Below are 113720 nucleotides of genomic sequence, written 5' to 3' on the forward strand. Positions count from 1 at the left end.
GCGCGGGCGAGGGGCGGACGGTGATCACCATCGCCCATCGTCTCAGCACGATTGCCGAGGCGGATCGGATCGTCGTGCTGGAGCGCGGTGAGATTATCGAGCAAGGCACCCATGACGAGCTGATTGCGCGCGAGGGGCGATATGCCCAGCTTTGGAACCGCCAGCAATCGGATGCGCAGGCGGCCTGAGTGGTCGGAATCGTCTGCGGACCGTGCTATTCTGTGCCGACTGGCAGGCGGAGGATTTTGAATGCGGAATTTGGTAAAAACCGGATTTGCGGTTCTGGCCATTGCTTTGGCCAGTCCGGTTCTGGCGGCTGATCCCATCGAAGGGGTTTGGAAAACCGAGCCGGACCGGAAAGACCTGACCTCGCATATCAAAATCTCGGCGTGCGGCACTTCATTCTGCGGTCAGATTCTGTCGGCCTATGACAGCAGCGGGAAAGAGGTGCAGACACCCAATATCGGGAAAAAACTGTTCTGGGATGTCGCCAGCGAAGGGGGCGGCAAGTATGGCGGCGGAGAGTTCTGGGTGCCTCTGATCAACGTAGAGGCCGTGCCGCAAATGACGTTGAGCGGCGATACTCTGGCGGTCAAAGGCTGTGAGCACGTGGTATGCGCCCACCAGACCTGGACACGCCTGAAATAGAAAGGGCCGGAAAGTCCGGCCCCTTGTGTTATTCTGCGGCGCGGAGTGGTGCGCCGGGCGGATGTCCTTCGGTCTCGGGTGCACCCGCGTCATCCTCCCACACAATCTCGGTCGATTGCATGGACCTTGCGGTTTTGCCCACTGCCATGTCCTGCGCGATCTGGCTGGACCGTCCGGCCGTCAGCCGGGCCAATGCCCGACCCAGCCAGACGGCATAGGTGGTTACCCAGACACGTAATGCGAGGAACGAGGGCGTCACAATCAACGTCAGCACGGTTGCGATACCCAGACCGAAGACCACGGCGGTCGCCAGTTGCTTCCACCACAATGCCGTGGGGCTGTCGATGGAATAACCGCCGTTGATAAAGTCCAGCGACAGGCCGAACATCATCGGCGTCAAACCCGCCATCGTGGTCAGAGTGGTCAGCAGAACCGGACGGATACGCGCCTCGGCGGTGCGCACAATGGCGTCGATCCGGGGCATATAGCGGCTGTATTCCTGATAGGTGTCGATCAGAACGATATTGTTGTTCACCACGATCCCCGCCAAAGCCACAATGCCCGTCCCGGTCATGATGATCGAAAACGGCTGTTGCATCACCATCATCCCGATCAGCACGCCCGTAGTGGAAAGAACCACGGCCAGCAGCACCAATACAGAGTTGTAGAACGAGTTGAATTGCGCCAGCAGGATCACGAACATCAGACCCAGAGCGGCCAGAAATGCGCTGGACAGGAACGCCTGGCTTTCGGCCTGATCTTCCTGATCCCCGGTCCATTCCCAGCTAATCGTACTTCCAAACGGGCCGGTGTTCAGCCATTCGGTCAGCACCGCAATCCGCTCGTTGGGGTTGATGAGCGCAAACCGGGCCTCGCCCTCGTCGATCAGTGTTCGAAGCTCATCAATGGATGCGGCACCCGTCAGCTGGAGCAGTTCAAAGCCGGTCCCATCCGCATTGGTGATGGTTGCGCCATTTGCCTGCTGCCCGTCTTCCAACGGGCGCACGACGGCCAGCCGCTGTTCTGCCCCATCGGTATCGACGGACACGATCTTGCTCAGCCCCGCTTCGACATCGGCCTTGACGTCGTAATAGCGTTGTTGATCGACGCGGTTGATCTCGGCCAGTTTTGCCACCGGCTGACGGGTGACAAAGTTCGACAAGGGCACCAGCCCGTCCGGCGTACGGACCTTGAGGGTATCCAGCGTGGACAGAACCCTGTCCTCATCGGGCAGGCGGACGCGGATCTCGATCTCTTCATCGGTTGAATCGGGGCGCATCTCGCCCAGCAGGATGCCACGGGTGACAAGCTGCACCATGGCACCCACCGTGGCCACATCGGCGCCGAAACGTCCGGCTTTCGCGACATCGACGTCGATCTGCCAGTCGATTCCGGGCAAGGGCAGGGTGTCTTCGATCTTGATCAGCCCCGGCGTCTGTTCGAACACCTCACGCGCGGTTTGTGTTGCCGATGTCAAATCACCCCAGGCGTCGCCCTTGATGCGCAGGTGAACAGGTTTGGCAGAGGCCGGGCCTTGTTCCAGCGGCAGGATTTCGACTACGAAACCGGGGATCTTGGCCAGTTCGGTGTTAAGTTGGTCCAGCACGAAGTCGCCGTCATATTCCGGCGCAACCACATGACGGTCGAACAATCCGCCCGCAATGGGTTCTGTGATGTTCGGGCGATCTTCCCACGGGATGATTTCAAACTGAACACGGCCAACCGTATCTGCCGGGGCAGAGGCGCCGCCGTTGTTCTGGTTCAGCCCGCCTTCGCCCGCAAAGGCAAAGACGTTGATCACTGCGGGATGTGCGCTGATCACCCGTTCGGCCTCCAGAACCATGGCGTCCTTTTCCGCCAGGGACAGATTGCCCCGCGCGCGGACGTAGGCCGTGGCCTGTTCAGGCTCACTTTCGACAAAGAACTCGACGCCGCGGTTGTTTGCGCCATAAGCGGTCATGACGCTGTAGACGGCAAAGCCCACCAGAAGGATCGACACGACCGGCATGATCGGATTGCCGACAAGGAACTTCACGACATATCCGAAGGCGGTGTGTTCCTTGACCGTATGCACATGTTCGTCAGGCTTACGCTCAATTCGCGCCGCGCTGAGCGTGACCGAGCCAGCAAATGCGCCGATCAGGAACATCAGCGCCCCGAGGATCGTGCCCCCCGACGCCCCGGCGGGCAGCAGATAGGCGGGGTTCAGCATCTGCATCGCGCCAAGGAAGATCATGTAAAGCGAGGGCGGCACCAATAGCGCCCGAACCACCCAGGGCGTGCGCGCGCGCAGCCAAGTCGATGTGTGATCAAACGTACGGCTCATGCGGCCTGACACGCCCCCGACGACCGGCAGATAGATCAGCGCGACGATCAATGACGCCGAAAGAACAAAAATCAGGGTGACGGGCAGCATACCCATGAACTCACCCGGAATGCCGGGCCAGAACAGCATGGGCAGGAAGGCACACAAGGTCGTGGCGGTTGAGGACACGATGGGCCAGAACATCCGCTGCGCCGCCTCGACATAGGCGTGCATCGGGCCAACGCCTTCCTTGATGCGTTTATCCGCGTATTCGACGACAACGATGGCCCCATCGACCAGCATCCCAACCGCAAGAATCAGACCGAACATCACGATGTTCGAGATGCTGACCCCCATCACCGCCAGAAAGGCGAAACACAGCAGGAACGAAGTGGGGATCGCAAAGCCCACCAACAGGGCCGCCCGTGTGCCCAGCGAGGCCAGAACGACGATCATCACCAGCGCGATGGCGGTCAGAACCGAGCCCTCAAGCTGGCTGACCATGGACCCCACGATACGGCTTTGATCGTTCGAGGTGCCCAGATCGACGGCGGCCTGCATCTCGGGCGGCCAGTTGGTGCGGGCCTCGGCAATGGTTGCTTTGACTTGCGCAACCGTGTCGATCAGGTTGAAACCCTTGCGTTTGACCACCTGAAGCGCCACGGTAGGCTCCCCGTCAAAACGCGCCGTGCCTTCGCGATCTTCGAACGTGTAATTGATCTCTGCCAGTTCTCCCAACGTGACAACCCGATCACCGTTGACCTTGACCGGCAGGCCATAGACGTCCTGAGCGGTTTTGAAAGACGAGGGGATTTTGACCGAAAACGTGCCTTGCTGAGTTTCCACCTCACCTGCGGCAATCAGTTGATTGTTGTTCTGAACGACATTGATCAGTTCGGCAGCGGTGATGTTGTAGGCCTCAAGGCGCAGAGGGTCGATGACGACCTCCAGCAACTCATCCCGATTGCCGGCGATCCCGGCCTCAAGCACGGAATCCATCGCCTCAAGCTCGTCCTGCAAGTCCTTGGCAATGCGCGCCATTGTCCGTTCCGGTACCGCGCCGGTCAGGTTGACGATAACGATCGGGAACTCCGAGAAATTGATCTCGGTCAGTGTATATTGCTCGGCACCTTCGGGGAAATCCGCCTGCGCGCTGTTCATCGCATCGCGCACATCGGCGGTAATGGCTGTCTTGTCCCAGCCGAAATCAAACTCCAGCGCGATGCCAGCATAGCCCTCGGCGGCTGTGGCCGTCATCTCTTTCAGGCCGTCCAGATCCGCCAGTTCGGTTTCCATCGGCTTGATCAGAAGGCTCTCGGAATCCTCGGCGGAAATGCCGGGAAACTGAACCGAAACAAACAGGGCCGGAATCTCGATATCCGGCTCGCCTTCTTTGGGCAGGCCGACATAGGCAAACCCGCCGATCACAAGCGAGATGGCGATGAAAGCCAGAACCATGCGGGCCCGGTTTGCGGCCCAGTCGACGATTCCCGTCATTGTGCCGCTTCCCTGTATGTCGGCGCAACGGTCACGCCTCGCGTGACGTATTCCTGACCAACAATGATCACATCCGTCGTATCCGGCAAACCGCCGACCAAAACGCCTTCGGCGGTGTCACGCAGCAATGAGATTGGCATGAAATCAACGATGTTCCCACTGCCAACGGTGCGGACGCCGACTTGACCTTCGTTGTTCAGCGTCAGTGCGGATTGCGGCAGCATATGCGCTTTGACCCCCTCGGACGCGATCTGGATATTCGCGGTTTGTCCATCGCGGATCAGCAACTCGGGGTTTGGCACGGTGATTTCGACCTCGAAGGTCCGGGTCTCTTCGTCCGCCGAACGGCTGAGGAATGTCACGCGCCCTTCGACGTGCAACCCGGTAACCAATTGGGCCGTTGCCGTCGATCCCACGAGAATGCGGTTCACTTCGGTTTCGGGCACAAAACCCACCAGTTTGATCGGATCAAGCTGAATGACCGTAGCGCACAAAGAGCCGGGCTGCATCAGGCTGCCTAACTCGGCTGTGTCGCTTTCCAGAAGACCTTTGAACGGGGCTTCGATGGTCAGGCGATCCATTTCGCGATGTGCAGCATCAACTTCGGCCTGCGCCGCTTCGATCCCTGCGCGGGTTGCCTCCAGTCCGGCCTCGGCCGATTTTATCCCTGCTTCGGCGGTGCTCATCTGGGCTTCGCTGGAAATGCGCCGGGTTTCCGAGCCAAACCCGGTTTCGGACAGCTTGCGCGCCGCCTTCAGGTTGATCTCGGCTTCTGCGACACGGGCATGGGCTTCCTGCAGGCGGGCTTCGGCCTCGGGCACACGGCTTTGGGCTTCGTGCTGGGCCGCGACCGCCTCGGCCAGGCTTGCGGGGCGGGTTCCGGCATCCAGTTCGCACAGCAGATCGCCTGCCTCGACGAAGGTTCCTTTGCGCTTGGGCTCGGACACAACAGTCGACGTGGTCTCGGACAGAACTTCGACCTGACGGTTCGCCTTGGTCTGGCCGCGCAGCAACACAGCGCTTCCGATTTCCTGAGCTTTCGAACGCATTACTACCACGCCAATTGCATCGGAGGGCTCGACCGCAGCAGCTTCTGTGGCATCTTCCGAAGTCTCGGCCTGCGCAGCGCCGCGCCCGGCGAAGGCAAACAAAGAGTCGCGTTCGAACACCAAATAATACAGCGCGACGATCACCAACGCGGCATTAACGAATGAAATCAAGCGCATGCAGTGCCTCTTTTTGCGTTTTTTGCCAAACTTTAACCGGCATGTTCGCTTAGAAATGGGGGTCTTTCGCCGGTATTTCCACACTAAACTGAATAGTTCGGTTCACTTTTTTTCGCAAGACCCGCCTGTAACCCGGCAAATGTGTAGATTCCGGCACTTGGCTTGGCCGTGGCGGCGAGGTATGACATGGCGCTAGAAAGCAGGACAGACAGCCTGGGGGCAGGGATGAGCGACACCGACAGTTTCATTGATGAGGTCACCGAAGAGGTGCGCCGGGACCGCATGTACCTGTTGCTGCGCCGTTGGGGCTGGGTCGGTGTTGTCGCTGTAATCGCCATTGTTGGCGGGGCCGCATTCAACGAATACCGTAAGGCCCGCGATGCAAGCCAGGCCGAGGCGTTGGGGGATGCGATTCTGGCCGCGTTGGCCGAAAACGGATCAACCGAAAGGGCTGAAGGCCTGCAGTCGATCCAGCATGAGGCAGCCGGCGGCGATGCGGTGGTGAACATGCTGCTGTCGGCGTCGCAGTTCGAGGCCGGTTCGACCGAAGACGCAGTGAACAGCCTGAATTCCATCGCCACGCAAGGCGAACTGCCCGAAATCTATCGGGCCATCGCAAGCTTTAAGGCGCTTTTGCTTCAGACCGACAGCCTGTCGGCCGCTGATCGTCGTCAACAGTTTGAGGCGCTGGCAAGTCCGGGCGCACCGCTGCGCCTGCTGGCCGAAGAGCAACTGGCCCTGATAGATGTGGCCGAAGGGGAAACCCAGGCGGCGCTGGATCGTCTGCAGGCCTTGCGACAGGATGCTGAGGCCGGGATTGATCTGCAACAGCGTGCGGCGCAGCTGATCGTGGCGCTGGGGGGCGAGCCCGAACCGGTCGTGGCGCAACAAGGCTGACATCCAATCGTATGACGGCACATACAGGCGAGTTCTGAAGATTATGGTAACACGTTATTTCTCACGCTTTGGAGTGCCGCTTGCGGTGACCGCGCTTGTTGTCCTCAGCGGATGCGAAGAGCCCGAGGAAATTCTGCCTGGCGTGCGTGAGGATGTGCGCCCGGTTATCGACAATGAGGCTGTCGAAACGCGTGGGGCGAAACCCATCAGCCTTCCGGCCCCGACCCGAAATGCCGAGTGGGCGCAAAGCGCCGGGACGCCCGCGTTCCGTACAACCAACGCAGCGCTCAGCAAGGCACCGCAACGTATTTGGTCCAGATCGATCGGAGCAGGCGATAGCCGCAAGCAGCGGATTACCGCTGACCCGGTCGTGGCGGGCGGATTGATCTACACGTTGGATTCAGGGGCAAATGTCACGGCCGTCACGCCGCAGGGACAAGTCGCCTGGAGCACGAATCTAATCCCTCAGAATGAGAAAGAAGGCGATGCCACTGGCGGGGGGTTGGCCTATTCCGGAGGCGTTCTCTATGTCTCGTCCGGGTTTGGTCGCCTGTCTGCGCTGGATGCCAAAAGTGGGGCGTTGAAATGGCAAAAGCGCCTGAACGCCACTGGCAGTGGTGCGCCTATGGTCAGCGACGGTTTGTTGTATCTGGTGGCCGGGGATCAGACCGGATGGGCCGTAAACACAGATGATGGGCGCATAGCGTGGCAGATCAGCGGCACGCCCAGTGTTGGTAACGTTCTGGGGGCGCCCGCTCCGGTTCTGGCGTCAGACCTTGCGGTTTTTGCCTTCGGGTCCGGGGACATCGCCGCGACATTCCGCCGAGGCGGCATTCGACGCTGGAACGCTTCGGTTGCGGGCGGACGACGAGGGCGTGCAGCCGCGCAGATTGTGGATGTCACCGCCGGGCCGATGGTGGTGGGCAACACGATCTACATTGGCAACCATTCCGGACGCACCGTAGCCTTTGACGCCGGATCGGGGGATCGGAACTGGACCGCTCTGGAAGGCGCGGTGGATACGGTCTGGCCTGCGGGAAACAGCATTTTCCTGATCAGCGACCGCAGCCAACTGGTACGCCTGGATGCGGCGGATGGATCGATTGTCTGGGCGGTGGATTTGCCCGGCTTCGTCAAGGACAAGCCAAATCGACGTGGCCCAATCTTTGCCCATTACGGGCCGATTTTGGCCGGAGGTCAGATCGTTGTCGCCTCAAACGACGGTTTCGTGCGGTTTTTCAACCCGGTGGATGGGACGCTGGTGGGGCGCGCTGACGTGCCCGGCGGTGCCACAACGGCACCGGTTGTGGCGGGACAGACGCTGTATGTCGTATCGACCAAAGGCGAACTGCACGCTTTCCGTTGACGACAAGATGCGCTAAAGGGCGCATCTTGAGTCTTGAAAGATTGGTATCATGTCGCTGACCCTCGCCATTGTGGGGCGCCCGAATGTGGGCAAATCCACCCTGTTCAACCGCCTTGTGGGCAAACGTCTGGCGCTGGTCGATGATCAGCCGGGCGTGACGCGCGATCTGCGCGAAGGTGAGGGGCGACTGGGCGACCTGCGTTTTACCGTCATCGACACGGCGGGTCTTGAAGAGGCCACCGATGACAGCCTGCAAGGCCGGATGCGTCGCTTGACCGAACGTGCTGTGGACATGGCAGACGTGTGCCTGTTCATGATTGATGCGCGCGTTGGGCTGACGCCCACGGACGAGATGTTCGCCGAAATCCTGCGCAAACGTTCGAAACATGTGATTTTGGCCGCCAACAAGGCCGAAGGGAATGCGGCGGATGCGGGTGTTCTCGAAGCCTACAATCTGGGACTGGGTGAGCCGGTACGACTGTCGGGTGAGCATGGCGAGGGGATGACGGACCTCTATGCGCAACTGATGCCGCTGGCGGACGCTGCCGAGGAGGCACGTGCCGAAGAAACGCCGCAAACCGATATCGAACTGGACGAAGAGGGCGAGGGTGAAACGCCGCTGATCACGGCGGATAAACCCCTGCAAGTTGCGGTGGTCGGACGTCCGAATGCGGGCAAATCGACGTTGATCAACAAAATCATCGGCGAAGACCGTCTTTTGACCGGTCCCGAGGCCGGAATCACGCGTGATGCCATCAGCCTGCGGATTGACTGGGCCGATCCCGATGGTGGCAGTACTCCGATGCGGATCTTTGATACTGCCGGGATGCGTAAGAAAGCCAAGGTGCAGGAGAAGCTGGAAAAGCTCTCGGTCTCGGATGGTCTGCGCGCGGTTAAATTTGCCGAGGTTGTGGTGGTCCTTCTGGATGCCGCGATTCCGTTTGAACAACAGGACCTGCGCATCGCCGATCTGGCCGAGCGTGAGGGCCGCGCCGTGGTCGTCGCCGTCAACAAATGGGACGTTGAGGACAACAAACAGGAAAAGCTGCGCGATCTGAAAGAGTCCTTTGAACGGCTGCTGCCCCAATTACGCGGCGCTCCGCTGATCACCGTTTCGGCGAAGACGGGGAGGGGTTTGGAACGCCTGCGCGCCGCGATCCTGCGCGCCCATGACGTCTGGAACCGCCGTGTGCCAACGGCGGCGCTGAACCGCTGGCTGACGGCCATGCTGGAACAGCACCCGCCGCCCGCACCACAGGGGCGTCGGATCAAGCTGCGTTACATGACCCAAGCCAAGACCCGCCCGCCGGGCTTCGTGGTGATGTGCTCGCATCCCGACAAGATGCCCGAGAGCTATAACCGCTATCTGGTCAACGGTCTGCGCGAGGATTTTGACATGCCGGGCACTCCGATCCGGCTGACATTGCGCGGGCAGGGGGACAAGAACCCCTACAAGGGGCGGCGCAAGAAAAACGCGGGTGCCCTGGCCAAGCATCTCAAAGGACGCGCGTAACTGCGCTAATTTTCAGCATTTTCAGACAGGGGGCGTGACAGCCCCCGTTCCCCGCGCTAGCATTCAGCCGTGTGCATTTGTTTTCGCACACACCTTGTTTGCGGGTTGTCCGCATATCATTTTGAGATACGACATAACCTGACCACCCTGGGGAGCGGGCGTGATGGATCTGAGGGAATATACACGACAATACGCGGTACAGGACAACCGGCTGGCCGCGCTCAGCTATTTCGCAACTTTTGCGGTGTATTTCGCATCGCTGACTCTGGCGATCGTCTATGTGGATCGCTGGTATGTCATGATCCCGGCTGGGGTCGTTTTTGCCTTCTCTGCCGTGCGTCTCTACGTGCTGCAGCACGATTGCGGGCACCACTCTCTGTTCGAGACGCGCGCGCAGAATGAATGGGCGGGCCACGGCCTGTCGCCGTTCACCTTTGCGCCGTTTGAGGTGATGAAGCAGAACCACAACCTGCATCATTCCGGGATCGGTAATCTTGAGCACCGCGAAACCGGCGAAATCCATACAATGACGCTGCGCGAATGGGACGAGGCCGACTGGAAAACCCGTTTTTTCTACAGGCTTTATAGGAACCCGTTCATTCTGGTGCCCGTGGGGGCGTTGTTTACGTATTTCATCCGCTATCGCTGGCCCAAAAATACGGTACGGTTTGGCGCAACCGGCGTGATCCTGCATAACCTTTCGATCATCGTGTTCCTTGGTCTGCTCTACCTGATTGCGGGTACCACTGGCGTCCTGGTGTGGCTGGCGTTTTCCTTTCTGGGCGGCATGCTCGGGGTATTCCTTGTCTATCTGCAGCACAATTTCGAGGACACGTATTGGGACCGGCGACCGGACCTCGATCCACAACTGGCAGCTTTGCAGGGTTCCTCAGCGCTGGATTTTGGATGGTGGTTCGACAATGCGGTGGCCTGCATCACCTTGCATGACATCCATCACTTTAACGCCCGCATTCCGTCATACCGTTTGCGCGCATGCCACTATAATTTGCCACTCGAATACACACCGCGCCGGATCAAGTTTCCCGAGGCGGTGACGGCGCTGAGCCTGAAACTTTGGGACGAGGACGCCAAGCGGTTGGTTCCTTTCCCGAAAAAGAATCATTCCGTTGATCTGGCTCATAGCAATTAAGCGACCTGATCGATAAGATTTGCAGCACTGTATATGCCGTGCGCAGACAGGTTGCCATTGGGACAAGGAAAGGACAGAAAATGACCGCTGTGACCGACGTAAAAGGTGTAGGAGAGGCGCTTGGAAAAGCGCTGAGTGCCAATGGCTTCAAAACGGCAGAATCCATCGCCAAAGCAAGTCCGAACGATCTGGTCAAGGTGCCCCGAATTGGAATGGCGCGTGCGGCTGTACTGATCGCGGCGGCGAAAGAAACCTGCGCGGCGAAACCTGCGACACCCCCGCGAACAGCCCGCAAACCGGCGCCCCGCAAGCCGGCGCGCAAGACCATAGCGGCCGCAGCGGCCGAGAAACGCGCAGAAGAAGCGGCGCGCAAAGCGGCTGAAGAAAAGGCGGCCGCCGAAGCAGCCGCGGCAAAAGCCAAGAAAAAGGCCAAGGCCAAAGCAAAAGCGGAAAAAGCCGCCAAGAAACGTGCTGAGATGGAGGCCGTGTTCTCAAGTGCTAAGGAAAAGGTAAAAGCCAAGGCCAAGAAGGGTAAAAAGCCCAAGAAAGACAACAAGAAGAAAGCCGAAAAGAAAAAGGACGACAAAAAGAAAGACAAGTCCAAGGATAAGAAGAAAGACAAGAAAAAGGCGAAGAAGTAACCCTTCCTCGCCCTTGGTCATTCGGGTCCGGCGCGGTCCAGCCCGCGCCGGATTTCTTATGCCAGCGTGCCATCCAATTGCAGGGTCTGCTTGCCGCCCAGATAAGGGCCCAGAACGTCCGGCAGGGTCACGGTGCCATCAGCATTCTGGCCGTTTTCCAGAACGGCGATCAGACAGCGGCCCACCGCCAGGCCCGAACCGTTCAGCGTATGCACGTATTCGGGCTTGCCGCCCGCTTCTGGACGGAACCGCGCGTTCATGCGGCGAGCCTGAAACGCACCGGTGGTCGAGACCGAACTGATCTCGCGATAGGCGTCCTGACCGGGCAACCACGCCTCGATGTCAAAGGTGCGGCGCGCGCCAAAACCCATATCGCCGGTGCACAAGATCACTGTGCGGTAGGGAATACCCAATTGCTCCAGCAGGTCTTCGGCACAGCGCAGCATGCGCTTTTGTTCATCGTCCGACTTGTCTGGATGCGTGACCGAGACCATCTCGACCTTTTCGAACTGGTGCTGGCGCAACATTCCGGCGGTGTCCTTGCCGGCGCTGCCCGCCTCGGACCGGAAACAGACCGTGTGGGCGGTCATGCGGATGGGCAGCGCGGCCTCCTCCAGAATGTCGCCTGCGACCGAATAGGTCAGCGTGACCTCGGAGGTGGGGATCAGCCACCATCCATTGGTCGTCTGATAGCTGTCATCACCGAATTTGGGCAGTTTGTCTGTGCCGTACATGGCCTCATCGCGCACCAGAACAGGGGTCTGCGTTTCGGTCAGGCCGTTCTTGTCGATATGCGTGTCCAGCATGAACTGCGCCAGCGCCCGGTGAATGCGGGCAACGCCCTTGGATAGGTTCACGAACCGGCTGCCGCTGGATTTGGCGGCCGTTTCGAAATCCATCGCGGCGGCAACAGCGGGGATTTCGTAGTGTTCCTTCGGAGCAAAATCGAACGCGCGTGGCGTGCCCCAGCGGTTGACTTCGACATTGTCATCCTCGTCGGCGCCTTCAGGCACATCATCGGAGGGCAGGTTGGCAATGCGCGCCAACTGGTCGGTCAGCAGGGCGTCCAGATCCTTGGCCTCGTTCTGCATCCGCGCGATCTCGGCCTTTTTCTCGGCGACCAAGGCGCGTAGGCGTTCGAACTCGGCCTCATCACCGCGGCCCTTGGCGGCACCGACCTCTTTGCTGGCCTTGTTCTGTTCGGCCTGCGCGGTTTCGGCGGCCAGAATCTTGGCCCTGCGGCTTTCGTCCAGCCTCAGCAGGTCTGACGACACCGGCGCGTCCCCACGGCGCGCAAGAGCGGCGTCGAAGGCGGCAGGGTTTTCGCGAATGGCGCGGATGTCGTGCATGTCTCAGATCCTTGAATGCGTGAATCACTGAAACCGCTTATGCACCATCTGACAGGCAGGGTGTAGCGCCGGTTACGACTTATCGGCATCCTCGTGGGATTCATGCGCCAGATGTCCATCCCAGTCTTCAGCCGGGATCTTCGGCTCGGGCGGGTCAGCCATGTAGGATGGCGTCATGATCTGCACATTGTTCTCATTGAACACGGCCACGATATTGCGATGCAGGTCCGAGCGGATTTTCGGAATGATGCTGCCACGCGTGGTGTAACCGTTGATTTGATAATTGATCGCGTAGTCGGCCAAAGCGGTCCACAGAACAAAGGGTTCGGGCTTGGCTTTGATCCCTTTGGTGCGGCGTGCGGCTTCGATCAGCATGGCCTCGACCTTCTCGGGGGGTTCTTCATAGCCAATCCCGACCGTCGTGTGCAGCAGCAACCCGCTGCCATCGGTTTTCTTCGAGAAGTTCACCACATCCGAATTCATCAACTGTGCGTTCGGGATCGAGATCAGCTCATTCTTGATCGATTTCAGATGCGTCTCCATCAGCTTGATCTGCACCACATCGCCGATATGATCGCCGATCTGGATGCGATCCCCGATCGAGGTAGACCGGCGATAGATCACAAAAAGCCCTGCCAGCATGTTCGACACGACCGAGTTCGCGCCCAGCGACAGCATCGCGCCCACCAGAATGGTCAGCCCCTGAAACGCAGCCGAATCCGAGCCTGGGATGTATGGGACCGCAAACACCAACGCGATCAGAATGACAACGACGCGCGCGATATTGAATGTCGGGTTCACCCAATGGCTTTCAAAATCTCGCATCTCGAAAGTGCCGGCCTCGACCGCATCAAAGAACACGCGCATCCCTTTGATGACATACAGGGTCACCCATGTGATGAGGGCCAGCATGATCAGGTTGGGGATGTAGCTTATGACGCCCTTGAAAATCACCAGTACCGGTTCGGTCAGGTAGGTCAGCAGCAATTGCGCGAAATACCGGGTTTCGGCAAAGGACAGAAGAACGAAGGACAGGTAGTAGTAAAAGCCCAGAAAGAAGATCACCAAAAGAATAAAGTTAAGGCCATAACGGACCAGGGCGGCAATCGCCTCGGCCTGAACGCTTTTGGCTGTGGCTGTTTCGACATCTTTCAGGTGGCGGCTCACAAATCGCAGCGTGCGTCGCCGAATACGACGGTGCAGCCAAAAGATGACAACAACAAACAGAGCAAACCCGACCGTCCAGGCGATCGCCTCAATGGTCCCTGAAACCAGAGCCTCCTCTGTTCGGTTGGCGCGATAGGCCACAATGGCTTCTTCAATGGCGGTTCCGTGCAGAACGCTGAGGACGTCCAGTTGCATCTGGTCCAGTTCCGCATCGGCGTCGGTGACCAGCGAAACCTGCGTGCCGTTGACCAGGATCATCGTTCCCAGTTCGGTCTCTTGATAGGTGATGGTCACGCCCGGCGCATCGGATGCTTCGGCCGCGGCAATGATGTTGTTCTGAACGTTTTCGGCGCGCTCTGGTGCGGGCAGGGCGCTGGAGCCACGCAAAAAGAAAAGAGTTTCGCCATCGACGATGACCGGAGCCTTGAAACTGTCCGATTCCTCTTCCAGCTCTGCCGCAGGATTGGTTGCGTCCTGAGCGAAGGCGGAGACAGCGAACATCCCAAGCCACAAAGCGATGGCCAACAGGCGTATTGTCAGACCGGGATACTGGCGAATGTGCGTCATTGGATCTCCTGCCGCCCAACTATATCGACGCAAACACGTGTTCATAGGACTTAACTGCAACGCCTGGCCAATTCTTTGATCATTATATGGCATTCGGCGAAAAAACCTGCCCTGCCATTCCTTGCAAACAGGCAGTTCAAAGAATAGGTTCTCGCAAAATTGGCGGAGCCCTTCCGCAACAGCAAACCAAAAGGAATATCCCATGGAAGGTGGCGCTATCGCCCAGTTTCTCCCGCTGATCCTGATTTTCGCGATCATGTATTTTCTGCTGATCCGTCCGCAGCAGAAAAAGATGAAGGAACATCAGGCCATGGTCGAGGCCGTGCGCCGCGGCGATCAGATCGTCACGCAGGGCGGGCTGATCGGCAAAGTCTCGAAGGTCAAGGAAGGCGAAACCGAGGTCGAGGTGGAAATCGCCGACGGCGTCAAGGTTCGTGTGGTCAAAGCCACCATTGCGCAGGTTCTGAACAAAACTGAACCCGCGAAGTAACTTCGCGCCACAATTCCTTGAAAAGGCAGGGTAATGCTGCAAATTGACACCTGGAAGCGGGTTCTGATCTGGTCGGTCTGTGTGATCGGCCTGCTCTTGGCCCTGCCGAATGCGTTTTATACGCGAGTCGAGCAATCGAACGATGCCAAAGCGGCGATCGAGCTTGGCGTTGATACCCCCGAGATGCAGGCCGAGGCTGCGCAATGGCCAAACTGGCTGCCATCTTCGCTTGTTAATCTGGGCCTCGATTTGCGTGGTGGTGCGCATCTGCTGGCCGAGGTTCGGGTCGCCGATGTATACGAATCCCGCATGGATGCGATGTGGCCGGAAATCCGCGACGCGTTGCGAGATGAACGGGCGACTGTGGGCACTATCCGCCGTCAGGACTCGGCCCCGGATGAGATTCGCGTCCGCATCAGCCAGCCCGAGGGCATGTCACGTGCGCTGGAAGTGGTGCGCGGACTGGCTCGGCAGGTACAAACCCTGACCGGCGTCGGCGCAACCGACATCGAAGCCCGCGCCGATGGCGATACAATTGTCGTGCAACTCTCCGAAGCCGAGAAACTGGCCTCGGATGATCGTACTGTGCGCCAGTCACTGGAAATCATTCGCCGCCGTATCGACGAGGTCGGCACGCGTGAACCGACCATTCAGCGGCAGGGAACGGATCGTATCCTGATTCAGGTGCCCGGCATTGGCAGCGCGGGTGAGTTGAAAGAGATCATTGGAACCACGGCGCAGCTGACCTTCAATCCGGTCGTCTCGCGCGGAACCGACCCCGACGCGGTACCCGGCATCGGGCAAGAGGTCGTCCCCTCGATTGACGAAAACGGCGTGTTTTACATCATCGAGTCTGCCCCCGTCGTCACCGGCGAAGAACTGGTCGACGCGCAGCCCTCTTTCGATCAGAACGGTCGCCCGGCCGTCAGCTTCCGGTTCAACACGTCCGGCGCACGCAAGTTTGGCGACTACACGCTTGAAAATATCGGCGCGCCTTTTGCCATCGTTCTGGATGACGAAGTGATCTCGGCCCCCGTGATCCAAAGCCATATTCCCGGCGGGTCGGGAATCATCACCGGTAATTTCACAGTCGAGGAAAGCACCAATCTGGCCGTCCTGCTGCGCGCCGGTGCGCTGCCTGCGGGTCTGGAATTCCTCGAAGAACGTACCATCGGCCCGGAACTTGGGCAGGACAGCATTGATGCGGGTAAGGTTGCAACCCTAGTGGCCTTTGCCGCGGTGCTGGTCTTCATGGCACTCAGCTATGGCCTGTTTGGTTTGTTTGCCAATATTGCTCTGATCCTGAACGTCGGTCTGCTGTTCGGCCTGCTGTCACTGATCGGGGCCACGCTGACCCTGCCGGGCATCGCCGGGATCGTTCTGACGGTCGGCATGGCGGTGGACGCAAACGTGCTGATCTTCGAGCGTATCCGCGAGGAGCTGAAATCTGCCAGAGGGCCAGCCCGTGCGATTGAACTGGGCTATGAAAAGGCGTTGTCGGCCATTCTGGACGCCAACGTCACCACTTTCATCACCGCGACGATCCTGTTTGCCATGGGCAGTGGCCCGGTGCGGGGCTTTGCCATCACTCTGGGCCTGGGCATCCTGACCTCGGTCTTCACCGCGATCTTCGTGACGCGTCTGATGATCGTGATCTGGTTCGAACGCCGCCGTCCGAAAACGATCGAGGTTTGACATGAGACTGAAACTCGTACCGCAAAACACCTCGTTCGATTTCTTCAGCCGCTGGAAAGTCTGGCTGGGCATCTCGGGCCTGATGATGGTGATCGCCTTCACTTCGTTCCTGCTGCAGGGATTGAACTTCGGCATCGACTTCCGGGGCGGCACCACGATCCGGACCCAATCCGCGCAGGAAATCGACATCGGCGCTTATCGCGATGCGATTACTCCGCTGGAACTGGGCGATGTGACCATCACCGAAATCTTTGACCCGACCTTCGGCGAAGACGAAAATGTCGCGATGATCCGCATTCAGGCGCAAGCCGACGCCGAGGCCGTCTCGGCGGCGACCGTCACTGCGGTCGAGCAAGCCCTGCAGGGGGCGGTGCCTGACATCCAGTTCGTGTCCGTCGAATCCGTCGGCCCTAAAGTCTCGGGTGAACTGATCCAGACCGCCGTCATCGCAGTGGCGTTGGCCATCGGAGCGGTCCTGGTGTACATCTGGCTACGGTTTGAATGGCAGTTCGCGCTTGGCGCAGTGGCTGCTCTGGTCCATGACGTAATCCTGACCATTGGCATCTTCTCGGAGCTGCAAATCCGGTTTGACCTGGCCATTATCGCGGCCCTTCTGACTATTGTCGGCTATTCGCTGAACGACACCGTGGTTGTCTTTGACCGCGTGCGCGAGAACCTGCGGAAGTACAAGAAGAAAGACCTCAAAGAGGTTCTCAACATCTCGATCAACGAAACGCTCAGCCGGACGGTGATGACCTCGGTCACCACGCTGCTGGCGCTGATTTCGCTCTATGTGTTGGGCGGAGACGTCATCCGTGGCTTTGTGTTCGCGATGATCTGGGGTGTGATCGTGGGGACGTATTCCTCGGTCTTTGTGGCCTCGACCATCCTGCTGTGGCTGGGGGTCAAACGCGACTGGTCTAAACCGTCGAATACGGCGGGCAACCAGTTTGCAAACATCGACGCCTGAATTTTTTGGCCAGTCCCCCACGGGACTGGCCGTGATCTTATTGGCGGCCTTTCTCGGCGGTATTGTGCGGGGTTTTTCAGGCTTTGGAACAGCACTGATCTTTCTGCCCATCGCAACGCCGTTCCTGGGCCCGTTCGGCGCCTTGATCGGCTTGACGATCATGGACATCTTCGGCCCCTTGCCAAATCTGCGCCGCGCATGGCGTGAGGTGAACCGGGGTGATCTGTTCCGCCTGCTTGCGGGATGCGCGCTGGTTCTGCCGGTTGGTCTCTGGGTCCTGACGCGGGTGGATGCGGATGTATTTCGATATGCCGTCAGCCTGCTTGCAATGATCATGCTGGCCATTCTCATCCTTGGCCTGCGCTATCATGGCCATGTCGGCCGGGCGATGGTGGCAGGCATCGGAGGTGCTGCGGGGTTTCTGGGCGGTGCGGCAGGTCTGCCGGGTCCGGCGGTGATTCTGTTCTACATGTCCCGTCCGCTGCCAGTGGCGGTGATCCGTGCGACAATCCTGCTGTTTCTGTTCGCCTTCGATTTCCTGCTGCTTGGCTATCTCAGCGGCATGGGCCGCATAACATTGCCGGCTGTTCTTCTGGGTTTGGTTCTGGCGGTGCCCAATCTGGCTGGGAACTGGCTTGGCGGCTGGATGTTTCGACCTGAACAGGAGAAACTCTACCGCGCTGCCGCTTATCTGGCGATTGCGCTTGCCGCCTTGTCGGGCCTGCCCCTTTGGGGCTAAGAACGCCCTATGCGGCTGAATGAGATCACATACACCAACGCAACCCCGGTTGACGGCTATGGCCCCGGCTTCTTCCGCATCGGCGGCAAACTGTATAACGGGCAGGTTCTAACCGGTCCGTCGGGGACTGCCCCGTGGGGCGGATACACAGATATCGAACCGCTGCTGCAATTGGCCGCGCATGTAGACGTTCTGCTCATTGGAACCGGTGCGGAACTCCACCACATCCCGCCCACGCTGCGCAACAAGCTGGAACAGGCAGGCATTGGCGTCGAGATCATGAATTCCCCCGCCGCATGCCGCACTTACAATGTGCTGCTCTCCGAAGGCCGCCGCATCGCGCTCGCCCTGATCCCGGTCTGAATATCCGCTCTTCATCTGGCCACAAATATCCCGGGGAGCGTGAGGGGCTGGCCCCTCACTCCCGCGCCGCCACACAGCCCCACACCACCGCTCTGCGGCAATTCCGACCTTTTGCCCGCATCCACAATCCGCTAAGCGGGCATCATGACTCTGACTGTTACCGATCTGGCCATTGCCCGTGGCGGCATCCCCGTCCTCGAAGGGCTCAGCTTTTCGCTCAGCGCCGGGCGGGCGTTGATACTGCGTGGCCCGAACGGGATCGGCAAAACCACTCTGCTGCGCACGCTGGCTGGTCTGCAACCGCCACTGGCGGGGCACATCGAAGGGGCCGAAGATCAGATTGCCTATGCCTCGCATTCCGACGGCCTGAAACCTACATTGACCGTTGTTGAAAATCTCAGCTTCTGGGCCTCGGTGTTCGGTACCAACGATATCCAGCCCGCGCTGGATGTCTTTGCCCTGAACGATCTGGCGGATCGCCATGCCGGTAACCTTTCTGCCGGGCAGAAACGCCGCCTCGGTCTGGCGCGGATGCTGGTCACAGGTCGTCCGATCTGGATGCTTGACGAGCCCACAGTCTCGCTGGACAAAAACGCGGTGCAAATGTTCGCTGACGCTGTCCGCGCGCATCTGGGGCAAGATGGCGCGGCCCTGATTGCAACTCATATCGACCTTGGTCTGGACGGAGAGGTTCTGGATGTCGGCCCCAACAAGGCCAAACCCAAACCCATCGAAGATTTTGACGGAGGCTTCCTGTGATCGCCCTGCTGCTGCGCGACCTGAAACTGGCCTTCCGCGCGGGCGGGGGGTTCGGTCTGGGGCTGGCCTTCTTCCTGATCGTCACCGTTCTGGTGCCGTTCTCTGTCGGTCCGCAATCCTCGCTGCTGTCGACCATCGCGCCGGGTGTTTTGTGGCTGGGTGCTTTGCTGGCCTGCCTGTTGTCGCTTGACCGTCTGTTGGCGCTCGACTGGGAGGACGGATCGCTCGACCTGCTCGCCACCGCACCGCTGCCGCTTGAGGCGGTCGTGACCATCAAGGCGCTGGCCCACTGGCTCACCACGGGCTTGCCACTGGTGCTGGCGGCCCCTTTTCTGGGAGTGCTGCTGAACCTGCCCGTGCCCGGGTTCTCGTGGCTCGTAATGTCGCTATTGATCGGCACCCCAGCCATGAGCGTCATCGGCACGTTCGGTGCTGCCCTCACCGTCGGTCTGAAGCGCGGAGGCCTACTGCTTTCGCTGCTGGTGCTCCCACTCTACGTTCCAACCCTGATCTACGGGGCCGAGGTTGCCCGGCGCGGCGCCACAGGAATGGAGACGCTGACACCTTTGCTGATGCTGGCCGGTATCACAGCGGCCACAATCGCTCTGCTTCCTTTCGCCAGCGCTGCGGTTCTTCGCATCAACCTTCGGTGACGTCTCCAAACTTTGACCGATGTCAATTGAGAACGCACCCGACTCGGACTAGATAAGGCCCATGTCTATCGCAGCCAAAGCCAACGCCCTCTGGGAATACGCCAACCCGCGCAAGTTTCTGGCGACCAGCGAACGGGTCATGCCGTTCTTCTGGGTCACGTCGCTTGTCTGCATCATCGTAGGGCTGATCTGGGGGTTCTTCTTTACCCCGGATGACTACAAACAGGGCTCGACCGTCAAGATCATCTATCTGCATGTTCCGTCGGCGCTGATGGCAATCAATTGCTGGCTGATGATGCTGGCAACATCGCTGGTCTGGCTGATCCGCCGCCACCACGTCAGTGCTCTGGCGGCGCGCGCGGCGGCCCCCATCGGCATCGTCATGACGCTGATCGCGCTGGCGACGGGCGCCATCTGGGGGCAACCCATGTGGGGCACCTGGTGGGCCTGGGATCCGCGCCTGACGTCTTTCCTGATTCTGTTCCTGTTCTATCTAGGTTACGTCGCCCTGTGGGAGGCGATCGAGGACCCCGATACCGCGGCAGACCTCACTTCGATCCTGTGTTTGGTGGGATCGGTTTTCGCCCTCCTCAGCCGCTATGCAGTTAATTTCTGGAATCAGGGCCTGCATCAGGGCGCATCGGTGATGCGGGCCGCCGCCGTCACCGGAGCGGATACTGAAGAGAAAGTCAGCAACATCTATTTCTATCCGCTGCTGCTGTGCATCATCGGATTCGTCTTGCTGTTTGTCGCGCTGGTCCTGTATCGCACCGGGACGGAGATCCGCGCCCGCCGCGTCAAGGCGCTGCTTGCACGTGAAAGGGTAAACGGATGATCCCCGATCTTGGAAAATACGCAGACACAGTTCTTTGGTCCTATGTTGTCTCCATCGGGTTGCTGTTGGCCTTGATTCTGTTCAGCGTCGCAAAAGGCCGAAAGGTGCGGGCCGAGATGGAGCAGATTGAAAGCCGGATGACGACCAATGGCTAAAATCTCGCCCCTGATGATTGCTCCACCGCTGATTTTCGGCGCATTCGCGGTCCTGGCCGGGATCGGCATGTTCCGTGAGGACCCAAACGCGCTGCCGTCGGCGCGCGAAGGTCAGCCCGCGCCGCCGGTTATGCTGACGGAATTTCAGGGCAAACCGAATTTCGACGATGCCACCCTGAGGGACGGCGAGGTCAAGCTGGTCAACTACTGGGCCAGCTGGTGCGCGCCCTGCCGCGTCGAGCACCCCAACCTGCAGGCATTGTCGGACGAGGGCATCCCTGTTTACGGCATCAACTACAAAGACAAGCTCGACAATGCCGAAGGCTTCCTGACCGAGCTCGGCGATCCCTATAAAGGCATCGGACGGGATGAACAGGGCCGCATGGGGCTTGACTGGGGCGTTTATGGCGTGCCCGAAACCTACGTGATCGACGGTGAGGGTACGATCCTTTTGCGCTTTGCCGGGCCGATCACGCAGCGCGTCATCGAAAGCACGATTCGCCCGGCGCTTGAGAAAGCCGCAGGCGGCTCATAAACGATAGCCACCGGTGACGGCCAGTACCTCACCGGTGATGAACGACGCTGCATCCGATGCCAGAAACCTGACCACCTTCGCAATATCGTCGGGTTCGCCTGCACGGCCCAGGGCCGTATCCTTGACGAAAAGCTCAGTCAGTTCCTCGGAACGAGGTGCTTCGGGAATGTTGATCGCACCCGGCGCGACCGCGTTCACACGTATCCCGGCGGACCCTAACTCTTTGGCCATGGCGCGGGTCCATAAGTTCAGCGCGGCTTTGCTGGCCCCATAAGTGGCCGCTCCCAGAGGTGGCAACACCGCATTCATCGAGGAAATGCTGACAATCGCAGCCCCGCGTTGCAGATGTGGCAATGCTGCCGCTAATAGGGCCGCTGGTGCAAGCAAGTTCAGATCCAGAATCGCCCGATGCGCCTTAGCCTGAAAATCCTCTTTCGGGGTCGACTGGACCAATCCCGCATTGTTCACGATCACATCCAGCCGCCCGAACCGCTCCATCACCTGCTCAACCACGGCCACAGGCTGATCCGCGTCGGTCAGGTCCGAGCGTATTGCCAGCACGTCAGGCTGTAACATCTCCGTGTCCGGCCGCGTAGAAAGCCACGAGAAAGCAACATGATGATCACGGCGCAAATCTTCGACGATCGCGCGGCCAATACCGCGCGCGCCACCCGTTACCAATGCCACCTTATCCATGACCACCTCCCGCTTGCAGCAAATCCGGATTGCGACGAAACTTCAACTTCTTCTGTTCAAAAATACCTCGGAGCGCGAGGCAGAGCCTCGCAAAAAGAAAGGACGCCCAAAGGCGTCCCCTCAGACTTCTCATGTTGCGCTGTCTCAGCCTGCCTTGGCGAGGTTACGCAGCACGTAATGCAGCACACCACCGTTTTCGATATATTCGATCTCGGGCGCGGTATCGATGCGGCATTTCAAGGTGATGGTTTTCTCGGTCCCGTCGCCATAGACGATGGTGCAGGGTACCTCCTGCAGCGGCTGGATCGTGTCGAGCCCGTGGATCGAGACGGTCTCGTCTCCGGTCAGACCCAGCGACTTGCGCGTGTCATCGCCGGTGAATTCGAACGGGATCACACCCATACCCACCAGATTCGAGCGGTGGATACGCTCAAAGCTTTCGGCGATCACCGCCTTGACGCCCAGCAGAGCGGTCCCTTTGGCGGCCCAGTCACGCGACGAGCCCGCGCCGTACTGTTCCCCACCAAAGACGACCAGCGGAGTGCCCTGTTCCTGATAGGCCATCGACGCCTCGTAGACCGAGGTCTGCGTGCCATCGGGGCCCTTGGTGTAACCACCCTCGACTCCGTCCAGCATCTCGTTCTTGACGCGGATATTGGCGAAGGTGCCGCGCATCATGATCTCGTGGTTGCCACGGCGCGAACCATACGAGTTGAATTCGCGCGGCTGAACCTGACGATCGGTCAGATATTTGCCCGCAGGCGTGGTGGTCGCGAAAGACCCGGCAGGCGAGATGTGGTCTGTGGTGATCATATCACCGAGTATCAGCAGAACCTTGGCCCCGTCGATATTCGAGATAGTGCCCGGCTCGGGGCTCATGCCCTGGAAGTAGGGCGGGTTCTGGATGTAGGTCGAGGTCGGTGGCCAGTCATAGGTTTCCTGCTGCGGAACCTCAACGCTCTGCCATTTCTCGTCGCCCTTGAAGACATCGGCATATTTCGACTGGAACGCTTCGCGGGTCACGGTTGCCTCGACCAGTTCGGCGACTTCCTGAGCGGTGGGCCAGATGTCTTTCATGAAGACATCGTTGCCGTCCTTGTCCTGACCAATCGGTTCCGAGGTCAGATCGATATCCATCGTACCGGCCAGCGCATAAACCACAACCAGCGGCGGTGAGGCCAGATAGTTGGCGCGCACGTCCGGCGAAATCCGACCTTCAAAGTTACGGTTGCCCGACAGAACCGAGGTGGCAACCAGATCGCCTTCGGCAATCGCATCGGACAGTTCAGCCTGAATGGGTCCCGAGTTACCGATACAGGTGGTGCAGCCGTAGCCCACAAGGTTAAAGCCTACCTTGTCCAGATCTTCCTGCAGGCCAGCGGCTTCAAGATAGGCGGACACAACCTGCGAGCCCGGTGCCAAAGAGGTCTTGACCCAGGGCTGACGGTTCAGGCCCAAAGCAGCCGCTTTGCGCGCCACCAGACCGGCCCCGATCATCACATAGGGGTTCGACGTGTTGGTGCAGGATGTGATCGAGGCAATCACGACCTTGCCCGATTCCATGGTATAGTCCTCGCCCTTGACGGCGACTTCCTTGCCCATGGGGCGTTTGAAGGTCTCTTCCATCTCTTTGGTGAACGCGGCCTTAGCGTTGGTCAGCGCAACATAGTCCTGCGGGCGTTTCGGGCCCGAGATCGCGGGAACGATGGTGCCCATATCCAGCGACAGCGTATCGGTATAGATCGGCGCATAGTCCGCGCCACGCCAGAAGCCGTTCTCTTTGGCATAGGCTTCGACCAGCGCGATACGATCCTCGTCGCGGCCGGTGTTGCGCATGTAGCGCAGAGTCTCGCCGTCGATGGGGAAGAAGCCACAGGTCGCGCCGTATTCGGGGGCCATGTTGGCGATGGTGGCACGGTCGGCCAGCGGCAGACGGTCCAGACCTTCGCCGTAGAATTCGACGAACTTGCCCACAACGCCTTTTTCGCGCAGCATCTCGACGACCTTCAGAACAAGGTCAGTACCGGTGGTGCCTTCGACCAGATCGCCAGTCAGTTCAAAGCCCACAACCTCGGGGATCAGCATCGAGATCGGCTGACCCAGCATCGCGGCTTCAGCCTCGATCCCGCCGACGCCCCAGCCCAGAACAGCCATGCCGTTGACCATGGTGGTGTGGCTGTCGGTGCCGACCAGCGTGTCGGGATAGGCGACTTCTTCGCCGCTCTGATCGGTGTCGGTCCAGACGGTCTGGGCCAGATATTCAAGGTTCACCTGATGGCAGATGCCGGTGCCGGGGGGCACAACGCGGAAGTTGTTGAACGCGTTCTGGCCCCATTTCAGGAACTGGTAACGCTCCATGTTGCGCTCATACTCGCGGTCCACGTTCATCTGGAAGGCGCGCGGGTTGCCAAACTCGTCGATCATGACCGAATGGTCGATGACCAGATCGACCGGGTTCAGCGGGTTGATCTTCTGCGCGTCGCCGCCCAGACCCTTGATCCCGTCGCGCATCGCAGCAAGGTCAACAACCGCCGGAACGCCGGTGAAATCCTGCATCAACACGCGGGCAGGGCGGTACGCGATTTCACGCGGGTTCTTGCCGCCATTCGCGCCCCATTCGGCAAAGGCCTTGATGTCGTCGACCGAGACCGAGAATCCGTCATCCTCGAACCGCAGCATATTTTCCAGCACCACTTTCAGCGCGGCGGGCAGTTTCGAGAAATCACCCAGACCGGCCTCTTGCGCGGCGGGGATCGAGTAATAGGAAATGGACTTGCCATTCACGCTCAGGCTGCGGCGTGTCTTGGCGGTATCCTGTCCGACTTTGATGGGCATCTTATGGCCTCCCTCTCAAATGACGTGGAATATGGGATTCGCTGAGGGGTATCTGCATGACGTTGGCCTTCGGTTCAAGGTCCAACAGGCTACCTGCGGCAATTTTTGTATACCATTGCACACATTTTTGTAAAAATCCGCGATTTGCGTCTCAAGAAACCTTGATTGGTGGGTGAAGCGCCAACCGTTTAAATTGTCTTCATCACCCATCACACCGAGTCCGTACATGTTTAAAACTGCCACAATTGCTGTTCTTTCTCTTTTCCTTGCCACCTCGGCGCAGGCCGAATCCGATCCCGTTGTGATCGAGCTGTTTACCTCGCAGGGATGTTCGTCCTGCCCGCCAGCTGACCGTATGATGCATGATCTTGCCCAGCGCGAGGATGTGATCGGGCTGGCGTTGCATGTCGATTATTGGGATTACATCGGATGGAAGGACGAATACGCCAAGCCATCCCACACGAACCGTCAGCGCGCCTATGCGCGAGAAGGCGGTCGGTCGATGATCTACACCCCTCAAATGGTCATCAACGGACAGCAGGACGTTGTCGGGGCCAAAGCGCTTGAGCTAGAGCAACTGATCAACGCACATCTGACCGCCGCGCCCGAAGCCGAAGTCAGCGCCTCGTTAACCGGGGATGAGGTCACGGTGGACGTGTCACCGGTCGAACTGCCCGAGGGGGCAGTGTATGACGTGCGTGTCGTTCAGTATTCACCGATGCGCCACGCCTCGATCCGGCGCGGAGAGCTGGCGGGTTATGATCTGGACTATGCCAATGTCGTCGAAAACTGGCAGGTCGCGGGTCAATGGGACGGAGTTGCCCCTCAGACCTTCACCGCATCGCTGCCGTCGGATTTGCCTGCTGTTGTGTTGGTACAGCGGGTTGGCCACGGGCCAATCGTGGCCGCAACACGGGTGAAATGATCAGGGCATGTCCTCGGGCTGCACGCCCAGTTTTTTCCAAGCTTTCCACCGGCGGTGGATCCAGAACCATTGACCCATATTCTGACGTACCATCGATTCCAGGTCGTCATTTGTAAACTGGGTCATGGTTTTGGCGTCGGTATGGGGCACGGGATCATGTAGCACGATCTCAAAATCGATCCCGTTGGATTGTCGCACAGCGTAGCACGGAATCAGAACGGCCTTGTATTTCATTGCCAATTCAGCGTTCAGCACGGATGTCACAGCTGGTTTTCCGAAAAAGGTCAGCTCTTCCCCACCATGGGCGTGCAGATCCGAGACGATGGCGATGATTCCACCGCTTTTCAGTGCGCGCACCATTTCCACCATGCCGCGACGGCCCTGTTCGAACATCGGTTTGCCCGTGCGATGGAAGGCGTCCACATACATGTCGTTGAAGTAAGGGTTGGCCATCCGGCGGTAAAGACACCCGATGGGTTTGCCGCTGCGGGATTGCAGGGCGATGCGAGCGGCCAGATAATGCCCAAAATGCGCGGTGATCATCATAAGTGGACGGCCTTCGGCAACCGCTTGATCGAAGGCTGCGACCCCGGGCCCTGACACTTTCGCAGTGCTTTGCCGTTTGGTGAAATCTTCGGGCGAGAAGTGCTCCATAATCGCGCGGCCGGCGTTGTCTGGCACAGCCTTGCAAATCCTGTCCACCTCGTCCTCGGGCAGGTCAGGGCAGGTGAGCTTCAGATTGCGCCGTACCCGTTCGCGAAACCCGACAAGCGGGGCCAGCCAACGCACGACGGCACCCATCGCAGCGATGCGGCGCTCGTAAGGCAGCAGGTGCATGCCACCGATTACACCCTTCAGAAACAAATTGGCGACGTAGTATTTTCCAAGCTCAAATCGGCTCAGCTCCGACTTTTCTGCGGGCATGGGAGGGCTCACCTGGCGTTGTGATTTGCCGGATCAGACATACAGTTCCCGAATTGCGATCTCAAGGGCGAGAAGAAGATGGCAGAAGATCGCAGTACTATTCCGAGGCCGTCTCCTTTTCGATCAGCGTCAGGGCGCCCTCATCCATCAAAGTTCGAATGGTGGCCACGATTTGTGCCATAGCGGCCTCAGCGTCGGATTGTTTGACCTTGCCCCGTTCCGCTATTTCTTCACGCAAATTATCAGCCATTCGCGAAGATATGTTGCCAAGGATATACGCCGCAGCCTCGGCATCTTCGGCAGAGGTGGCACCCGCCAGCGCCGCGACCAGCTGAGGCTGCTCGACACCGCGCAGGATCGCGGGGACATCGCGTGGCTGAATGCGTGAGGGGATGTGGGAAAAGATGAAAATGGACTGCCGGACCGCGTTGGCAAATTCGGCATCTTCCTCATCCAATGCGGTCAGCAGGCCATCACGTGTAGATGCGGTCGACTGGTTGAGGATCGCACCCACCCGGGCACCTGGTTCTTCCTGAAAGGCCGGAATCGGACGTTGATCCAGTTGCGCGGCCAGAGACCACCCAATTCTCTCAACCGCTTCGGGGGTGACATTTGCAGTCTGGGAAATGGCATAAGTGATACGCCGCGCCGTGGGGCCGGGCAAATGGGACAGCAATTGCGCCGCTTTGGCGGTATCCAGTTTAGACAGCATCACCGCCGCAACTTCGGTGCTTTCTGCCAGGGCTATTTCAGCGAGATTTTCGGGCGGAACGTCCTGCAACCTTTGCCAGGGATCGCCGATCTGTCGCACGCCGGCCTGTTTGCGAAGTCGCGCCGCCGTCGTCGGGGCAAGTTTGCTGTCCACCGCATCCAATGCACCGGCAAGACCATGCGGAAAGGCAAGCCCGACGCTGTCCAACGCGTCGGCGAATTCGTGAGCGACTGCGGCCAGTGTGACCCGGTCAACCAAGCCCATATGTCCGAGTTGATGGGTCAACTGTTCCTGCAGCGCGTCGGGCAGTACTTCCAGCGGGATATCTGCCCCTTCACTTAACAGAAGCCGTACGACCACAGCGGCCTTTTCTTTGCTGTTGAGAAGGCGCGGAACCACATGTGGGTTCGGGTCGGGGGGATCAGTGTTCAAAGCCTGTGCCGGGGATGACATCTGAACAAGTGAGTTTGCGTTTTGCATCTGCCTGTGGTGCCAAGTTTCGCGTCACAGGCAGATTAGCGAGAGTCGGGTAAAGAAACCCTGAACCTCAATAGTTGAACGTCAATCCGGTCCGGATAGCCTCGCGCAGGGAGGCTTCGGCCCATGAGCCTTCGCCGCCTCGGGCCTTGATCTCGCGCCATTGTTCAATGGCCTGATCGGTTTTACCTTCGGTGACAAAGCCCTGACCCATATACGAACGGGCCAGAATGTTGTCGGGATTGGTTTCGATGGCGTTGGTATAGAAAACATTGGCCAGCTCAAGCTCACCCATTTTGCGGTAGGTAAAGCCCCAATAGGTCAGCACGCGGTCATCGCTTTGGTCCATAATGCGCAGGATGTCCTGCGCGTTTTCGAACTGGCCGTCATAGGCCAATTCGCGGACCGCATCATACAGCTCGTCCTGCGTGAAATTGGTTTTGTCCGGTTTGACGCACCGTCCCCTGTCAGCATCAAATACACGCCCGAACAGGCATTTTTTAGTTGTGTTGGTGGGCTTGGGAGGGCTGGCCCCTCCACCACCCGCCGCATAGAGGGCAGGGACGAAGGCAAATGCCTGAATGGCAATTGCGGAAACAAGAACGAGACGCATTTTCCTACTCCGTGAACTGGGCTGCTTGATTCAAGCATAGTGTGAACTGATACAAAGCTAACAACCGCGGCCTCGCTTTTATTCACAAGTAGGAAAGTACTATTCAGCTGTTTACGATTTTCGCGCAGCTATGACTGTCTGCGTCCCAATAGGTGCCCGGAGCACAGGATTGAGTTTGCTTACTGTCGTTCCCGCAGGCCATCGCGACCGTGGCCGAGCCTGTCAGCGCCAATGCGCAAAGTAGTGTGCGGATCATCATGGGTCTCCTGTTCGGATGGATGTTTAAATCATATCCGAATATGACCGATGACGCAAAACCCGCCGGGTCCGGAGCTTAGATTTTTCGTCGAAAAATCTCGGGCGGACCCGGCTGGGTGCGGTAGCTCAATCAGTAGAGTTACGCTCCGAACACGCGTTCGAAAATCGTATCGACATGCTTGGTGTGATAGCCGAGGTCGAATTTCTCTTCGATCTCTTCCGGGCTAAGTGCTGCTGTGACGTCAGGGTCTGCCAGCAGCTCTTCTTTGAAATCGGTGCGATGCTCCCAAACCTTCAGCGCATTGCGCTGAACCATGGCATAGGCGTCTTCCCGGCTTACACCAGCCTGGGTCAGGGCCAGCAGGACACGCTGGCTCATGACCAGACCGGGGAACTTGTTCATGTTCTCCATCATGTTCTCGGGGAAGATCAGCATCTTGTCGATCACGCCGGTCAGGCGGGACAGCGCAAAGTCCAACGTGATCGTGGCATCCGGCCCGATCATGCGTTCGACCGAGGAATGCGAGATATCGCGTTCATGCCAAAGCGCCACGTTCTCCATCGCGGGGATCACAGCTGCGCGGACCATGCGGGCCAGACCGGTCAGGTTCTCGGTCAGGACCGGGTTTTTCTTGTGCGGCATGGCAGATGAGCCTTTCTGGCCCATCGAGAAGAACTCGGCCCCCTCCAGCACCTCGGTCCGCTGCATGTGGCGGATTTCGATGGCGATGTTTTCGATGCTGCTGGCGATGACGCCGAGCGTCGCAAAGAAGGCCGCGTGGCGGTCGCGGGGGATGACCTGCGTGCTGATCGGCTCGGGCACAAGGCCCAGTTGATCGCAGACATGTTCCTCGACGGCCGGGTCGATATTGGCGAATGTACCAACCGCGCCGCTGATCGCTCCGGTGGCAATCTCAGCCCGCGCATCCCGCATGCGGGACAGGTTGCGGTCCATCTCGGCATAGAACCGCGCGAAGGTCAGGCCCATCGTGGTTGGCTCGGCATGGATGCCGTGGCTGCGGCCGATGCGGACAGTATCCTTATGTTCAATCGCGCGGCGTTTAAGGGCGGCCAGCAGACCTTCGAGGTCCTCGATCAGGATATCCGCAGCGCGAGTCAGCTGGACGTTGAAGCAAGTGTCCAGCACGTCCGACGAGGTCATACCCTGATGCACAAAACGCGCTTCTTCGCTGCCGACATGTTCGGCCAGATGGGTCAGGAAGGCGATGACGTCGTGCTTGGTGACGGCCTCGATCTCGTCAATGCGGGCCACGTCGAATTCCACGTCCTTGGCTTTCCACACCGCCTGCGCGTTTTCACGCGGGATCACGCCCAGATCGGCCATGGCGTCGCAGGCATGCGCCTCAATCTCATACCAGATGCGGAATTTGGTCTGGGGCGACCAGATGGCGACCATATCGGGGCGGGAATAGCGGGGAATCATTGGCGGCAGCACCTTTTTATGGTTGGGATGAGGCGTTGGCGCGGGGTTTAGCCGCGCATGACCAAAGGAACAAGGCGCGAGTTCAGGTATGAGACGGTTTGCCCTGATTTTGGTCCTCTGGCCCGGTGTTTTGGAGGCCGAGGTGTTTCTCCCATGGTCGGGGGACGAGATTCTGTCGGCCTTGTCAGGTCAGAAATTGGGTTATGGTGAAGGCGTCTGGCAAACCTTCGACGCCTCGGGTGTCACGCACTACTTTTCGGGTCGACCAGGTGCCGGTCGCTGGGCGGTTCGAGAGGACCAGTTTTGTTCGCTTTGGCCGCCATCCAACCTATGGGCCTGTTATGACGTACAACAACACGGGTCCGTCGTGCGGTTTGTCGACCGAAATGGTGGCGCAACGAATGGAACCTACGCGGCATGAACCTGCCAACCCGCCTGATCGATTTTGAAGGAGCCTGGCACCTGACGCGTGTCATTCGCGACGCGCGAGCCGGGCAGGTGGTCGAGGCGACGGGTTTGGCGCGGCTTAGGCGGGCAGGGGATGGTTTGATCTATGATGAAGAGGTAACTCTGCGCATTCCGGGGCAGGCCGAGATGAAAGGCACGCGCCGGTATCTTTGGCGCGATGCCCAAGACCGGGTTGCCATTCATTTTGAAGACGAACGTTATTTTCACGCGCTGAAGCTGGGTCTGGCCGGGGCTTCGGATCACCATGATTGCCCGCCGGACAGTTATGATGCGGTCTATGATTTCTCGGGTTGGCCGCGCTGGACGGTCAGGTGGATTGTGTCCGGGCCCAGAAAATCTTATGAAATGGAGACCGAATACACGCTGCGATAGCGCAATCAGCTTGCAGCAACGGTTCAGAACGGGCATTGCTGCGGCAGCAAACATGTCCGAAACGGGAGAAGTTGAAAATGAATGCGAATGTTCTGGCCCAGGCCTTTGGACCCACCGAGGGAACGGCGCTGCGTGTCAAGCAGGTTGCCTTGGTGGTTCTGGGCATCGTGGCCCTGGCTGTGGCGGCCAAGATTAAGGTGCCGATGTTTCCTTCGCCGGTGCCGATCACATTGGGCACCTTTGCAGTGCTGACCATCGGGGTGGCTTATGGTCCGCGATTGGGTTTGGTGACTATCTTGGGGTATCTAATCGTCGGCGCGCTTGGTTTTGATGTCTTTGCCAGTTCGTCTGCCGAGAAGAACGGGCTGACCTATATGATGGGCGGCACAGGTGGTTATCTGGTGGGCTATGTGCTGGCAATTCTCTATCTGGGCTATGCTGCGCGGCGCGGACTGGACCGGTCGGTTGAGAGCATGGCGGGTGCCTTGCTGCTGGCAAATGTGCTGATCTATGTGCCGGGGGTGCTGTGGTTGCACCAGTTCACCTCGGGCTGGGAGCAGACGATGGTATGGGGTCTGAGGCCCTATCTGATCGGCGACCTGATCAAGCTGGCACTGGCTGCGCTGTTGATCCCGGGGCTGTGGAAACTGGTGGGTGATGCCCGCACCTGATCTTCGGATCTGCGAGATTGAAAGCCCGCGCCGCTGCAGATCGGTGCGGGCTTTTTCGTTTCAGCTCAAAGTCATGCTGGACAAAACCCACATACAGAGGCCAAGCTTCAAGGATCGAAGCAATCAGGTAATTTGGATATGTCAATTTCAATCCGACCCTTGATGGCCGCATGCGCTGTGGCTTGGGCTGGGCTAGGGTCACCCGCCGATGCTGACACTCCGGTCATGTATACCGAAGACGGGAGCGCAATTTTCGGATTTTCCGTGCCCGATTTCTGGGCATTGCGTACCGGCGGCCCGCGAGAGCTTGAGGATACGCAACTGGGCGACAGCCGTGCCGTATCGCGTGTGATGGGGCTTCGGCCCGTAACTGACGATAACGTCTGGATGGGGTTTGTTTCGCCTCTTTCGGTTGCGACTATTCAGGACGGGCTGCGGTATCTGGAAGATATCGACAAGTTTCTGGTCAACGATCCGGTTGTCTCAAGCCGGAGCGACACGCAAATCGGCGGCTTGCCCGCCCATATCGTGCGTGGGACAGGCACCCGCGAAGGGCGCGGGGTCAGCTTTACCGCAACAGTTATCGACTTGCCCCGGGATCGTGTGGCCATCGCTGTCGCTGTCTTGCGCGACGGTGCAAACCCTGCATTTGTCGATGATCTGAACGCCGTGTTTGCGTCGTTCCGGTCCTTGCGCTGAGGGGGACAACGATGACCAATAAACTGATCAAACGCTCTGTCCTGTGGCTGGGACTTGGCGCGGCTTCGCTGACCTTGTCAGCATGTGATGGCGTCACCGTGGGGGTCGGTTACGGGTATGACCCGTTTTACGACTCGTTGTTGTGGAACGACTATTATCACGACGTTGACGTGGATATTGATATCGACCGGCCGGATCGTCCGGACCGACCAAGACCGCCGGATGGCAAACCGCCTGAACGACCGAAACCGCCTGTCGGAAAGCCGCCAGCGCGTCCGCGTCCGCCAGTGGCAAAACCGCCCGCTCGTCCTCGCCCGCCGGTCGCCCGCCCACCGGCGGCTCGGCCCCCGATCCATCGACCGGCACCGCGTCGTCGCTAGACTCGGAGCGTCCCCGGAAGGTCAGGTCACAGGCAAAAGCTCGGTGGTGATCTCGGCCTTCCCCTCGAGGGTGCGGTGCACCGGGCACTTGTCCGCGATGTCCAGCAGCTTGGCTCTCTGTTCTGGCGTCAGAGGGCCCTCCAACCGGATTTTGCGCCGGAAATGGTCGACCTTGCCTTCGCTGGCCAGGCCCGCGTCCTGCGCGTGAACCTTATCGTGGCAGACATCGACAACGATGCCGGTCAAAGGCCATCGCTTGCGTCGCGCATACATCCGAATGGTCATCGATGTGCAGGCCCCCAGACCCGATGAGACAAACCCATAGGGGGACATGCCCTTGTCGGTGCCGCCATAAGAGACAGGTTCATCCGCAATCACATGGTGCCTTGGCCCTGACTGAATGTCCTGAAGAAAACCGCCTGGGTCAGCTTCGGTCACCCGGATGACACCTTCAGGCGTCCCCGGGGGCGGGGCAGGAGGGCACAATGTGACATAACGGGTGACCCAGGCTGCGATGACATCGGCGGCATAATCCGCATCCGACGCGCGCGTGATCAGGTGATCAGCATCGTCCAGGGTCACAAAGCTTTTGGGGTGTTTTGCCGCCAGGAAGATTGTGCTGGCGTTGTCGATGCTGACGGTTTCGTCGCGGGGCGCGTGCAGGATGAGCAGCGCGGCTTTTAGATTGGCAATCGCCGGGGTAAGCGCGGTTTCCGATATGTCATCCACAAAGGCCTTGCCTATGCGAAAGGGCCGCCCACCCAGCGATACTTCGGCTGTACCATGCTCTTGAATGTCCGGCAGCGCGTCCTCGAAATGATGCGCGACATGCCCAGGATCGGCCGGGGCCCCAAGGGTCACCACCGCCTTGACCGAAGCGATGCCCGCACGCGCACGCAGAACCGCCGCGCCGCCCAGAGAATGACCGATCAAAAGAGACGGGGCCATATCACGCCCGTCCAGATACTTGGCCGCGGCGATCAGATCATCCACATTGGATGTGAAAGTGGTGTTTGCAAACTCACCCTCGGAATGGCCAAGGCCGGTGAAATCAAACCGCAATACCGCAATGCCCATGGCTGCCAGACGTGCGGAAACACGCCGTGCCGCAGGGATATCCTTGGAACAGGTAAAACAATGCGCAAACAGCGCCGTCGACAGAACCGGCCCATCCGGAAGATCAAGGCGCGCGGCCAGTTGGCTGCCGTCGTGACCGGCAAATCGAATGCGTTCAGTGGGCATGGGAAGTCTCCTGCGGTGTTGCCACAGAGTGGGCGGGACAGCGGCGCGCTACAACCCGCATTTGGCCCACCTCACGCGGAGGTGACAAATCGCGCCCAGTTGTTACGCCAGGCCCATCAACTCGGGGTCAAACGGGTACTTCGACAGGTTCTCAAAACCGTCTTCCGTGATCAAAACCTGATCCTCGAGCTTGATCGAAAAATCGCCGCCGACCTCGCCCACGGCGGCCTCGACGCACAGGACCATGCCGGGCTCTAGCGGATAGTCATACGCGCCTTCGACGGCCTTATCGGGATACGCGACCAGAGGCCATTCGTCACACAGACCGACACCATGCATGAGGCAGCCATATTTTTGCGCCTGAAACTTGTCGTCCAGAACATGGGTGTTGGCCGTCAGGTCCGGGATCATCACGCCGGGTTTGAGCATTTGCATATTGGTCATGATGTGCTCATGCGCATGCTGCATCGCGTAAACCATGTCGGGGCGCGGCTTTTGATCTCCGATCCACCAGGTACGCGAGATATCGACGCAAATGCCGTAGCATCCGATCAGGTCGGTGTCGAAGGCGATGATTTCGTTCTGCTGCGTGATCCGGGGGCCGCATTCCTGAAACCACGGATTGGTGCGCGGTCCCGAGGCCAGAAGACGGGTTTCGATCCATTCGCCCCCGCGTTTGATGTTCTGGGCATGCAGCACGGCCCAGATGTCGTCTTCCGAGGTTTTCCCATCGCCGACATGGGCGCGGGCAAACTCCTCCATTGTGGCCACCGAAGTTTCGCAGGCGTGGCTTGCGCAGCGCATCGCCAGAATTTCATCCGGTCCTTTGATGGCGCGTGTCTTCTCGGTAAGTTCCTCGCCCTCCATCACCTCGAACCCCTGCGCTTCAAGCGCGCGCAGACCGTGCAGCATGATCTTGTCGACGCCCAGCCGTCTGTTGCCACCGCCATGTTCCGCAATCAGCGTCCGAACCTCGTTCGAGAACACATCGGCGGCAACATCCACCTTGTCGCCCCGATCGAAATAAAACAAATCCGCGCCCGCGCGCTGCTCGCGCACCAGAGGGTTGAATTTGGACAGGAAAGGCGAGTTCTTGTAATCCCAGATGACCATATAACCGTCGGCGCAGACGAGTACCGCCCGAAACGGGTTATGCGTATTCCACAGCTGCATGTTGGTGCTGTCTGTCGCATACCGGATGTTGAGCGGGTCGAACAGAAGAACGCCACCCCAGTCGCGCGCGACAATGCCTTGGGTCAGTCGGTTCCATCGATAGCGCCGCATCTGTTCCAGGTTAGGCAGCGCAAGCCCGGCCTCGGCCCATTCCTGAAACGCAAGCTGTGTCGGGCCAATTTCGATCCGGTCATTGTTGTTCGGCGTTCCATCCCCCAGCAGGGCCCCCTGGGTTGGATCGATTTTTCGTGTGTCTCGGTATGGAGAGTTCACGACTAACCTCCCTGTTTGCAATCCTGCCTACAAAACGGTGAAGGGTTACGTCTGGAAAAAATGCGACCGGCCCCGGGTCGCTTTTCGACCGACACCGCGGTTCGTGAATGCTAGAGCAAGGGTATGAGTCTCATTCTTCAGCACAGCATTCCGTATGACCCGCTTGCCCCCAATCCCTTGCCGGGCGTGCGACCTGCAGAACCCGAAGACTGGTTGGATCAGGATGACGCTTTCGCCGGCCAGATGCGTCGGCGGGCCGAGGTTTTGCTTCACCATCGGCAGGATGTACTGGCCATGGACCCTTCTGCCCACGCCCCGGCGCTGGAATTATTGGAGCTTGTGCTGGCGCAGAAATATCCAGGCGCGTCAGATCAGGTTGTGCGTCCCGACGGAGATGCCGTGAACATCAACAGGGACCAACCTTTGCAAACCCTTTGCCATCTGGTTCAAGAAGATTTCTGTATTCTCCAAAAACACGGGGCAGAACATATTCTGACCGGCGCCATTTTGTGCTTTCCGGCAAGTTGGCGCTTGTCCGAGAAATTCATGCGCCCATTGACGGCCATTCACACACCCGTGGCACCCTACAACGAAAACGTGGCCCGCCGTGTCCAGCGCCTGTTTGATGGTATCCAACCCGATCGTCCGCTTTGGCGGTTCAACGCGCTTTGGTATCATGACGCCGAATTGTACCAACCGCGCAGTGCAAACCGACCCCGCGAGAGTCGCAGCCGGGAACATGCGCGATTTCTGCGCAGTGAACGTCAGACTTTGTTACGTCTTCCGGTTACGCGCGCAGTCGTGTTTGCGATTCATACTTATGTGATTGACGCAAGCCGCATTCCAGAAATGGAAAACCCCGCCTGATGGCGGGGCCTCCACGGAGGGCTGAGAGAAATCGGTTACAAGGCAAAGACCCGGGCAACGTCCGCGATTGCCTGGCTGCTGTTCAGTCCGAAGATTGCAGCAGAAAAGGCCAGGACCTGCGTGTTCAGGCGGAAGTCTTCACCACGAATGAGGTTTACGGCCGCCAGTGACATGGCGACGGGTGCTGATACTGTGGCCACACACCCCGTCATGCCCCAACTGGTCAGCCGCAGGATATCATTGGGGCGGTCTTCGTCGGCGTCAGGCGTGGAGGGGGGAGCCGCCATGAAGGGGGTTTCAGGTTCGGTTCTGAACGCGATGCTGAGCAGTTGTTCATCCGTGAGCTGTATCGGGCGTGGTGCCTGAGCCGCTGCCTCTGGCAGTTTCGGCTCCGTTTCGGAGAGGTCAAGCCCCGCAAATGGTCCACTGACTGTGTCGAAAATCTGACGGAAATCCCGAGTCTTGCGCGGTGCAATTGAATCGAACGCACCCATGAATTGTTCCAGCGTCAGAACCGTATTCGGGGACAGCCATTCGACCCATCGGGTCGAACAGATATCGACCATCCGATAGAGAATGACAACAAGCATGAGCTCGGAAATCTCGGTATCATCCAGCAGACTCGAGACCGGGCAAATCGAAATGGACAACCTGTGACGGGGCCGGGATGCGGTGGGTCGGGCCTTGGTTTTCAGGCCTGCAACGCGATCCATCTGTTCGTGGCGATCTTCAGTCCGTTTCGGGCTGTTGTCTTCCAGTGTTAGCCGGACAAGATACTGGCTGGTTACAATGCTTGCTTCGAACTCGCTCAATAGCGTCTTGCGCTCGACAAGGTGGCCGTAGTCTTCCAGTGTCGCGGTCACAACAGTACAGAACCGATCAAGCGCGCCTTTGGCACGACCATCGAATTGAAGACCACCATGATACAGTCGCTTTGCAGTCACAGCCCGTTCCTTTGCCGCCTGTTTACAAGTGCCACACTAGCGGCGGATATGGGGCAAAATTGGGCAGAAATGCAAAAAAGTGAAAAATTCTAATTATTGGTTACGCTTTGGAAACCAAGAAACTAAGGGTCCGACTTAATGTCTGTGGCAAGAATGTGGCAAAAAAGGGCTGATCTGTGCAGGGTTTTTTGGTCGCCTAATTGTCGATTCGTTGGGCCATGATTGCGATGGATTGCTGATACACAGACGCAGCGTTCCACTGCTGTATGACCGCAAAGTTCGGCTCGCCTTTTTGATAGCCGCGACCGGGCTTCCAGCCTTTCTTGCGAAGAAAATTCGCGGTGGATGCCAGGGCATCAGTCATGTTGTAAAAATCCACTTGCCGGTCTCCCGTTGCGTCCACGCCGTATTCCAATGCGTTGCCTGGCAGGAATTGCGTGTGACCCAGCTCGCCATGTTTTGCCCCCTTTGTCGCCATCGTGATACTGCCATTGTCGACCAGCTTCAGCGCTCCGATCGCGTGGGGAATAAAGAACTCGGATCGGCGACAATCATATGCCAATGTTGTGATTGCGGAAACAACCTGACTATCTCCCATGAAGGAACCAAAGCCCGTTTCCATGCCGTGAATGGCAATCAGAACGCCCGCTGGCACACCATATTGTCGTTCGAGGGCGGCATAAAACTTCGGGTTTGCCGCTTTTCGCTTTCGTCCTTGTGCGATGATTGTATTTGCTCCGCGCACCTGCATGAATTTGTCCAGCGAATATCTGAAGCTTTTCTGGTTGCGATCGGCGGCAATGGTCCGAGTGGCATATTGCGATTGAGCCAAGGCCTGCAGGCCCTTTTTTCTAACGCCAGCCCGCCTGGCTTGTTTTGCAAAATCCTGTTTCCACACTTCAAATCCGCTGCCGTCATTTCCACAAGGTGCAGCAGAGGCTGCCGATGAGATTGCAAAAGCAAAAATCAGCGCAATTCTGATCATTCAATATGTCCTTCTGTTTGAGCAGGGCGGCTTTGCGGTCGGAAAGGCGAGGCTAATATAGATCCAGCTCTCCTGAATCCCTGAGGCTTTGGAACCATTCGTCCGGTGTCTGGTTGATTTTGGCATGTTTGACCATCATCGCATTCATATTCGGCAAATCCGAAGAGTCGGGCCACCTGTCGGGCTGCCACAGGCCCGCGCGGATGACGCATTTCGGGCAGTGGGCAAAAACGGTCTCGACATGGACCAAAAGCGCGAGTTTTGGCGCATGGTCATTTACGGCCATTTGATCAAGAAGGGTTTGATCCGCACAAATCCGCGCGGTTCCGCGAAGGCGCAGAGTTTCCATTTTGCCGGGAACAAAAAAGATCAGGCTGACGCGTGGATCTCTGAGGACGTTGTGAAAGGTATCGACACGTTTATTGCCCGGACGATCTGGTATTGCGATCAGCGTGTCCGAGATCACCTGAACAAATCCGGCCGGGTCGCCGCGCGGCGAGATGTCCAGATGTCCGTCCGGATTTGCGGACGCGATCAGGCAGAAGGTCGAGGTCGCGATAAAGTCACGGCACATCTGATCCAGTTCGGGTATTTCCTTGGCGATGATCTGCGGCAGGGGCGCGCCAGTGATGCGCTCCAGTGCGTCGGTCGAGGTGATAAAATCTGAATAGCGCGAAAACACAGCGTCCGAGGTCATGGCATTTCTCCTGTTCGGATGATCCGAGTGTGAAAGATCACGCCAAATGAAACAAGGGCGCCCGGATGGACGCCCTCGCGAGAATTTTCGTCGAAAATTCTTGATCAGCAGCTGTAGTACATGCCGTATTCTACAGGGTGCGGAGTATGCTCGTAGGTTTCGACCTCTTCCATCTTCAGCGCGATGTAGCCGTCGATCTGGTCTTTGGTGAACACGTCGCCCTGCAGCAGGAAGTCGTGATCGGATGCCAGAGCTTCCAGCGCTTCACGCAACGAACCACATACGGTCGGGATGTCAGCCAGTTCTTCGGCAGGCAGATCGTACAGGTTCTTGTCCATGGCTTCGCCCGGATCGATCTTGTTCTTGATGCCGTCCAGGCCAGCCATCAGCAGAGCGGCAAACGCCAGGTAGGGGTTCGCGGCCGGATCGGGAAAGCGGGCCTCGACGCGCTTGGCTTTCGGGCTTTCGGTCCACGGAATACGCACGCAACCCGAGCGGTTACGGGCCGAGTAGGCGCGCAGAACGGGCGCTTCGAAACCCGGGATCAGGCGCTTGTAGCTGTTGGTCGACGGGTTGGTGAAGGCGTTCAGGGTCTTGGCGTGCTTGAGAACACCGCCGATGAAGTACAGCGCCTCATCCGACAGGTCGGCGTATTTGTCGCCAGCAAACAGCGGCTTGCCGTCTTTCCAGATCGACATGTTGACGTGCATGCCGGTGCCGTTGTCACCTGCGATGGGCTTCGGCATGAAGGTGGCCGATTTGCCGTAGGCGTGGGCAACATTGTGGATGACGTATTTGTACTTCTGCAGCTCGTCGGCCTGCTTGGTCAGGCTATCGAAGATCAGACCCAGCTCGTGCTGGCACGAGGCAACCTCGTGGTGGTGCTTGTCCACTTTCATGCCGAGACGCTTCATGGTCGACAGCATTTCCGACCGCAGGTCTTGCGCTTCGTCAACAGGGTTTACAGGGAAGTAACCACCTTTGACGCCCGGACGATGGCCCATGTTGCCCATCTCGTACTCGGTGTCGGTGTTCCACGACGCGTCGGTTGCATCAACTTCGTAGGATACCTTGTTGATGCTGTTCGAGAAACGGACGTCGTCGAACAGGAAGAATTCGGCTTCGGGGCCCATATAGGCAACGTCACCGATGCCGGATGCTTTCAGGTAAGCTTCGGCTTTCTGGGCGGTGCCGCGCGGGTCGCGCTCATAGGCTTCACCGGTGTCGGGTTCTACGACCGAGCAGTGCAGGCAGATGGTCTTTTCCGCATAGAACGGATCGACATAGGCGCTGTCAGTGTCGGGCATCAGTTTCATGTCGGATGCTTCGATGGACTTCCAACCGGCGATGGACGAACCGTCGAACATGAAGCCTTCTTCCAGGAAGTCTTCGTCAACCTGGTCGGACATGATGGTCACGTGCTGAAGCTTGCCGCGCGGGTCGGTAAAGCGGATATCGACGTAATCGGCATCCTCATCCCGGATCAGCTGAAGAACTGCGTCCTTGCTCATACTCTCTATTCCTCTGATTTGAAGATTACTGTGTTACAGGGCTTCCGAACCGGTCTCACCGGTGCGGATGCGAATGGCTTGTTCAACGGGTGAGACAAAAATCTTGCCATCGCCGATTTTGTCGGTTTTCGCCGCTGAAACGATGGCCTCGATCGCGGCGTCGACCTGATCATCGTCCAGCACGACCTCGACCTTCACCTTGGGCAGAAAGTCGACCACGTATTCTGCGCCGCGATACAGTTCGGTATGACCTTTCTGGCGACCGAATCCTTTAACCTCGATCACGCTGAGCCCCTGGACACCGACGTCCTGCAATGCCTCTTTCACTTCGTCGAGTTTGAACGGTTTGATGATCGCTTCGATCTTCTTCATCCCGGGCTCCCTTTATCTCTTGTCACGGTGGCACTGACCACGTCTAAGATCAGTCGGCAAACCGAATGCGAAACTGGCTGTGTTGCGATGCCGAGAAAATAGGCGGTGGATGAAATTTTGATCGCTTTGCATAAAAAGTAATCAAAATTGAATCGCCGGGTGAGGGAAGATGACAGAGTTGCTGACCGCCGCGCAGATGCGCGCGATTGAGCTGGCGGCGATTGAGTCCGGTCAGGTGACAGGGCTGGAATTGATGGAACGGGCGGGGCAAGGGGTCGTCGAGGCGATTTTTGAGGAATGGCCCGCTTTGCGGCGGCAAGCTGTGTGTGATTCACCGGCGGTTGGTGCGGTCGGGAGCGATGAGCCTGTTGAGTATTTAGAAAAAGATGAAGAGGTGAGGCTGCGTGCTGTGGTTCTGTGCGGGCCCGGTAACAATGGCGGTGACGGGTTTGTTGTCGCCAGGCTTCTGCATGCGCTCGGATGGGAGGTGCAGGTTTATTTGTATGGGGACCCCGCGCGTCTTCCCGTTGATGCGCGCGCCAACTATCTGATGTGGTTGGAGATTGGGGACGTGTCCCCATTGACGGCGGATATGTTCCGAAGGCAGCATTTGATGGGCGAGGCCTCTTGCGTGGATCTTTACGTTGACGCGCTGTTTGGAACTGGCCTGACCAGGCCGTTGCGGGGCGATCTTCGAAAGGTCTTGGGTGAGATGTCGGTGCGTGCGCGCGAGGGAGGGGCCTTTCGAACGGTGGCCATCGATTCTCCGTCTGGGTTGTGTATGGATAGTGGTCGCGTTTTGGGGGTTGGTGTCCCACCGGATGGGGATTACCGCGGGCTGGCCGCGTCGGCGGCGCTGACGGTTGCGTTTGACAGCCCCAAGATTGGTCATTTCATCGGTGCGGGGCCTGTCTTATGCGGGAAACTTGTGGTCAAGGATATCGGCTTGAAAGAATGGCGCGTCTTCGATGCGCCGAGCGGCCGTGCAGGTGATGGCGAGGCGCGTGTTCTGCGACCTGCGAGGACGCGGTTGGTGGGAAAGAAGGCGATGGTGGATGATCCGCGTCCTGTCATGTCTGGTCGATTCGCTGAGGTTTTGGACAAATCCGGGCTGGACTCACACAAATTTTCGCATGGTCACGCGCTGGTGCTTTCCGGATCCGAGGGAAAAACCGGTGCGGCCCGGTTGGCGGCGCGTGGGGCGCTGCGGATTGGTGCGGGGCTCGTGACGCTCGGTGTGCCAACGGCTGCGGTGTCAGAGGTTGCCTCTCAGATTTCGGCGCTGATGCTGGACCGGGTAGAGGATGCAAATGGGCTGACCGATATTCTGCAGGACCAGCGGTTGAATGCCTTGTGCCTGGGGCCTGGTTTGGGCATGGCACGCGCGCGCGAGTTGGTGCCGGTTGCGATGTCAGTGCAAAGAGAGACAGTGCTGGACGCGGATGCGCTGTCGGCCTTTCAGAATGATCCGGGCGTGTTGTTCGGGATGGTGCACGAACGCTGTGTCCTGACCCCGCATTTTGGCGAGTTTGCGCGACTTTTTCCGGATTTGGCCGATCGGTTGAGAGGTCAGAGCGTTCAGGGCGATCATCATGGTGTCCAATCCGGCCCAGCGTATTCAAAGGTGGATGCAGCCCGCGAGGCAGCGCAGCGCGCGGGGTGTGTGGTGCTGTTCAAAGGGTCAGATACGGTGATTGCGGCGCCAGATGGAACATGTGCGGTTCATGCGGCTGTTTATGACCGGTCAGCACCATGGCTGGCGACGGCCGGATCGGGCGATGTACTGGCGGGATTCATCACCGGCCTGCTGGCGCGTGGACTAGATCCAATGCCCGCAGCTGAAACTGCGGCCTGGTTGCATGTGGAATGTGCCCGGGCGTTTGGCCCGGGTCTGATTGCGGAAGACCTGCCCGAACAACTGCCCGCTGTTTTCCGGCAGTTGGCTCAGGCAAAAACCAGCCCATAAGCTCCTGTTTCGGCGAATTGCTGCTTTGTGGATTTGCGCCCGTGTGTTGCGAGAAATTGCTATTCGCATAATAGAATGTAAGAATTTAAAACAGGGCGTACGACTCTCTTCCTGATGCTGGCTGCAAATCGTTGAAAGCAATTATTTTTATGTTCGAAGACGCATTGGCAGGTTCCTGATTGTTTAAGCCAAACGGCCGGAAGCAACCGAAACCAAAACCATGGCACTGTACGGGATTTTGCGGTGCCCCAAAGCTGAACCCTTTGATGGTGAATGATATGACAGTGAAATTGACCCCTACACCCCTTGCTGCGTTGCTGGTTGCAACGACGGCGATCCCGGCTGCGGCGGAGTTGAAATATGAAAACCAAAGTGGCGGGTATGTGCTGCTATATGGGCAGTTGCACCCGGCGCTGATTTCTGTGGATGACGGAGACGATACCGAAACGCGGGTTCTGGACAATGACCTGTCGAACAGCCGCGTGGGACTGCGCCTGATGCAGCCCTATGGCAGCAGTGAATTCATGTTTCGTTTTGAAACCGGGTTGGGATTGCCTGGGTCCGCCTCGGCCGATCAGTTCGGTACCAACGCCGATGGGTGGAACCGCGAGGACATCCGCCATGTCGATTTCTCGCTCAAGGGCGGATATGGCCGGTTTTCTGCGGGGCAGGGCAGCATGGTTGCCGATGGTGCTGCCGAGGTTGATTTGTCCTATGTCGGGACAGCGCTGTATTCCTTCACCAATGACGAGAACGCTGGCTTCTTTTATCGCGCGCCAAACGGCATCCTGAGCGGGACCACCGTCGGAGATTCAAGCAGCAACTTCGACGGAGCGCGCCGAGGGCGGATCCGCTATGATACACCGGACTTCAATGGGTTCTCGGCAGGGATCGCCTATGGCCAGAACATTCTGAACAGCGATGACGACGATGATTACTATGATCTCGGCCTGTTTTATGAAACCACCTTTGGTGGCGGGGTGAAGTTTGCTGCGGCGCTGGCCTATGCTGTGCGCGATTTCGATGCAGGCGGAGATCAGCAGGATACAATTGGCTCGGCCTCGGTTTTGCTGCAAAACGGGTTTGGGTTTACAGCGGCGTTTGGCACCCGTGATGATGATCGGGCAGGGGTGTCGGACCCGAACTACTGGTACGCAAAACTGTCCTATCAGGATGACTGGGTCTCGTGGGGTCAGACCGGTGTCGGCATCGACTATTTCGACGGATCGGACTTTGAGAATGACGGTTCTGACACCAGTGCCTGGGGCATTGCCGTTGTGCAGCGCGTAGATAGCATCAACACGGATGTGTATTTGAAATATCGCAATCACGATTTCGAAGACGGGATAGACTTTGATGACAATGAAGCCTGGGTTCTGGGTGCACGCTGGCAGTTCTGAGCCCGCACCCGCAATGCGGCGAAACGCTCTGGTCTGTACCAGGGCGTTTTTTGTTCAAAAGACCGGCAAAACAGGGCAGATCCGGCAGTTGCCCCTTGCGCGTGATCGGCTGGACAAATAGAAGGCGTCAAATTTGCCTGGCGCGCCCGTTTTGCGCGCCCCGAATCCTATGGGGACTACCATAATGCAGGTTACCGAGACGCTGAACGAAGGTCTGAAACGCGGCTACAACATCGTTGTGACTGCAGCCGAGCTGGACGACAAGGTCAACGAAAAACTGACCGAGGCACAGCCCGAAGTTGAAATGAAGGGGTTCCGCAAAGGCAAGGTGCCCATGGCGTTGCTGAAAAAGCAGTTTGGCCAGCGCCTGTTGGGCGAAGCGATGCAGGAAACCATCGACGGTGCGATGAACAAGCACTTTGAGGACAGTGGTGACCGTCCGGCCCTGCAGCCCGAGGTCAAGATGACCAACGAGGACTGGAAAGAAGGCGACGATGTCGAGGTCGCGATGTCCTATGAGGCGCTGCCCGAGATTCCCGAAGTTGACCTGAAATCGGTCGAGCTGGAAAAGCTGGTCGTCAAGGCCGATGACGCGGCTGTCGAAGAAGCGCTGAACAACCTGGCCGAAACCGCGCAGGATTTCAAAGCGCGTCGCAAAGGCTCGAAAGCCAAGGATGGCGACCAGATCGTGTTCGATTTTGTCGGCAAGGTTGACGGAGAAGAGTTCGAAGGTGGCTCGGCTGAGGACTATCCGCTGGTTCTGGGCTCGAACAGCTTCATCCCCGGCTTTGAAGAGCAGCTGGTTGGCGTGAAGGCCGAAGAAGAAAAAGACGTCAACGTTACGTTCCCCGAAGAATACGGCGCCGAGCATCTGGCTGGGAAAGACGCTGTGTTCGCCTGCACCATCAAAGAGGTGAAAGAGCCTGTTGCAGCCGAGGTTAACGACGAGCTGGCCAAGAAGTTTGGTGCCGAAGATCTGGCCGGTCTGAAAACGCAGATCGCTGAGCGTCTGGAAGCCGAGTACGCCGGTGCGTCGCGCGCTGTCATGAAGCGTGGCCTGCTGGATGTGCTGGACGAGAAGGTTTCATTTGACCTGCCGCCGTCACTGGTTGAAGCCGAAGCCAAGCAAATTGCACATCAGCTGTGGCACGAGGAAAACCCGGACGTCGAAGGCCACGACCACGATCCGATTGAGCCCACCGATGAGCACAACAAGCTGGCCGAACGCCGCGTGCGTCTGGGCCTGCTGCTGGCCGAACTGGGGCAGAAAGCCGAGGTTGAGGTTACGGATGCCGAGATGACCCAGGCGATCATGAACCAGGCGCGTCAGTACCCGGGTCAGGAACGTCAGTTCTTTGAGTTTGTGCAGCAGAACGCTCAGATGCAACAGCAACTGCGCGCGCCGATCTTTGAAGACAAGGTTGTCGATTACGTGTTCGAACTGGCTCAGGTCGCCGACAAAGAAGTCAGCAAGGACGATCTGCAGAAAGCCGTTGAGGCGTTGGAAGAGGAATAACCTCTTCCTTCCCCGTCTCCGGGGTCCACAAAAGAGCGGAGCCGCCTTGAAAAAAGACGGCTCCGCGTGGGTGGCTTTGTGCTATGAGGTGAGGGGGTCAGGCCTCATGAGCAAAAGCACGGGGGGTTCGTAGCAGAGCGGTCTTCTGCTCTGGCGTAAATCGGTCCGAGAGTGCCTCGATCAGTTTCAGAACGTCGTTCACTTCGGCTTGTGTCTTTGCAGCGCTCATCTGCTCGACAAAGTACTTTTCCAACTGGCTGAGCGGCTGGTGGTCGAAGTTTGCAACGTTGGTTTGCTGTTCTACGGCCTTGGTGCCTGCAAACAAATCCAGCGCTTCTTCGTCTGTCAAAAAGACATCATGTTCGATGCCTGCATAGTCGCGGATGCCGGAAATCCGTTCCTCCGAGCAATCCATCAGCGCGGCCATGGCGACAACTTTGCCCATGGGTTTTGCCGTGCCCAGATAGTCATAAGGCGCATTGCCCGACCGTTGCAGAACGCGGTTCATCACCGGGTCGATCACGGCGATAGAGTCCAGCACGCCGGCTTTCTTGGCGTATTCGAAAGATCCGATCATCACTTCGCTAGTGACGTAGGATACCGAGTTCTCGCCGCGTCCGCGCCCAAGCTTTTTCGTATCGACGCAAAAGCGGGTTGCTTCCCAGACCTGAGCACTGCGAATCGGCGGCTCTCCGTCCAGGATTGAATGAAACACGTCGGACAACATGTGCGGTCCGGTCGTTTGCAACAGTCGCATGCACCCAACGACGTCCCCCGAGTCGTTGATGCTGACAACATGTGCCGGATACAAATCATCAAAGTGGTCACGCTCGCGCCCATCTTTGATATTTACGTCCCAACCCAGGCGATCGCCGAAGACGCGCGCGCGCAGTTTGAACATTTCATCCAGTACATCGGTGAACATATGTTGGTTGATACCATCAATTACGATGATCATTTCCATCCCCCTACAGTCTACAGTCTGGTTACCGTAGGTTGACTGTTAACCAAGTCTGCACGCGAGACTATTGGGGATTTCCCGTATTTTTGGATTTTTTTTATTAACCCGGGGCAATTAGGCCCAAACCGATGGCGCGGCCGATGGCCTGCGGTGTGGTCAGCGCGCCCAACTTTTCGCGACCGGACCGCATGTGTACTTCCACGGTGCGATGCGAGATCGAAAGGATATCACCGATATCCTGTTGGGATTTCCCTTCGGCGACCCACTGCAGAATCTCTTTTTCGCGCGTCGACAGGGAAGGTAGATAAAGCGCTTTGGCAAGCAACCCCGATTGCATCACAGTATCGTGTGCTTGCACCGCGGCCAGTTGCAGGTCGCCCATGACGTGGCCTTTGAGCTTTTCCCACTCTCCGTCGGAACAGTCGCGCGTGACGCTAAGAATTCCGCATTCCCCATAGGGGCCACGGATCGGCACCGTCAGGCCGCGCGGTGTGATTCCAAAGTCATGCGCGTCCTTGAAGACCGCATTGAATTTCTCGTCATGATTGAAACGGCCCCAATCGACCGGGGCGATGCTGAGCACAGATTGATAGATGGTCGGGTCAAAATGGTGAAAACCATGCCGACCATAGTGAATCTTCCACTCGTCCGGGTAGTTGGCATACCCCTGAACGTCCCCTTTGACAGGATTCATGGTGGCATAAGACGCATAGTCAAAGCCAAGTTCCTCGCAGACCGAGTTTATTATATCTTCGGCCGACCTCTCCTCATGGTCGATTGCGGCCAAGTCTATGAGTTTCACCTGTCCAACCTTTACGGTGGCTATTCTCTCCCCACAAGAATGCCATATCTGTCCACACTAAGCGATACGTTGCGTCAACCTGGGTCCTTTACGCAAGCAATTTGTTAACAGCGCATAGGCTTAATGCGCGCTTATGGCAACAGAAGCTTAGTCTTTTGCACATATTATTACCACTGCATCTACAGCTAATGGCTGAGTCGCCTGTTTATTCGGAACGAAGCCCGGTTTCGACCAGCATTCCCCGTGCCTTCGCTTCGGGGTAATAGCCTTTGGCGTACAGGAAGATCGCGCGCTGTTGATCGCCATCTGACAACAGCCATGCCCCGCGCAAGTATTTCCCCGCGAATTCCAGATTGGTATCGGCATCCAGCAATCCCTGCGGGTCACCTTTGTAACCCATCGACCTTGCGGTGGCGGGCAGGATCTGAAGCAGGCCGTAATAAGGGCGATTCACCGCCCAGGGGCGATGGGTGCTTTCGCGAATAGCCAGCTTGTGAACCAGTTCACGCGGAATCTCATAGTGGTCTGCCCACTTGTTGATCGATGCCCGCAGCTCAGGCGTTTCATTGGGATAGAGCGGCGGCTCGGTCGCAGCGCGGGTAGGGGTATCGGGTGTGGCACAGGCGGCAAGGGGGGCAACAAGCAACAAGGCCAGCAGATGACGACGCGAGATGGGGGGCATTGAAATCTCCGAATTCCGTGAGTGATGATATGGTGCAGGATTTCTCGTGCAACCGTAGTTGTGAATTCCGGCTAAATTTTGCTCGTTTGCGCAAAAAACAAAAAAAAGGCCGCGTAAGTGACGCGGCCTTTTCAGATCGGGTTTTGGACGATCAGGCTTTCGCCTCGTCTTCGTCAGCCGGGGCTTCTTCAGCAACCAGTTCCTCATCATCCGATGCGGCCGAGCCGATGTCGTCGAACAGCTCGGCGATCTCGAATTCTGCGGCCGCTTCTTCCTCGGCGGCCAGTTCCTGGATCGATTTGCCCGATGCCTGCAGTTCGGCTTCTTCTTCCGAACGGGCAACGTTCATCTTGATCTCAACTTCGACCTCGGGGTGCAGCTTGACGGCAACCGCGTGCAGGCCCAGTTCCTTGATCGGCGCGACCAGAACGATCTGTTTCTTGTCGACGGTGAAACCCGCCTCGGTTGCGGCGTCTGCGGCGTCACGCGGGGTGACTGAGCCGTACAGAGCGCCAGCATCCGATGCCGAACGAATTACGATGAACTGCTGACCGTCCAGCTTTTCAGCCAGGGCTTCAGCTTCTTTCTTGGTTTCCAGGTTGCGCGCCTCAAGCTGCGCTTTCTGGGCTTCGAACGAGGCGATGTTGGCCTCGGACGCGCTCAGCGCTTTGCCCTGAGGCAGCAGGAAGTTGCGGGCAAAGCCGGGCTTGACGTCAACGACGTCGCCCATCTGACCCAGTTTCGCAACGCGTTCCAGCAGGATAACTTGCATGTCAGTCTCTCCTTACTTCACGGCGTAGGGCAGCAGGGCGAGGAAGCGGGCGCGCTTGATAGCACGGGCCAGTTCACGCTGCTTTTTCGCCGAAACGGCGGTGATGCGCGAAGGTACGATCTTGCCACGCTCAGAGATGTAGCGCTGCAGCAGACGGGTGTCTTTGTAGTCGATTTTCGGCGCGTTCTCACCCGAGAACGGGCAGACCTTGCGGCGGCGGAAAAATGGTTTTGCGGCCATGGTTTGGTGTCCTTTCGTCAGGCGTTGATCAGCGGCGCTCGCGGCGGCCTTCGCGCTCATCGCGCTTCTGCATCTGGACCGAGGGGCCCTCGGCATGCTCGTCGACCTTGATGGTCAGAACGCGCATGACGTCTTCATGCAGGCGCATCAGGCGTTCCATTTCCTGAACCGCGCCAGCAGGCGAGTCGGTCTTCAGGAAGGCATAGTGGCCTTTGCGGTTCTTGTTGATCTTGTAAGCCATCGTCTTGACGCCCCAGTACTCGCTGTCGACGACGTTGCCGCCGTTGTCAGCCAGAACGGTGCCGAAATGTTCGACAAGGCTTTCTGCCTGCGCGTTGGACAGATCCTGACGCGCGATCATTACATGCTCATACAGTGGCATGTGCACTCCTGTTTATATCAAGGCGCATTTCATAGGCGGGGCCATATTTCCTTCGCGACCCTGCCACGAGAGGCTGCGCGATTCATGTGTCTTGCGAAGGATGGCCCCGTATACACGTTTATGGCGGCGGGGCAAGCCCTGCCACACATGCCCTTGTGAAGCCGTCCAATTTCCTTTGAGGTGCCCAATTCCTGACTCTTTTCCCCCCGAGGTTGTTTACCAAGCCGGGAGCACCCGGGCGCTTGGAACACTAAAGACAGGACAAGTCAGATGGCGGTTACCAACACAAACACTTTTGAAACTCCGGCACAGCGTGCTGTATTTGATAAATCCGTACCGGTGCTGATTACTTTTGCGCCGAACTGGAAGGCACGTCTGGTCCTTCTGCGGGTCATTGGCGCGTTCTTTATCGTCTCGGCCTTTTCGATGTGGTTGATGCCTGGCGGTGTCGTCGGCGCCGAGGTCTGGCCGATCAAACTGGTGGCTTCACTGGCCTTTCTGATGATTGGCGTCAGTCTTCTGACCATTCAGTTCTCGGATTCCCGCCCGGATGCTTATTTCGACCCCATTCGCCGCGAGGTGCGCATCCTGCAAAAGAACGAAAACGGCCGTCCGCAAACGGTTCTGCGTCGTAGCTACGACACATTGGGCGGCGCGCGCTTTGCCGATGATCAGGTCGAGCTGTTCGATGTTGATGGCAGCCTGCTGATGAAGCTGCCGCTGCAATCGGCGGAAATTGGCCGGGCGTTGAAAGGTCAACTCAGCCAAAACGTAACAATTTTCGGCTGAATTCTATTCTGTTCAAAAAAGAACAGAATTTGTGAACTTAAAAAGCTTGTGTGCTGCCCTTGGGCAGCACATTTTTATTTCCGAGCAACCGGTACGGTTTGCCATACCCAACACTGCGGAGATTGACATGAAACCCACTCTTTTAGCTGCTGCACTGGCGCTGACGGCGACCACGGCATTTGCCAGCGCCGAGAAATACGTTCTGGACCCCAGCCACAGCCAAGTGATTTTCAACTATAACCACCTTGGATTCTCGACGACCTATGGAATGTTCTCGGGCTTTGAGGGCGAGATTCTGTTCGATCAGGAAAACCCCGCCGCGTCCAGCGTGACAGTATCGATGCCCGTGGTTGAGATGTTCACCGGTTGGAAGCCGCGCGAAGATCATTTCATGACCGAAGACTTCTTTGGCGCGTCCGAGGGCGACCTTGTGACATTCACCTCGACCGGGATCGAAGTAACCGGTGAGAATACGGCAAACATTACCGGTGACCTGACCATGAATGGCGTCACCAAGTCGGTGGTGCTGGATGCTAAGCTGAACCAGGCGGGTGACCACCCCATGGCGGGCAAGCCCTGGGCCGGTTTCGATGCGACCACAACACTGGTACGCAGCGAATTCGATCTTGGTCAATTCGCTCCGTTCGTCAGCGACGAAGTCGAAATCTTCATTTCTGTCGAAGCACAGAAAGCCGAATAGAGCCAAGCCAGCTCAGTGACAGAACCGCCAGAGGGAGACCTCTGGCGGTTTTTTTGATGCGCTATTCTCCGCGTTTTGCCGTCAGCTGCAAGCCGATGGTGACCGCAAAGCCCAGCGAATCCTCTTGTGGTTGCGAGGTGCCGACATCGAAATCCAGTCTGTTGATGTCGACCGACCCCGCGACATCGGCTATCCCGTCCTGCATGTCCAACGTGAAGGGCAAGGTGATGTCCACCGTTTTGTCCCGGATCGTCAGGGGGCCCCGCGCCTCATATCCGCTGTCGGTTTTGAACAATTCTGCCTTGAACTGCGCCGTCGGGAACTGTGCCGAGTCGAAGAAATCCGGACCCATTGCCTGATCGGATACTGTGCCAAGGCTCAGCGAGCCGATGGCGATGGTCACATCTGCTGATCCCGCGAGGCCAGGTGCTGTGGGCTCATCAAAGGTGATGGCTGCGGTCCAGTCGGAAAATGTGCCCGTAACCTGACTGCCCAATTGCGTGATCGTCACGCTTAGTTCTCCGTCCTGAACCTGCCAATCCGATTGCACCTGCGCCAATTCCGCCGTGTCGGTGGCGGCACTTGAATGATGCGAGAAGACACCGCCAAACCATCCTCCGGCCAGAACCAGGACCCAAACGCCGAGCGCTGCGAATAGCGGTGTTGTCAAATGTTCCTGATGCGGCGGCTCGGGCGCATTGGCCTGCCCGGGTAACATACGGCGCAGCGTGCTGTCCTTGTCGATAATGTGATGCTTGAGCGCGCCCGCGATGTGCAACAGCAGTGACCCCGCCAGAACCAGGATGAACAGCCAATGCAAGCTGGCTGTGAATTCGGCCAATGCGGCTGACTTTGGAACGAGGGGCAGGTTCTGCCCGAAAGGCCAAAGGATTGGCGCAAACCCCTCGGCGGCTGCATGGTGAATCCAACCTGACAGCGGCACCAGAACCAGCGACCCGTATAGCAGCCAGTGCACAGTTTCGGCCGCGAACGCTTCGGGCTTGTTTTCAGCGTTCAGGAGCCCCGGTTTGACCTGTGTTATCGCCCAAAGGATTCGCGCCAGTGCGACGAAAAAGACTGTCACCCCAACAGTTTTATGCAGGGAAAACAGCTGTGCAGCGCGGGCTATGTCGGCTTCGGTCGTGGGAATGTTCGGATCATATATTGCTTGAGCGAGTTGGTTGGCGAACCATCCCAGCGGAAGGGCCGTTAGAATCAGCAGCGCCGTCAACCAGTGAAACGCCTTTGTCACGCTGCCATAGCTGGCAAATGTGTTTGTCGCGGACATTTGTCATTCTCTTTGTGATGGTTCGTGCCGGGCAGCGTAAAGGGATCGCATCAGGACACAAGGCAAAGAAATGCACAGAAACAGTGTCGGGATGCAGACCTTACACGATGCTTGTGCCAGCGCGTCAGTCGGTTTACACCCCGCCGCAACCTTACGTCATCCAAGAGGTATCAATGACACGCGCCTTCGTATTTCCCGGGCAAGGGGCCCAGACCGTCGGTATGGGTAAAGCATTGGCCGAGGCATATCCTGCCGCCCGCGCCGTATTTGACGAAGTTGACGAGGCTTTGGGAGAAAAGCTGAGCGCGTTGATCTGGGAAGGCGATATTGCGGAACTGACGCTGACGCAGAATGCCCAGCCTGCCTTGATGGCAACGTCCATCGCGGCACTGCGCGCGCTTGAGGCCGAGGGGGCCTCGATCTCAATGGCGTCATTTGTTGCGGGTCATTCATTGGGCGAATACTCAGCGCTGGCCGCCGCCGGGGCGCTGTCGGTTGCAGATACTGCCCGGCTTCTTCGGACGCGGGGACAGGCGATGCAAAGCGCGGTGCCGGTGGGTGAGGGCGCGATGGCCGCCATTCTGGGCCTGGACCTTGAGGCCGTGCGCGCCGTTGCTGACGAAGCCGCGCAAGGTGAGGTCTGTCAGGCTGCGAACGACAACGACCCGACTCAGGTAGTTGTGTCGGGGTCAAAAGCTGCCGTTGAGCGCGCGGCCGGGATCGCAAAGGAAAAGGGCGCCAAACGCGCCGTGATGCTGCCGGTCAGCGCTCCGTTTCATTGTGCGCTGATGCAGCCTGCGGCCGACGTGATGGCCGAGGCTTTGGCCGCCGTCGAAATCAAGGCACCCGCGGTGCCGCTGGTGGCCAATGTGCGAGCCGAGGCGGTGAGCGATCCTGACGTGATCCGTCAACTGCTGGTCGAGCAGGTCACAGGCTCGGTGCGGTGGCGCGAAAGCGTGCAGTATATGGTTGCGCAAGGTGTGACCGAAGCGTGGGAAATTGGCGCGGGCAAGGCTTTGTCCGGCATGATCCGCAAGATTGATCGTGCCCTTGCGTGTCAGGCCGTTGGTTCGCCGGATGACGTGAAAAAAGTGACCGGTGACGGCGCATAACGGATAAACCGCCCGGTGTGGCGGTGAGGGAAGGACTGGAAATGTTTGATTTGACAGGAAAGAATGCGCTGATCACCGGTGCTTCGGGCGGTATTGGCGGCGACATCGCACGTGCTCTGCACGCTGCGGGCGCGACGGTTGGTTTGTCAGGCACACGGGTTGAGCCCCTGCAGGCACTGGCTGCGGAATTGGGCGAACGCGCGCATGTTTTGCCGTGCAACCTGAGTGACATGGAGGCTGTCGCAGAGCTGCCGAAACAGGCGGCTGAGGCGATGGGCTCGGTCGATATTCTGATCAACAATGCCGGGATCACACGCGACAACCTATTCATGCGGATGTCTGATGAAGAATGGCAAAGCGTGATCGACGTCAATCTGACGGCCACGGCCAAACTGTGCAAAGGCGTGCTGCGGGGCATGATGAAAGCGCGTTGGGGTCGGATCATCAACATCTCGTCCGTTGTCGGCGCGACGGGCAATCCGGGACAGGTGAACTATGCGGCGTCCAAAGCGGGCATGGTCGGCATGACCAAGTCGTTGGCCTATGAGGTGGCAAGCCGTGGAATCACTGCCAATGCGGTGGCGCCCGGGTTCATCACTACAGCGATGACCGACAAGCTGACCGATGATCAGAAGTCAGGTATCCTGACGCAGGTTCCGGCAGGGCGCATGGGGGATCCATCAGAGATTGCGGCGGCGGTTCTGTATCTTGCCAGCCCAGAGGCCGGATATGTTACCGGAACAACCTTGCATGTGAATGGCGGCATGGCCATGTTGTGAGCGCGAGTCAGGGCAGGTGCGAAAGCGTTTGCCTTGCGCGTTGTCTGTGCTATAGGCGGCGCATAAATTCAGGGCCGGTCGTCAAGGTCGGCCTTCTAATTTCCCGGGTTCCGGGACTCAAACCGCCCGGAACGGGCACATCAAGGCCAACCCCATCGGGCAAGGGCAGAACCGGGCAAACCGCCCTGAAATGGAATGAGGAATAGACATGAGCGACGTCGCAGATCGCGTGAAGAAGATCGTTGTTGAGCACCTGGGTGTCGAAGAAGACAAAGTCGCGGAAAACGCGTCCTTCATCGACGATCTGGGCGCAGACAGCCTGGACACCGTTGAACTGGTTATGGCCTTCGAAGAAGAGTTCGGCATCGAGATCCCTGATGACGCAGCCGAAACCATCCAGACATTTGGCGACGCGGTCAAATTCATCAGCGAAGCTTCCTAAGCCACTCGCATACGGTTTCAAAGCGGCGCTTCCGGGCAACGGAGGCGCCGTTTTTTGTTTCAGCCGGGAATTCGGGCTTGCAAGATGGCATAAGTGTTCGCCACGCTGCATCCGAGGCAAGATATTCGAGAGTGGGCGCATGATAAGATCCACCCCAATGATCAATACGGCCCGTCTGACGCTGTGCGGCATGCGGCCCGAGGATTTCAACCGGTTCGCCGAGATCTGGCGCAACCCCTGCATCGTGCGGCATGTCGGCGGCAAGCCTCGATCGCGGGGCGAGGCGTGGGATTCGTTTCTGCGCAATGCCGGGCATTGGCAGATGGCCGGTTTCGGGCAATGGGCTGTTGTGCGGCAATCCAACCGGCAGATGATCGGTCAGGCCGGATTTTTCTATGGAAACCGAGAACTTGGCGACGATTTTGACAGCTTTCCCGAAGCCGGTTGGATTCTGGTGCCCGAGGCGCAGGGCGAGGGGTTGGGATACGAGGCCGCGCAGGCCGCGCATGACTGGTTCGACCGGATCATGCCTGGGCCGTTGGTGGCCATGGTAGATACCGAAAATACCGTGTCGCAAAAGTTGGCCAAAAAACTGGGCTATGTGGTGATGCGCGAATGCAGTTACCGGGACAGTCCTGTTACTTTGCTGCGCCGCAATGGTCCTCCGCCGCGCGTCTGAGTCCATCTTTCTCGCAGATGCCGCAAAACGCCCGTAGTTTGCCGAAACTGGTAAAAGTGCGTGTGCGTTCCATGTGTATGATGCCTCCGAATGTATAGTGATTGAGCGGAGGAACGGGCTCATGAGGATTTACCCCACTATGGAACTGCAGAACGGCCGGTGTGTCACGCTGGACAAAGGCCGTTTGGACGAAGCAATGATCTGGCATGTGGATCCCGTCGAGACAGCGCGCAGCTGGGCTGCCGCGGGCGCAGAATGGATGCACCTGACGGATTTCGACGCGATTGAAGGCCGTGACACCAACTCTGAACTGGTCGAAGAGATCATTCGTTCGGCGGAGATACCAGTGCAGCTGGCTGGTGGTATGCGGACACGCGAGCAGGTTGAGTATTGGATCAACAAGGGCGCGGGCCGGATTGTGATCGGCACGCTGGCTGCTTGGGATCCGCAGTTGGTCAAGGAACTGGCCAAGCTGTACCCGGACCAGATCGTTCTGGCTGTTGATGTCTGGCAGGGACAGGTGATGACCGAAGGCTGGCGCAGCCAAAGCGCCTTTACGCCCGATGCCTTTATCGACGCCTTCGCGGATACACCCTTTGCGGCGATTCTGGTCACCGATATCGACAGCGATATGGAAGACGTGGATGCGCAGCTGGGCCTGATATCCGGTCTGGCCAAACAATCGCGGACGCCAGTCATTGCCAGTGGCGTTGTTCGCACATCGGATGACATTTCGCGTCTGGCCTATGTCGCGAACATCTCAGGTGCCATCGTCGGGCGCGCCCTGTTCCGCAAAAGCGTCGATCTGGCTGAGGCGCTGAGCGTCGCACGGGCCGCGCACGAGCCGGTCGCTGAATTCCAGTAAGCTGCCATATTCAGTAAAACCGCCCTTCTTCACGTTACGAGGGGCGGTTTCTTTTCTGGATCGGTTTGCCGAGGGGGATTGGACGCCAACGGGTTGTCGGCGACAAGATGCCGGTGCTGAATACGCTGTTGCTCTTGCCCCCGGACCCCGGGCCGGGGTATGAGCGGTTCTCATAACAGGAAGCAGGCAAGAGGCACTTCATGCGCAGAGTCGTTGTAACCGGTCTGGGATTGGTCACTCCATTGGCCAGCGGGGTCGAGGAAACCTGGTCGCGTCTGCTGGACGGAGAATCCGGTGCGGGCCCCATCACGTTGTTCGATGCCGAGGCCAGCGGTGTAACCACCACCTACGCCTGCGAAGTGCCCCGTGGGGACGGCACAAACGGGACGTTCAACCCGGACGACTGGATGCCGCCGAAAGAGCAGCGCAAGATCGAAGATTTTATTCTGTATTCCATCGCAGCGGCCGAGATGGCCTGCAAGGATGCCAACTGGCTGCCCGAAGACGAAGAGGATCGCCTGCGCACAGGTGTTCTGATCGGCTCCGGTATAGGTGGGTTGGGCTCGATCGCCGAAACTGCGAACCTGATCCGCGACAAAGGCCCCCGCCGCGTTTCGCCGTTCTTTATTCCCGGTGCACTGATCAACCTGGCATCCGGTCAGGTTTCGATCCGGTTTGGCTTCAAGGGTCCAAATCACTCGGTCGTCACGGCCTGTTCCACAGGCGCGCATGCAATCGGCGACGCCAGCCGCATCATTCGCGCAGGCGATGCGGATGTGATGGTCGCAGGTGGTGGCGAGGGCTGCATCTGCGAGATCGGCATCGCAGGTTTCAACTCGTGCAAGGCGCTGTCCACGAAATTCGCGGATAACCCAAAGGCGGCCAGCCGGCCATATGACGTGGATCGGGACGGTTTTGTCATGGGCGAAGGGTCCGGAATCGTGGTTCTGGAAGATTACGAACACGCCAAGGCGCGTGGCGCAAAGATTTATGCCGAGGTTCTGGGCTATGGCATGTCGGGCGACGCTTATCACATCACCGCACCCAGCGAAGATGGCGACGGCGCAGAACGGTCGATGAAAGCGGCGCTGCGCAGCGCCGGGCTTGAGCCGAGCGATCTGGATTACATCAACGCGCATGGCACATCGACCATGGCTGATACAATTGAACTGGGCGCAGTCGAGCGTTTGCTGGGCGACCACGCCGCCAACGCCACAATGAGCTCGACCAAATCCGCCACAGGGCATCTGCTGGGTGCTGCGGGCGCGATTGAGGCGATCTTCTCGATCCTGGCGATCCGCGATCAGGTCGCGCCGCCGACAATCAACCTTGACAACCCGGCTGTTGAAACGCCGATTGATCTGGCCGCCAACGAAAAACGTGCGCGCGAAATCAACGTGGCGCTGTCAAACTCGTTTGGCTTTGGTGGCACCAATGCAAGTGTGATCTTCGGAAAGGTCAGTTAAATGTGGCGGGCGTTGGCGTCGAATGCGCTGACCGTCCTTGTGGTGGGGCTGTTCCTGATGGGCGGCGTCATTCTGTGGGGGCAATCGCAATATAAATCTGAAGGTCCGCTGGAAACCGCAATTTGCCTGCAGGTGAAAAGCGGGTCTAACATGACCCGCGTCAGCCGTGACCTTGAAGACAAGGGCGCGATCAGCAGCGCGATGATTTTCCGTATGGCGGCGGAATACACCGAAAAATCACAGCAGTTGAAGGCGGGGAGCTTTCTGGTGCGCGAAGGCGCGTCGATGGAGCAGATCGTCGATGATATCACCAAGAGCGGGGCCAGCACTTGCGGGACCGAGATCGAATACCGCATCGGTGTGACCCGGCTGCAGGCGCGGGTGCGCGAGCTGGACCCGGCGACACTGGATTTCGTGGAAATCGCGTCATTCCAGATCGGAGAGGATGAAGCGCCGGATGTCTATGGCGACAAGCGCGGTGAAGCGGATACCAGATACCGTATCTCACTGGCGGAGGGTGTCACCAGCTGGCAGATCGTCGAAGCGCTGAAATCCGTAGATGTGCTGGAGGGCGACGTTGCCGATCTGCCTGCGGAAGGCATGCTGGCACCGGACAGCTACGAGGTATCCCCCGGTACGGACCGGAACGCTTTGCTGGATGATATGAAGGCAAAACAACAGCTCCGGATCAACGCGGTCTGGGACGCGCGGCAGGAAGGTTTGCCTCTGGAAAGCCCCGAGGACATGCTGATCCTCGCCTCGATCATCGAAAAGGAAACCGGTGTCCCCGAAGAACGTGGTCAAGTAGCCAGCGTCTTCGTGAACCGGCTGAATCAGGGGATGCGACTGCAGACGGACCCAACCGTGATATATGGTGTCACGAAAGGGCAAGGTACGCTTGGACGCGGCTTGCGGCGTAGTGAATTACGTCGTGCAACTCCTTGGAATACATACCTGATCGACGGATTGCCGCCCACGCCCATTGCCAATCCCGGGCTTGCCAGTCTGGAAGCCGCAGTTGCGCCGGATCAGACCGATTATGTTTTCTTTGTTGCCGACGGAACCGGCGGTCACGCTTTTGCCGAAACGTTGCAGGAGCACAATCGCAACGTCGCCAAATGGCGCGAGATCGAGGCAGAGCGAAACTCGGGCAACTAAACGCGCGAGGCGCATTCATCCGAGGTCAGCCGCCGCCCTTCTGGGAGATGGACAGCGGATCGGGTAATTCAACCCGATCCGATTTTTTTTAGGGCGTCAGGCCGCGCGGCGACGGCGAGAGCGTCGATTTTTGGGTTTTCCATTGTCCGGAGTAGGTTGGGCTTTCGGAGCCATGCCCCGGCGGTTGCCACCGCGCCGCCGTGTGGGGCGCTTGCCTTCGGCCTCTTCCGGCATGGTGCCACTGGCAACCGGAATTTCAATCTTCATGATCTTCTGAATTTGGCGTAGCTGATCCAGCTCGTCCGGGGCACAAAAAGCTATGGCTTCGCCTTCGCGCCCGGCCCGCGCTGTGCGACCGATGCGGTGGACGTAATTGTCGGGAACGTCAGGCAAATCGTAATTGATCACATACGCGACGCCGGGGATATCAATGCCGCGCGCGGCCACATCCGTTGCAACCAGCGTGGTGATCTCACCGACGCGAAACGCCTTGATCGCCCGGTCACGCTGTCCCTGACTTTTGTTCCCGTGGATAGAAGCCGCGTTGAACCCATCAGCAACCAGCCCTTTCATCAGCTTTTCGGCCCCATGCTTGGTGCGCGAAAAGACCAGCGTCAGAGCATCGGGATCGCTCGCCAGAATTTCCCGCAGCTTTGCGGGTTTCTCGGGTTTGCTGACGAAGTGCAGCGACTGCGTGATCTTGTCCGCAGCCTTACCCGGAGGCGAGACCTGAACCCGTTGCGGGTTGGAAAGGTAAGCCTGACTCAGCTCCTCCATTTGTTTTGGCATCGTGGCGGAAAACAGCATGGTCTGACGCGGTGTACCCAATTCCGGCGCAATGCGGCGCAGGGCATGGATGAACCCCATATCCAACATCTGGTCGGCCTCATCCAACACCAGATGGCGCACCGATCCCAGATCGACGGCACGGCGGTCCATCAGGTCGATCAGCCGGCCTGGTGTGGCAACAAGGATATCTGTTCCGCGTGCAAGGAACATGATTTGCTTGTTGATGGACTGCCCACCGACCACGGTTGCGACGCGCAGCTTGGTATTCCTGGTCAGGTTACGCAGGCTGTCGGCGATCTGGTTGACCAATTCGCGCGTTGGCGCAAGGATCAGGGACTTGGCGGTCTTGGGCGCGGGTTTGCCGGGCTGCGCCAACAAGTGGTCAATCAACGGCAGGCCAAAGGCCAGTGTTTTGCCGGTGCCGGTTTGAGCGAGGCCAAGGATGTCATGGCCGTTCAGAGCCAGCGGGATCGCCTGATTCTGGATCGGGGTGGGTTGCGAAAAATTGGCGCGTTTCAGCGCGTCATTCAGAGCCGGCGCAAGGCCAAGCATGTCGAAGTCGAACAATTCAATTTCCTTCTTGGCCGCAGGGAAAACCTACGGACATATGGCGATTGATCACGCGGCAGGCGCGTGACCGACAGGGTTGTGCAACAACCTCGGGACGGGCAGGCGGACCCTGCGGCATCCGGTTGTTGCGTCAAGAACCCTGCGTGAAGGGGAACTATGGGATAAGTTGAGCGCTGTGAGGCCACTTTAGCCGCGAATGCTCACGCGTCAGCGCTGTGTTGCGTTGGCACATGAGGCTTGGCCGCGGAAATGTCAAGTTTACACTTTCGCTGCAGTGTGCCTTGGATTGGATTGGCGAAGCTTAGGTGTATAACCAGCACATTCAATTAAAATTGGTACCGGACAGAAAAATGCACGTTAGAGCTTTGGCCGTCGTTGCCACGCTTTTTTTATCAGGTTTTTCGAGTGTGGCCGACGCGGACGATTGTCTGGCCCAGCCAACGCAGGCTTGCCTGTTCGATCTGGCGATAGAAACGGCGGGGGCAGATCACGACAAAGGCTATTGGATGCGCAGTATCTTAAAGATTCTGGTCGATCAGGAAAGCCTGGGATTTCCACAGCACCAAACTTTGCGGGCAGCGTTTCTCACCTATTGTGCTGAAACTTGGGCAGACCCTTCGCAACAGGTTGTTGTTTTAAGGATGCATTCGGGTCTTTCAATTGGCCCACTGATGAGTAACGCTCCAGAAACGGCAGCAGAATTCGCGGCGTATCTGATGAATCTTTTGCCGCATATTGATCCCAAGAAACAAACATATGCGAAGGGAGCAGCCGCTTATTTCTTCATGTTTGCAGGAGACCGTCAGAGCGTTGACGACCTGTTGGAAACTGCCACTGATCAAGAGCGGGCTAGGATAGAACGGGAAATCATCGAAGCCTTTCTCCTTAAGGGGCGCTATCAAGAGGCCGTTGAGTTCATTGATAACGTCAACAACCCCAAAAGACGGGACATTTTAAAGGCCGAAGGGGTTCGCATTCTCTTGAAAATGAAGGACTACGGCAATGTACGAGACCTTGCTGGCAAAATCTTGAACCCAAAGGTCCGGTCCGTGTCTTTGTCAGAATTAGCTGTGGCATTCGCGTTTGACGGACGTTTGACGGAAGCCATGAAAACGCTGAAAGTCATGAAGCAAGAAAACTTGGATGTCTACGATGTAAGCCTTTCCAATTTTGCACTTGTTCACGCCATCGCTGGCAACAGGAGGCAAGTAGAGCTTCTCAATTGGTCCATAAGCAACTCTCGAGTGTTTGAGGATGATGTTTTTGAGTGGAACAGGGCTCTTCTTGCTGCGTCTGCAGGTCGTTTAGGTGAGCTTCTGTTGTACTTACAGAAAAGAGACAACCGCTTTGACTATGAACGTGCTTTGCTGAATTCGGGACTTGTTTATTTGCAATCCGGCCAAAATGATCTGTCGCTATTGTTTCTAAGCGTTCCTTGGGAGTTTCAACGCGAAGGATTGAAAGCTCTTGGCTATCTGCAAACGAAACAAGGAGACCTGACAGGAGCTTTGGATACGTTTGAGCGTGTTTGGCAATTGGATGTGAGCATCGACGAGTATCATGTATTTGATGACAGGAAGTTTGCGCTTGAGCGTTTGATGCTTGAGAGACAAAAAATCAAACTTGCGATTGAATTGGCCTATAAACGCCAGGATTCGCAGGCATTGTCATTTCTTGCCACGCAAATTCCGTAAATGCTCGACAGTTTCCGTATAACGCAGGTTATGCCAAGCAAATACAAATTGCGCGTGACTCGAAGTCGGACCTTAAGAAAATACTGCCATAGCGTTCGGTCTATGTTGCGGAGGTGTTGCGTAAGGCATTGACTTTGCGACCTTTTTATCATATCAACTGTGTCATGCTAGAAGAAGTGGGCGACGGCCCCGGGGTAACCCGGTGGCCGTTTTTCGTTTCTCTCGTGCGGAAAAACTCACGCATGAGGTCACAGGCAAACATGACTTTGATTACCCCGGAAGAGCGGATGTCACGGACGGCAGACCTGTTGTTGTCGCTTGAGACATCCATTCGCGATCTGCGCAAGGCAGCGGAAGAACTGCGTCAGCAAATCGGAGCCGGGGAGGATGCAGATCTTGCTGGTTCAACCAGGCAGCTCGGGCAGCTAGAGGGGCTGATCCGAAGTTGTCAGAAAGTGGAGACAAGCTTTGTCGAACAACATCACAGACAAGCCGGAATCGCCCAAGGGGGGTATGCGCTCGACCTTGACCGCGCTCGATTTGAGGTCGGGTGCCGGTTGGCTCGCCTCCGCCGATGCTGCGGTTCAGGACAGATTTCTGAGTGAGATCGGGGAGGGGGGGCTGTGTGCCCTCCCTTTCCTGTTTGAATTCTGGGCGATGCCGCATCAATTGCCGCCCGAGGGCGACTGGCGATCGTGGGTGATCATGGGTGGACGCGGTGCTGGCAAGACCCGGGCGGGCGCCGAGTGGGTGCGGTCGATGGTCGAGGGCGCAAAACCGCTGGACAAGGGCGAGGCGCATCGCCTGGCTTTGGTTGGGGAAACCTTTGATCAGGTGCGCGATGTGATGATCTTTGGCGACAGCGGGCTATTGCAATGTTCGCCTCCGGATCGGCGACCCACTTGGAAAGCGTCCGAGCGTAAGTTGATCTGGCCGAACGGGGCTGAGGCACAGGTCTTCTCGGCGCATGATCCAGAAGGGTTGCGCGGCCCGCAATTTGATGCTGCTTGGGTTGATGAACTCGCAAAGTGGAAAAAGGCAGCAGACACATGGGACATGCTGCAATTTGCCCTGCGGCTGGGACAGCGTCCAAGGGTCTGTGTGACAACCACGCCGCGCAACGTGAAGGTTTTGAAAGAGTTGCTGGCGTCGCCCTCTACCGGGCAAACGCATGCGCCGACCGAGGCAAATCGGGCAAACCTGGCAGATTCGTTCCTGGATGAAGTGCGCGCGCGCTATGCCGGAACGCGGCTGGGTCGGCAAGAATTGGACGGCGTCTTGCTGTCCGATGCGGAAGGCGCGTTGTGGACGGCGTCCATGCTTGACGCGGCGCGCGTCGCTCAGGTGCCCGAACTTGATCGGGTCGTGGTCGCACTGGACCCGGCCGTAACGGCAGGGTCCGAAGCGGATGCCTGTGGGATCATTGTGGCCGGGGCGTGTACAAAAGGCCCGCCAGAGGCGTGGCGCGCTTACATTCTGGCGGATTGCACAGTACAGGGGGTCGGGCCTGCGGGCTGGGCACAAGCCGCGATTGACGCGATGGACGTGTATGCGGCGGAACGTCTGGTTGCCGAAGTCAATCAGGGTGGACAGTTGGTCGAGGAAGTCGTCCGGCAGGTTGACCCGCTTGTGTCCTTTCGTGCCGTCCACGCCTCGCGCGGAAAGGCCGCCCGCGCCGAACCTGTTGCGGCACTGTATGAACAAGGCAGGGTATCCCACATCGCCGGTCTGGATGCGCTTGAGGCGCAGATGTGCCAGATGACCGCCGGCGGGTTTGAAGGGCAGGGCTCACCTGACAGGGTTGACGCTTTGGTGTGGGCCGTACACGACCTGATGGTCGCCCCCGCCGCCCGGCACCGCCGTCCGAGAGTTAGGGTGGTATGACGGGTGAGGTCACTTGTCATACGTACGCGTGAAAAGGGCGCAGGCAGTTTTACCCCGCCTTATCCTGGCTACGACGGTCGTTCTCGGGGATTGAGTACGACCCAGTGCCCGCCGGGAGCAAAATCAGGGATCTAGCGGGCGTTTTTTGAAGAAATGGTGCCCCCACACGGACTCGAACCGCGGACCTACTGATTACAAATCAGTTGCTCTACCAGCTGAGCTATAGGGGCACTAGGTGTCGATTAATCGGTCAATCCTCGGACTGCAAGCCCGAATTTGTGTTCATTGTGAGCTCAGAGAAATTTCATGTGTGCTGGCAATCAGTCATCCTGAACCGAATGGAATTTGACTGATGCCGGCGCTGCCTGTAACCGGAAATGTAAGAGGTGACGGAACAAGGACTTTCGCCGGATGCAGGTGGCCATTCACGCAGGCGCGATGTTTACCGATGGGGGCCGAATTCTCAAGCTGATGCAGTCCAACGCCAAGGTGATGGCCGAGGCCAACCGGGCTGTTTTTGGCGTGAAGGCTTTCAAACGCGTGTTTCGCGCGCCACTCAGGCAGTGCGATTCTCTGACCACAGCAGAGGACACGTTTCGTGGATTCCAAAACCTGCTGCCCGCAGACCGCCGAATCGAGCGGACCGTTTTGGCCAGCGCAGAGTTCATTGGTGAAAACGACTCGGTCATTCAGGATGGTCAGTTCTACGCGCAGGCCGGTCGGCGTCTGGGGTATCTGAGTCACGTTTTCAGCGACAACCCGGTCGAGTTATTTGTTGGATTGCGCAATCCGGGCAGTTTCATTCCCAAAGCTCTGATGCTTCTGCCGTTGGATGAGCGGCAAAACACCCTGAATACGACGGATCTGAGTTGCCTCAGTTGGTTGACGATGATCGAGGATATCCGCGATCTGGCACCAGACGTGAAAATCACGCTGTGGCGCAACGAGGATTCGCCACTGATCTGGGGTGAAATCATGTGCGCGATTGCCGGGTTGCCGTCGAATACGCCGCTTAACAGGGATCTGATCTTTTTATCCTCGCTGGTTTCGGACGCAGGCAAGCAGAGAATACAAGCGTTGCAGGGGCAGGGACTTGACCGGGAAGACCCCACACGAAAAACCGAATTGGCAGACATATTTCGGCAACACGCCCTGCCAGAAGCCATTGAAGAGGATGTGGAGTTAGAGGGGTGGAATGAGGACATCCTCGCCTCGTTCACTGAGCTATATGAACAGGACCTCGCACGTCTGCAATCGATGCCCGAGATTAATTTCATCAGCCCATAAATTCGGGTTGCATGAATGAGTGTCTTTTCAATCGGATGAGCAGGTTGTAAGTGTTCCCCATGTCTCGAGGAAGGTGGTATTTCCCAACTTTCTCGACGCGCGGGCGTGATGGAATGGTAGACATATCGGACTTAAAATCCGAAGGCCCTAGTGCCGTGTGGGTTCGAGTCCCACCGCCCGCACCACTTTATCTCAGGCAGACGAAAAGATCAGACGGGATACCCCAAGTCTTTGACCAACCGCCAGATATCTCGGTTGAGGGTTGAGAGCTGGGCCACGACATCCTCGATATCCTGCATCGCTTGGTCGTCGACTGTGTCCTCGCGCCCCAGTTTGATATCTGTCTTCCGGTCCGCGATACGCATCAGGATCGTCTTGGGATTCCCGCTTTCCTGATCAAAGGAATAGATGCAGTGGTTGAACTTGTTGCGCACTGACGAGAGCCGCGCGAGACGCTGCGTATGCTCCAGAATCGGATCTCGCACCTCGGCGGGGCGCCCTTCCATTTTTGCCAGACGTTCAACCAGATCAATCCGGGCGCGGGTCGTGTTCAGTGTCAGAAAGATGATCACGGCCACATCTTTCTTTGCGCCGGTCAGACCCGCAATCAGGTGTATCAACAAACTTTCGGTGTTGGTCCAGATGTAGTTCAGCCGACCGACCAAAAGGATCAGCCGGTCAAACCGGGCTTCGAAAGGCTCACTCAATGTGGACACCGCGCGCCTCTCCGGGTGCAACCTCGAAATAGAAATGGGCGGCGGCCGTGCGGTTGCTGACGCCCAGCTTGCCTGACACATTGTGCATGTGCAGCTTGACCGTATGTTCTGTAATGCCCAGTTTCGAGGCGATGACCTTGTTGCTTTTCCCTTGTGAAACCAGCCGCAGAACCTGCTTTTCGCGGCGCGTCAAAGTGGAATAGAGCGGCAGCTTTTCAGCCGACCTCCGCGTTTTGTCAGGTGGGACAGTGCGCTGGACCTCGGGCGTTTCGATCCTGGCAGAAAAAGATGGAGCAAGAAAGCAAGGCAAAAACAGCTCTTCATGCATCAGCAGGCGCAAGATCGAGCGCCATACATCCGGGGTGACGTTCATCGGCAGATAGCCAATGTCGCCAAACTGCGCCCGGTTCCAACTGTCGAACATGTGCCGGGCCGCGCTTTCTTTCCGAAACGCGAAGGCGAGGCACCCGGCGCTGGCAGCCTGACTGTATTCTTCCGGACGCGCCAGCAGATCGTCAGTCAGCAACTGATCCACCACCACAACGCGCGCACCCTGACCGGACTGTGCGACAAGCGCCTCCAGACTGTCATGGCGAAATGCAGTGACGCCAAACTCTGTCTGCACGCTTCTCAGGGTCTGGTTGGAATAAAACAGCTCTTTCCCGATGAAATTGATAGATAGCTCTTCAGTGGTAGTATAGTCGTCACGGGTATTACCATTCAATGAAATACTCATTGACGTCGCCCCCTCCCAAAAATGTAAAACCGTCAAATTAAGGTGTTAAATGGTTCGATTTTGACGGCGTGAACTCGTGAATTGAATAATTTAATTACGTTCGGATTATAGCGGAAAGTGCAAATTCCAGCAATAGAATGACCGCGAAATCCCCACTGATTTAGAACTTTTGGTTAGGTCAATAATCGACAACCTCACCATAACATAATGAAATAAATGCATTTATTTCCTGGTTATTGTTTCCAACTGGTTCAGGGTGGATTTTGACTGCAGGAATTCAGGATTATCTGAAAATATTATTTAAAAACAGCAATATAGATCACACTATCCTTTCTTCCAGCTAGGCACATCGTACCGCTGCTGCAACGATGGTCGGGCTTCAATTTGCGAAGCTCCGAAATCCTGACGTGCCCATGTCCTGCATATTTTTGCGGAAATCGAGTGGCCACGGAATCGGCTTGGCCGGGAAAGGAGGTGGCGACTGATCACAATCTAATACCCTTCCGCATAGCTGTCTTTTCTGACGCTATCTGCGGTCTCTTCTGTTTCAACCGCGCTGAATACCGCTTTGTAGATGAATGGCGGTGGGGCGCCTGAATAATGGAAATTAATTATGAGACGCAATACCAATAATACCAATGTCACAACCGTTGATGAAGTGAACATCGAACAGCTGGATTCAAACATCGAAGCTGACATTGATGTGGCAGAAGCTGAAATTGATGCAGACCTGACTGAACAGGACCAGCAGCAACAGCAGCAACAGGACGTCGAAAATTCAGCAAATAACTCAGATTCGCAAGCTCAGGATCAGGGCCAGGAGCAAGGTCAGGACCAGGATCAGGGCCAGGATCAGGACCAGTCCCAAAGCCAGTCGAACAATAACGGCGGTGACGACAGCAACACCAATGACAACTCGAACAGCAACGCGGTCAATATTGACTTCGGTGGTGGCGAGTGGATTCCGCGTGATGATGACAAGGTCGACGTGGACATTACCGACGCGGATGTGGGTGATGTGATCACCGCGGGCGATGACCTGAACTATGATCCGGGTGATGATCTGAATCTGGACATCTCATTGGATGGTCCGGGCAACGACATGTCATCGATCAACAATCAGGTGGCGAGCCTGGAAGACAATGACCACCTTGGTTCAGCGTCAGTCGCCAATAACGGCGATTTCCAGCAGAACGGCGATGCAAATGGCGGTAACGCACATGCGGCCGAAGGCATTTCTGCTGGCGCGGCAGGCGGTGCTTCTGGAATGGGTGGCAGCAGCTATGGCGGCGACGCGGATGGCGGCAAGACCTATGGCGCGGATGCCAATGGTTCAAGCGGTGATACCGGTGATGCAAATGCGGACGCACAGGGCGGCAAAGGCGGAAAATCCGGCAATGCTGACAACTCGAGCGACGTAGATTCGAACTCGGATTCGGCTGCGGATGGATCCAGCACCGGCGGTGATGGTGGCGACAGCGACAGCGACTCGTCCTCGGATAACGCGACCGACAGCAGCAACTCGACCGACAGCGCGACCGGCGACGGTGGCAGCAGTGAATCCTACGGTTTGGGTAAAGGTGTTGCCGACTCGCAAAGTGACTCGGGTGCTTATGCAGACGGTGGCGACAACGACACGTCCGCCAAGGCCAAGGGTAATGGCTCGACCGACAATGATGCAGACGCATCGGGTGCAGATGGTGGAGACGCTGATTCAACCACGGATGGTTCGGCGGACAACACCACCGACAATAACACCGAAGCCAATGACAATGACGCCGGTGACAACACTGCGGACGGTACCGGAACCGGTACATCCGACAGCAACGCGTCTGGCGACGGCGGCGACGGAAGCGGTGGATTCTCGCGTCTGGTCGAAGAAGCGATCGCTGAATTGCAGCGTGAACTGGCCGGTGAAGGTGGCGAGGAAGAAGCGCCTGGTGAAAGCGATGGCGGTGCCAATGCGGAAACCGATGGCGACAACACCTCGACAGGTGGTGCAGGCACCGGTGGTGCTGGCAACTCCGGCAGCTCGGCTGCGGATGCAGACGGTCAGGGTACAGGTGACCAAAGCGCGTCGGGACCGGATGTTGATCAGATGTCTGGCGACTCGAACGGTTCTGCAGCAAACGCAAGCGACTCTGACGCCGATGGCGGTGACGGTGGTTCGAACGCTGCGAATGGCTCTGGTGACGGTACGGGCACGGGCACTTCGGCGGCGGACGGCGCAGGTGGTGCAGGTGGTACCGGCACGGCTGATTCCGACTCGACCGCGAGCGGCGCGGGTTCGGGGGCGTCTGACTCGGCCGGTGGCGACAGCGGTGCGTCGGACGTGTTCTCGGAAACCGACACAGATGGGTCTGCAGACAGCCTGGCCGAAGCGATTGCCGGTTACGGCGGCGCATCTGCCTCGGACAACGACTCGAATTCGTCTTCGTCCGGTGCAGCAGACGGCACAGCGTCCAGCGGCAACACTGGCGATGGTGGTGCAAGCGCTTCCAACGGCGGCACCAGCGGCGGCTCGATGAGCGACGTAATGGCTGGCGACACGATGGGTGGCGACACGATGGGCGGAAGCTCGGCGGGTGCCTACTCGGGTGACGGCGGCGCAGGCGGCAACGCCGGTACATGGGGTTCGAACAACGGTGGCGACGGTATCGTCAACGGTGAATCCTACGCGTCGGCAGCGGCTGTTGTGGATACGGCGGCCTTTAACCAGTCGATCGTCATGGGTGCCAACGTGCTTGGTAACTCGGTCGATACGACCATGGTTGGTGGTTCGATGACGTCTTCCTACGCCAGCGACGACACCGAGGTCTAAGACCTGTGAAGGGGCGGGGCGCATTTTCGCCCCCTCCGTACTGATTGAAAACGCCGGGGCCGCATTCCGTGGCCTCGGCCCAGCACATCCTGAACCGGAAATTTCAGGCCGGCCAAGGGAGTAAAGGATCAAAGACATGTCGCTCGACAGTGTTACCGAAAAGATTGCACACTTTATTGGGAATTTTGATCTCACGATTGAGCAAGCCCGGCTGAGGGACCAGTACGAAGAGTTCACGGCCTTGCGGCGGAAGCTGGAGCTGGAAGAGCTTGAAGATCCGTACAGCATCAATGTCAAAGCGGATCTTGAGCTGGACCCGGGTCGTTACGATCCACTGCCTTACAAATTCCAAGCGCCGAGCGACAACAGATTTGAAGCCCAGACCCCGGGTGGGCCGGGCCCCGCACCTGAAATCGTGGTTCTGGCACCGCCGCCACTGAATGAACCGCTGCCGGATACCGATATTCCGACTGCAGCGATACCCAACGTCATTTTCCTGCCGCCGCAGATCATCACGGACCTGATTGGATCAGCGATCACCTATACGTTCCAGTCCATTTTCCTGCGCGACAATGACACGATCGGAGAGGGGGATTTCCGGGACGCGGATCAGTTGATGGCGATGGCCGAGGCAGCGGCGCAAATCGCATTGTCGCTGCACGCGTTGCCGGTGCCGTCATTTTCACTCACGGACTACCTTTCGGCCGAATATGTTCAGTCGCTGGCCGATGCGATGCTGTCGCCCAATACGGTTGAAATGGACGGTGTTACCGTTCATCAGTTCCACGGCGAAGACGCAATGGGCATTATCGTCAACGGCCAGCGTGTGGATGAAGCGCCCGAGTGGCAGGACCTGCTGCCTGCCTACCACCAGCCCGAAGAGATTGACGAAGACGAAACGCCCGACCCGTACCCCGCCGAATGGGATGAACGGACCGACAACGAGTTCGGTGAAGGGCATACGGTGGTCGCGGGTGGAAACCTTGCGATCAACGAAATGGCGGCGACCATCGCATGGGTCGACGCGCCCTATATCGCTGTTGGAGGCCAGGCCATCAATCTGACGCTGATCAGCCAGGTGGCGTTGGTGTCTGATTGGGATCAGGGTGTTTCGGGCTCGGGCACGGATGTTGTTCAGTCGGCCGAGATCACGGTTGAGCAAAAAGGCGCGCCGTGGCTGGATGGTGGGTCAGGTCAACCCACGACTATGACCGTAGACTGGATTACCGGTGATCTGGTGGTGGCGAATTTCGTCAAGCAAGAGATCGACGCCACGGATATCGACCACATCCAGGCCGAGATTTCGGCTGAAACCACATTGTATGCCCTAGGCGATAACCAACTGACCGATGTGACAAATATCGTTCAGTTGGGCACTTACTACGACCTGATCATGATCGGCGGCGACATGATCTCGGTGGATATGCTGCATCAGACACTGGTGTTGCAAGACGATGACATCGTCACTGGTGGAATGTCCACGCCGGTCGGGGGTGGGGACGAAAACCTGCTGATGAATCAGGCTGTGGTCAAAACCGAAGGCGAAGACACTCACGGGACGCTCGACAACTCGATGGCTGACGCGATTGCGCTGGATGGCATGGATGTCGGAGGGCTGGAAGATGCGCTGCTCAACGATCCGATGTTTGCCGGAATGGAGCAGATGCGGGTGCTGAAGATCGACGGCGATCTGTTGCAGGCCAATATCGTCGATCAGGTCACGAAACTGGCCGATCAGGACGATGTACATCTTTCCGGTCCGAACGCCGCGCTGACTGAAGTGTTTGCCGGTAGCAACGCGTTGCTGAATGCGGCCAGTATCACCAAGGCGGGCATAGACTCGAATGTCATGGCAGCAGACGGATCGTTTTCTGATCTATTGCTGCATCAGGCCAGCCTGGTTGATGCGCCAGATATGCCGGACAATCCTGAAATGCCCAACGAAGCGATTGCCCTTTTGATGCAAGAAGCTGACATGCCGGGCAATGAACAGGCAATTGGACCGAAAGGTCAGGACCTGACTCCAAGTGAAATGGCAAATACCGACGGCCTGCAAACCATGCTGGCCTGATTTCCCTTTAAGTTACGAGTGACCCGATAGGTTTGTTTCATGTCGATTGTTTTTTCGTCTCGTCGCACCCGTTTTGCCAGTCCGTTGGACCGTCAGGGGGGCGGGGCAACACTGAACCACAAGGCCAAAGACCGGTTGGATGTTCAAGTAAAGACTGACAAACCCGGGGCGGCGCCCCGATTGCGGCTGACCAAGGAGATGTGCGTGTCGAAACCCGAGCGTTGCCCGACAGCCGCTGCTGAAGTTGTGCCCGACGAACCGACGCATCATAAAAAAACCGGTGCGTCGGCAAAGACGACGAAACCACAGCGTGCTAGCTCTCCCCGCAAGCGCGCGACATCGCAGCCCGTGCAAGACAAGGAATTAGCGGGCCGTGATGCTGGGGTGGCCGATACCTCACCTCCGGATCGTGAGACCACTGACCAATCGACTGCGCGCATGACCCCCTCAGCGGAGCCGGTTGGTAAAGACCGCATGGGCACCACGATCGAGGCGAAGGCAAATCAGCCGTTGATGCGCCCGGGTTCGGGTGGCGGCGATGGCAAAGGGCCACCCCAGACGTTTCACAAGCGGACCCCGCCCGAGGATTTCCAGAAAACCCTGCGCGTGTCACTACGTGCGATCTGGCGCAATCTGGCCTTTGTGCTGGTGCTGACCTGCGCCACCAATATCCTCATTCTTGCGATCCCGATCTATCTGTTCCAGATCAGCGACCGCGTGCTGACCAGCCGGTCACTGGACACGCTGATCATGCTGACGGCGATTGTCGCGGGGGCTGTGATCTTTCAATCCGCCTTTGATGCGGTGCGCCGGTTCATGCTGATGCGCACAGCAGTCGAAGTTGCCGCCCGCCTTGGCGCTCCGGTGCTGAGCGCGGCAGCCCATGCGTCGCTGCACGGGAACGGGCGCGAGTATCAGACGCTGGGCGATTTGCAGCAGGTGCGCGGCTTTTTGGTTTCGGGGACGTTGATATCCTTCCTGGATGTGCCCTTTGCACCTTTGTTCATCCTGATGATCTTTCTGGTACATCCGCAGCTTGGCATGATCGTTGTTGTCACTGCGCTGCTGTTGATGATCATCGCGCTGGTCAACCAGAAAATGACGGCCAAGCCCTTTGCCAAGGCCAATCATGCGCAGGCGATGGCCAACCAGCATCTGGATTCGATGTCGCGCAATAGCCAGATCATCAACGCATTGGCCATGATCCCCGAGGCGGTGCGCATCTGGGGCCGCGACACGGCGCAATCGCTGACCTGGCAGGTGCGCGCGCAGGATCGTAACGTGATCTTCGCTGCGATCTCGCGGGCCATACGCCTGCTGACCCAGATCGGCATTCTGGGATGGGGCGCTTATCTCGCGCTCCAGGGCGAGATCACAGGCGGCATGGTTATCGCGGCATCGATCATCGCGGGGCGTGCGTTCGCCCCGATCGAAGGATCAATCGAGGGCTGGAACACTTTCCTGCTGACACGCGGCGCATTTGGCCGGATCAAGGCGCTGTTATCCAACTCGGCGCTGCAATTCGAGAAGCTGCGCCTGCCGCGACCCGAAGGGCGTCTGGATGTGGAGCGTCTGCTTTATGTTCCCGGCGGGACCAAACGCGTGGTGCTGAACGGGATTTCCTTTGCCCTGAACCCGGGTGAGACGCTGGCCGTTATCGGCAATTCCGGTGCGGGCAAAACAACGCTGGGTAAAACGCTTGTGGGGTCGATCCTGCCGACGTCAGGCTCGGTACGGTTGGACCTGATGGACATCCGCAACTGGGATCCGCGCCAGTTTGGTGAAAGCATTGGCTACCTGCCGCAGGATGTGCAGCTGTTTCCCGGCACGATCAAGGACAATATCGGACGTATGCGCGACGATGCCACCGACGAGCAAATCCACGATGCCGCCGTTCTGGCCGATGTGCACAATATGATCGCAACCCTGCCGCAAGGGTACGAGACCGTCGTCGCCGCGGATGGGACGCCTCTGTCCGGTGGACAAAAACAACGTATCGCACTGGCGCGGGCGTTCTTTGGCAACCCCAAGATGGTGGTTCTGGACGAACCGAACTCGAACCTTGACGTGGCAGGAGACAAGGCGCTGGCCCGCGCGATTGAACAGGCGAGAGAAAGCAAGATCACCGTGGTTGTCATCACCCAGAAACCGACCCTTCTGAACGTGGTGGACAAGATCATGCTGCTGACCGATGGGCGGGTTGCGCTGTTTGGTCAGCGCGAACAGGTGCTGCAACAACTCAACGGTCCGCGCCCAAAGCCCGAGCTGCAGGGCAAGGAGGGGTAAGCGATGAATGAACTGGTCCAATCCCGGGAACCGACCCTGTGGTATTCCGAGGTTCCGCGCTCGATCAATCGGCTGATCGTTATTGGCCTGGTCATGCTGTTAGTCTGCTTCGGCGGTTTCGGCATCTGGTCTTTCCGCGCTCCGCTGGCGGCTGCCGTAATCGCGCAGGGCAGCTTTGTCGCGACCGGTCGCAACAAGATAGTGCAGCATCTGGAAGGCGGCATCATCGAGGACATTCTGGTCAACGAAGGCCAATCAGTTCAGGCCGGCGAAATCCTGATGACGCTTGACCAGACCTCGGCCGAGGCCAATGAACGCGAGCTGTTTATCCGCAAAATCCGCCTTCAGGCCATGACGGAACGTCTGTTGGCCGAGCATAGTGAACAGGAACGTCTGTCCTTTTCATCCGCTTTGATCGAGGCCTCGAACGATGTCGAGGTGATGACCATTCTCGACAGTCAGAAGCTGAGTTTTGACGTGTCGCGCAAGACGCTGATGAACGATATCGCCTTGCTGGAGCGGAATATGGAAGCGCTGCGCATCCGCGCCTCGGGGTTCGAGGCGCAACTGGCCAGCATGGAGCGCCGCGCCGATATCCTGCAGGAAGAATTCGATACCAAAGAGGCGCTTTTTGACAAGGGTCTGGTGCGTAAAGGTGACCTGAATACGATCCGTCGGGTTCAGGCCGAGGCGGAAGGGCAACTGGCCCGGCTTCAGGCTGAAACGGCCGAGGTTAACCAGATGTTGCTGAAATACGATGAACAAATCCTGCGCACCCGGTCCGCCTATCGCGAGGCCGCGCTGGATGAGCTGGGTGTGATCGAGGCCGATCTGGAAAGCGTCCGCGAAAAGGCACGTCAGGCCCGCAGCGTTCTGGATCGCGCCGTTGTTCGTGCGCCGGTAACCGGCACGGTGGTGCGGCTTCATCACCACACTCCCGGCGGCGTGATCGAAACCGGAGAGCCGATTGCCGAGATTCTTCCTGCGGACGCGCCTCTGATCATCGAAGCGCAGATTCCGCGAACCGATATCGACAGCGTGGTCACCGGGCAGATGGCGACCGTCAGGCTGGTGGCGCTGAACCAACGCACGACCCCTGTATTGGAGGGCCAGGTGTTCTATGTCTCGGCTGACGCATTGCTTGAGGATTCGGCGGGTATTCCGCAAGAGGTTTATCTGGCCCGGATTTCCTTGACCCAAGACGAGATGGAGCGTGTTCGGGGCTTTGTGCCGACGCCCGGTATGCCCGCGGAGATCATGATTCAAACCGAAGAGCGCACCTTTGCCGCTTATATCGCCAAGCCGGTGGTGGACAGCATGTCCCGGGCCTTCCGCGAACATTAGGTCGCGGGCGACGGGGCTACACCTTCCAAATTTCGCATGTTAGATTTCTGTCAGATCATGACAGGAGATGAATACATGCCGTTGACCGTCAAGGCCATGATGGAAGCCGCCAATGCCGTGGTCCCGCGTCTCGATGCGGCGCGCGCCCGCGAATTGATTGGGCAGGGCGCATTGCTGCTTGATGTGCGCGATGCACCCGAGTTGGACCGGGCCGGGCGCGCGGCTGGATCACATCACATTCCACGTGGCATGCTGGAATTTCGCGCCGACCCGGACCTGCAATCCTATGATCCCGAACTGCGCAAGGACCGCGTCATCATCCTGCACTGCGCTTCGGGTGGTCGCGCGGCACTGGCCGGTAAGTTGTTGGTGGATATGGGATATCCGCAGGTCTACAATCTGGGTGGTTTCGCGGATTGGGTAAATGGCGGCGGCGAAATCGTTGAACCGGTTGATCCGGGAATGTGAACCCTGATCTGACACAGGTCAAAGCACATCACATTCTGTTACTGTAATGTGAAGGCCAAACATTAACAGACAGGATACCGGCCATGCTACGCCTTGCCGCAACGCTTTATTCTCTGATCGCGACCGCCTTTGCCGGAAGCGCCGTCATCGCCGTGCTGGCGGCGGGGCTGGTTACGGCGATGGCCATTGTCTGGGCGGCAGTCGTGGGGGCTGTGGTTGCTGCCCCGGTCTCGTGGTTGGTGGCCAAACGGCTTTACAACGGGACCTGATCAGGCATTCAGAAACGCTCTGACAGCGGCTTCGAACTCGCGGGGTTTCTCGGCATGTAGCCAGTGCCCTGCGCCCGGGATTTTCGCAAAACGTGCTGACGGAAACAGCGCGCGGATCGCTTGGCGGTGTTCAGGTTGAACATAGTCTGAGGTTCCTCCCGACAGAAACAACGTCGGTCCGTCCCACTGGGTTTCGACCTTTGGGAAGCTCATGATTTTGGGCATCTCGTCGGCCAGAACGTCCAAATTCAATCGCCAGCGCTTGCCTTCGACATCCAAGGATTGGGTGAAAAAGCTCTGCAGGGCTTTTTCGACCCCGAGATCGGCCAGCTGCGTCTCGGCGTCCGAGCGGCGCTCGACACTGGACATATCGACGTTGCGCATAGCTTCGATAAACTGAATCTGACTATGGCCATAGGTCACAGGCGCAATGTCGGCCACGACCAGTTTGTTGACGCGGTCCCCATGCGCCAGCGCCAGCATCATCGAGGCCTTGCCGCCCATGGAATGTCCGACCACATCTGCCTTGCCGCCCAGACTATCGATGACCTCGACCAGATCCTGCGCCAGATGCGGGTAGTCATGCTGCGCGTCCCAGAAGCTGTAGGCATGGTTGCGCATATCCACCGCAATGACCTGACGTTCATCCGACAGGCGTCGCGCGATCACGCCCCAGTTTCGGGCCGAGCCGTAAAGCCCATGCGCAATCAAAAGCGGGGGAAGATCGGTCGGGTCGCCATGGATGATCGTATTCAGCATAAGCCTGTGATACTCGCCGTCGCACGGAACAACCAGCCCCATTGTCGCACGCGTTGTGCAAGGGTACATTGCCGCGTCAGGAGGGGCCAATGGCGCAGGAAATCGATATCCAGACGCAGATCGCGCAGACCATTGGTTTGCTGCGCAAAAAGCTGGGGGTGAAAGACAAAACTCTCACTGCCTCGGTCCGGCGCGCCAAACGGCGGTTGCCGCGCAAGATCTATAAACAAGCCATGGTTCTGGCCCGGGCTGAACAGATGGCCGAACACCCCAAATTGCAGTTGCTGCTGGATATGCCGCGGCTCGAAAAAGCCTCGAAAGACGTGCAGGGGCACCTGAACGCGATCAATCTGGCCGACCGGCGCTGGGGGTGGTTTCTGAGTTTTCTTGGCTCGCTGGCGCTGGGGCTCCTTGCGCTGGCGGCGTTGGCGGTCATTGTCCTGCGCTGGCGCGGGTATATCTGACACGGCCCCAGCAAAAGAAAAACGGCGCCCCTTGAGGCGCCGCTTTCTAATTCAAAATCCGAGACGGATCAGAGATTCGGATAGATCGGGAAGCGCGCGCACAGCTCGGCGACTTCCGCCTTCACCTTCGCCTCAACCTCGCCGTTGCCCTCTTCGCCATTGGCGGCCAGACCGTCCACAACCTCGATGATCCAGTCGGCGATCTGACGGAACTCGGTCTCGCCAAAGCCGCGGGTGGTCCCTGCGGGCGAGCCCAGCCGGATACCGCTCGTGATGGTCGGCTTTTCCGGGTCGAACGGCACGCCGTTCTTGTTGCAGGTGATATGGGCGCGGCCCAAGGCTTTCTCGGTTGCGTTGCCTTTGACGCCTTTGGGGCGCAAATCAACCAGAACCACATGGGTGTCGGTGCCGTGGGTCACGGTGTCCAGGCCGCCTTTGATCAGCTGATCCGACAGCGCCTGCGCGTTGGTCACGACCTGCTTGATATAGTCCTTGAACGCGGGCTGCAGCGCCTCGCCAAAGGCCACGGCCTTACCGGCGATCACATGCATCAGCGGGCCGCCCTGAATGCCGGGGAAGATGGCCGAGTTCACTTTCTTGGCGATATCCTCATCATTGGTCAGGATCATGCCGCCACGCGGACCACGCAGAGTCTTGTGGGTTGTGGTCGTTGCCACATGTGCGTGGGGGAACGGCGAGGGGTGTTCGCCTGCTGCAACCAGACCTGCAAAGTGCGCCATGTCCACATGCAGATATGCGCCGACCATATCGGCGATTTCGCGCATCCGGGCGAAATCGATCTGGCGCGGAATGGCCGAGCCACCCGCGATGATCAGCTTGGGGTTATGCTCTTTCGCCAGTGCCTCGACCTGATCATAATCCAGCATGTTGTCCTGCTGACGTACGCCATATTGCACCGCGTTGAACCACTTGCCCGACTGGTTCGGACGCGCGCCGTGGGTCAGGTGACCACCAGCGTCGAGGCTCATGCCCAAGATGGTGTCGCCGGGCTGGATCAGCGCCTGGAACACGCCCTGGTTCGCCTGAGAGCCCGAGTTCGGCTGCACGTTGGCAAAGCCACAGCCAAACAGCTCTTTCGCGCGGTCGATGGCCAGATTCTCGGCGATGTCGACGAACTGGCAGCCGCCATAGTAGCGACGGCCGGGATAGCCTTCGGCGTATTTGTTGGTCATGACCGAGCCCTGCGCTTCCATAACGGCGGCAGAGACGATGTTCTCGGACGCGATCAGCTCGATCTCGTCGCGCTGACGGCCCAGTTCAGATGTGATCGACCCGAATAGCTCGGGGTCACGATCCGCGAGGGACTGGGTGAAGAAACCGGTATCACGAAGGTTGGCGTTCATAATGGCTCCACAGGGCTGGGGTATATATGGCGGATTTCCTATCGGAAACCGAACGACCGAGAAAGGCTGTAAAGCGACGAATTGGTTCGCTGCGGCGTCAACTCTGGTGAAATGCGGAAAGGTGTGTTTGTTTCGGAACCAAATGTATTGCACCGGAAACCGGAAATGATGACCCAGAGAATCGCTTTTCTTGCCAGCGAGGCCAGCGTCGCCCAAAGCGCGCGCGACGCTTTGGTTTCGCGTTACGGAAATGCAGCCCCGCGGGATGCAGATGTGGTGGTCGCGTTGGGAGGGGACGGGTTCATGCTGCGCACTTTGCACAACACTCAGCATCTGAACACGCCGGTCTACGGTATGAACCGTGGAACGATCGGTTTTCTGATGAACAAGTATGAAGAATTGGACCTTCCAGCCCGGCTTGCCGCCGCCGAGGAAGAGGTCATCAACCCGCTGATCATGACCGCTATGGATCAGGCGGGAAAAACCCACGAGGCGCTGGCGATCAACGAAGTCTCGCTGCTGCGGGCAGGGCCGCAAGCCGCGCGGCTACGGATCAGTGTGGATGGTCGTGTCCGTTTGGCCGAGCTTGTCTGCGACGGGGCGCTGTTGTCCACGCCTGCTGGCTCGACCGCGTATAATTATTCTGCCCACGGCCCGATCCTTCCGATTGGCGCGGATGTTCTGGCCCTGACGGCAATTGCTGCATTCCGTCCGCGCCGCTGGCGGGGGGCCTTGTTGCCGAAAATCGCTCAGGTGCGGTTTGACGTGATCGAAGCAGATAAGCGCCCTGTGATGGCAGACGCGGATTCCATATCAATTCCCGACATTGACTGGGTCGAGATTCGCTCGGAACCCGCGGTGCGCCATCGCATCCTGTTCGACCCCGGTCACGGCCTGGAAGAGCGTTTAATTTCCGAACAATTCACATAAATTTCTTCTCAAATGAAAAATTCCAACGCTTGTGTGATCCAGTTCACAGGCAACTGCATCTCCCTTTGGTAGGGTCAACTTGTCCGGAGATCACGCCAAGGTGGAAGTGAGTGGCCATCAAACGGTGTTTTCGAAATGATTGCGCAGTTTACGCGCTGGCGAGGGTGGGTGGTGCCACGCTTGTCATCAAAAATCCGGGCTTATTTTAGCACGTGGACCCCGGGCGCAATAACCCGGGGTCTATTTTCTTTGCTGTCAGGTCTTGGCCATTTGGTCCCACAGCACCGGAGCCATCTGTCCCACACGATCTTCAATTGCGATGGCCGCATCGACAGCCAGATCTTCGCGCCAGCGCCGGGCGGCAATCTGAATGTTGATCGGCTGAACGCCACCGGGCAAGGTCGCAAGGCGCGCGGGCACGCTGGCCGCTGGAAGGCCGATGAAATTCATCGCATAAGAATAAACGGCACAGCCAAGAACCTCGTGCACGCCTTCAGCCCCTTCAGTGTCTCTGTCCGGTCTAAAGAAAGGCTGTGGCAAAAAGGGCGACAGAACCAGCGGATACTCTTCCATAAACAGAGACCACTCGCGCGCGTAATGGCTGCGTTGCGCCATTATCTGGATCAGTTCGGTCCCGGTTATGGGCGGAAACTCCTGAAAGTAGACCTCAAAGATATTCCGGATCGTCTGTGACCCGGCCGCTTCGATATCACCCTTGAGAAGCGTCAGAACCTCGCCCATCAGCGCGCGGTATCCCGAACGTCCACAGTCGAACACGTCCGGCGGATCGGTTTCGACCACATGATAACCCGCGTCGATCAACGCGTCCCGCGCAGCCTCCAGTGCCAGGTCGACTTCGGGATGCAGGTCGTATCCGAACGTGTCCCGCGTGAAAGCAACCTTTAGCGGCGCATCCAATGCCGGGCCGCGCCACGCCAAAGGGACATGGAACGGGTCGCGCGGGTCGGGCGCGATCAGACTGGGCATCGACAGATGCAGGTCCTGTGCGGTTCGGGTGATCACCCCCTGAACCGACATCGATTGTGCCAGCAACCCGCGCTCGGTGGTCTGGCTCGGGTTCCACGCGGGTACGCGTCCAAGACCCGGTTTGACGGTAACCGCCCCATTGGCCGCCGCTGGGAACCGGAGACTGCCGCCAATGTCATTGCCATGGGCCAGCGCACCGATCCCGGCCATGACAGCCGCCCCGGCACCACCCGATGACCCACCCGGTGAAATATGCCGCCCCCACGGATTATGCGTGCGGCCATAGAGCGGATTGTCCGTATCTGCGCGGAACGAAAACTCGGGCGTATTGGTGCGCCCGATCACAACGGCCCCGGCCTTTTGCAGATTGCGGACCAATGGCGCATCATCGGGTGCGATCACGTCTTTCAAGGCCACAACACCGTTCGAGGTCGCATGACCTCTCTGGTCCACATTGATCTTGATCGTGACGGGCACGCCATGCAAAGGGCCTGGCTCGGTTCCCTGTGCGATGGCGTGATCCAGATCGCGGGCGCGGGTCAACGCCTCGGCACTCAGGTCCTCGACAACCGCGTTGAGGTCCGGGTTGACCGCATGCATGCGATCGGTCGCAGATTGGACAGCTTCCTCGGCGCTGATTTCCCCAGCTTGGGTCAGCGCAGCCAACTCCAAGGCACTTAGCCGCCAGATGTCACTGTTGCTCATGATCGTCCTCCCGGCCTCAACCTGCGGCGGAAGGGGCCCGATGGCAAGAGCTGCAATCCCAGAACAGGGATCCTCCTTCATCTGGCTCAAAATATCCCGGAGCGCGAGGCAGAGCCTCGCACATGCGCGATAGCGCAAATCGGGCGCGCCGAAAGGCGCACCCTATTTGTTATTGCTGAATTACTGTGCGTAACCGATGGTCTTCAACGCATTGGTGATCTCGTCCAGAATGACCGGATCATCGATGGTGGCGGGCATCTTGTATTCCTTGCTGTCCGCAATCGACACCATTGTCCCACGCAATATCTTGCCCGAGCGGGTCTTGGGCAGGCGGTCCACTACAACGGCTTGCTTGAAGGCCGCGACCGGGCCGATCTTTTCGCGGACCAGCTTGACCACATCCTGAACCACCTCGCCGTGATCGCGGTCGCAGCCGGCATTCAGACACAGGAACCCCACGGGCATCTGACCCTTAAGCTGATCCGTCACACCGATCACTGCGCATTCAGCCACGTCGGGATGGGCGGCCAGAACCTCTTCCATCCCGCCGGTGGACAGGCGGTGGCCCGCGACGTTGATCACGTCATCAGTGCGCGCCATGATATAAAGATACCCGTCCTCATCGATCATGCCCGCGTCGCCGGTCTCATAGTAACCGGGGAAGTGGTTCAGGTATGAGCTTTTGAACCGGTCCTCGGCATTCCACAGGGTCGGCAGGGTGCCTGGGGGCAGCGGTAGCTTGACGGCAATCGCCCCTAATTCCCCCGCCTTCATCGGATGCCCGCCCTCATCAAGGATTTGTACGTCATAACCGGGCATCGGCTTGGCCGGAGAGCCCAGCTTGACCGGAAGCTCCTCGATGCCCAGCGGGTTGCCGGCGATGGCCCAGCCAGTCTCGGTCTGCCACCAGTGGTCGATGATCGGAACCTTCAGCGCCTCCTGCGCCCATTCGATCGTGTCCGGGTCGGCGCGTTCGCCCGCCAGGAACATCCCCCGCAGATGCGATATATCATAATTCGCAATCAACTCGCCCTTGGGATCTTCGCGTTTGACCGCGCGGATGGCGGTTGGTGCCGTAAAGAAGCTTTTGACCTTATGCTCGGAAATCACCCGCCAGAACGTCCCCGCATCAGGGGTGCCGACCGGTTTGCCCTCGAACACGATGGTCGTGTTGCCGTGGATCAACGGCGCATAGCAGATATAGGAATGCCCCACGACCCATCCCACATCGGACGCGGCCCAAAATACGTCGCCCGGATCGACGTCGTAGATGTTTTTCATGGTCCAGTTGAGTGCAACCAGATGGCCTGCGGTCGGGCGCACCACGCCCTTGGGTGCACCGGTTGTGCCCGAGGTGTACAGGATATAGGCCGGGTCATTGCCATCGACTGGAACACAGTCTGCCGGTTCAACCCCGTACTGGAACCCGTGCCAATTGTAATCGCGCCCTTCAACCAATTGTGCAACTTCCTGTTCGCGTTGGAAAATCACGCAGAAATCAGGTTTGTGGCTGGCCAGATCAATCGCGCCGTCCAGCAAGGGTTTGTAGTGCACCACGCGGCCTGGCTCCATCCCGCAGGAGGCGGCGATGATCGCCTTGGGTTTCGCATCGTCAATACGAACCGCCAGTTCGTTGCTGGCAAATCCACCAAAGACCACCGAATGGACGGCACCCAGACGGGCACAGGCCAGCATTGCCTCAAGTGCTTCCGGGATCATCGGCATGTAGATGATGACGCGGTCGCCTTTCTCAATGCCCTTGGCGCGCAACGCACCTGCCAAAGTCGCCACGCGGTTGCGCAGCTCGACATACGAAATCTCGCGCTTGGTGTGGGTAATGGGGCTGTCATAGATGATTGCCGTCTGCTCGCCCCTGCCGCTTTCCACATGGCGGTCCACTGCGTTCCAGCAGGTGTTTACGCGCGCATCGGAAAACCACTCATAGAGAGGGGCATTGTCATCGAACAGAGCCTTGGACGGCGGCTGAACCCAATCGATCCCCTTTGCGGCCTCCATCCAGAAGCCTTCCGGATCGGATTTCCAACTGTCGTAAACGTCCTGATAGGCCATCGCCGTCTCCTCCTGAAATTCCCTGTGCAGTGTGTTAGGCGTCTCGATGACATGCGGCAAGCAAGCGTAATGACGGCGCGTCAGTTTATCGCAAAATATTTGCAGAAGCCCCGAAATTCGCCTGCAAAGTTTTGCAAACTGGTATTTCTGGCGGGTTTTGTCTTTCAGAGCGGAAAATTTTGCAAACTTGCAAAGTCTGTCGTGCAAAAACCTGATGATGCCAGAATCACAACGGGCGTCCGGTTGGACGCCCGAAGTTATGTCCATCCGGGCGCAAGGGCTATCCGTAATGGGCCACCGGCGTGCCAGCGATTGCTGCCATGTTCAGTAACCCACGAGCCGTAATCGACGGGGTAACAATATGGGCTTTGTTGCCCATACCCATCAGGATTGGCCCCACCTCGAGCCCGCCTGCTTTCATCTTCAGGATATTGCGCACGCCGCTGGCTGCATCCGCATGTGCAAAGATCAGGACATTCGCGGCCCCGGTCAGGCGTGAATTCGGGAAAATCCGCGACCGAAGGTCGGGGTCAAGGGCCACATCCAGATTCATCTCGCCCTCATAGGTGAAATCGCGCGGCTCGGAATCGAGGATTTCCAGCGCAGCCCGCAAACGTTTGCCGGATCCTTCTTCCTGATTGCCGAACTGCGATTGCGAGCAGAAGGCGATTTTCGGCTCCAGCCCGAACCGTCGTACGTGGCGGGCGGCGCCGATGGTGGCCTCGGCCAGTTCTTCCGGCGAGGGCAATTGGTGCACATGCGTGTCGGCGATGAACAGGGGGCCGTCTTCCAGTACCATCAGTGACAGCGCGCCATGCGGACGCAGATCGCCGTCGTCCAGAACCTGTTCGACATAGTTCAGATGCCAGCGGTATTCGCCGAACGTGCCACAGATCATACTGTCGGCTTCACCGCGCTGAACCATGATTGCCGCAATGGCGGTGCTGTTGGTCCGCATGATGGCCTTGGCCAGATCAGGTGTGACGCCTCTGCGCTGCATGATTTGGTGATACGAGGTCCAGTAGTCGTAATAACGCGGGTCGTTTTCCGGGTTCACAATCTGGAAATCCTCGCCGGGTCTGACCGTCAATCCCATGCGTTCGCAGCGCGCGTCAATCACGTCGGGGCGTCCGATGAGGATCGGGGTTTCCGTGGTCTCTTCCAGAATGGCCTGAGCGGCGCGCAGCACCCGTTCATCCTCGCCTTCGGCAAAAACGATGCGGCGGGACGCGACCGAAGCGGCCTCGAAAACCGGGCGCATGATCAGCGCGGATTTGAAGACCGTTTGGTTCAGACGTTCTTTATAGACTTCGATATCCGTGATGGGTCGTTTTGCGACGCCGCTTTCCATGGCGGCCTTGGCAACCGAGGACGACACCACGCCGACAAGGCGCGGGTCAAATGGTTTTGGGATCAGGTAATCAGGGCCAAAGGTCAGTTGTTCCCCTTTATAGGCCGCCGCCGCTTCGGCACTTGTCGTCGCACGGGCCATCTCGGCGATGCCGTCGACACAGGCGATCTGCATTTCGTCATTGATCTCGGTCGCGCCGACATCCAGAGCGCCACGGAAGATGAAGGGGAAGCACAGGACGTTGTTCACCTGATTGGGGAAATCGCTGCGGCCGGTCGCAATGATGGCATCCGGGGCCACTTCGCGCGCCGCGTCCGGCAGAATCTCGGGCGTCGGGTTGGCCAGCGCAAAGATAATCGGACGGCTGGCCATTTTCGTGACCATCTCGGGCTTCAGCACATTCGGCCCGCTAAGGCCAAGGAACAGGTCGGCATCCGCGATTACATCGTCCAAAGTGCGCAGATCGGACTTCTGCGCGAACTGGTCTTTGTGCGGGTTCATGTCTTCGGCCCGACCTTCATAGACCAGGCCGTGAATGTCACACAGCCAGATGTTCTCCCGCTTCACGCCGAGTTTGACCAGCATGCTGAGACAGGCAATGCCCGCCGCGCCGCCGCCGGTCGATACGACCTTGATATTCTCGAACGACTTACCCGCCACATGCAGCGCGTTTTTGGCCGCCGCGCCTACGACAATGGCGGTGCCGTGCTGATCGTCGTGAAAAACAGGGATGTTCATCCGCTCGCGGCAGATCTTCTCGACAATGAAACAGTCAGGCGCTTTGATATCTTCCAGGTTGATCGCCCCGAAGGTCGGCTCGAGCGCGCAGACGATCTCGGCCAGCTTTTCCGGATCGGGTTGATCAACCTCGATGTCGAAACAGTCAATGCCGGCGAATTTCTTGAACAGAACCGCCTTGCCTTCCATCACGGGTTTCGAGGCCAGCGCACCGATATTACCCAGCCCCAGAACCGCCGTGCCATTCGAGACCACCGCCACAAGATTGCCGCGCGAAGTATAAAGCTCGGCGTTTTCGGGATCGGCCTTGATCTCGAGGCTGGCCTCGGCCACGCCCGGCGAATAGGCGCGTGCCAGATCGCGACCGTTGGCCATGGGCTTGGTGGCCCGGATCTCAAGCTTTCCCGGTCTCGGATGGGCGTGATAGTCAAGTGCGGCCTGCCGCAGGCTGGGGGTGTCAGACATCAGCGATTCATCTCCGTTCCGAATTTTGTTTGGTGGTTAAACCATTTTTTTCGGCTTGGCTACGCCACGTCAATTTGCAACGGTTTCCGGGCATCAGCGCAGAGTTGGTTGAATTCTGTCTCAGATCAGTTAGGTTCCGCCACCTTCGCGCCGCGCGCTACACCATTTCACCGCCCCGGGGTCACCATATGAGCCAAAAAGACGACGTGCAGGCCGGTTCACACCGGGCCCCGGACGGCAGAGCGTCCCGTTTCCCGCAACATGCGCTGCGCCTGGCTTTGATGCTGGGAGGAGCGTTGCTGATCGCGATTTCGATCTGGCCGGTGCAGGCATCGGCCTTCAATCAGGAAGGTGGTTTGTTCGAGACGATTTCGGCGTTTTCGTTGCTTGCTGCGGGGCTGATCGCGTTTTACCGTTATCCTGGCGTCACGCGCCTTTACATTGGTGTGGTGTGCCTGCTGTTGGCCGAGCGCGAGCTTGAGGCGGACGTTTATGCCGTTGACAGCCTGCCTCACACGATCCTGAGCGGTCTGGATACGTTGCTGGACATGACGCTGGTGCGGGTTGCACTGGCCGTTGTGGTGTTGGGCGGGCTGGTCTGGCACGGGGTGCCGAACGGGTGGCGCGCGTTCAAGCTGCGCGCGCCGTTTCTGGCCATATTCGTGCTTGCAGGAATGTTTGCGGTCGTTGCCCAATTGCTGGAAGAGGCGTCGGGGGTGCTTGGCGCCGAGACCTCGGAGGTCATGATGCTGCGCCTCTTTGTTCTCGAAGAAACGCTCGAGATGTTCTTTTCGATTGGCATTTTGGCTGCCGTTCTGATCGGATGGCCCAAAACCAGAACCGAAGAGACTTCGAATGACCGACAGCCAGACCCGAGCTGAAATTCGCCTGCCGACGCAGGAATTGCGCAACGATATTCCGTTTTACACCAAGGTGCTGGGGATGCGGATGGATATGATCTATCCCGCAGACGACCCTCGGGTCGCGGTGTTTTCGGGGCATGGGCTGCGCCTGCGGATCGAAAAGGACGCGCCCGAGGCCGCAGGGACCTTGCGCATTCTGACCGAGGACCCGGATGGGTTTGCCGACGGTCGGCGCAGCCTTGTTGCGCCGAATGGCACGCGGGTCGAGATCGAGGAACTGAACCCGCCGATGGTTATGCCCGAAACGGTGCATTCCTTCGTGGTGCGCCGCCTCAAGGATCAGGCTCCGTGGATCATCGGGCGGGCCGGAATGCATTATCGCGATCTGGTGCCGGATCGGCTGGGTGGCTCGATCATCGCCAGCCATATCCGCATTCCCGATGGCGGTCCGGTGCCGGATATGGTGCATTTCCACAAGGTCGGGTTTCAGCTGATCTTTTGCATCCATGGCTGGGTCGACGTGGTCTATGAGGATCAGGGCGACAAGATGCGCCTGACAGCCGGGGATTGCTTTATCCAACCGCCGGAAATCCGTCACCGGGTGCTGGAAGCCTCGGACAATGTGCAGGTGATCGAGATCGGCGTGCCCGCCGAACATGTGACCGAGATCGACCACCAGATGGAGCTGCCCACCCCGCATTACCGCCCGGATCGAGAATGGCAGGGGCAACGGTTTGTTTACAATCAGGCCAAGGATGCCGAATGGGTGCCCTTCCGCCTGCCGGGTTACATCTGTCGCGACACGACGATTGCCGAGAACACCAAAGGCGTCGCCGGGGTGCAGGTTGTGCGCCGGGGGCAGGGTAACCCGGAATGGGCCAGCCATGATACGGATATCCACTTCACCTTTGTGATGAACGGCGAGGTGACGTTGGAGGGCGAGGGGCGCGACCCATTCCGGCTGGAACAGGGCGATGCCTTTGTGATCCCGCCCGGCATGCGGACCCGGTTGTCTGACCCTTCGGATGACATCGAACTGCTTGAGGTCACGCTACCCGGCACCTTCAACACCACGCTGGGCTAGAAGCCTGTGGATAACCGCGCCCGGGGGCTTCAAATCACCGGGCGATTTCCTTTAGGGTGCGGTATTCTGACCAAGTGATCAAAAAATCGGGAATCGCCCATGTCTCTGAAAGATGCCGCGCGCGCCGTTCGGGAAAACGCCCATGCGCCTTATTCTAATTTCAAAGTTGGGGCCGCAATCCGGTCAGGCTCGGGCCAGACGTATGTCGGGTGCAATGTCGAGAACGTCGCCTATCCCGAAGGCACATGCGCCGAGGCCGGGGCCATCGCCGCCATGGTCGCCGCTGGTGAGACGGAATTGACCGAGGTCTATGTGGTCGCCAGTAGCTCGCAGCCGGTACCGCCCTGTGGCGGCTGCCGCCAGAAACTGGCCGAATTCGGCAAAGGCGATGTTGTGGTCACGATGGCAACCGTCGACGGTGTCGAAACCCGCACCACCATTGCTGATCTGCTGCCCGGTGCCTTTGGGGCCGTGCATATGGAAGGCAACTGAATGGACGCCCGTTCGATCATTGCCAAGCTGCGCCGGTCCGAAGTGCCCTCGGGCGAGGAACTGCACTGGTTCGCGCAGGGCCTTGCGGATGGGGGCGTCAGCGATGCGCAAGCGGGGGCTTTTGCCATGGCCGTCTGCATGGGCGGGCTGGGCGCGCAGGGGCGGGCCGATCTGACGGTGGCCATGCGCGACAGTGGTGAGGTGCTGCACTGGGATCTGGACGGCCCGGTGATCGACAAGCACTCGACCGGGGGGGTCGGTGATTGCGTCAGCCTTGTTCTGGCTCCTGCGCTGGCGGAATGCGGGGCCTATGTGCCGATGATCTCGGGCCGTGGGTTGGGCCATACCGGCGGCACGCTGGACAAGCTTGAGGCTATTCCCGGGGTCACAACCCAGATTGGTCAAAGCCGTCTGGCACAGGTTCTGAAAGACACAGGCGCGGCGATTGTGGGGGCCACCGGCCAGATCGCGCCTGCGGATAAACGGCTCTATGCGATACGCGATGTGACGGCGACGGTGGAAAGCCTCGATCTGATCACGGCGTCGATCCTGTCCAAGAAGCTGGCGGCCAGCCCAGACGCGCTGGTGCTGGACGTCAAGGTGGGCAGCGGGGCGTTCATGAAAACGCTCGACGATGCTCGCAGGCTGGCGCAGGCGCTGACCGAAACCGCGAACGCGGCGGGGTGCAAGACCTCGGCGGTGATCACCGATATGAACCAACCGCTGGCCCCGGCGCTGGGCAATGCGCTGGAAGTGGCCGAGGTGATGCAGGTTATGACCAGCGGGCAGGATTCGCCTCTGGCCCATATCTCGGCCGAACTGGGCGGTGTGTTGATGGCGGACGCGGGGATGTGCGCTTCGGTCGAAGAGGGCACGGCGCAGATCGCCGAAATAATCCGCGATGGCCGTGCCGCCGAACGGTTTGGCCGGATGATGGCCGCTGTCGGAGGCCCGGTGCATTTCGTCGACACATGGGCGCGGTTCCTGCCCGAGGCCAACGTGATTCAGGAAGTTCCTGCACCGCGCGATGGCTATATCGCGGCCATTGATGGCGAGGCGCTGGGCCTTGCCGTGGTTGCGCTGGGCGGCGGGCGTCAGGTCGAAAGCGATGAGATTGACCCGGCGGTCGGATTGTCCGGCATCTTACGGTTGGGCGAGACGGTCCAGAAAGGCGCACCGCTGGCCGTGGTCCATGCCGCACGCGAAGACGCGGCGCGGCAGGCGTCGCAGGCGGTGCTGAACGCCGTTACGATCAGCGATACGCCCGTGGATCAACCGCCCCACGTACATGAGAGGATCGGCGTATGAGCCGCGCTTTCCTTGTGGTGATGGATTCGGTTGGCATCGGGGGCGCGCCGGATGCCGATCAGTTCTTCAACGGCACCGTACCGGATACCGGTGCGAACACGGTGGCCCATATCGCGCAGGCCTGCACTGAGGGACGCGCCGAAGACGGGCGTTCGGGCCCTTTGCGCCTGCCCAATCTCGATGCGTTGGGTCTGGGGGCTGCGGTGCGGCTGGCCTCGGGTGACGCAACGCCGGGGCTGGACGCCACGCCAACGGGTCTCTGGGGCTGTGCGCGGGAATATTCACCGGGCAAGGACACGCCCTCGGGCCATTGGGAGTTGGCGGGTTTGCCTGTGCTGTGGGACTGGCACTATTTCCCGGATACCAAGCCCGCATTCCCCGCTGATCTAAGCCGGACCGCTGCCAAGGCGGCAGGAACTGACGGTATCCTCGGCGATTGTCACGCATCGGGCACGGCCATCATCGCCGACCTCGGGGCCGAACACATGCGTACCGGCTGGCCGATCTGCTATACCTCTGCCGACAGCGTGTTCCAGATTGCCGCGCATGAGGAGAGCTTTGGCCTCGAACGGTTGTTGGATATGTGCCGGACGCTTGCGCCGCGATTGCATGAGATGAAAGTGGGGCGCGTGATTGCGCGGCCCTTCGTGGGATCGGCTGAGGATGGGTTTACCCGCACCACCAACCGCAAGGATTTCGCCATCCTGCCGCCCGCGCCGGTGCTGACGAACTGGGCGCAGGACGCAGGCCGCCGCGTTCATGCGGTGGGTAAAATCGGCGACATCTTCTCGATGCAGGGAATTGATACGCTGCGCAAGGGCCCGGACGCGGACCTGATGCGGCACCTGTCCGATCTGGTGGATGAGGCCGAAGAGGGCAGCCTGACCTTCGCCAATTTCGTCGAATTCGACAGTCTCTATGGCCACCGCCGCGATATCAGCGGCTATGCCCGTGCTCTGGAATGGTTCGACCGCGAGATCGGGGTGATCCTGCAAAAGCTGCGCCCCGGAGACCTGATGCTGCTGACCGCAGATCACGGAAATGACCCCAGTTGGATCGGCACCGATCACACCCGCGAACAGGTGCCGGTGCTGGTGGCGGGGCAGGGCGCGAGCGAGATCGGCCAGATCAATTTTGCCGATGTCGCGGCCAGCATCGCACACCATCTGAACATCCCCGCGCACGGACCGGGGCGGAGCTTTCTATGACCGTTGCCGACCTGCCCAAGATCGAACTTCACCTGCATCACGAAGGCGCAGCCCCGCCCGCCTTCATTAGACAGTTGGCGCATGAAAAGAAGGTCGATCTCAGCGGGATATTCAAGCCCGATGGCTCCTACGACTTCCGCGACTTCGCGCATTTCCTCAGCGTCTACGAGGCGGCCTGCGAAGTGCTGAAGTCGCCCGAAGATTTCCGCCGTTTGACGCTGGCGATCCTCGAAGAAAGCGCTGCGAATGGTGTGGTCTACTCCGAGACCTTCCTCAGCCCCGACTTCTGCGGCGATGGGGATCTGCACGCGTGGCGCGATTATCTGACCGCCATTCAGGACGCCGCGGACGAGGCCGAGCGCAGGTTCGACATCACCCTGCGCGGTGTCGTGACCTGCGTGCGCCATTTCGGCCCCGAGCAGGCCAAGCGCAGCGCCCTTTGCGCCGCCGAAACGGCTGGCGACTGGATCACCGGCTTTGGCATGGGCGGCAATGAAGGCGTCCATACGCAAGGTGATTTCGCATGGGCCTTTGATTGTGCCCGTGAGGCGGGGTTACGCCTGACAACCCATGCCGGAGAATTCGGTGGGCCGGACAGTGTGCGGGATGCCATTCGTGATCTGGGGGTCGAACGGGTTGGTCATGGCGTGCGCGCCATTGAAGACCCCGATCTGATCCGCGAAGTCATCGATAGGGACGTGACGCTTGAGGTCTGTCCCGGCTCGAACGTGGTGCTGGGCTTGTTTCCCGATTTCGCCGCCCATCCGATTGCCAAGCTGCGCGAGGCGGGTGTGAAGGTCACCGTCTCAACCGATGACCCGCCGTTTTTCCACACCACAATGCGCCGCGAATATGAGATGTTGGCTGCAGCCTTCGGCTGGAAGGCCGAAGACTTTGCCGAATTGAACCAGAACGCCCTGAATGCGGCATTCTGTGATGAAGACACCCGCGCGCGGGTCAAGACAAGACTGGAGAACTCATGAGCGAACATCTGACCGTCGTCGATCACCCGCTGGTGCAGCACAAACTGACGCTCATGCGGGACAAGGGCACCTCGACCGCCGCGTTCCGGCAATTGCTGCGCGAGATCACCTTGCTGCTGGCCTATGAAGTCACTCGGGAACTCAAGCTGACCACCCGCCACATCGAAACCCCGATGGAGGAGATGGATGCGCCCATTCTGGCGGGCAAGAAACTGGCGCTGGTCTCGATCCTGCGGGCCGGGAACGGGATGCTGGACGGGGTGCTGGAACTGATCCCTTCGGCCCGGGTGGGCTTTGTTGGCCTTTATCGCGACGAAGAGACGCTGCAGCCGGTTCAATACTATTTCAAAGCGCCCGAAGGGCTGAAGGACCGTCTGGTGATTGCGGTTGATCCAATGCTGGCCACCGGCAACAGCTCGGCCGCAGCGATTGATCTGCTGAAAGAGGCGGGCGCGACTGATATCCGTTTTCTCTGCCTGCTGGCCGCGCCCGAAGGCGTCGCGCGCATGAAAGAGGCACACCCGGACGTGCATATCGTCACTGCGGCGCTGGATCGCGAGCTGAATTCCAAGGGTTATATCATGCCCGGCCTTGGCGATGCCGGAGACCGGATGTTCGGAACCAAATAAGCCGGTTCATTCGCCACAAATATTCTGCAGTCGGACCCAGTCGCGGTCAGGCAATACCTGTTGCATGGGCCGACCTGCCATCGGGTCAGCCTCGATCAGGCCCAGAACCGTCTCTCCGGTGACGTCCATCGCGAAGGCGTAGGGCGTCGATGGTAAAGCGGCCTGGGCGAATACGGCCAGCAGATCATTGTCCGGCAAATCCGGACGGGGCTCGATCAGAACCTGCTCGGTATAGGCGTCCACCGCATCCGGCGTCAGCTCTCCGGTTGTCAGAAGGCGAAAGGCAGTGCCGACACCTGTGCGGTCGATCAGATTGTCCAACGGATCCTGTGCTTCGGACCGCGCGCGTTCAGCGATAATGTATCCGGCGGCAATCGAGGGATCCTCGTGATCTTCCACCAACGCCCGGTTCAACAGCACGATCCCTCCGGGCAGGCCGAGGCTGCTTTGCACACCCGCGGGCAGGATGATGATCTGTTCCACGCCTGTCCGTGCCGCCAACGTGTCAAGCGCAGCTTGTGCGTCTTCGGACGCGCAGGCTTTGCCCGAGACGCGTTCGATCCGATGCAGGATGGCGTCACCAATATCCTGCCGTTTGATATCGGGCAGAACCGAGACGACGTGGTTCTGTACCGCTTGAGGCACCCAGAAGAACATCAGCGCGACGACGGCGGCAACAACACCGGCGACGCTGGCCCATCGCAGTCGTCCGGGATGGGGACGCGCCCGGTCAATGGCGCGCTGCAGGCGGTCGATCGCCTCGATCATCGTGGTTTCGGATTCAGCGAGTTCCAGCGTTTCATCCGGGTCGCCATCAGGGTTGAACACCGCCGGATAACCACCGGGATTCTGCCGCCTGAGCGCGGCCAGAGACCAATGGGTCAGCGCCCGGTCATTGAAATCCGAGATGGTCAGCGTGGCTTCTCCGATGGATACCACGACCTCGCGGCGTTGGTCCTCAGGAGTGGACCGCCACAGACCCGTCGCCTCAATCCGCTGATACTGTTTAAGTGCTGTCATGATCTGGTGCTGCTCGGGTCTTGTTTTGATTTGATCTTAACATGCTGAATTCTTGGCGCGCAAACCTGTTGCGGGACTCCAAGACAAAATGACCTGCAAAGACCGGCCGCCAGAATGTGCGGTGCGGGCTGGTACGAGGGGCGGGGGACCGGCGCATCCGATCCTGCGGTGGTCACCGTCAATCCTGAGATTCGCGTGGGGATTGGGTCAGGCGCAGAAGGTTGATCGTTTCAAATACCGAACAAAAGCGAGGATGAAGCCCCTGGTTGTTCCCAAATGCAGCCCGGAATGGGGCGAAATCGGCCCAATTACGCCCCAAATGTGGCAGAGCTGGGGCGGAATGGGGCAGTACTGATCCATCCTTCTGTGTTGTTTGAAGGTGCCAAAAAAGGGGGATGGCACGTGTTAGAAGTAGTGAGTGTTAAAGGGTATTCGGACTATTCCGACAGTGATCGGACAGCAATTGCCCGCAGGGCCGTTTCAGCGCGTCGCGGCGGATTGCTGTATGGAACCAAAGTTGCGACCACCAGCGGCTGGAAACTTGTTGAACGGCTGAAGACCGGTGATAGGGTGCGGACGCTGGACAATGGGTTTCAGGAACTGCGGCGCGTTTCGGTCGATCATATCGCCATCGAAAGCGGTGAGACCCGGCCCGAGCATCTGCCGGTGCAGGTCCCGGCCCGCGCGGCCTATAACGGGCGGCGCGTCTGGTTGATGCCGGAACAGGGCATGGCGGTGGATCTCGGTAAAACCGGGCAGCAGGGGAATGGGGTCTCTGTCATTCCGGCGCGCATGCTGAGCGGGGTGGGACGGATGACGTCTCAGACACCTGCGCAGAGTTTTGAAGTGGTATCGCTGTTTTTCGACCACGATGAGGTCGTTTTCATCGAAGGCGGATTTCAGGCCTTTTGCTCGGCCGGCCGGTTGGGCAGATCACCCGCCGCGGGCTCGCGTGGCTATGACGTGCCCGACGCGGATCAGGCCGAGGCCATCGTTGAATCAATTGCAAGCAGGGCGGATATTTCAGCCTTTGCAAACCCGTTGGGTGCACTGCCTGCACCCATCCCGCAGGAACCGATTTTCCCGATACGTCCACAGGTGGGAGTGCGGCGTCCGGGGCGACCGGGCAGACCTCATGCTCCGGCTCTGTTTCTGCGGCCTGAATGGCAGACCTGACTAAACACTTATGAAGAACGATGCTGGCGCGTGATATCATGCGCCAGCATCACCGGTTCAGGCGGCCTGTGCTTCGGGGTCGAAGCGGCCATAGAAGCTTTGGCCTTTTTCCGCCATTTCACGCAGCAACGGAGGGCAGGCAAAACGTTCGCCATAGGATTGGGCCAGTTGATCGCAGCGCTCGGTAGCGTAGGGCGTGCCGATGATGTCTAACCAACTGAGCGGACCACCGGACCACGGCGCAAAGCCCCAGCCAAGGATCGCGCCCACGTCGCCTTCGCGGATGTCTTCCAGAACACCTTCTTCCAGCGCCCGCACCGCTTCCAGAACCTGTGCAAACATCAGACGTTCCTGCACTTCGATCAGGTCGGGCTGATCTTCGGCCAGCGGGTATTTGTCCTGCAGACCCTTCCAATATTCGACGCGCTTGCCCTTGTCGTCATAGTCGAAGAAGCCGGCATTGGCCTTGCGGCCCAGACGGCCCTGTTCCTCCATCCAGAAGATCAGATCGTCCGAGGGGCTTTCGGGATAGGCATTGCCCATCGCCGCCTTGGTCGCACGTGCAATCTTGGCGCCCAGATCAATCGAGGTCTCGTCCGTCAACTGGATCGGTCCCACCGGGAAACCCAGCTGCCGCGCGGCATTGTCGATCAGGGCGGGGCTGACGCCCTCGGTGATCATGCGCGCGCCTTCGTTGATGTAGGGGATGATACACCGATTGGCGTAGAAGAACCGCGCATCATTGACCACGATCGGCGTCTTGCGAATCTGGCGTACGTAGTCCAGCGCCTTGGCCACCGCGCGATCCCCGGTTTCCTTGCCCTTGATGATCTCGACCAGGAACATCTTCTCAACCGGTGAGAAGAAGTGGATGCCGATGAACTGCTCGGGCCGCACGCTGGCCTTGGCCAGATCGGTGATCGGCAGGGTCGAGGTGTTCGAGGCAAAGATGCAATCCTCGGGGATGATTGCCTCGACCTTTTTGGTCATCTCGGCCTTGACTCCGGGGTCTTCAAAGACGGCCTCGATGATCAGGTCACAACCCTCGAGGTTGTCCAGCTCAGGGGTCGCGGTGATGCGCGCCAGCATGGCCTCTTTCTTTTCCGGGGTGGATTTGCCGCGCTTGATGCCCTTGTCCAGATAGGCTTCGGTATAGGCCTTGCCCTTATCGGCAGAGGCTTGATCGCGGTCGATCAGAACCACCTCCATCCCGGCCTGGGCCGAGACCAGCGCGATGCCGGCACCCATCATGCCCGCGCCCAGAACACCGATCTTCTGGACCGACTGATCTGGTACTCCGGCAGGGCGCACGGCCCCTTTTTCCAGCGCTTCCTTGTTCAGGAACAGCGACCGGATCATTGCACCCGACGAGGGGTTCATCAGCACCGATGTGAACCAGCGCGCCTCGATCTTCAGCGCGGTGTCGAAATCGACCAGCGCCCCCTCATAGACCGCGCTCAGCAAAGCTTTGGCTGCCGGGAAGGCGCCTTGCGTCTTGCCGTTCACCATGGCCGATGCACCAACGAAGTTCATGAAGCCTGCGGGGTGATACGGCGCGCCGCCGGGCATCTTGTAGCCCTTGGCGTCCCACGGCTTGACCAGATCGGCATCCTTGGCGTTCAGCACCCATTCTTTGGCGGCGGCCACCGGATCCGCAGCGATCTCGTCGATGTACCCCGCGCCCTTGGCTTTTTTGACGTCGAGCATCTTGCCTTCCAGCAGCAGCGGAGCCGCCGCAATCGCGCCCACCTTGCGGACCATCCGGGTGGTGCCGCCCGCGCCGGGGAAGATGCCAACCATGATCTCGGGCAGGCCGTATTTCGCCTTGGGGTTCTCGGCGGCAAAAATACGATGCGTGGACAGAGGCAGTTCCATACCGATGCCAGCGGCGGTACCGGGCAGGGCGGTGGCAATTGGCTTGCCGCCTTTCTTGGTCTTGGGATCCATGCCCGCCATTTCGATCTTGCGCAACAGGGCGTGCATTTGCATCGTGCCTTCAAACAGACCTTTGGCCGGATTATCGCCCGCTTGTTCCTTCATGACAGCCAGCAGGTTCAGGTCCATGCCGCCCGCAAACGATCCCTCTTTGCCAGAGGTCAGGACGATGCCCTTCACCTCATCATCCGCCAGCGCCTGATCGATCAGGTCGCTCAATTGCGCCAACCCGTCAAAGGACATCACGTTCATCGTTTTGCCGGGGACGTCCCAAGTGATCGTGGCGACGCCGTCTGCGTCTTTGGTCAGAGTGAAATCAGTCATTATCCTCTCCAATCTGGTCAGCCGTTAGCGGGCTGCCATCCTTGCGGGTGAAAACGAATCCGTTCTCGTCGTCCTTCACCATCATGTCTATGTCGCTGTAGTAGCCGGTCTCGGTCGGGGTCCGCGTGCCCACCACCAGAAAGGTCGCGGGCGCATCGGTTTTGTTCACAAGGTGATGGCCATTGGTCTCACCAGCGGGCCAGGCGGCACAATCGCCGGGCAGCATCTGGTGCTCGCCATCATCGTCGATCAGCACGCATTCGCCGCTGAGCATGATGGCGAACTCGTCCTGCTCCATATGATAATGGCGCAGCGAGGACAGGGCCTGCGGCTCCAGCCGCACGATGTTGACCCCGAACTGGGTCAGCCCGCCCGCATCGCCGACGCCCTGGTTAAAGCGGCCTCCGACCGCCTTGGCCAGTTGGCCGGGATAGGACGAACCGCCCTTGTATGGGATTTGCGAAAGGTCCAGCTTGGGCATCAGACCCGCTCGATAATGGTTGCCGCGCCCATGCCGGACGCAATGCAGAGGGTGGCCAGACCGGTTTCCTTGTCCTGACGCTCAAGCTCATCCAGAAGGGTGCCGATGATCATCGCACCGGTCGCGCCCAGCGGGTGACCCATCGCGATCGATCCGCCGTTCACGTTGACCAACGCGGGGTCAACATCAAATGCCTGCTGGAACCGCAGCACGACCGAGGCGAAGGCTTCGTTCACCTCAAACAGGTCCAGATCGCTGATTTTCATGCCATTGTCGGCAAGGATTTTCTCGGTCACCGGAACCGGGCCGGTCAGCATGATGGTCGGGTCGGTGCCGATCTTGGCGGTCGCCTTGATGCGGGCGCGGGGCTTCAGGCCGTATTTCTCACCGAATTCCTTATTCCCGATCAGAACAGCTGCGGCGCCATCCACGATGCCCGAGCTGTTGCCCGCGTGGTGGATGTGGTTGATCCGCTCAAGATGCGGGTATTTCAGCATCGCCACCTTGTCAAAGCCCGGCATCTGCTCACCCATCATCGCAAAGGACGGGTTCAGCGCGCCGAGGCTTTGCATGTCAGTGCCGGGGCGCATGTATTCGTCACGGTCTAGAATGGTCAGGCCGTTCTGGTCCGTGACCTTGATGACCGATTTTTCAAACCGGTTCTCTTCCCAGGCCTTGGCCGCGCGTTTTTGCGATTCAACGGCCAGCGCGTCCGCCTGATCGCGATCAAAACCATATTCGGTCGCGATGATGTCCGCCGAGATACCCTGCGGCACGAAATAAGTCTCCATCGCCAGCGAGGGATCTACGGCAATCGCGGCCCCGTCGCTGCCCATCGCCACACGGCCCATCATCTCGACGCCACCCGCGATATAGGCCTCACCCGCACCACCTTTGACCTGATTGGCCGCAAGGTTCACGGCCTCCATGCCCGAAGCGCAAAACCGGTTGATCGCCAGACCGGGGATCGATTGGTCCAGATCCGAGGCCAGAACCGCCGAGCGCGCCAAACAACCGCCTTGCTCCATCACTTGCGTGACGTTGCCCCAGATCACATCCTCAACGGCGTGGCCTTCCAGATTGTTGCGTTCTTTCATCGCATTCAGGGTCAGGGCGGACAGGCGCACCGAGGTCACCTCGTGCAGGCTGCCATCCTTGCGGCCCTTGCCGCGCGGCGTGCGCAGGGCGTCATAGATATAGGCTTCGGTCATGGGTCTTCTCCTCAAGCTCGATCCGACGGGTTGCCGGGCATCAGGTCATAGGGGTGTTTCCAGCCGGGCTGTTCGCTGAGGCGCGTCAGCCAGGCGTCGATATGGGGCCAGTCGGCGCGATCAAAGCCGAAGGGTTCAGGGTAATACAGATAACCGCAACAGCTGAGGTCGGCATTGGTCACACCGTCCCCGACGATCCAGTCGCGACCATCAAGATGCGCGTTCAAGACGCCATAGGCAGCTTTCAATCGCCCTTGATTGAATGCGATGACATCTGCGTTGCGGTGTTCTTCAGGCAAGAAGTTGCACAGAAAACGCGTCATCCCGGCGTTCGAGCTGAGCTTGTGATTGTCCCACAGAACCCAGCGGAAAATGTCGTAATTCTCTTCCCGGTTCTTTCCACCAAACTTGCCTGACTTCTCAGTCACATAAGCCTGGATCGCGCCGGATTGGCTGGTGCGGAAATCGCCGTCGATCATCACCGGCGCTTCGCCCATCTCATTCACATTTGCACGGTATTCAGGCGCACGGGTCGCACCGTTGAAAAAGTCGACATAAACTGACTCCCACTCCAAACCGGACATCTCCAGCGCCAGAGCGGCCTTGTACGAATTCCCGCTTTCTCCGAAGCAGTGCAGTTTGATGGTCATGCGATCGCCCCTCCCGTGGCGCGTGTGGTTCGGTCGGATTTGAGTATTTTTGAAAAGATGAAGCCCGATATGTAACCATTGTTTAACAGTCTTCTGCTTTGTTCGAGTTGCGGTACAGGCTGGAGAGCCGATGACCGTAAAAGGTGAAGTCGTCCCTGTCCTGATGGCGAGTGGGCCCGGTGGCAGGGACGCATCACGTCTTCATCTTTTTAAAAATACTCCCGCCGGAGGCATCCAGTTCCTTGAAGCTGAGGCCAGTTAATGTGGTCTTTTCAATCCGTCACCGTTTTCGCGCATCCAACTCGGAATTAAACAGGCGCAGGCGATGGGTCAGGTTCTCCTCATGAATGACGCTGTTGAAGTTCTCGAACAGAAATGACAGAGCCTCACCTTCGTCCAGACCGGCGTCCCGCGCGAACAACCGGAGTTTGCGATACCCGTCTTCCGTCATGGCGACGGGAAAGCGGCGGGTCAGGCGAAAGCGCTTTGGCATGTGTTCCCCTTTGATTTACCGGCTCCTGCAGAAACCCCGGAGCCGGCTCATCCTCAGAAGCTGGCGGCGTCCAGCGTCATTACGGTCTCTGCTCCGGTCTGGATACGCGCCAGGTGCAAGGCAGTCGCCGGTAGGCGGCGCGACATGTAGAACCGGCCGGTGACGATCTTTGTTTCGTAGAATTCGGCATCCGACGCGCCATTATCAAGGGCGGCATAAGATGCTTTCGCCATCTGTGCCCACATCAGCCCCAGGCAGACATGGCCAAACATGTGCATGAAATCGTTCGATCCTGCCAGCGCATGGTTGGGATTCTTCATGCCTTGCTGCATGAAATACATGCCCGCAGCCTGCAGGTCCTTGGACGCCGCTTTCAGGGGCTCAAGGAACGCTGAGTCAAACGCATCGTTTTGACCTGCATTATCCTTGCAAAATGATTTGACCATTTCGAAGAACGCCATCACATGTTTGCCGCCATCCTGCGCCAGTTTACGCCCCACGAGGTCCAGCGCCTGCACGCCGTTGGCGCCTTCGTAGATCATCGCAATGCGGGCGTCGCGGGTGAATTGTGACATGCCCCATTCTTCGATGTACCCATGGCCGCCATAGACCTGCTGCGCTTTGACAGTCATGTCATAGCCTTCGTCGGTCAGAAATCCCTTGATTACCGGGGTCAACAACGAGATCAGCCCGTTGGCATCCTGATCGCCCGCCCGGTGCGCTTTGTCGATCATGGTTGAGCCCCACAGCAGGAACGCGCGCGCCCCTTCGGTAAAGCTCTTCTGATCCATCAGGCTGCGGCGGATGTCCGGGTGCACGATCAGGGGGTCAGCCGGGCCGTCGGGGTTTTTGGCGCCGGTCACGTCGCGACCCTGCAAACGGTCCTTGGCGTATTCAACGGCGTTTTGGTAGGCGGCCTCGGCCTGTGCGACGCCTTGCATGCCAACACCCAGACGCGCCTCGTTCATCATGGTGAACATTGCGCGCATGCCCTTGTGCAGGTCGCCCAGCAAATAGCCGGTGGCTTCGTCGTAATTCATCACACAGGTCGAGTTGCCGTGGATGCCCATTTTCTCTTCGATCTTGCCCACCGACACGCCGTTGCGTTCGCCCAGGCTGCCATCCTCGTTGACAAGGAACTTGGGCACGATGAACAGCGACACGCCTTTGATGCCCTCGGGGCCGCCGGGGATTTTGGCCAGAACCAGATGGATGATGTTGTCGGCCATGTCATGATCGCCGGACGAGATGAAGATCTTCTGACCGGAAACCTTGTAGCTGCCGTCGCCCTGCGGTTCTGCCTTGGTGCGCATAAGGCCCAGGTCAGTGCCGCAATGCGGTTCGGTCAGATTCATGGTGCCGGTCCATTCACAGGTGACCATATTGGGCAGATAGGTATTCTTCTGTTCTTCAGTGCCGTGCGCAAGAATGGCCGAGGCCGCGCCGTGGGTCAGGCCTTGGTACATCACAAACGCCTGGTTCGCGCCCGAGAACATTTCGCCGACTGCCGTGCCCATGACGTAGGGCATATTCTGCCCGCCATAGTCCTCGGGCATATCCAGACCGGTCCAGCCGCCTTCTTTCATCTGCTCGAAGGCGTCCTTGAACCCGGTTGGCGTGTAAACAACACCGTTCTCCAGACGACAGCCTTCGGTGTCGCCAACCACGTTCAGAGGCTGCAATACATTGGTCGAGATTTTGCCGGCTTCTTCCAGCACAGCGCCTGTAAATTCGGCTTCAAGCTCGGAATAGCCGGGAGTGTCGGATCCCGAGATGTTGAGCACTTCGTGCAGGATGAACTGCATGTCTTTGGTTGGCGCGTTATAAACGGGCATGTGACGCTCCCTTTAAAATTCAGGTCTTCGAGGGACCGGCAGATTTATTCTGCGGCGTTTTTTTCGGTTTTCATCGAGGCGATGACTTTTTCGCCCCAGCGCAACTGCTCTTTCAGATCGTCGATAGCCTGAGACAGCTCTTCCCGGCGGGCTTCCATATCTGCCAGACGCTCGCGCGCAATTTCGAATGTGCGCGTCATCTGGGTCATCTGCTGGTCGCCCACATGGTACAGGTCCAGCAGTTGCCGGATTTCCTCGAGGCTGAACCCAAAGCGCTTCCCCCGCAGGATCAGCTTGAGTCGAGCACGATCCCGCTTGGTGAACAGGCGTTTCTGTCCTTCGCGGATCGGAAACAGAAGTTCTTTGGCCTCATAGAACCGCAGGGTGCGAGGTGTGACATCATAGGTTTCACACATTTCGCGGATGGTCATCAGGTCTTCGGTCATCGTTTCATTTCTCTCGTCGCTGGCGTCTATCAAAGTCAGTTGCGCAGTCGATGCGCTGTTTACAACACGGAGATGACGTTCACGTAATGCAAACGCTACGTCACATTCAAAGTTGACGTGGCTTCCTTGCGCGTCAAGATGCGGATGGCAGGAAAATCCGAGTGTGACGTGACGGCACAACCCAAGGGTTTGTCTGGGAAAACCGGCTTCAGCGGTTCACAGTTCACGAAAAAATCAGCCGGGGTGTACGGTAGAGGGCAGGCTCAGCCCAGTGATTTGGCAGTTTGATCGCGCATCTGCTGCAAGGCCTCGATGGCTTCATCCAGCTGCTGACGCTGTTGCAGCAGCTCTTTCATTTGCTCATCGGCCATTTTCACGAAGGCCGCCATCTGGGCTTCGTTCCCTTTGTCTTCGTAGATCAGAAGCCATTGGCGGATGTCTTCCAGCGGGAAACCGTATTTGCGGCCGCGCAGGATCAGGGTCATGCGCGCGCATTCCCGGGGGCCGTAGAACCGCGATCGCCCCTCGCGTTCAGGTTGCAGCAGTTCAATATACTCATAATAGCGCAGGGTGCGCGGGGTTACGTCGAACTCGGCGCACATCTCTTTGAATGACAAACGGTTGCCGGGCATTCCTGATCTCCTTGGCGACAGGTTATGGCGTGCTGCGACCAAGCGCAACAGGCAGGCTTGCCCTTTGCCACGTCGCAAGCCCATAAAGGGTGCAACACAGGACAGGACCGCATGCTATGACGGACAAAACAGTATTGGCGCGCCAGTTTATCGAGGCGATTCCCCATGCAAAGGCTCTGGGTCTGGACCTGACCTATTTGGGGGAGGGAGAAGCCGAGATCACCATGCCTTACAATGAGCAGCTGATCGGCGACCCCCGGACCGGAGTGATCCATGGCGGCGCTGTTTCAACCATCATGGACACCTGTTGCGGGGCTGCGGTCATGAGCCACCCGGCAGCACCGGGGGCGACAGCGACGATTGGCCTGCGCATTGACTATATGCGGGTTGCGTCACCCGGTCAGACAATCCGAACCCGGGCCGTCTGCTATCATATTACGCGCAATGTGGCATTTGTCCGGGCGACCGCGATGGATGATGACACGGACCACCCGGTGGCGACGGCATCAGGGTCGTTCACGGTCGAGAGCCGGTAGATGGCGCGCCCTCGTCCTGAACCCATGCAGGTGGTCAAGCACCGCCGCGACGCTGCGCTGAACGCGCTGGTCGAAGGGGTGCCTTACATCCAGTTTCTGAATATCAGCTTTGACCGGCGCGGTGATGAATTGACCGGCGTGCTGAATTTTGACCAGAAACTGATCGGTAACCCGTTTCTGCCAGCTTTGCACGGCGGTGTGACGGCGGCGTTTCTGGAGGTCACAGCCGTCATCACGCTCAGCTGGGAGCATATGTTTCCGCAGATCGAAAGTGGTGAGATCGATGCTGATGACCTGCTGACCGATGGTCGGATTCGCTTTCCCAAGACGATTGATTTCACGGTCGACTATTTGCGATCCGGTCTGCCGCGCGATGCCTATGCCCGGGCGTTTATCAGCCGGTCCGGGCGGCGCTATGCCTCGGTTCGGGTCGAGGCGTGGCAGGACAATCATGCCCGGTTGTTTGCGCAGGCTACAGGGCATTTCCTGATGCCGCAGCCTCCGACCGGCGACCAGTAAGCCGCGATGCAGACGGTTTCGGCGCCCATCACGCACAAACGGGTGCTGAAGGTTGCAGCGCCGATCGTGTTGTCCAACGCCACGGTGCCGATTCTGGGCGCCGTGGATACCGGCGTTGTCGGGCAGATGGGTCTGGCAGCCCCGATCGGGGCCGTTGGCATGGGGGCGGTCATACTGTCTGCGCTCTATTGGATGTTCGGCTTTTTGCGTATGGGCACGACCGGCCTGGCGGCTCAGGCGCGCGGGGCAGGGGATGTGGCCGAAACCGGCGCGCTGCTGATGCGGGGCCTGTTGCTGGGCGGTACGGCGGGGGTGCTGTTTATCCTGACCCAGATCTGGGTGTTCTGGGGCGCATTTGCCCTGTCCCCAGCCAGCCCCGAGGTCGAGGCACTGACCCGGGATTATCTGCAGATCCGCATCTGGGGCGCACCGGCTACCATTGCGCTTTATGCGGTGACAGGCTGGCTGATCGCAATCGAACGCACGCGCGGCGTGTTTTTGTTGCAGGTCTGGATGAACGGGCTGAACATTCTTCTGGATCTGTGGTTTGTGCTGGGTCTCGGCTGGGGCGTGGAAGGCGTGGCCATTGCCACGCTGATCGCCGAATGGACCGGGCTGGCGCTGGGCCTTTGGTTATGTCGCAGCGCCTTTGCCGGGAACCAGTGGAAAGACTGGCCGCGGATATTTGACGCGGCGCGTCTGCGCCGGATGCTGAAGGTGAACGCCGATATCATGATCCGGTCGGTGCTTCTGACGGGCTCGTTCACCACGTTTCTGTTCGTTGGCTCTGACCTTGGAGACGTCAATCTGGCGGCAAATCAGGTGCTGCTGCAATTCCTTGAGATCACGGCCTTTGCGCTGGATGGTTTCGCCTTTTCGGCCGAGGCTCTGGTGGGCGGCGCGGTGGGGGCTCGCGACAGGCACAAGGTGCGACAGGCGGCCGTGATGGCCTCGCAGTGGGGGGCCGGTGGCGCGGTTGCGCTTGGGGTCCTGTTCTATCTGGCCGGGCCTGCGTTGATCGACCTGATGTCCACCGCACCCGATGTTCGCATCGCGGCCCGAGAATTCCTGTTCTGGGCCGCAATTGCGCCCGTGATCGGGGTCGCAAGCTGGATGTTCGACGGCATCTATATCGGGGCCACCTGGACCCGCGCCATGCGCAACGCGATGATCCAATCCGTCGCCATCTACGTGGTGGCCCTGTTCATTCTGGTCCCGGCGCTGGGCAATCACGGGCTTTGGGCCGCCCTGATGGTTCTGAACACGGCACGCGGGGTGACGATGGGCTGGCGTTACCCCAGGCTCGAGGCACAGGTGACCTAAAGCAGCTTCAACAGGTTTTCCGGCGGGCGACCGATGGCGGCCTTTTCGCCCGCTATGGCCAGGGGACGTTCGATCAGGATCGGGTTTTCGGCCATGGCCCGGATCAGTAGGTCTTCGGGGCTTGTCTTGGACAATTCCAGTTCCTTGAATCGCTTCTCGCCGGTCCGCATCATCTCAATGGCGCGGATCCCAAGCCGCTCAATCACGGTACGGATTTCATGTTCCGAAGGTGGGTTCTCAAGATATTTGCGTGTCTCAATCTGTGCGCCGTTCTGTTCCAGCAGCGCAAGACCGGCGCGGGATTTCGAACAGCGGGGGTTGTGCCAGTATTCAATCACAGCCAGTCCTCTCGTTTGCTGCCAACGGCCTGTGCGACAGATGTGAACCCGTCGCGTGCAAGCAAGTCATCCAAGCCGCGCGCGATATCAGAAGCCAGTGAGATGCCGCCATAGACCATCGCAGTATAGAACTGCACCGCCGAGGCCCCGGCGCAAATCTTTGCATAGGCCTGTTCTGCCGAACTTATCCCGCCAACGCCGATCAGGGGAATTTGCCCGCCGGTAATGTGGCTGAGCTGCGCCAGAACGCGGGTGGACTTTTCGAACAGCGGTGCACCGGACAAGCCACCCGTTTCCGTCTTGTGACGACTGCGCAGCCCATCTCGGGACAGGGTTGTGTTGGTTGCAATCACGGCGTCCACGCCGCTTTCCTGCGCCACATCCGCGATGTCCTGAATCTCGGCCTCCGATAAATCGGGCGCAATCTTCAGGAAGACGGGTAAAGGGCGGGGCAGGGTGTTGCGCGTGTCGATCACGCGGGACAGCAATGCTCCGAGGGCGGCTTTGCCCTGCAGATCGCGCAGCTTTTCGGTATTGGGCGAAGAGACATTGACTGTGGCAAAATCCAGATGCGCCGCACAATGGGCAAGCACTTTTGCAAAATCTCCGGGCCGGTCTTCGCCGTCCTTGTTCGCGCCGAGGTTCAGGCCAATCACGGCATCCCTGGGGCGCGTGGAGAGGCGATCTGCCATCACCTCCATGCCTTCGTTATTGAACCCAAACCGATTGATGGCCGCCTTGTCTTCGGTCAGACGAAACAGTCGGGGCTTGGGGTTGCCCGGCTGCGGGCGCGGCGTCACTGCGCCGACCTCGATAAACCCGAAACCTGTGCGGGACAGCGGGGTCAGAACCTCGCCGTTCTTGTCGAACCCGGCGGCCAGCCCGACCGGGTTGGGCAGGTCCAGACCCGCGATCTGCGTGCGCAACCGTGGTGAAGTGATCGGCCCCGGCATGGGGGCCAGCCCCGCCTTTAAGGCCTTGATTGACAGGCCATGGGCAGTTTCCGGGTCCAGCTTGTGCAGGGCAGCAAGGCCCAGTTTCTCGGTCAGTCTCATCCGAAGCTTTCTCCGCCTTGGGTCGGCGCGCAGCGGATCAGGCGCGAGGTTTCTACGGCGGCTTGCCGGTGCACAACTGCGCGTTGGTAATCCGGATCGGTGACCATCTCAAGAAATGCATGCGCGGTCGGGTAACGTGCAATGAAGACGGCGTCCCATTGTTCGTCCTCGGGGCCAATCAACGTGGTTTGAAACGCGCCGCGCCACAAGATCGACGCGCCCAGCCGCGCGATGATCGGCGCGGTGTCTCTGCCATAGTTGCGGTAGGCCTGCGCGCCAGTCAGCCCGGCATCCGCCAGATCATGTCCCGCCGGATACACCGCCCGGGCGCGAAACCGGACCAGATTGAGCATCTCGATCGGATGGTCCCGGTCGAGCCCCTTGAACGCCTCGAACTGGGCGCGGTCGGGGTCCACAAATCCGGTCATTCCATCCGCTCCGGAAACTGATGCGCCTGTCCGTCGTAAGGCAGAGGGTGCGACCACACGACATCGCTGAGGCGGATCTGACGATAGAGATGCGGGAACAGTGCATCCCCGCGCGACACCTCCCATTTCAGGTCGTCACCCATGGCTTCGGCATCGCAGGCCAGCAGGGTCAGACCATCGATACCGGCAAAGTGCTTTGCAGCGGTTTCAGCTGCCTGAGTGGCTGTCGAGAAGTGCACATAGCCATCGGCCACATCTATCGGCGCCCCGTCAGTGGCCCCTTCGGCCTGCAATGCCGCCCATTCGTCGGCGCGGAAAATCTTGTATATCAACATGTGCCGGTGATGCCCCGCGCGACGGGTAGAATCAAGCCGGATTTCCCCCTTTGACTCTTTCTGCGACACGGCGCACCATCGCCGCAAATAACAACAGGGAGTTTCCAGATGTTCACCCGTTTTCTGGCATCAGCCGCCATTCTGGGCCTGACCGCTGGCATAGCCGCAGCCGAATACAAGCTGACCATTTTGCACACCAATGACATTCACAGCCGGATCGAATCCATCAACAAATACGATTCCACCTGTGACGCCGAGGGCGAGGCCGAAGGCAAATGTTTCGGCGGCGTTGCACGGCTGAAAACCATCGTCGATGCCCGTCGGGACGCGTTGCAGGACCAGAACGTTCTGCTGCTGGATGCTGGTGATCCGTTTCAGGGCTCATTGTTTTATACAACCTATAAAGGTGCGGCAGAGGCCGAGTTCATGGACGCCATCGGTTATGACGCCATGGCTGTCGGTAATCATGAATTTGACGATGGGCCGGAAGGTCTGGCCGCCTTTATCGACGCAGTCAGTTTCCCCGTAATCTCGGGCAATCTCGATCTGTCATCGTCGGCAGAGTTGAAAGGCAAGGTCGACAATCATCTTGTTCTGGATGTCGGCGGCAAGAAGATCGGCATTGTGTCCGCGCTGGCCACCGATACGGTCGATACGTCCAGCCCGGGCGACGATGTTGTCTTTCAGGACGAAATCGAAAGCCTGCGGGCGGATGTAGCTGCATTGCAGGACGAAGGCGTGGATATCGTCATTGCCCTTAACCATGTGGGCCTGTCCAAGGATATGAAAATCGCCGAACAGGTGCCGGGCCTGGACCTTGTCATTGGCGGCCATTCGCACACGCTGTTGTCCAACACGCAGGACGGTGCGGCGGGTGCCTATCCGACCATGGTGGGCGATGTCCCGGTCGTGCAGGCCTATGCCTATTCCAAATATCTCGGTGAGATCACGCTGACCTTTGATGACGACGGCAATCTGATCTCGGCCGAAGGTGAGCCGATCCTGCTGGACGCATCCGTCACCCCTGACCCCGATATCGCAGCCCGCGTGGCCGAAATGGGGGCTCCGATCGAAGAGATGAAGCAGCGCGTGGTTGCCTCTGCCGCTGCTCCGATTGACGGCGCGCGGGACTCCTGCCGCCACATGGAATGCGAGATGGGCAACCTTGTGGCTGACGCGATGCTGGACCGGGTCAAGGATCAGGGCGTTCAGATCGCGATCCAGAATGGCGGCGGTCTGCGGACCAGCATCGACGTGGGTGACATCACCCAGGGCGAAGTTGTTCTGGTTCTGCCGTTCCAGAACACGCTGTCCACCTTCCAGACCGACGGCGCGACCATCAAGGCGGCGCTGGAAAACGGCATGGCGCAGTTCGATGAAGAGGAAAAGAACGGCCGGTTCCCACAAGTCGCGGGGATGCGCTATGAGTTCGATCCCGAAGGCGCGACCAACGAACGTATCACGCTTGTCGAGGTCAACCATGACGGCGAATGGCGGCCGCTTGAGATGGACAAGGTCTATGGCGTGGTGACCAACAACTATGTCCGCAACGGGGGTGACGGGTACAAGATGTTCTCGGGTGATGACAAGAATGCCTATGATTTTGGCCCGGATCTTGCAGATGTCACCGCAGAATATCTGGCCAAGAACGCACCGTATCAGCCTTATCTGGATGGGCGAATCAAGCAGAAATAACCTGCTGGGAATTAAGAAAAAAGACCGCCCTGGCCGGGCGGTCTTTGCATTGGAAATCGGGTCAGTCCCAATCGTATTCGGGCCAAAGGTTCGGGTCAAACCCGGCAAGCATGGGCTGAATGTGGTCGGCAACTGCACGCCAGCCCCCGACCGACCTGGCCGAGATACCTTCGCGCACCTGATCGACACTGGCGGTCCGCACATGTTTGGTGTTTTCCTCGGGCCGTGTCATCCGATCATGCCATTCGATCCCGCAGAACGCAGCGACGGATCGGCTGTGGGCTTCGGGGTCCTGAACCAGATTTTCATATGAGACTGTCAGAATACGGTCGCCGAACAGATCATTCCAATGGCTCATGTAACGGCGATACAGGTTGGCCGAATGGGCAATGGCCGCAAGGTCCGAAGCATAGCGCATGCCCCCGACGGGAAACCGGCGGATCCACTTTGACAGCCCGACATCGCGCGGATCGCGCAGCATGTTGATGACCTTAGCGTTTGGGAACGCCGACAGCAGGAAGCCGACCAGCTGGTAGTTGTGAGGCATCTTATCGACAAAGGCGACCGAACCGTCAGGGATCGGCGGCATCAGCCGTATGAATTCCTGCGCGTATTCGCGGGCTTCTGCCTCGCCAAAATCCTTGCCGTCATCGATGTAGGGCAAGGACAGATCGGTCCCCAAAGCCAGTTCTCCGCACCCGGCAATATCAGGTCCTGCACTCAGCATCATTTCCATCAAAGTGGTGCCCGAACGCGGTTGACCGATTACAAAGATCGGCACCGGCGCGGTGGAATGTCCCGACTTTGCCAACGTCGATGCGTCCGGGAATAGCTGACAAATCCGGTCCAACTTGTTTTCTTCATCCGCAGCGACATAAGGATTCCCAGCCTGCTGCATCGCGTTGGCGCGGGCAAACTGTGGCAGGGCCGTCTCCAACCCGTCTTGCAACATTATCAGCTGAGCCTTTGCGAATTCCAGCTTATCAGACGCATGGCCCAGACCGGTTATCGCATCTTCTACCTGTTTCAGCCATTCCGACGCCTGATCTTTGGGGACAACCGACGAGAGTTGAAGCAACGAGGCCTCATGGCCGGGAGATGTCTTCAGAATGTCCCGCAGAATGCGCAGGCACCCCGATTTGTCGCCCGCGTGATGCAGGTTCCGGGCCATTTGAAAGGCGACTGCCTCTGATGTCGGGTCCAGTGCATAGGCGCGTTTGATGTCGTCCGTGCTGTGTTGCTCAAAGCCAATACGCTCATATGCGCGGCTGCGGATGGCCAGCACATTTGCATCGTCAGGGCGCGTGTTCAGTCGATCCGAGGCGTTTGCAATCACCTCGCGCCAGTTTTTGCCTTTCAGCTCGATTTCATCCACTACCCGCGCAAGTTCCGTGTTGCCGGGAAACTGCTCAAGCTTTCTTTCGGCAAAAGACAAAGCCTGCAGCAACTGACCGGTTTGAAGCAGCGCGTTGGCTAAATTCTCGGCAAATTGCGGATCGTTCGGTTTCTGTTTCGCAGCCGCTGCAAAATGGGGGATGGATTTGCGATACTGCCGTTGTTCGGTCAGAACGAACCCGGCAATGGCGTGGTAATCCGGATCTTTCGGGAATTTTTTTACTCCCAACAGCGCCTTCTTGAGCGCTTGCGGCAGTTTTCCGGCATTGAGATCATCCAGCGCTTTGTTCTTGAGGGATTTCGCTGTTTGATGTGCCATAAGCGCGCAAGACCTGTGCCGGTATGAAAGGATGAGGGGTTCATTGCTGATGTGTGGACGGTTTGCAATAACTCTTCCAAATGATGCGATGGCACAACTGTTTGCCGCGCGCCCGGCAAATGCGCTGCCAGATGTACCCAATTACAACATTTGCCCAACCAATCAGGTGCATGTGATCCGGTCCTCGGACGGGGTGCGGCGCCTTGATGCGCTGCGGTGGGGGTTTCTTCCGCATTGGTACAAGACCGAAACCGCCGGGCCCCTGCTGATCAACGCGCGGGCCGAGACGCTGGCGGAAAAACCTGCGTTCCGTTCGGCTTGCCGGGAACGGCGATGTCTGATCGTTGCGACCGGTTTTTTCGAATGGACCAAAACCGAAGAGGGGCAACGCCTGCCCTGGTACATCCACCGCGCAGATGGCGCACCGATTGCCTTTGCGGGCGTCTGGCAGAATTGGGGAGCCGAGGACAACCGGCAGGGGACATGCGCGATTGTCACGACGCAGGCCAATACCAATCTCGGGGTTATTCATCACCGTATGCCCCTGATCCTCGAACCCGCCGACTGGCCGTTATGGTTGGGCGAATTGGGCAAAGGGGCGGTGCGTCTGATGCGCCCCGGAGCCGAAGATATTTTGCAGTTTCACCGGGTGGATACGGCGGTCAATTCGAACCGCGCCAGCGGACCGGACTTGATCGCTCCTATCGCGGCCTGACAGTTGCGCTTTCATATCAGTTCAGCGCAGGATAAACCGCTGGCATGGTTCAGACATTCATCAGCTTGCCTCAGCTTTACGCGCATACGTTCGACGCGGTGATCGACGTGCGCAGCCCGGCGGAATTTGCCGAGGATCACCTGCCCGGAGCAATCAACCTTCCGGTTCTGGACAATGACGAGCGGGCCGAGGTGGGCACCATATATGTCCAGCAAAGCCCGTTTCTGGCTCGCAAACTGGGTGCGGCCCTGGTCTTTCGCAATGCTGCCAATCATATCGAACACCGCCTGTCCCATCATGAGGGCGGTTGGCGACCGCTTGTCTATTGTTGGCGGGGGGGGCAGCGGTCCGGGTCGTGTGCATGGATGTTGCAGCAGATCGGCTGGCGGGCGGATGTGATCGAGGGCGGATATCGGACCTACCGCCGTCTGGTGAACAGATACCTGTATCAAGACCGGCTTCCTCATCGTCTGATCGCGCTGGACGGCTATACCGGCACGGCCAAGACCGAGATTCTGGCGCGGCTGGATGCCCGTGGCGCTCAGGTGCTGGATCTGGAAGGGTTGGCCAATCATCGTGGGTCGCTACTGGGCGAACGACCGGGCGGGCAACCTGCCCAGAAGGCTTTTGAATCCGCGCTGGCCGCTGCGTTATGTGCCTTTGATCCGGCGCGCCCTGTGGTGGTCGAGGCGGAATCGTCCAAGATCGGCACGCTGATCGTCCCGCCTTCGCTTTGGACGGCGCTGTGTGCAGCGCCGCGCATTCAGGTCAACGCGCCGATCGAGGCGCGCACGGCCTATCTGGTCGAAGCTTATGACGATATTCTGTCGGATACTGCTCGGTTGCAGGACCGCCTGTCGCCCCTGCGCTTTCATCGTGGGCATACGGTGGTCGACGGTTGGCTGACGCTGCTCAGATCAGGCGACAAACACGCGCTGACCCGCGCGCTGATGGAGCAGCACTACGACCCGGCCTATGCGAAGTCCAGCCGCAGCCGAAAGGCTGACATCCTTGCGCAGATCGAGGTCCCTTCGCTGCAGGATGCAGGTCTGGAGGCGGCGGTGGACGGGATCGAAGATATTCTGTCTCAGCTTTGAAGACGCAGACCGGGCTGGTCGGTCAGGAGCCCGATGATGGCCGCGGGGTATCCTGCATGTCGCAACTCTTCGCACAGTTTCTGCGCATCATCGGGGGGAACGGCGGCCAACAGACCTCCGGCAGTTTGCGGATCGAACAAGAGATCGGCCTTGCCTCCTTCGGGCAGATCATAGGCAATTGCCCGATTGTCGTTGAAGATCGACGAACGGACGCCGCTGTTGCTGAGGTCCAATGCGCCCATCATCAGAGGGACAGCCTCCAGATCAATCGAGGCTCCGCAATCCGAGGCTTCGCACAGGCCGCTCAGGTGGCCCGCCAGCCCAAACCCTGTAACATCCGTCATTGCATGAGCGGCGCTGAGAATCCGCGCGGCCTCGCCCTGTTTCTGTATCATCTGGCGATAGGCTGCAGCGACCCAGGCACCGTCGGCCTGACCGGACATCTCGGCGGCCATCAATACGCCGCTGCCCAACGGTTTGGTCAGGATCAAGGCATCCCTTGGTTTGCCACCGGACAGGGTGATCGGATCGTTTTCGCACAACCCGGTGAGGGTAAATCCGATGGTCATCTCGTCACCCATCGAGCTGTGGCCGCCGACAATATCAGCACCGGCTGCGCGCATGGTCTCATCGGCAGTGGCCATGATATCGGCCATGGTGCGATGTTGCAGGTCAGGTGACAAGCGCGGCAGTATGATCGTCACGGTGGCGGCCTGCGGCTGTGCACCCATTGCCCAGATATCCCCCAGTGCGTGTACGGCTGCGATGCGTGTCATCAGGACCGGGTCATCAGTGATGCTGCGCAAATGGTCTGTGGTCATGACCTGCCGCGCCCCGCCAGTTGTCAGCAGGGCCGCATCATCACCGGGCAGGGGCGTTACATCGGTGCGACCGGGCGGGGAAAGACCCTCCAACGCGTTTTGCAACGCACCCCGCCCGACCTTTGCGCCGCACCCGCCGCACAGGGGCGCTTTGCCGAGTGCCTCTTGCAATCCGGCTGCATGGTGCCGTGGCAAAGCCGGCGCTTTCATGCTTGGCAGGTTTCGGAATTTGTTCATGAATGTCTGATCGATGTGGTTTTTCCATTTCCACATCAGGGACCCGCTGAACGAAGTGCCCAGCCGTTCCGCCAACGCTGCCTTACCCCCCAACGAAATCAGCTTGAGATAGTCTTTTTGCGGTTGATACCGCCGCATCTGACCCGCCCCAAGCGCCGCACGCAGGTTGTCGAACAGAACCGGCGCCTCACGGACCGCATAGACCCCGGCTTTGGGGCGCGGGTTGTCTGCAAGATGGGCGCAATCACCGGCGGCAAAGATCGTGGGCGAGCTGGACTGAAGAAACCCGTTGACCCGAATGTAGCCGTCCTG

Annotated in this window: 109 protein-coding genes and 2 tRNA genes (2 of these 111 running past the window's edge); 62 read left to right on the forward strand and 49 right to left on the reverse strand. The window is 58.8% G+C overall.

Annotated features, from left to right (window positions below):
- Together ACR0K4_RS00580 and ACR0K4_RS00585 are read left to right on the forward strand one after the other, a co-directional pair.
- A protein-coding gene (locus tag ACR0K4_RS00580; RefSeq protein ID WP_480852434.1) for an ABCB family ABC transporter ATP-binding protein/permease crosses the window boundary here: on the forward strand, positions 1–188 show its 3' end. 1624 nt of this gene lie to the left of the window's left edge; only the last 188 of its 1812 coding nucleotides appear in the window; its start codon lies off the left edge, out of view; the stop codon is at positions 186–188.
- A gap of 61 nt (positions 189–249) precedes the next feature.
- A complete protein-coding gene (locus ACR0K4_RS00585) occupies positions 250–648 on the forward strand; it encodes a DUF2147 domain-containing protein (RefSeq protein ID WP_480852435.1) in 399 nt (132 codons plus the stop codon).
- Between the two features lie 28 nt (positions 649–676).
- On the opposite strand, the gene ACR0K4_RS00590 is transcribed toward ACR0K4_RS00585, so the two are convergent.
- Positions 677–4450 carry an efflux RND transporter permease subunit gene (locus tag ACR0K4_RS00590; protein ID WP_480852436.1) on the reverse strand — a complete coding sequence of 1258 codons (3774 nt, stop codon included), beginning with the start codon at positions 4448–4450 and terminating at the stop codon, positions 677–679.
- A complete protein-coding gene (locus ACR0K4_RS00595; RefSeq protein WP_480852437.1) occupies positions 4447–5676 on the reverse strand; it encodes an efflux RND transporter periplasmic adaptor subunit in 1230 nt (409 codons plus the stop codon). The genes ACR0K4_RS00590 and ACR0K4_RS00595 overlap by 4 nt, the downstream gene beginning before the upstream one ends.
- Positions 5677–5901: 225 nt before the next feature.
- Between ACR0K4_RS00595 and ACR0K4_RS00600 the strand changes: the two genes are divergently transcribed.
- From ACR0K4_RS00600 to ACR0K4_RS00620, 5 genes are all read left to right on the forward strand, one after another.
- The gene (locus ACR0K4_RS00600; protein ID WP_480852438.1) at positions 5902–6573 is read left to right on the forward strand and encodes a hypothetical protein; all 672 of its coding nucleotides are present in this window, start codon (positions 5902–5904) and stop codon (positions 6571–6573) included.
- A 43-nt stretch (positions 6574–6616) separates the two neighbouring features.
- Positions 6617–7939 (forward strand): PQQ-like beta-propeller repeat protein, encoded by a 1323-nt coding sequence (locus ACR0K4_RS00605; protein ID WP_480852439.1) that lies wholly within the window; start codon positions 6617–6619, stop codon positions 7937–7939.
- A gap of 49 nt (positions 7940–7988) precedes the next feature.
- Positions 7989–9452, forward strand: a complete 1464-nt coding sequence (gene der / locus ACR0K4_RS00610; protein WP_480852440.1) for a ribosome biogenesis GTPase Der — start codon at positions 7989–7991, stop codon at positions 9450–9452.
- A 163-nt stretch (positions 9453–9615) separates the two neighbouring features.
- Positions 9616–10602 carry a fatty acid desaturase gene (locus tag ACR0K4_RS00615; RefSeq protein ID WP_480852703.1) on the forward strand — a complete coding sequence of 329 codons (987 nt, stop codon included), beginning with the start codon at positions 9616–9618 and terminating at the stop codon, positions 10600–10602.
- A gap of 80 nt (positions 10603–10682) precedes the next feature.
- On the forward strand, positions 10683–11243 hold the full coding sequence (locus tag ACR0K4_RS00620) for a helix-hairpin-helix domain-containing protein (RefSeq protein WP_480852441.1): 561 nt from the start codon (positions 10683–10685) through the stop codon (positions 11241–11243).
- Positions 11244–11299: 56 nt separating this feature from the next.
- Here ACR0K4_RS00620 and serS read toward each other — a convergent pair whose 3' ends face one another.
- On the reverse strand, positions 11300–12592 hold the full coding sequence (serS, locus tag ACR0K4_RS00625) for a serine--tRNA ligase (protein ID WP_480852442.1): 1293 nt from the start codon (positions 12590–12592) through the stop codon (positions 11300–11302).
- Positions 12593–12664: 72 nt separating this feature from the next.
- On the reverse strand, positions 12665–14326 hold the full coding sequence (locus ACR0K4_RS00630; RefSeq protein WP_480852443.1) for a mechanosensitive ion channel family protein: 1662 nt from the start codon (positions 14324–14326) through the stop codon (positions 12665–12667).
- A 202-nt stretch (positions 14327–14528) separates the two neighbouring features.
- On the opposite strand from ACR0K4_RS00630, the gene yajC reads away from it, so the two are divergent.
- From yajC to ACR0K4_RS00680, 10 genes are all read left to right on the forward strand, one after another.
- Positions 14529–14816: a preprotein translocase subunit YajC gene (gene yajC / locus ACR0K4_RS00635; protein WP_480515770.1), complete on the forward strand. Its 288-nt coding sequence runs from the start codon at positions 14529–14531 to the stop codon at positions 14814–14816.
- A gap of 33 nt (positions 14817–14849) precedes the next feature.
- Complete coding sequence (gene secD / locus ACR0K4_RS00640) at positions 14850–16511, forward strand: protein translocase subunit SecD (RefSeq protein ID WP_480852444.1); 1662 nt, start codon at positions 14850–14852, stop codon at positions 16509–16511.
- Between the two features lies 1 nt (position 16512).
- The gene (gene secF, locus ACR0K4_RS00645) at positions 16513–17481 is read left to right on the forward strand and encodes a protein translocase subunit SecF (RefSeq protein WP_480515768.1); all 969 of its coding nucleotides are present in this window, start codon (positions 16513–16515) and stop codon (positions 17479–17481) included.
- A gap of 31 nt (positions 17482–17512) precedes the next feature.
- Positions 17513–18220 (forward strand): TSUP family transporter, encoded by a 708-nt coding sequence (locus tag ACR0K4_RS00650; RefSeq protein WP_480852445.1) that lies wholly within the window; start codon positions 17513–17515, stop codon positions 18218–18220.
- 9 nt (positions 18221–18229) lie between these two features.
- Positions 18230–18583: an Mth938-like domain-containing protein gene (locus tag ACR0K4_RS00655; RefSeq protein WP_480515766.1), complete on the forward strand. Its 354-nt coding sequence runs from the start codon at positions 18230–18232 to the stop codon at positions 18581–18583.
- Between the two features lie 144 nt (positions 18584–18727).
- Positions 18728–19342, forward strand: a complete 615-nt coding sequence (ccmA, locus tag ACR0K4_RS00660; RefSeq protein ID WP_480515765.1) for a heme ABC exporter ATP-binding protein CcmA — start codon at positions 18728–18730, stop codon at positions 19340–19342.
- On the forward strand, positions 19339–19995 hold the full coding sequence (gene ccmB / locus ACR0K4_RS00665; protein ID WP_480852446.1) for a heme exporter protein CcmB: 657 nt from the start codon (positions 19339–19341) through the stop codon (positions 19993–19995). Before ccmA ends, ccmB begins: the two co-directional genes overlap by 4 nt.
- Before the next feature lie 61 nt (positions 19996–20056).
- Entirely contained in the window at positions 20057–20830 is a 774-nt protein-coding gene (locus ACR0K4_RS00670; RefSeq protein WP_480852447.1) for a heme ABC transporter permease, read from the forward strand.
- Entirely contained in the window at positions 20827–20985 is a 159-nt protein-coding gene (gene ccmD / locus ACR0K4_RS00675; RefSeq protein ID WP_480515762.1) for a heme exporter protein CcmD, read from the forward strand. Before ACR0K4_RS00670 ends, ccmD begins: the two co-directional genes overlap by 4 nt.
- Complete coding sequence (locus ACR0K4_RS00680; protein ID WP_480515761.1) at positions 20978–21520, forward strand: DsbE family thiol:disulfide interchange protein; 543 nt, start codon at positions 20978–20980, stop codon at positions 21518–21520. The genes ccmD and ACR0K4_RS00680 overlap by 8 nt, the downstream gene beginning before the upstream one ends.
- Here the strand turns inward: ACR0K4_RS00680 and ACR0K4_RS00685 are convergent.
- Together ACR0K4_RS00685 and acnA are read right to left on the reverse strand one after the other, a co-directional pair.
- Entirely contained in the window at positions 21515–22216 is a 702-nt protein-coding gene (locus ACR0K4_RS00685; RefSeq protein ID WP_480852448.1) for an SDR family NAD(P)-dependent oxidoreductase, read from the reverse strand. The two genes, ACR0K4_RS00680 and ACR0K4_RS00685, sit on opposite strands and share 6 nt — an antisense overlap.
- A gap of 144 nt (positions 22217–22360) precedes the next feature.
- Entirely contained in the window at positions 22361–25051 is a 2691-nt protein-coding gene (gene acnA, locus ACR0K4_RS00690; RefSeq protein WP_480852449.1) for an aconitate hydratase AcnA, read from the reverse strand.
- 226 nt (positions 25052–25277) lie between these two features.
- On the opposite strand from acnA, the gene ACR0K4_RS00695 reads away from it, so the two are divergent.
- The gene (locus ACR0K4_RS00695) at positions 25278–25976 is read left to right on the forward strand and encodes a DUF1223 domain-containing protein (RefSeq protein WP_480515758.1); all 699 of its coding nucleotides are present in this window, start codon (positions 25278–25280) and stop codon (positions 25974–25976) included.
- Here ACR0K4_RS00695 and ACR0K4_RS00700 read toward each other — a convergent pair whose 3' ends face one another.
- The 5 genes from ACR0K4_RS00700 to purB form a co-directional block, all read right to left on the reverse strand.
- On the reverse strand, positions 25977–26900 hold the full coding sequence (locus ACR0K4_RS00700) for a lysophospholipid acyltransferase family protein (protein WP_480515757.1): 924 nt from the start codon (positions 26898–26900) through the stop codon (positions 25977–25979).
- A 97-nt stretch (positions 26901–26997) separates the two neighbouring features.
- On the reverse strand, positions 26998–28065 hold the full coding sequence (locus tag ACR0K4_RS00705; RefSeq protein WP_480852704.1) for a flagellar motor switch protein FliG: 1068 nt from the start codon (positions 28063–28065) through the stop codon (positions 26998–27000).
- Between the two features lie 94 nt (positions 28066–28159).
- On the reverse strand, positions 28160–28702 hold the full coding sequence (locus ACR0K4_RS00710; RefSeq protein ID WP_480515756.1) for a tetratricopeptide repeat protein: 543 nt from the start codon (positions 28700–28702) through the stop codon (positions 28160–28162).
- A gap of 103 nt (positions 28703–28805) precedes the next feature.
- On the reverse strand, positions 28806–28958 hold the full coding sequence (locus tag ACR0K4_RS00715) for a hypothetical protein (protein WP_480852450.1): 153 nt from the start codon (positions 28956–28958) through the stop codon (positions 28806–28808).
- 141 nt (positions 28959–29099) lie between these two features.
- Positions 29100–30404, reverse strand: coding sequence for an adenylosuccinate lyase (purB, locus tag ACR0K4_RS00720; protein ID WP_480852451.1), 1305 nt, complete (start codon positions 30402–30404; stop codon positions 29100–29102).
- An 88-nt stretch (positions 30405–30492) separates the two neighbouring features.
- Between purB and ACR0K4_RS00725 the strand changes: the two genes are divergently transcribed.
- The 5 genes from ACR0K4_RS00725 (at position 30493) to ACR0K4_RS00745 (ending at position 32994) form a co-directional block, all read left to right on the forward strand.
- A complete protein-coding gene (locus ACR0K4_RS00725; RefSeq protein WP_480852452.1) occupies positions 30493–30825 on the forward strand; it encodes a hypothetical protein in 333 nt (110 codons plus the stop codon).
- Positions 30822–31244 (forward strand): DUF6314 family protein, encoded by a 423-nt coding sequence (locus ACR0K4_RS00730; RefSeq protein WP_480852453.1) that lies wholly within the window; start codon positions 30822–30824, stop codon positions 31242–31244. The genes ACR0K4_RS00725 and ACR0K4_RS00730 overlap by 4 nt, the downstream gene beginning before the upstream one ends.
- 77 nt (positions 31245–31321) lie before the next feature.
- Complete coding sequence (locus ACR0K4_RS00735; protein WP_480852454.1) at positions 31322–31915, forward strand: biotin transporter BioY; 594 nt, start codon at positions 31322–31324, stop codon at positions 31913–31915.
- A 138-nt stretch (positions 31916–32053) separates the two neighbouring features.
- On the forward strand, positions 32054–32614 hold the full coding sequence (locus ACR0K4_RS00740; protein ID WP_480515750.1) for a hypothetical protein: 561 nt from the start codon (positions 32054–32056) through the stop codon (positions 32612–32614).
- Positions 32615–32625: 11 nt separating this feature from the next.
- Positions 32626–32994 (forward strand): hypothetical protein, encoded by a 369-nt coding sequence (locus tag ACR0K4_RS00745; protein WP_480515749.1) that lies wholly within the window; start codon positions 32626–32628, stop codon positions 32992–32994.
- A gap of 21 nt (positions 32995–33015) precedes the next feature.
- Here ACR0K4_RS00745 and ACR0K4_RS00750 read toward each other — a convergent pair whose 3' ends face one another.
- Complete coding sequence (locus ACR0K4_RS00750; RefSeq protein ID WP_480852455.1) at positions 33016–34236, reverse strand: bifunctional alpha/beta hydrolase/OsmC family protein; 1221 nt, start codon at positions 34234–34236, stop codon at positions 33016–33018.
- A gap of 102 nt (positions 34237–34338) precedes the next feature.
- The gene (dddP, locus tag ACR0K4_RS00755) at positions 34339–35682 is read right to left on the reverse strand and encodes a dimethylsulfonioproprionate lyase DddP (RefSeq protein ID WP_480852456.1); all 1344 of its coding nucleotides are present in this window, start codon (positions 35680–35682) and stop codon (positions 34339–34341) included.
- Positions 35683–35805: 123 nt separating this feature from the next.
- Here dddP and ACR0K4_RS00760 point away from each other — a divergent pair, with 123 nt between their 5' ends.
- Positions 35806–36549: a heme-dependent oxidative N-demethylase family protein gene (locus ACR0K4_RS00760; RefSeq protein WP_480515746.1), complete on the forward strand. Its 744-nt coding sequence runs from the start codon at positions 35806–35808 to the stop codon at positions 36547–36549.
- A gap of 35 nt (positions 36550–36584) precedes the next feature.
- On the opposite strand, the gene ACR0K4_RS00765 is transcribed toward ACR0K4_RS00760, so the two are convergent.
- The 5 genes from ACR0K4_RS00765 to ACR0K4_RS00785 all read right to left on the reverse strand — a co-directional run bounded on the left by ACR0K4_RS00765 (position 36585) and on the right by ACR0K4_RS00785 (position 41058).
- Positions 36585–37493: a hypothetical protein gene (locus ACR0K4_RS00765; RefSeq protein WP_480515745.1), complete on the reverse strand. Its 909-nt coding sequence runs from the start codon at positions 37491–37493 to the stop codon at positions 36585–36587.
- A gap of 196 nt (positions 37494–37689) precedes the next feature.
- Positions 37690–38478: a lytic murein transglycosylase gene (locus ACR0K4_RS00770; protein ID WP_480852457.1), complete on the reverse strand. Its 789-nt coding sequence runs from the start codon at positions 38476–38478 to the stop codon at positions 37690–37692.
- A 52-nt stretch (positions 38479–38530) separates the two neighbouring features.
- Positions 38531–39175 (reverse strand): MSMEG_1061 family FMN-dependent PPOX-type flavoprotein, encoded by a 645-nt coding sequence (locus ACR0K4_RS00775; RefSeq protein ID WP_480852458.1) that lies wholly within the window; start codon positions 39173–39175, stop codon positions 38531–38533.
- Positions 39176–39279: 104 nt separating this feature from the next.
- Positions 39280–40686, reverse strand: coding sequence for a type I glutamate--ammonia ligase (glnA, locus tag ACR0K4_RS00780; protein ID WP_480515742.1), 1407 nt, complete (start codon positions 40684–40686; stop codon positions 39280–39282).
- 33 nt (positions 40687–40719) lie between these two features.
- Positions 40720–41058, reverse strand: coding sequence for a P-II family nitrogen regulator (locus ACR0K4_RS00785; RefSeq protein WP_170325301.1), 339 nt, complete (start codon positions 41056–41058; stop codon positions 40720–40722).
- Between the two features lie 169 nt (positions 41059–41227).
- Between ACR0K4_RS00785 and ACR0K4_RS00790 the strand changes: the two genes are divergently transcribed.
- From ACR0K4_RS00790 to tig, 3 genes are all read left to right on the forward strand, one after another.
- Positions 41228–43024 (forward strand): NAD(P)H-hydrate dehydratase, encoded by a 1797-nt coding sequence (locus ACR0K4_RS00790; protein WP_480852459.1) that lies wholly within the window; start codon positions 41228–41230, stop codon positions 43022–43024.
- A gap of 278 nt (positions 43025–43302) precedes the next feature.
- Complete coding sequence (locus ACR0K4_RS00795; RefSeq protein ID WP_480515740.1) at positions 43303–44424, forward strand: porin; 1122 nt, start codon at positions 43303–43305, stop codon at positions 44422–44424.
- 184 nt (positions 44425–44608) lie between these two features.
- Complete coding sequence (gene tig / locus ACR0K4_RS00800; RefSeq protein ID WP_480515739.1) at positions 44609–45940, forward strand: trigger factor; 1332 nt, start codon at positions 44609–44611, stop codon at positions 45938–45940.
- A 97-nt stretch (positions 45941–46037) separates the two neighbouring features.
- On the opposite strand, the gene ACR0K4_RS00805 is transcribed toward tig, so the two are convergent.
- From ACR0K4_RS00805 to rpsF, 6 genes are all read right to left on the reverse strand, one after another.
- A complete protein-coding gene (locus ACR0K4_RS00805; protein ID WP_480852460.1) occupies positions 46038–46898 on the reverse strand; it encodes an acyl-homoserine-lactone synthase in 861 nt (286 codons plus the stop codon).
- Between the two features lie 103 nt (positions 46899–47001).
- Positions 47002–47703: a LuxR family transcriptional regulator gene (locus tag ACR0K4_RS00810; RefSeq protein WP_480515737.1), complete on the reverse strand. Its 702-nt coding sequence runs from the start codon at positions 47701–47703 to the stop codon at positions 47002–47004.
- A 205-nt stretch (positions 47704–47908) separates the two neighbouring features.
- Complete coding sequence (locus ACR0K4_RS00815; RefSeq protein WP_480515736.1) at positions 47909–48385, reverse strand: transglycosylase SLT domain-containing protein; 477 nt, start codon at positions 48383–48385, stop codon at positions 47909–47911.
- Positions 48386–48536: 151 nt separating this feature from the next.
- A complete protein-coding gene (gene rplI / locus ACR0K4_RS00820) occupies positions 48537–49157 on the reverse strand; it encodes a 50S ribosomal protein L9 (protein ID WP_480515735.1) in 621 nt (206 codons plus the stop codon).
- A gap of 12 nt (positions 49158–49169) precedes the next feature.
- Entirely contained in the window at positions 49170–49397 is a 228-nt protein-coding gene (gene rpsR, locus ACR0K4_RS00825) for a 30S ribosomal protein S18 (protein WP_005608650.1), read from the reverse strand.
- Between the two features lie 28 nt (positions 49398–49425).
- Entirely contained in the window at positions 49426–49779 is a 354-nt protein-coding gene (gene rpsF, locus ACR0K4_RS00830) for a 30S ribosomal protein S6 (RefSeq protein ID WP_170652383.1), read from the reverse strand.
- Between the two features lie 270 nt (positions 49780–50049).
- Here rpsF and ACR0K4_RS00835 point away from each other — a divergent pair, with 270 nt between their 5' ends.
- On the forward strand, positions 50050–50568 hold the full coding sequence (locus ACR0K4_RS00835; RefSeq protein ID WP_480515734.1) for a hypothetical protein: 519 nt from the start codon (positions 50050–50052) through the stop codon (positions 50566–50568).
- A gap of 127 nt (positions 50569–50695) precedes the next feature.
- Positions 50696–51268: a YceI family protein gene (locus ACR0K4_RS00840; RefSeq protein WP_480515733.1), complete on the forward strand. Its 573-nt coding sequence runs from the start codon at positions 50696–50698 to the stop codon at positions 51266–51268.
- A 61-nt stretch (positions 51269–51329) separates the two neighbouring features.
- On the opposite strand, the gene ACR0K4_RS00845 is transcribed toward ACR0K4_RS00840, so the two are convergent.
- Positions 51330–52556, reverse strand: coding sequence for a cytochrome b/b6 domain-containing protein (locus tag ACR0K4_RS00845; RefSeq protein ID WP_480852462.1), 1227 nt, complete (start codon positions 52554–52556; stop codon positions 51330–51332).
- Between the two features lie 173 nt (positions 52557–52729).
- On the opposite strand from ACR0K4_RS00845, the gene fabD reads away from it, so the two are divergent.
- The 7 genes from fabD (at position 52730) to mltG (ending at position 59057) form a co-directional block, all read left to right on the forward strand.
- Positions 52730–53668, forward strand: a complete 939-nt coding sequence (gene fabD / locus ACR0K4_RS00850; RefSeq protein WP_480852464.1) for an ACP S-malonyltransferase — start codon at positions 52730–52732, stop codon at positions 53666–53668.
- Between the two features lie 41 nt (positions 53669–53709).
- Complete coding sequence (fabG, locus tag ACR0K4_RS00855) at positions 53710–54447, forward strand: 3-oxoacyl-[acyl-carrier-protein] reductase (protein ID WP_480852465.1); 738 nt, start codon at positions 53710–53712, stop codon at positions 54445–54447.
- 208 nt (positions 54448–54655) lie between these two features.
- The gene (locus ACR0K4_RS00860; RefSeq protein WP_008756330.1) at positions 54656–54889 is read left to right on the forward strand and encodes an acyl carrier protein; all 234 of its coding nucleotides are present in this window, start codon (positions 54656–54658) and stop codon (positions 54887–54889) included.
- 139 nt (positions 54890–55028) lie between these two features.
- Positions 55029–55568 (forward strand): GNAT family N-acetyltransferase, encoded by a 540-nt coding sequence (locus tag ACR0K4_RS00865; protein WP_480852466.1) that lies wholly within the window; start codon positions 55029–55031, stop codon positions 55566–55568.
- Positions 55569–55689: 121 nt separating this feature from the next.
- Positions 55690–56433: a 1-(5-phosphoribosyl)-5-[(5-phosphoribosylamino)methylideneamino]imidazole-4-carboxamide isomerase gene (locus ACR0K4_RS00870; protein WP_480515728.1), complete on the forward strand. Its 744-nt coding sequence runs from the start codon at positions 55690–55692 to the stop codon at positions 56431–56433.
- A gap of 200 nt (positions 56434–56633) precedes the next feature.
- A complete protein-coding gene (gene fabF / locus ACR0K4_RS00875; RefSeq protein ID WP_480852467.1) occupies positions 56634–57899 on the forward strand; it encodes a beta-ketoacyl-ACP synthase II in 1266 nt (421 codons plus the stop codon).
- On the forward strand, positions 57900–59057 hold the full coding sequence (gene mltG / locus ACR0K4_RS00880) for an endolytic transglycosylase MltG (RefSeq protein ID WP_480852468.1): 1158 nt from the start codon (positions 57900–57902) through the stop codon (positions 59055–59057).
- Between the two features lie 96 nt (positions 59058–59153).
- Here mltG and ACR0K4_RS00885 read toward each other — a convergent pair whose 3' ends face one another.
- Complete coding sequence (locus ACR0K4_RS00885; RefSeq protein ID WP_480852469.1) at positions 59154–60413, reverse strand: DEAD/DEAH box helicase; 1260 nt, start codon at positions 60411–60413, stop codon at positions 59154–59156.
- A 308-nt stretch (positions 60414–60721) separates the two neighbouring features.
- Here ACR0K4_RS00885 and ACR0K4_RS00890 point away from each other — a divergent pair, with 308 nt between their 5' ends.
- Positions 60722–62110 carry a tetratricopeptide repeat protein gene (locus tag ACR0K4_RS00890; RefSeq protein WP_480852470.1) on the forward strand — a complete coding sequence of 463 codons (1389 nt, stop codon included), beginning with the start codon at positions 60722–60724 and terminating at the stop codon, positions 62108–62110.
- Between the two features lie 513 nt (positions 62111–62623).
- Entirely contained in the window at positions 62624–63994 is a 1371-nt protein-coding gene (locus tag ACR0K4_RS00895; RefSeq protein ID WP_480852705.1) for a DNA-packaging protein, read from the forward strand.
- A gap of 154 nt (positions 63995–64148) precedes the next feature.
- Here ACR0K4_RS00895 and ACR0K4_RS00900 read toward each other — a convergent pair.
- Positions 64149–64224 (reverse strand) — tRNA-Thr (locus ACR0K4_RS00900).
- A 181-nt stretch (positions 64225–64405) separates the two neighbouring features.
- Here ACR0K4_RS00900 and ACR0K4_RS00905 point away from each other — a divergent pair.
- Entirely contained in the window at positions 64406–65281 is an 876-nt protein-coding gene (locus ACR0K4_RS00905) for a hypothetical protein (protein WP_480852471.1), read from the forward strand.
- Between the two features lie 99 nt (positions 65282–65380).
- Positions 65381–65466 (forward strand) — tRNA-Leu (locus tag ACR0K4_RS00910).
- Positions 65467–65490: 24 nt separating this feature from the next.
- Here the strand turns inward: ACR0K4_RS00910 and ACR0K4_RS00915 are convergent.
- Positions 65491–65997 (reverse strand): hypothetical protein, encoded by a 507-nt coding sequence (locus ACR0K4_RS00915; RefSeq protein ID WP_480515703.1) that lies wholly within the window; start codon positions 65995–65997, stop codon positions 65491–65493.
- Positions 65981–66733 carry a helix-turn-helix transcriptional regulator gene (locus tag ACR0K4_RS00920; RefSeq protein WP_480852472.1) on the reverse strand — a complete coding sequence of 251 codons (753 nt, stop codon included), beginning with the start codon at positions 66731–66733 and terminating at the stop codon, positions 65981–65983. Before ACR0K4_RS00920 ends, ACR0K4_RS00915 begins: the two co-directional genes overlap by 17 nt.
- Positions 66734–67346: 613 nt before the next feature.
- Between ACR0K4_RS00920 and ACR0K4_RS00925 the strand changes: the two genes are divergently transcribed.
- From ACR0K4_RS00925 to ACR0K4_RS00950, 6 genes are all read left to right on the forward strand, one after another.
- On the forward strand, positions 67347–69554 hold the full coding sequence (locus tag ACR0K4_RS00925; protein ID WP_480852474.1) for a hypothetical protein: 2208 nt from the start codon (positions 67347–67349) through the stop codon (positions 69552–69554).
- Positions 69555–69690: 136 nt separating this feature from the next.
- A complete protein-coding gene (locus ACR0K4_RS00930; RefSeq protein WP_480852475.1) occupies positions 69691–71625 on the forward strand; it encodes a type I secretion protein in 1935 nt (644 codons plus the stop codon).
- 39 nt (positions 71626–71664) lie between these two features.
- On the forward strand, positions 71665–73911 hold the full coding sequence (locus tag ACR0K4_RS00935; protein WP_480852476.1) for a type I secretion system permease/ATPase: 2247 nt from the start codon (positions 71665–71667) through the stop codon (positions 73909–73911).
- Positions 73912–73914: 3 nt separating this feature from the next.
- A complete protein-coding gene (locus tag ACR0K4_RS00940; protein WP_480852477.1) occupies positions 73915–75255 on the forward strand; it encodes an HlyD family type I secretion periplasmic adaptor subunit in 1341 nt (446 codons plus the stop codon).
- A gap of 75 nt (positions 75256–75330) precedes the next feature.
- Positions 75331–75723 carry a rhodanese-like domain-containing protein gene (locus ACR0K4_RS00945; RefSeq protein WP_480852478.1) on the forward strand — a complete coding sequence of 131 codons (393 nt, stop codon included), beginning with the start codon at positions 75331–75333 and terminating at the stop codon, positions 75721–75723.
- A gap of 83 nt (positions 75724–75806) precedes the next feature.
- Positions 75807–75992, forward strand: a complete 186-nt coding sequence (locus ACR0K4_RS00950) for a hypothetical protein (protein WP_480515696.1) — start codon at positions 75807–75809, stop codon at positions 75990–75992.
- On the opposite strand, the gene ACR0K4_RS00955 is transcribed toward ACR0K4_RS00950, so the two are convergent.
- Positions 75993–76751 (reverse strand): alpha/beta fold hydrolase, encoded by a 759-nt coding sequence (locus ACR0K4_RS00955; RefSeq protein ID WP_480852479.1) that lies wholly within the window; start codon positions 76749–76751, stop codon positions 75993–75995. It lies immediately after the preceding gene.
- An 89-nt stretch (positions 76752–76840) separates the two neighbouring features.
- On the opposite strand from ACR0K4_RS00955, the gene ACR0K4_RS00960 reads away from it, so the two are divergent.
- Complete coding sequence (locus ACR0K4_RS00960) at positions 76841–77215, forward strand: hypothetical protein (RefSeq protein WP_480515695.1); 375 nt, start codon at positions 76841–76843, stop codon at positions 77213–77215.
- A 68-nt stretch (positions 77216–77283) separates the two neighbouring features.
- On the opposite strand, the gene glyA is transcribed toward ACR0K4_RS00960, so the two are convergent.
- Entirely contained in the window at positions 77284–78579 is a 1296-nt protein-coding gene (glyA, locus tag ACR0K4_RS00965) for a serine hydroxymethyltransferase (RefSeq protein ID WP_480515693.1), read from the reverse strand.
- 168 nt (positions 78580–78747) lie between these two features.
- On the opposite strand from glyA, the gene ACR0K4_RS00970 reads away from it, so the two are divergent.
- A complete protein-coding gene (locus tag ACR0K4_RS00970) occupies positions 78748–79509 on the forward strand; it encodes an NAD kinase (protein ID WP_480515894.1) in 762 nt (253 codons plus the stop codon).
- A gap of 255 nt (positions 79510–79764) precedes the next feature.
- Here ACR0K4_RS00970 and ACR0K4_RS00975 read toward each other — a convergent pair whose 3' ends face one another.
- The 3 genes from ACR0K4_RS00975 to ACR0K4_RS00985 form a co-directional block, all read right to left on the reverse strand.
- Positions 79765–81201: an amidase family protein gene (locus ACR0K4_RS00975; protein WP_480852480.1), complete on the reverse strand. Its 1437-nt coding sequence runs from the start codon at positions 81199–81201 to the stop codon at positions 79765–79767.
- A 180-nt stretch (positions 81202–81381) separates the two neighbouring features.
- Positions 81382–83271, reverse strand: a complete 1890-nt coding sequence (gene prpE / locus ACR0K4_RS00980; RefSeq protein WP_480852481.1) for a propionate-CoA ligase PrpE — start codon at positions 83269–83271, stop codon at positions 81382–81384.
- 280 nt (positions 83272–83551) lie between these two features.
- The gene (locus ACR0K4_RS00985) at positions 83552–85825 is read right to left on the reverse strand and encodes an NADP-dependent malic enzyme (RefSeq protein ID WP_480852482.1); all 2274 of its coding nucleotides are present in this window, start codon (positions 85823–85825) and stop codon (positions 83552–83554) included.
- A 188-nt stretch (positions 85826–86013) separates the two neighbouring features.
- Between ACR0K4_RS00985 and ACR0K4_RS00990 the strand changes: the two genes are divergently transcribed.
- The 7 genes from ACR0K4_RS00990 (at position 86014) to upp (ending at position 92392) form a co-directional block, all read left to right on the forward strand.
- Entirely contained in the window at positions 86014–86706 is a 693-nt protein-coding gene (locus ACR0K4_RS00990) for a hypothetical protein (protein WP_480852483.1), read from the forward strand.
- Positions 86681–87772 carry a cupin domain-containing protein gene (locus ACR0K4_RS00995; protein WP_480852484.1) on the forward strand — a complete coding sequence of 364 codons (1092 nt, stop codon included), beginning with the start codon at positions 86681–86683 and terminating at the stop codon, positions 87770–87772. The genes ACR0K4_RS00990 and ACR0K4_RS00995 overlap by 26 nt, the downstream gene beginning before the upstream one ends.
- Before the next feature lie 99 nt (positions 87773–87871).
- The gene (locus tag ACR0K4_RS01000) at positions 87872–88264 is read left to right on the forward strand and encodes a cytidine deaminase (protein WP_480852485.1); all 393 of its coding nucleotides are present in this window, start codon (positions 87872–87874) and stop codon (positions 88262–88264) included.
- Positions 88265–89572 carry a thymidine phosphorylase gene (locus ACR0K4_RS01005; protein ID WP_480852486.1) on the forward strand — a complete coding sequence of 436 codons (1308 nt, stop codon included), beginning with the start codon at positions 88265–88267 and terminating at the stop codon, positions 89570–89572.
- On the forward strand, positions 89569–90780 hold the full coding sequence (locus tag ACR0K4_RS01010; protein WP_480852487.1) for a phosphopentomutase: 1212 nt from the start codon (positions 89569–89571) through the stop codon (positions 90778–90780). Before ACR0K4_RS01005 ends, ACR0K4_RS01010 begins: the two co-directional genes overlap by 4 nt.
- The gene (locus ACR0K4_RS01015) at positions 90777–91763 is read left to right on the forward strand and encodes an adenosine deaminase (protein WP_480852488.1); all 987 of its coding nucleotides are present in this window, start codon (positions 90777–90779) and stop codon (positions 91761–91763) included. The genes ACR0K4_RS01010 and ACR0K4_RS01015 overlap by 4 nt, the downstream gene beginning before the upstream one ends.
- Complete coding sequence (upp, locus tag ACR0K4_RS01020) at positions 91760–92392, forward strand: uracil phosphoribosyltransferase (RefSeq protein WP_480515673.1); 633 nt, start codon at positions 91760–91762, stop codon at positions 92390–92392. Before ACR0K4_RS01015 ends, upp begins: the two co-directional genes overlap by 4 nt.
- 6 nt (positions 92393–92398) lie before the next feature.
- On the opposite strand, the gene ACR0K4_RS01025 is transcribed toward upp, so the two are convergent.
- The gene (locus ACR0K4_RS01025) at positions 92399–93412 is read right to left on the reverse strand and encodes a hypothetical protein (protein ID WP_480515671.1); all 1014 of its coding nucleotides are present in this window, start codon (positions 93410–93412) and stop codon (positions 92399–92401) included.
- 402 nt (positions 93413–93814) lie between these two features.
- Between ACR0K4_RS01025 and ACR0K4_RS01030 the strand changes: the two genes are divergently transcribed.
- Complete coding sequence (locus tag ACR0K4_RS01030) at positions 93815–94588, forward strand: Hint domain-containing protein (protein WP_480515669.1); 774 nt, start codon at positions 93815–93817, stop codon at positions 94586–94588.
- 57 nt (positions 94589–94645) lie between these two features.
- On the opposite strand, the gene ACR0K4_RS01035 is transcribed toward ACR0K4_RS01030, so the two are convergent.
- The 8 genes from ACR0K4_RS01035 to ACR0K4_RS01070 form a co-directional block, all read right to left on the reverse strand.
- Positions 94646–96847 (reverse strand): 3-hydroxyacyl-CoA dehydrogenase NAD-binding domain-containing protein, encoded by a 2202-nt coding sequence (locus ACR0K4_RS01035; RefSeq protein WP_480852489.1) that lies wholly within the window; start codon positions 96845–96847, stop codon positions 94646–94648.
- The gene (locus tag ACR0K4_RS01040; RefSeq protein ID WP_480515665.1) at positions 96840–97328 is read right to left on the reverse strand and encodes a cupin domain-containing protein; all 489 of its coding nucleotides are present in this window, start codon (positions 97326–97328) and stop codon (positions 96840–96842) included. Before ACR0K4_RS01040 ends, ACR0K4_RS01035 begins: the two co-directional genes overlap by 8 nt.
- Entirely contained in the window at positions 97328–98539 is a 1212-nt protein-coding gene (locus ACR0K4_RS01045) for an acetyl-CoA C-acetyltransferase (protein ID WP_480852490.1), read from the reverse strand. Before ACR0K4_RS01045 ends, ACR0K4_RS01040 begins: the two co-directional genes overlap by 1 nt.
- Before the next feature lie 11 nt (positions 98540–98550).
- Positions 98551–99189 carry a glutathione S-transferase family protein gene (locus ACR0K4_RS01050; protein ID WP_480852491.1) on the reverse strand — a complete coding sequence of 213 codons (639 nt, stop codon included), beginning with the start codon at positions 99187–99189 and terminating at the stop codon, positions 98551–98553.
- A 280-nt stretch (positions 99190–99469) separates the two neighbouring features.
- Positions 99470–99682 (reverse strand): hypothetical protein, encoded by a 213-nt coding sequence (locus ACR0K4_RS01055; RefSeq protein WP_480515659.1) that lies wholly within the window; start codon positions 99680–99682, stop codon positions 99470–99472.
- A gap of 53 nt (positions 99683–99735) precedes the next feature.
- Positions 99736–101517: an acyl-CoA dehydrogenase C-terminal domain-containing protein gene (locus tag ACR0K4_RS01060; protein WP_480852492.1), complete on the reverse strand. Its 1782-nt coding sequence runs from the start codon at positions 101515–101517 to the stop codon at positions 99736–99738.
- 44 nt (positions 101518–101561) lie between these two features.
- Positions 101562–101963, reverse strand: a complete 402-nt coding sequence (locus tag ACR0K4_RS01065) for a MerR family transcriptional regulator (RefSeq protein ID WP_480515654.1) — start codon at positions 101961–101963, stop codon at positions 101562–101564.
- A 263-nt stretch (positions 101964–102226) separates the two neighbouring features.
- Positions 102227–102595 carry a MerR family transcriptional regulator gene (locus tag ACR0K4_RS01070; RefSeq protein WP_480515652.1) on the reverse strand — a complete coding sequence of 123 codons (369 nt, stop codon included), beginning with the start codon at positions 102593–102595 and terminating at the stop codon, positions 102227–102229.
- 116 nt (positions 102596–102711) lie between these two features.
- Between ACR0K4_RS01070 and ACR0K4_RS01075 the strand changes: the two genes are divergently transcribed.
- Genes ACR0K4_RS01075 through ACR0K4_RS01085 form a run of 3 tightly spaced genes read left to right on the forward strand, consistent with a single transcriptional unit; the run spans position 102712 to position 104973 of the window.
- Positions 102712–103131, forward strand: a complete 420-nt coding sequence (locus tag ACR0K4_RS01075) for a PaaI family thioesterase (RefSeq protein WP_480852493.1) — start codon at positions 102712–102714, stop codon at positions 103129–103131.
- The gene (locus tag ACR0K4_RS01080) at positions 103132–103650 is read left to right on the forward strand and encodes a PaaI family thioesterase (protein WP_480515648.1); all 519 of its coding nucleotides are present in this window, start codon (positions 103132–103134) and stop codon (positions 103648–103650) included.
- Between the two features lie 6 nt (positions 103651–103656).
- Positions 103657–104973, forward strand: coding sequence for an MATE family efflux transporter (locus tag ACR0K4_RS01085; protein WP_480852494.1), 1317 nt, complete (start codon positions 103657–103659; stop codon positions 104971–104973).
- Here the strand turns inward: ACR0K4_RS01085 and arsC are convergent.
- From arsC to ACR0K4_RS01105, 4 genes are read right to left on the reverse strand one after another with little or no spacing between them, the layout of a single operon-like run.
- Complete coding sequence (gene arsC, locus ACR0K4_RS01090) at positions 104970–105311, reverse strand: arsenate reductase (glutaredoxin) (protein ID WP_480515644.1); 342 nt, start codon at positions 105309–105311, stop codon at positions 104970–104972. The two genes, ACR0K4_RS01085 and arsC, sit on opposite strands and share 4 nt — an antisense overlap.
- Positions 105308–106366 carry a quinone-dependent dihydroorotate dehydrogenase gene (locus ACR0K4_RS01095; RefSeq protein ID WP_480515642.1) on the reverse strand — a complete coding sequence of 353 codons (1059 nt, stop codon included), beginning with the start codon at positions 106364–106366 and terminating at the stop codon, positions 105308–105310. Before ACR0K4_RS01095 ends, arsC begins: the two co-directional genes overlap by 4 nt.
- Positions 106363–106794 carry a DUF1330 domain-containing protein gene (locus ACR0K4_RS01100; protein WP_480852495.1) on the reverse strand — a complete coding sequence of 144 codons (432 nt, stop codon included), beginning with the start codon at positions 106792–106794 and terminating at the stop codon, positions 106363–106365. Before ACR0K4_RS01100 ends, ACR0K4_RS01095 begins: the two co-directional genes overlap by 4 nt.
- Positions 106791–107129: a DUF952 domain-containing protein gene (locus ACR0K4_RS01105; RefSeq protein WP_480515638.1), complete on the reverse strand. Its 339-nt coding sequence runs from the start codon at positions 107127–107129 to the stop codon at positions 106791–106793. Before ACR0K4_RS01105 ends, ACR0K4_RS01100 begins: the two co-directional genes overlap by 4 nt.
- 108 nt (positions 107130–107237) lie before the next feature.
- Here ACR0K4_RS01105 and ACR0K4_RS01110 point away from each other — a divergent pair, with 108 nt between their 5' ends.
- Positions 107238–108824 (forward strand): bifunctional metallophosphatase/5'-nucleotidase, encoded by a 1587-nt coding sequence (locus ACR0K4_RS01110; protein ID WP_480852496.1) that lies wholly within the window; start codon positions 107238–107240, stop codon positions 108822–108824.
- Positions 108825–108885: 61 nt separating this feature from the next.
- Here ACR0K4_RS01110 and ACR0K4_RS01115 read toward each other — a convergent pair whose 3' ends face one another.
- Positions 108886–110538, reverse strand: a complete 1653-nt coding sequence (locus tag ACR0K4_RS01115) for a tetratricopeptide repeat-containing sulfotransferase family protein (RefSeq protein WP_480852497.1) — start codon at positions 110536–110538, stop codon at positions 108886–108888.
- A 49-nt stretch (positions 110539–110587) separates the two neighbouring features.
- On the opposite strand from ACR0K4_RS01115, the gene ACR0K4_RS01120 reads away from it, so the two are divergent.
- Both ACR0K4_RS01120 and mnmH read left to right on the forward strand, forming a co-directional pair.
- Positions 110588–111253 (forward strand): SOS response-associated peptidase, encoded by a 666-nt coding sequence (locus ACR0K4_RS01120; RefSeq protein ID WP_480852498.1) that lies wholly within the window; start codon positions 110588–110590, stop codon positions 111251–111253.
- A gap of 44 nt (positions 111254–111297) precedes the next feature.
- Positions 111298–112350: a tRNA 2-selenouridine(34) synthase MnmH gene (gene mnmH, locus ACR0K4_RS01125; RefSeq protein WP_480852499.1), complete on the forward strand. Its 1053-nt coding sequence runs from the start codon at positions 111298–111300 to the stop codon at positions 112348–112350.
- On the opposite strand, the gene selD is transcribed toward mnmH, so the two are convergent.
- Positions 112341–113720, reverse strand: the 3' portion of a protein-coding gene (selD, locus tag ACR0K4_RS01130; RefSeq protein ID WP_480852500.1) for a selenide, water dikinase SelD. 780 nt of this gene lie beyond the right edge of the window; 1380 of the gene's 2160 nt are visible here — the last part of the coding sequence; its start codon lies off the right edge, out of view — the gene reads right to left on this strand; its stop codon occupies positions 112341–112343. The two genes, mnmH and selD, sit on opposite strands and share 10 nt — an antisense overlap.

The organism is Ruegeria sp. K11 (assembly GCF_056531905.1).

Bases quoted from the DNA above. Each gene is read 5' to 3' on its own strand.
- ACR0K4_RS00930 (WP_480852475.1), top strand. From the start codon at position 69,691: ATGTCGCTCGACAGTGTTACCGAAAAGATTGCACACTTTATTGGGAAT.
- yajC (WP_480515770.1), top strand. From the start codon at position 14,529: ATGGAAGGTGGCGCTATCGCCCAGTTTCTCCCGCTGATCCTGATTTTC.
- serS (WP_480852442.1), bottom strand. From the start codon at position 12,592: ATGCACGACATCCGCGCCATTCGCGAAAACCCTGCCGCCTTCGACGCC.
- ACR0K4_RS01000 (WP_480852485.1), top strand. From the start codon at position 87,872: ATGTCTCTGAAAGATGCCGCGCGCGCCGTTCGGGAAAACGCCCATGCG.
- prpE (WP_480852481.1), bottom strand. From the start codon at position 83,271: ATGGCCTATCAGGACGTTTACGACAGTTGGAAATCCGATCCGGAAGGC.
- ACR0K4_RS00995 (WP_480852484.1), top strand. From the start codon at position 86,681: ATGACCGACAGCCAGACCCGAGCTGAAATTCGCCTGCCGACGCAGGAA.
- ACR0K4_RS00990 (WP_480852483.1), top strand. From the start codon at position 86,014: ATGAGCCAAAAAGACGACGTGCAGGCCGGTTCACACCGGGCCCCGGAC.
- purB (WP_480852451.1), bottom strand. From the start codon at position 30,404: ATGATTCCCCGCTATTCCCGCCCCGATATGGTCGCCATCTGGTCGCCC.
- ACR0K4_RS00735 (WP_480852454.1), top strand. From the start codon at position 31,322: ATGAATGCGAATGTTCTGGCCCAGGCCTTTGGACCCACCGAGGGAACG.
- ACR0K4_RS00620 (WP_480852441.1), top strand. From the start codon at position 10,683: ATGACCGCTGTGACCGACGTAAAAGGTGTAGGAGAGGCGCTTGGAAAA.
- ACR0K4_RS00775 (WP_480852458.1), bottom strand. From the start codon at position 39,175: ATGACCTCGGACGCTGTGTTTTCGCGCTATTCAGATTTTATCACCTCG.
- ACR0K4_RS01005 (WP_480852486.1), top strand. From the start codon at position 88,265: ATGGACGCCCGTTCGATCATTGCCAAGCTGCGCCGGTCCGAAGTGCCC.
- ACR0K4_RS00630 (WP_480852443.1), bottom strand. From the start codon at position 14,326: ATGACGCACATTCGCCAGTATCCCGGTCTGACAATACGCCTGTTGGCC.
- ACR0K4_RS00585 (WP_480852435.1), top strand. From the start codon at position 250: ATGCGGAATTTGGTAAAAACCGGATTTGCGGTTCTGGCCATTGCTTTG.
- ACR0K4_RS00865 (WP_480852466.1), top strand. From the start codon at position 55,029: ATGATAAGATCCACCCCAATGATCAATACGGCCCGTCTGACGCTGTGC.
- ACR0K4_RS01075 (WP_480852493.1), top strand. From the start codon at position 102,712: ATGACGGACAAAACAGTATTGGCGCGCCAGTTTATCGAGGCGATTCCC.
- ACR0K4_RS00805 (WP_480852460.1), bottom strand. From the start codon at position 46,898: ATGATCATCGTAATTGATGGTATCAACCAACATATGTTCACCGATGTA.
- ACR0K4_RS00655 (WP_480515766.1), top strand. From the start codon at position 18,230: ATGCGGCTGAATGAGATCACATACACCAACGCAACCCCGGTTGACGGC.
- ACR0K4_RS00760 (WP_480515746.1), top strand. From the start codon at position 35,806: ATGAGTCTCATTCTTCAGCACAGCATTCCGTATGACCCGCTTGCCCCC.
- ACR0K4_RS00815 (WP_480515736.1), bottom strand. From the start codon at position 48,385: ATGCCCCCCATCTCGCGTCGTCATCTGCTGGCCTTGTTGCTTGTTGCC.
- secF (WP_480515768.1), top strand. From the start codon at position 16,513: ATGAGACTGAAACTCGTACCGCAAAACACCTCGTTCGATTTCTTCAGC.
- ACR0K4_RS00960 (WP_480515695.1), top strand. From the start codon at position 76,841: ATGGCGCAGGAAATCGATATCCAGACGCAGATCGCGCAGACCATTGGT.
- glnA (WP_480515742.1), bottom strand. From the start codon at position 40,686: ATGAGCAAGGACGCAGTTCTTCAGCTGATCCGGGATGAGGATGCCGAT.
- ACR0K4_RS00950 (WP_480515696.1), top strand. From the start codon at position 75,807: ATGCTACGCCTTGCCGCAACGCTTTATTCTCTGATCGCGACCGCCTTT.
- ACR0K4_RS00615 (WP_480852703.1), top strand. From the start codon at position 9,616: ATGGATCTGAGGGAATATACACGACAATACGCGGTACAGGACAACCGG.
- ACR0K4_RS01040 (WP_480515665.1), bottom strand. From the start codon at position 97,328: ATGCCCAAGCTGGACCTTTCGCAAATCCCATACAAGGGCGGTTCGTCC.
- ACR0K4_RS00835 (WP_480515734.1), top strand. From the start codon at position 50,050: ATGGCGGTTACCAACACAAACACTTTTGAAACTCCGGCACAGCGTGCT.
- ACR0K4_RS01060 (WP_480852492.1), bottom strand. From the start codon at position 101,517: ATGCCCGTTTATAACGCGCCAACCAAAGACATGCAGTTCATCCTGCAC.
- mnmH (WP_480852499.1), top strand. From the start codon at position 111,298: ATGGTTCAGACATTCATCAGCTTGCCTCAGCTTTACGCGCATACGTTC.
- ACR0K4_RS01015 (WP_480852488.1), top strand. From the start codon at position 90,777: ATGACCGTTGCCGACCTGCCCAAGATCGAACTTCACCTGCATCACGAA.
- ACR0K4_RS00945 (WP_480852478.1), top strand. From the start codon at position 75,331: ATGCCGTTGACCGTCAAGGCCATGATGGAAGCCGCCAATGCCGTGGTC.
- ACR0K4_RS01045 (WP_480852490.1), bottom strand. From the start codon at position 98,539: ATGACCGAAGCCTATATCTATGACGCCCTGCGCACGCCGCGCGGCAAG.
- upp (WP_480515673.1), top strand. From the start codon at position 91,760: ATGAGCGAACATCTGACCGTCGTCGATCACCCGCTGGTGCAGCACAAA.
- tig (WP_480515739.1), top strand. From the start codon at position 44,609: ATGCAGGTTACCGAGACGCTGAACGAAGGTCTGAAACGCGGCTACAAC.
- ACR0K4_RS00680 (WP_480515761.1), top strand. From the start codon at position 20,978: ATGGCTAAAATCTCGCCCCTGATGATTGCTCCACCGCTGATTTTCGGC.
- ACR0K4_RS00590 (WP_480852436.1), bottom strand. From the start codon at position 4,450: ATGACGGGAATCGTCGACTGGGCCGCAAACCGGGCCCGCATGGTTCTG.
- ACR0K4_RS00595 (WP_480852437.1), bottom strand. From the start codon at position 5,676: ATGCGCTTGATTTCATTCGTTAATGCCGCGTTGGTGATCGTCGCGCTG.
- ACR0K4_RS00970 (WP_480515894.1), top strand. From the start codon at position 78,748: ATGACCCAGAGAATCGCTTTTCTTGCCAGCGAGGCCAGCGTCGCCCAA.
- ACR0K4_RS00845 (WP_480852462.1), bottom strand. From the start codon at position 52,556: ATGTCCGCGACAAACACATTTGCCAGCTATGGCAGCGTGACAAAGGCG.
- ACR0K4_RS00940 (WP_480852477.1), top strand. From the start codon at position 73,915: ATGAATGAACTGGTCCAATCCCGGGAACCGACCCTGTGGTATTCCGAG.
- ACR0K4_RS00710 (WP_480515756.1), bottom strand. From the start codon at position 28,702: ATGCGTCTCGTTCTTGTTTCCGCAATTGCCATTCAGGCATTTGCCTTC.
- ACR0K4_RS00975 (WP_480852480.1), bottom strand. From the start codon at position 81,201: ATGAGCAACAGTGACATCTGGCGGCTAAGTGCCTTGGAGTTGGCTGCG.
- ACR0K4_RS00935 (WP_480852476.1), top strand. From the start codon at position 71,665: ATGTCGATTGTTTTTTCGTCTCGTCGCACCCGTTTTGCCAGTCCGTTG.
- mltG (WP_480852468.1), top strand. From the start codon at position 57,900: ATGTGGCGGGCGTTGGCGTCGAATGCGCTGACCGTCCTTGTGGTGGGG.
- ACR0K4_RS01105 (WP_480515638.1), bottom strand. From the start codon at position 107,129: ATGTTGATATACAAGATTTTCCGCGCCGACGAATGGGCGGCATTGCAG.
- ACR0K4_RS00840 (WP_480515733.1), top strand. From the start codon at position 50,696: ATGAAACCCACTCTTTTAGCTGCTGCACTGGCGCTGACGGCGACCACG.
- ACR0K4_RS00955 (WP_480852479.1), bottom strand. From the start codon at position 76,751: ATGCTGAATACGATCATCCATGGCGACCCGACCGATCTTCCCCCGCTT.
- ACR0K4_RS01025 (WP_480515671.1), bottom strand. From the start codon at position 93,412: ATGACAGCACTTAAACAGTATCAGCGGATTGAGGCGACGGGTCTGTGG.
- ACR0K4_RS00740 (WP_480515750.1), top strand. From the start codon at position 32,054: ATGTCAATTTCAATCCGACCCTTGATGGCCGCATGCGCTGTGGCTTGG.
- ACR0K4_RS01055 (WP_480515659.1), bottom strand. From the start codon at position 99,682: ATGCCAAAGCGCTTTCGCCTGACCCGCCGCTTTCCCGTCGCCATGACG.
- ACR0K4_RS01110 (WP_480852496.1), top strand. From the start codon at position 107,238: ATGTTCACCCGTTTTCTGGCATCAGCCGCCATTCTGGGCCTGACCGCT.
- ACR0K4_RS00770 (WP_480852457.1), bottom strand. From the start codon at position 38,478: ATGATCAGAATTGCGCTGATTTTTGCTTTTGCAATCTCATCGGCAGCC.
- ACR0K4_RS00870 (WP_480515728.1), top strand. From the start codon at position 55,690: ATGAGGATTTACCCCACTATGGAACTGCAGAACGGCCGGTGTGTCACG.
- ACR0K4_RS00925 (WP_480852474.1), top strand. From the start codon at position 67,347: ATGAGACGCAATACCAATAATACCAATGTCACAACCGTTGATGAAGTG.
- ACR0K4_RS00860 (WP_008756330.1), top strand. From the start codon at position 54,656: ATGAGCGACGTCGCAGATCGCGTGAAGAAGATCGTTGTTGAGCACCTG.
- ACR0K4_RS01050 (WP_480852491.1), bottom strand. From the start codon at position 99,189: ATGACCATCAAACTGCACTGCTTCGGAGAAAGCGGGAATTCGTACAAG.
- acnA (WP_480852449.1), bottom strand. From the start codon at position 25,051: ATGCCCATCAAAGTCGGACAGGATACCGCCAAGACACGCCGCAGCCTG.
- ACR0K4_RS01120 (WP_480852498.1), top strand. From the start codon at position 110,588: ATGTGTGGACGGTTTGCAATAACTCTTCCAAATGATGCGATGGCACAA.
- ACR0K4_RS01010 (WP_480852487.1), top strand. From the start codon at position 89,569: ATGAGCCGCGCTTTCCTTGTGGTGATGGATTCGGTTGGCATCGGGGGC.
- fabF (WP_480852467.1), top strand. From the start codon at position 56,634: ATGCGCAGAGTCGTTGTAACCGGTCTGGGATTGGTCACTCCATTGGCC.
- ACR0K4_RS00700 (WP_480515757.1), bottom strand. From the start codon at position 26,900: ATGCCCGCAGAAAAGTCGGAGCTGAGCCGATTTGAGCTTGGAAAATAC.
- ACR0K4_RS00795 (WP_480515740.1), top strand. From the start codon at position 43,303: ATGACAGTGAAATTGACCCCTACACCCCTTGCTGCGTTGCTGGTTGCA.
- ACR0K4_RS01080 (WP_480515648.1), top strand. From the start codon at position 103,132: ATGGCGCGCCCTCGTCCTGAACCCATGCAGGTGGTCAAGCACCGCCGC.
- ACR0K4_RS00790 (WP_480852459.1), top strand. From the start codon at position 41,228: ATGACAGAGTTGCTGACCGCCGCGCAGATGCGCGCGATTGAGCTGGCG.
- ccmA (WP_480515765.1), top strand. From the start codon at position 18,728: ATGACTCTGACTGTTACCGATCTGGCCATTGCCCGTGGCGGCATCCCC.
- ACR0K4_RS00670 (WP_480852447.1), top strand. From the start codon at position 20,057: ATGTCTATCGCAGCCAAAGCCAACGCCCTCTGGGAATACGCCAACCCG.
- ACR0K4_RS01085 (WP_480852494.1), top strand. From the start codon at position 103,657: ATGCAGACGGTTTCGGCGCCCATCACGCACAAACGGGTGCTGAAGGTT.
- ACR0K4_RS00985 (WP_480852482.1), bottom strand. From the start codon at position 85,825: ATGTCTGACACCCCCAGCCTGCGGCAGGCCGCACTTGACTATCACGCC.
- ACR0K4_RS01100 (WP_480852495.1), bottom strand. From the start codon at position 106,794: ATGACCGGATTTGTGGACCCCGACCGCGCCCAGTTCGAGGCGTTCAAG.
- ACR0K4_RS00785 (WP_170325301.1), bottom strand. From the start codon at position 41,058: ATGAAGAAGATCGAAGCGATCATCAAACCGTTCAAACTCGACGAAGTG.
- fabD (WP_480852464.1), top strand. From the start codon at position 52,730: ATGACACGCGCCTTCGTATTTCCCGGGCAAGGGGCCCAGACCGTCGGT.
- ACR0K4_RS00725 (WP_480852452.1), top strand. From the start codon at position 30,493: ATGAGACGGTTTGCCCTGATTTTGGTCCTCTGGCCCGGTGTTTTGGAG.
- rpsF (WP_170652383.1), bottom strand. From the start codon at position 49,779: ATGCCACTGTATGAGCATGTAATGATCGCGCGTCAGGATCTGTCCAAC.
- ACR0K4_RS00730 (WP_480852453.1), top strand. From the start codon at position 30,822: ATGAACCTGCCAACCCGCCTGATCGATTTTGAAGGAGCCTGGCACCTG.
- ACR0K4_RS01095 (WP_480515642.1), bottom strand. From the start codon at position 106,366: ATGAGACTGACCGAGAAACTGGGCCTTGCTGCCCTGCACAAGCTGGAC.
- glyA (WP_480515693.1), bottom strand. From the start codon at position 78,579: ATGAACGCCAACCTTCGTGATACCGGTTTCTTCACCCAGTCCCTCGCG.
- ACR0K4_RS00600 (WP_480852438.1), top strand. From the start codon at position 5,902: ATGAGCGACACCGACAGTTTCATTGATGAGGTCACCGAAGAGGTGCGC.
- ACR0K4_RS00750 (WP_480852455.1), bottom strand. From the start codon at position 34,236: ATGCCCACTGAACGCATTCGATTTGCCGGTCACGACGGCAGCCAACTG.
- ACR0K4_RS00685 (WP_480852448.1), bottom strand. From the start codon at position 22,216: ATGGATAAGGTGGCATTGGTAACGGGTGGCGCGCGCGGTATTGGCCGC.
- secD (WP_480852444.1), top strand. From the start codon at position 14,850: ATGCTGCAAATTGACACCTGGAAGCGGGTTCTGATCTGGTCGGTCTGT.
- ACR0K4_RS01070 (WP_480515652.1), bottom strand. From the start codon at position 102,595: ATGCCCGGCAACCGTTTGTCATTCAAAGAGATGTGCGCCGAGTTCGAC.
- ACR0K4_RS01035 (WP_480852489.1), bottom strand. From the start codon at position 96,847: ATGACTGATTTCACTCTGACCAAAGACGCAGACGGCGTCGCCACGATC.
- rpsR (WP_005608650.1), bottom strand. From the start codon at position 49,397: ATGGCCGCAAAACCATTTTTCCGCCGCCGCAAGGTCTGCCCGTTCTCG.
- ACR0K4_RS00605 (WP_480852439.1), top strand. From the start codon at position 6,617: ATGGTAACACGTTATTTCTCACGCTTTGGAGTGCCGCTTGCGGTGACC.
- ccmD (WP_480515762.1), top strand. From the start codon at position 20,827: ATGATCCCCGATCTTGGAAAATACGCAGACACAGTTCTTTGGTCCTAT.
- ACR0K4_RS00705 (WP_480852704.1), bottom strand. From the start codon at position 28,065: ATGTCATCCCCGGCACAGGCTTTGAACACTGATCCCCCCGACCCGAAC.
- rplI (WP_480515735.1), bottom strand. From the start codon at position 49,157: ATGCAAGTTATCCTGCTGGAACGCGTTGCGAAACTGGGTCAGATGGGC.
- ACR0K4_RS00745 (WP_480515749.1), top strand. From the start codon at position 32,626: ATGACCAATAAACTGATCAAACGCTCTGTCCTGTGGCTGGGACTTGGC.
- ACR0K4_RS00715 (WP_480852450.1), bottom strand. From the start codon at position 28,958: ATGATCCGCACACTACTTTGCGCATTGGCGCTGACAGGCTCGGCCACG.
- ACR0K4_RS00695 (WP_480515758.1), top strand. From the start codon at position 25,278: ATGTTTAAAACTGCCACAATTGCTGTTCTTTCTCTTTTCCTTGCCACC.
- ACR0K4_RS00895 (WP_480852705.1), top strand. From the start codon at position 62,624: ATGCGCTCGACCTTGACCGCGCTCGATTTGAGGTCGGGTGCCGGTTGG.
- ACR0K4_RS00920 (WP_480852472.1), bottom strand. From the start codon at position 66,733: ATGAGTATTTCATTGAATGGTAATACCCGTGACGACTATACTACCACT.
- ACR0K4_RS01065 (WP_480515654.1), bottom strand. From the start codon at position 101,963: ATGACCGAAGACCTGATGACCATCCGCGAAATGTGTGAAACCTATGAT.
- der (WP_480852440.1), top strand. From the start codon at position 7,989: ATGTCGCTGACCCTCGCCATTGTGGGGCGCCCGAATGTGGGCAAATCC.
- ACR0K4_RS00905 (WP_480852471.1), top strand. From the start codon at position 64,406: ATGCAGGTGGCCATTCACGCAGGCGCGATGTTTACCGATGGGGGCCGA.
- fabG (WP_480852465.1), top strand. From the start codon at position 53,710: ATGTTTGATTTGACAGGAAAGAATGCGCTGATCACCGGTGCTTCGGGC.
- ACR0K4_RS01115 (WP_480852497.1), bottom strand. From the start codon at position 110,538: ATGGCACATCAAACAGCGAAATCCCTCAAGAACAAAGCGCTGGATGAT.